This window comes from Alistipes sp. cv1 (genome assembly GCF_900240235.1).
GTDB classification, from domain to species: Bacteria; Bacteroidota; Bacteroidia; order Bacteroidales; family Rikenellaceae; genus Alistipes_A; species Alistipes_A hominis.
Genome location: NZ_OEPW01000006.1, coordinates 115344 through 230686, shown reverse-complemented (window position 1 = coordinate 230686; position 115343 = coordinate 115344). Strand labels below are relative to the sequence as shown.

97 protein-coding genes (2 of these 97 cut by a window edge) are annotated in these 115343 nt (G+C 55.6%); 67 read left to right on the top strand and 30 right to left on the bottom strand.

Going from position 1 to position 115343, the window contains the following annotated elements; translation table 11 throughout:
• The 5 genes in view from C1A08_RS10850 to gmk are tightly spaced (at most 57 nt apart) and all read right to left on the bottom strand, a layout consistent with a single transcriptional unit that may run on beyond the window.
• Positions 1 to 409 carry the 5' portion of a DUF3109 family protein gene (locus C1A08_RS10850; RefSeq protein ID WP_055206227.1) on the bottom strand. 176 nt of this gene lie to the left of the window's left edge, so 409 of the gene's 585 nt are visible here — the first part of the coding sequence; the start codon lies at positions 407 to 409; its stop codon lies off the left edge, out of view.
• Complete coding sequence (locus C1A08_RS10845) at positions 406 to 1386, bottom strand: D-alanine--D-alanine ligase (protein WP_101573428.1); 981 nt, start codon at positions 1384 to 1386, stop codon at positions 406 to 408. Before C1A08_RS10845 ends, C1A08_RS10850 begins: the two co-directional genes overlap by 4 nt.
• Positions 1387 to 1443: 57 nt before the next feature.
• Complete coding sequence (locus C1A08_RS10840) at positions 1444 to 1692, bottom strand: hypothetical protein (protein WP_125147261.1); 249 nt, start codon at positions 1690 to 1692, stop codon at positions 1444 to 1446.
• Complete coding sequence (gene nadD, locus C1A08_RS10835; protein ID WP_101573424.1) at positions 1664 to 2275, bottom strand: nicotinate (nicotinamide) nucleotide adenylyltransferase; 612 nt, start codon at positions 2273 to 2275, stop codon at positions 1664 to 1666. Before nadD ends, C1A08_RS10840 begins: the two co-directional genes overlap by 29 nt.
• Before the next feature lie 11 nt (positions 2276 to 2286).
• Positions 2287 to 2859, bottom strand: a complete 573-nt coding sequence (gene gmk, locus C1A08_RS10830) for a guanylate kinase (protein ID WP_101573422.1) — start codon at positions 2857 to 2859, stop codon at positions 2287 to 2289.
• Between the two features lie 245 nt (positions 2860 to 3104).
• Between gmk and C1A08_RS10820 the strand changes: the two genes are divergently transcribed.
• On the top strand, positions 3105 to 4979 hold the full coding sequence (locus tag C1A08_RS10820) for a beta-L-arabinofuranosidase domain-containing protein (protein WP_101573418.1): 1875 nt from the start codon (positions 3105 to 3107) through the stop codon (positions 4977 to 4979).
• A gap of 20 nt (positions 4980 to 4999) precedes the next feature.
• On the opposite strand, the gene C1A08_RS10815 is transcribed toward C1A08_RS10820, so the two are convergent.
• Complete coding sequence (locus tag C1A08_RS10815; RefSeq protein ID WP_257937106.1) at positions 5000 to 5884, bottom strand: YicC/YloC family endoribonuclease; 885 nt, start codon at positions 5882 to 5884, stop codon at positions 5000 to 5002.
• A gap of 176 nt (positions 5885 to 6060) precedes the next feature.
• On the opposite strand from C1A08_RS10815, the gene serC reads away from it, so the two are divergent.
• The 8 genes from serC (at position 6061) to C1A08_RS10775 (ending at position 13577) form a co-directional block, all read left to right on the top strand.
• On the top strand, positions 6061 to 7134 hold the full coding sequence (gene serC, locus C1A08_RS10810) for a 3-phosphoserine/phosphohydroxythreonine transaminase (RefSeq protein WP_101573416.1): 1074 nt from the start codon (positions 6061 to 6063) through the stop codon (positions 7132 to 7134).
• Between the two features lie 96 nt (positions 7135 to 7230).
• Positions 7231 to 8151 carry a 3-phosphoglycerate dehydrogenase gene (locus C1A08_RS10805; RefSeq protein WP_101573455.1) on the top strand — a complete coding sequence of 307 codons (921 nt, stop codon included), beginning with the start codon at positions 7231 to 7233 and terminating at the stop codon, positions 8149 to 8151.
• A gap of 86 nt (positions 8152 to 8237) precedes the next feature.
• Positions 8238 to 9479: a DUF1015 domain-containing protein gene (locus C1A08_RS10800; protein ID WP_101573414.1), complete on the top strand. Its 1242-nt coding sequence runs from the start codon at positions 8238 to 8240 to the stop codon at positions 9477 to 9479.
• A 186-nt stretch (positions 9480 to 9665) separates the two neighbouring features.
• Positions 9666 to 9899 carry a 4Fe-4S binding protein gene (locus C1A08_RS10795; protein ID WP_101573412.1) on the top strand — a complete coding sequence of 78 codons (234 nt, stop codon included), beginning with the start codon at positions 9666 to 9668 and terminating at the stop codon, positions 9897 to 9899.
• Positions 9900 to 9916: 17 nt separating this feature from the next.
• Entirely contained in the window at positions 9917 to 11002 is a 1086-nt protein-coding gene (locus C1A08_RS10790; RefSeq protein WP_101573453.1) for a 3-methyl-2-oxobutanoate dehydrogenase subunit VorB, read from the top strand.
• Positions 11003 to 11008: 6 nt separating this feature from the next.
• Positions 11009 to 11770 (top strand): thiamine pyrophosphate-dependent enzyme, encoded by a 762-nt coding sequence (locus tag C1A08_RS10785; protein WP_055206208.1) that lies wholly within the window; start codon positions 11009 to 11011, stop codon positions 11768 to 11770.
• A 35-nt stretch (positions 11771 to 11805) separates the two neighbouring features.
• A complete protein-coding gene (locus tag C1A08_RS10780) occupies positions 11806 to 12363 on the top strand; it encodes a 2-oxoacid:acceptor oxidoreductase family protein (RefSeq protein ID WP_055206205.1) in 558 nt (185 codons plus the stop codon).
• A 143-nt stretch (positions 12364 to 12506) separates the two neighbouring features.
• Complete coding sequence (locus C1A08_RS10775) at positions 12507 to 13577, top strand: M23 family metallopeptidase (protein WP_101573410.1); 1071 nt, start codon at positions 12507 to 12509, stop codon at positions 13575 to 13577.
• A gap of 34 nt (positions 13578 to 13611) precedes the next feature.
• On the opposite strand, the gene C1A08_RS10770 is transcribed toward C1A08_RS10775, so the two are convergent.
• From C1A08_RS10770 to panC, 3 genes are all read right to left on the bottom strand, one after another.
• A complete protein-coding gene (locus C1A08_RS10770; protein ID WP_101573408.1) occupies positions 13612 to 14277 on the bottom strand; it encodes a YggS family pyridoxal phosphate-dependent enzyme in 666 nt (221 codons plus the stop codon).
• Between the two features lie 145 nt (positions 14278 to 14422).
• Entirely contained in the window at positions 14423 to 14776 is a 354-nt protein-coding gene (gene panD, locus C1A08_RS10765) for an aspartate 1-decarboxylase (protein ID WP_055206200.1), read from the bottom strand.
• A gap of 176 nt (positions 14777 to 14952) precedes the next feature.
• Complete coding sequence (gene panC, locus C1A08_RS10760; RefSeq protein ID WP_101573406.1) at positions 14953 to 15786, bottom strand: pantoate--beta-alanine ligase; 834 nt, start codon at positions 15784 to 15786, stop codon at positions 14953 to 14955.
• A 127-nt stretch (positions 15787 to 15913) separates the two neighbouring features.
• Here panC and C1A08_RS10755 point away from each other — a divergent pair, with 127 nt between their 5' ends.
• From C1A08_RS10755 to C1A08_RS10745, 3 genes are all read left to right on the top strand, one after another.
• Entirely contained in the window at positions 15914 to 17947 is a 2034-nt protein-coding gene (locus C1A08_RS10755) for a dipeptidyl-peptidase 3 family protein (RefSeq protein ID WP_410488880.1), read from the top strand.
• Between the two features lie 6 nt (positions 17948 to 17953).
• Complete coding sequence (locus tag C1A08_RS10750; RefSeq protein ID WP_101573404.1) at positions 17954 to 19630, top strand: hypothetical protein; 1677 nt, start codon at positions 17954 to 17956, stop codon at positions 19628 to 19630.
• A gap of 156 nt (positions 19631 to 19786) precedes the next feature.
• The gene (locus C1A08_RS10745; RefSeq protein ID WP_101573451.1) at positions 19787 to 20434 is read left to right on the top strand and encodes an NAD(P)-dependent oxidoreductase; all 648 of its coding nucleotides are present in this window, start codon (positions 19787 to 19789) and stop codon (positions 20432 to 20434) included.
• A gap of 70 nt (positions 20435 to 20504) precedes the next feature.
• Here C1A08_RS10745 and C1A08_RS10740 read toward each other — a convergent pair whose 3' ends face one another.
• Positions 20505 to 23336, bottom strand: coding sequence for a M16 family metallopeptidase (locus C1A08_RS10740; protein WP_101573401.1), 2832 nt, complete (start codon positions 23334 to 23336; stop codon positions 20505 to 20507).
• 166 nt (positions 23337 to 23502) lie between these two features.
• Between C1A08_RS10740 and prmC the strand changes: the two genes are divergently transcribed.
• The 4 genes from prmC to C1A08_RS10720 are packed head-to-tail and all read left to right on the top strand — an operon-like array spanning position 23503 to position 27281.
• On the top strand, positions 23503 to 24342 hold the full coding sequence (gene prmC / locus C1A08_RS10735) for a peptide chain release factor N(5)-glutamine methyltransferase (protein WP_101573399.1): 840 nt from the start codon (positions 23503 to 23505) through the stop codon (positions 24340 to 24342).
• Positions 24333 to 24830: a regulatory protein RecX gene (locus C1A08_RS10730; RefSeq protein ID WP_101573397.1), complete on the top strand. Its 498-nt coding sequence runs from the start codon at positions 24333 to 24335 to the stop codon at positions 24828 to 24830. The genes prmC and C1A08_RS10730 overlap by 10 nt, the downstream gene beginning before the upstream one ends.
• A gap of 2 nt (positions 24831 to 24832) precedes the next feature.
• On the top strand, positions 24833 to 26584 hold the full coding sequence (locus C1A08_RS10725; RefSeq protein WP_101573395.1) for a M23 family metallopeptidase: 1752 nt from the start codon (positions 24833 to 24835) through the stop codon (positions 26582 to 26584).
• A gap of 4 nt (positions 26585 to 26588) precedes the next feature.
• Positions 26589 to 27281, top strand: a complete 693-nt coding sequence (locus C1A08_RS10720; RefSeq protein ID WP_101573393.1) for an HAD family hydrolase — start codon at positions 26589 to 26591, stop codon at positions 27279 to 27281.
• A gap of 48 nt (positions 27282 to 27329) precedes the next feature.
• Here C1A08_RS10720 and C1A08_RS10715 read toward each other — a convergent pair whose 3' ends face one another.
• From C1A08_RS10715 to C1A08_RS10690, 6 genes are read right to left on the bottom strand one after another with little or no spacing between them, the layout of a single operon-like run.
• Positions 27330 to 28340 (bottom strand): glycosyltransferase family 2 protein, encoded by a 1011-nt coding sequence (locus tag C1A08_RS10715; protein ID WP_101573391.1) that lies wholly within the window; start codon positions 28338 to 28340, stop codon positions 27330 to 27332.
• Between the two features lie 7 nt (positions 28341 to 28347).
• Positions 28348 to 29277, bottom strand: a complete 930-nt coding sequence (locus tag C1A08_RS10710; protein ID WP_055206178.1) for a lysophospholipid acyltransferase family protein — start codon at positions 29275 to 29277, stop codon at positions 28348 to 28350.
• Positions 29274 to 30062 carry an inositol monophosphatase family protein gene (locus C1A08_RS10705; protein ID WP_228385779.1) on the bottom strand — a complete coding sequence of 263 codons (789 nt, stop codon included), beginning with the start codon at positions 30060 to 30062 and terminating at the stop codon, positions 29274 to 29276. Before C1A08_RS10705 ends, C1A08_RS10710 begins: the two co-directional genes overlap by 4 nt.
• Position 30063: 1 nt before the next feature.
• Entirely contained in the window at positions 30064 to 31422 is a 1359-nt protein-coding gene (locus tag C1A08_RS10700) for a TIGR00341 family protein (protein WP_101573389.1), read from the bottom strand.
• Positions 31423 to 31441: 19 nt separating this feature from the next.
• Positions 31442 to 32155, bottom strand: coding sequence for a 16S rRNA (cytidine(1402)-2'-O)-methyltransferase (rsmI, locus tag C1A08_RS10695; protein WP_101573447.1), 714 nt, complete (start codon positions 32153 to 32155; stop codon positions 31442 to 31444).
• Positions 32156 to 32160: 5 nt separating this feature from the next.
• Positions 32161 to 33051 (bottom strand): hypothetical protein, encoded by an 891-nt coding sequence (locus C1A08_RS10690; protein ID WP_101573387.1) that lies wholly within the window; start codon positions 33049 to 33051, stop codon positions 32161 to 32163.
• A 326-nt stretch (positions 33052 to 33377) separates the two neighbouring features.
• Here C1A08_RS10690 and C1A08_RS10685 point away from each other — a divergent pair, with 326 nt between their 5' ends.
• Together C1A08_RS10685 and C1A08_RS10680 are read left to right on the top strand one after the other, a co-directional pair.
• Positions 33378 to 34307, top strand: a complete 930-nt coding sequence (locus tag C1A08_RS10685; RefSeq protein ID WP_055206171.1) for an NYN domain-containing protein — start codon at positions 33378 to 33380, stop codon at positions 34305 to 34307.
• Positions 34308 to 34337: 30 nt separating this feature from the next.
• Positions 34338 to 36671, top strand: coding sequence for an alpha-L-rhamnosidase-related protein (locus C1A08_RS10680; protein WP_101573385.1), 2334 nt, complete (start codon positions 34338 to 34340; stop codon positions 36669 to 36671).
• 186 nt (positions 36672 to 36857) lie between these two features.
• On the opposite strand, the gene C1A08_RS10675 is transcribed toward C1A08_RS10680, so the two are convergent.
• Both C1A08_RS10675 and C1A08_RS10670 read right to left on the bottom strand, forming a co-directional pair.
• Positions 36858 to 38000 carry a hybrid sensor histidine kinase/response regulator gene (locus tag C1A08_RS10675; RefSeq protein WP_101573383.1) on the bottom strand — a complete coding sequence of 381 codons (1143 nt, stop codon included), beginning with the start codon at positions 37998 to 38000 and terminating at the stop codon, positions 36858 to 36860.
• Positions 38001 to 38033: 33 nt separating this feature from the next.
• Entirely contained in the window at positions 38034 to 38981 is a 948-nt protein-coding gene (locus C1A08_RS10670; protein WP_055206167.1) for a UDP-glucuronic acid decarboxylase family protein, read from the bottom strand.
• 356 nt (positions 38982 to 39337) lie between these two features.
• Here C1A08_RS10670 and C1A08_RS10665 point away from each other — a divergent pair, with 356 nt between their 5' ends.
• The 15 genes from C1A08_RS10665 to C1A08_RS10595 all read left to right on the top strand — a co-directional run bounded on the left by C1A08_RS10665 (position 39338) and on the right by C1A08_RS10595 (position 59108).
• Entirely contained in the window at positions 39338 to 41947 is a 2610-nt protein-coding gene (locus tag C1A08_RS10665) for a PAS domain-containing hybrid sensor histidine kinase/response regulator (protein ID WP_180951573.1), read from the top strand.
• Between the two features lie 62 nt (positions 41948 to 42009).
• Positions 42010 to 44769, top strand: coding sequence for a sensor histidine kinase (locus C1A08_RS10660; RefSeq protein WP_180951572.1), 2760 nt, complete (start codon positions 42010 to 42012; stop codon positions 44767 to 44769).
• A 75-nt stretch (positions 44770 to 44844) separates the two neighbouring features.
• Complete coding sequence (locus tag C1A08_RS10655; RefSeq protein WP_055206159.1) at positions 44845 to 45216, top strand: response regulator; 372 nt, start codon at positions 44845 to 44847, stop codon at positions 45214 to 45216.
• Positions 45209 to 46384, top strand: coding sequence for a sugar transferase (locus tag C1A08_RS10650; protein WP_101573378.1), 1176 nt, complete (start codon positions 45209 to 45211; stop codon positions 46382 to 46384). Before C1A08_RS10655 ends, C1A08_RS10650 begins: the two co-directional genes overlap by 8 nt.
• A gap of 1 nt (position 46385) precedes the next feature.
• Positions 46386 to 47192 carry a TolC family protein gene (locus C1A08_RS10645; protein WP_172970812.1) on the top strand — a complete coding sequence of 269 codons (807 nt, stop codon included), beginning with the start codon at positions 46386 to 46388 and terminating at the stop codon, positions 47190 to 47192.
• A 3-nt stretch (positions 47193 to 47195) separates the two neighbouring features.
• Complete coding sequence (locus C1A08_RS10640) at positions 47196 to 49367, top strand: GumC family protein (protein WP_055206152.1); 2172 nt, start codon at positions 47196 to 47198, stop codon at positions 49365 to 49367.
• 15 nt (positions 49368 to 49382) lie between these two features.
• Positions 49383 to 50846, top strand: a complete 1464-nt coding sequence (locus C1A08_RS10635; protein ID WP_101573374.1) for an O-antigen ligase family protein — start codon at positions 49383 to 49385, stop codon at positions 50844 to 50846.
• Positions 50830 to 51726, top strand: a complete 897-nt coding sequence (locus tag C1A08_RS10630; RefSeq protein ID WP_101573372.1) for a glycosyltransferase family 2 protein — start codon at positions 50830 to 50832, stop codon at positions 51724 to 51726. The genes C1A08_RS10635 and C1A08_RS10630 overlap by 17 nt, the downstream gene beginning before the upstream one ends.
• Before the next feature lie 9 nt (positions 51727 to 51735).
• Entirely contained in the window at positions 51736 to 52926 is a 1191-nt protein-coding gene (locus C1A08_RS10625) for a glycosyltransferase (protein WP_101573370.1), read from the top strand.
• Positions 52927 to 52931: 5 nt separating this feature from the next.
• Positions 52932 to 53543 carry an acyltransferase gene (locus C1A08_RS10620; RefSeq protein WP_055206146.1) on the top strand — a complete coding sequence of 204 codons (612 nt, stop codon included), beginning with the start codon at positions 52932 to 52934 and terminating at the stop codon, positions 53541 to 53543.
• Positions 53528 to 54502: a glycosyltransferase family 2 protein gene (locus tag C1A08_RS10615; protein WP_101573368.1), complete on the top strand. Its 975-nt coding sequence runs from the start codon at positions 53528 to 53530 to the stop codon at positions 54500 to 54502. The genes C1A08_RS10620 and C1A08_RS10615 overlap by 16 nt, the downstream gene beginning before the upstream one ends.
• A 12-nt stretch (positions 54503 to 54514) precedes the next feature.
• Positions 54515 to 55963 carry a lipopolysaccharide biosynthesis protein gene (locus C1A08_RS10610; protein WP_101573366.1) on the top strand — a complete coding sequence of 483 codons (1449 nt, stop codon included), beginning with the start codon at positions 54515 to 54517 and terminating at the stop codon, positions 55961 to 55963.
• Entirely contained in the window at positions 55960 to 57090 is a 1131-nt protein-coding gene (locus tag C1A08_RS10605; RefSeq protein WP_101573364.1) for a glycosyltransferase, read from the top strand. The genes C1A08_RS10610 and C1A08_RS10605 overlap by 4 nt, the downstream gene beginning before the upstream one ends.
• Positions 57091 to 58242, top strand: coding sequence for a glycosyltransferase family 4 protein (locus C1A08_RS10600; protein WP_101573362.1), 1152 nt, complete (start codon positions 57091 to 57093; stop codon positions 58240 to 58242).
• A gap of 17 nt (positions 58243 to 58259) precedes the next feature.
• Complete coding sequence (locus C1A08_RS10595; RefSeq protein WP_101573360.1) at positions 58260 to 59108, top strand: glycosyltransferase family 2 protein; 849 nt, start codon at positions 58260 to 58262, stop codon at positions 59106 to 59108.
• A gap of 269 nt (positions 59109 to 59377) precedes the next feature.
• Here the strand turns inward: C1A08_RS10595 and C1A08_RS10590 are convergent, their stop codons facing one another.
• Positions 59378 to 60445 (bottom strand): endonuclease/exonuclease/phosphatase family protein, encoded by a 1068-nt coding sequence (locus tag C1A08_RS10590; RefSeq protein ID WP_101573355.1) that lies wholly within the window; start codon positions 60443 to 60445, stop codon positions 59378 to 59380.
• A 275-nt stretch (positions 60446 to 60720) separates the two neighbouring features.
• On the opposite strand from C1A08_RS10590, the gene C1A08_RS10585 reads away from it, so the two are divergent.
• Genes C1A08_RS10585 through C1A08_RS10575 form a run of 3 tightly spaced genes read left to right on the top strand, consistent with a single transcriptional unit; the run spans position 60721 to position 64203 of the window.
• Entirely contained in the window at positions 60721 to 61896 is a 1176-nt protein-coding gene (locus C1A08_RS10585; RefSeq protein WP_101573353.1) for an acyltransferase family protein, read from the top strand.
• A 13-nt stretch (positions 61897 to 61909) separates the two neighbouring features.
• Positions 61910 to 63028, top strand: a complete 1119-nt coding sequence (locus C1A08_RS10580; protein WP_101573351.1) for a glycosyltransferase family 4 protein — start codon at positions 61910 to 61912, stop codon at positions 63026 to 63028.
• On the top strand, positions 63025 to 64203 hold the full coding sequence (locus C1A08_RS10575) for a glycosyltransferase family 2 protein (protein ID WP_101573349.1): 1179 nt from the start codon (positions 63025 to 63027) through the stop codon (positions 64201 to 64203). The genes C1A08_RS10580 and C1A08_RS10575 overlap by 4 nt, the downstream gene beginning before the upstream one ends.
• Positions 64204 to 64238: 35 nt before the next feature.
• Here C1A08_RS10575 and C1A08_RS10570 read toward each other — a convergent pair whose 3' ends face one another.
• The 3 genes from C1A08_RS10570 to C1A08_RS10560 form a co-directional block, all read right to left on the bottom strand.
• On the bottom strand, positions 64239 to 64604 hold the full coding sequence (locus tag C1A08_RS10570; protein WP_101573347.1) for a response regulator: 366 nt from the start codon (positions 64602 to 64604) through the stop codon (positions 64239 to 64241).
• A gap of 128 nt (positions 64605 to 64732) precedes the next feature.
• A complete protein-coding gene (locus tag C1A08_RS10565; RefSeq protein WP_101573346.1) occupies positions 64733 to 65641 on the bottom strand; it encodes a GNAT family N-acetyltransferase in 909 nt (302 codons plus the stop codon).
• A gap of 54 nt (positions 65642 to 65695) precedes the next feature.
• On the bottom strand, positions 65696 to 66532 hold the full coding sequence (locus C1A08_RS10560; protein ID WP_101573445.1) for a 1-acyl-sn-glycerol-3-phosphate acyltransferase: 837 nt from the start codon (positions 66530 to 66532) through the stop codon (positions 65696 to 65698).
• A 101-nt stretch (positions 66533 to 66633) separates the two neighbouring features.
• Here C1A08_RS10560 and rsmH point away from each other — a divergent pair, with 101 nt between their 5' ends.
• The 3 genes from rsmH (at position 66634) to C1A08_RS10545 (ending at position 72418) form a co-directional block, all read left to right on the top strand.
• On the top strand, positions 66634 to 67536 hold the full coding sequence (rsmH, locus tag C1A08_RS10555; protein ID WP_101573344.1) for a 16S rRNA (cytosine(1402)-N(4))-methyltransferase RsmH: 903 nt from the start codon (positions 66634 to 66636) through the stop codon (positions 67534 to 67536).
• 117 nt (positions 67537 to 67653) lie between these two features.
• The gene (locus tag C1A08_RS10550; RefSeq protein WP_153498375.1) at positions 67654 to 70641 is read left to right on the top strand and encodes a tetratricopeptide repeat protein; all 2988 of its coding nucleotides are present in this window, start codon (positions 67654 to 67656) and stop codon (positions 70639 to 70641) included.
• Positions 70642 to 70666: 25 nt separating this feature from the next.
• Positions 70667 to 72418 carry a hypothetical protein gene (locus tag C1A08_RS10545; protein WP_101573342.1) on the top strand — a complete coding sequence of 584 codons (1752 nt, stop codon included), beginning with the start codon at positions 70667 to 70669 and terminating at the stop codon, positions 72416 to 72418.
• 66 nt (positions 72419 to 72484) lie between these two features.
• Here the strand turns inward: C1A08_RS10545 and galK are convergent, their stop codons facing one another.
• Positions 72485 to 73630, bottom strand: coding sequence for a galactokinase (gene galK / locus C1A08_RS10540; RefSeq protein WP_101573340.1), 1146 nt, complete (start codon positions 73628 to 73630; stop codon positions 72485 to 72487).
• Positions 73631 to 73643: 13 nt separating this feature from the next.
• Positions 73644 to 74408 carry a tRNA pseudouridine(38-40) synthase TruA gene (gene truA, locus C1A08_RS10535; protein ID WP_101573338.1) on the bottom strand — a complete coding sequence of 255 codons (765 nt, stop codon included), beginning with the start codon at positions 74406 to 74408 and terminating at the stop codon, positions 73644 to 73646.
• Between the two features lie 203 nt (positions 74409 to 74611).
• On the opposite strand from truA, the gene C1A08_RS10530 reads away from it, so the two are divergent.
• From C1A08_RS10530 to pyrI, 6 genes are all read left to right on the top strand, one after another.
• Positions 74612 to 76720 (top strand): glycoside hydrolase family 172 protein, encoded by a 2109-nt coding sequence (locus C1A08_RS10530; RefSeq protein ID WP_101573336.1) that lies wholly within the window; start codon positions 74612 to 74614, stop codon positions 76718 to 76720.
• A 155-nt stretch (positions 76721 to 76875) separates the two neighbouring features.
• Positions 76876 to 77595 (top strand): 4-hydroxy-tetrahydrodipicolinate reductase, encoded by a 720-nt coding sequence (dapB, locus tag C1A08_RS10525; RefSeq protein ID WP_055206114.1) that lies wholly within the window; start codon positions 76876 to 76878, stop codon positions 77593 to 77595.
• Between the two features lie 22 nt (positions 77596 to 77617).
• Positions 77618 to 78988, top strand: coding sequence for a signal peptidase I (gene lepB / locus C1A08_RS10520; RefSeq protein WP_101573441.1), 1371 nt, complete (start codon positions 77618 to 77620; stop codon positions 78986 to 78988).
• Between the two features lie 7 nt (positions 78989 to 78995).
• Complete coding sequence (locus C1A08_RS10515; protein WP_055206112.1) at positions 78996 to 79604, top strand: IMPACT family protein; 609 nt, start codon at positions 78996 to 78998, stop codon at positions 79602 to 79604.
• 12 nt (positions 79605 to 79616) lie between these two features.
• Positions 79617 to 80528: an aspartate carbamoyltransferase gene (pyrB, locus tag C1A08_RS10510; protein ID WP_055206109.1), complete on the top strand. Its 912-nt coding sequence runs from the start codon at positions 79617 to 79619 to the stop codon at positions 80526 to 80528.
• A 28-nt stretch (positions 80529 to 80556) separates the two neighbouring features.
• Positions 80557 to 81027: an aspartate carbamoyltransferase regulatory subunit gene (gene pyrI / locus C1A08_RS10505; RefSeq protein ID WP_101573334.1), complete on the top strand. Its 471-nt coding sequence runs from the start codon at positions 80557 to 80559 to the stop codon at positions 81025 to 81027.
• A gap of 45 nt (positions 81028 to 81072) precedes the next feature.
• Here the strand turns inward: pyrI and C1A08_RS10500 are convergent, their stop codons facing one another.
• Complete coding sequence (locus C1A08_RS10500; RefSeq protein ID WP_180951571.1) at positions 81073 to 81714, bottom strand: DUF4932 domain-containing protein; 642 nt, start codon at positions 81712 to 81714, stop codon at positions 81073 to 81075.
• A gap of 157 nt (positions 81715 to 81871) precedes the next feature.
• Here C1A08_RS10500 and uvrA point away from each other — a divergent pair, with 157 nt between their 5' ends.
• The 9 genes from uvrA (at position 81872) to C1A08_RS10455 (ending at position 94062) form a co-directional block, all read left to right on the top strand.
• The gene (gene uvrA, locus C1A08_RS10495) at positions 81872 to 84712 is read left to right on the top strand and encodes an excinuclease ABC subunit UvrA (protein ID WP_101573330.1); all 2841 of its coding nucleotides are present in this window, start codon (positions 81872 to 81874) and stop codon (positions 84710 to 84712) included.
• Positions 84713 to 84714: 2 nt separating this feature from the next.
• A complete protein-coding gene (locus C1A08_RS10490) occupies positions 84715 to 85935 on the top strand; it encodes a M16 family metallopeptidase (protein WP_101573439.1) in 1221 nt (406 codons plus the stop codon).
• A gap of 2 nt (positions 85936 to 85937) precedes the next feature.
• Positions 85938 to 86567: an O-methyltransferase gene (locus C1A08_RS10485; RefSeq protein WP_055206102.1), complete on the top strand. Its 630-nt coding sequence runs from the start codon at positions 85938 to 85940 to the stop codon at positions 86565 to 86567.
• A 94-nt stretch (positions 86568 to 86661) separates the two neighbouring features.
• A complete protein-coding gene (locus C1A08_RS10480) occupies positions 86662 to 88131 on the top strand; it encodes a glycosyltransferase family 2 protein (RefSeq protein WP_101573437.1) in 1470 nt (489 codons plus the stop codon).
• A gap of 24 nt (positions 88132 to 88155) precedes the next feature.
• The gene (locus C1A08_RS10475; RefSeq protein WP_101573328.1) at positions 88156 to 89097 is read left to right on the top strand and encodes a DUF4922 domain-containing protein; all 942 of its coding nucleotides are present in this window, start codon (positions 88156 to 88158) and stop codon (positions 89095 to 89097) included.
• Complete coding sequence (locus C1A08_RS10470) at positions 89094 to 90395, top strand: SpoIID/LytB domain-containing protein (RefSeq protein ID WP_101573326.1); 1302 nt, start codon at positions 89094 to 89096, stop codon at positions 90393 to 90395. Before C1A08_RS10475 ends, C1A08_RS10470 begins: the two co-directional genes overlap by 4 nt.
• 41 nt (positions 90396 to 90436) lie before the next feature.
• On the top strand, positions 90437 to 92311 hold the full coding sequence (locus tag C1A08_RS10465) for an MFS transporter (protein WP_101573324.1): 1875 nt from the start codon (positions 90437 to 90439) through the stop codon (positions 92309 to 92311).
• A complete protein-coding gene (locus tag C1A08_RS10460; protein ID WP_055206093.1) occupies positions 92308 to 93543 on the top strand; it encodes an exo-beta-N-acetylmuramidase NamZ family protein in 1236 nt (411 codons plus the stop codon). The genes C1A08_RS10465 and C1A08_RS10460 overlap by 4 nt, the downstream gene beginning before the upstream one ends.
• A 51-nt stretch (positions 93544 to 93594) precedes the next feature.
• Positions 93595 to 94062 carry a nucleoside deaminase gene (locus C1A08_RS10455; RefSeq protein WP_101573322.1) on the top strand — a complete coding sequence of 156 codons (468 nt, stop codon included), beginning with the start codon at positions 93595 to 93597 and terminating at the stop codon, positions 94060 to 94062.
• Between the two features lie 29 nt (positions 94063 to 94091).
• Here the strand turns inward: C1A08_RS10455 and C1A08_RS10450 are convergent, their stop codons facing one another.
• Complete coding sequence (locus C1A08_RS10450; protein WP_055206089.1) at positions 94092 to 94670, bottom strand: DUF4294 domain-containing protein; 579 nt, start codon at positions 94668 to 94670, stop codon at positions 94092 to 94094.
• 188 nt (positions 94671 to 94858) lie between these two features.
• Here C1A08_RS10450 and C1A08_RS10445 point away from each other — a divergent pair, with 188 nt between their 5' ends.
• Positions 94859 to 96049 (top strand): FprA family A-type flavoprotein, encoded by a 1191-nt coding sequence (locus tag C1A08_RS10445; RefSeq protein ID WP_055206087.1) that lies wholly within the window; start codon positions 94859 to 94861, stop codon positions 96047 to 96049.
• A 168-nt stretch (positions 96050 to 96217) separates the two neighbouring features.
• Positions 96218 to 97453 carry a 6-phosphofructokinase gene (locus C1A08_RS10440; protein ID WP_101573320.1) on the top strand — a complete coding sequence of 412 codons (1236 nt, stop codon included), beginning with the start codon at positions 96218 to 96220 and terminating at the stop codon, positions 97451 to 97453.
• A gap of 83 nt (positions 97454 to 97536) precedes the next feature.
• Here the strand turns inward: C1A08_RS10440 and C1A08_RS10435 are convergent, their stop codons facing one another.
• The gene (locus C1A08_RS10435; RefSeq protein WP_055206083.1) at positions 97537 to 97848 is read right to left on the bottom strand and encodes a hypothetical protein; all 312 of its coding nucleotides are present in this window, start codon (positions 97846 to 97848) and stop codon (positions 97537 to 97539) included.
• A gap of 210 nt (positions 97849 to 98058) precedes the next feature.
• Between C1A08_RS10435 and ligA the strand changes: the two genes are divergently transcribed.
• The 6 genes from ligA to C1A08_RS10405 all read left to right on the top strand — a co-directional run bounded on the left by ligA (position 98059) and on the right by C1A08_RS10405 (position 104574).
• Positions 98059 to 100158: an NAD-dependent DNA ligase LigA gene (gene ligA, locus C1A08_RS10430; RefSeq protein WP_101573318.1), complete on the top strand. Its 2100-nt coding sequence runs from the start codon at positions 98059 to 98061 to the stop codon at positions 100156 to 100158.
• A gap of 36 nt (positions 100159 to 100194) precedes the next feature.
• On the top strand, positions 100195 to 101082 hold the full coding sequence (gene dapA, locus C1A08_RS10425) for a 4-hydroxy-tetrahydrodipicolinate synthase (RefSeq protein ID WP_055206005.1): 888 nt from the start codon (positions 100195 to 100197) through the stop codon (positions 101080 to 101082).
• Between the two features lie 92 nt (positions 101083 to 101174).
• The gene (locus C1A08_RS10420) at positions 101175 to 101948 is read left to right on the top strand and encodes a DUF4919 domain-containing protein (protein WP_228385778.1); all 774 of its coding nucleotides are present in this window, start codon (positions 101175 to 101177) and stop codon (positions 101946 to 101948) included.
• Positions 101949 to 101972: 24 nt separating this feature from the next.
• Positions 101973 to 102560 (top strand): LemA family protein, encoded by a 588-nt coding sequence (locus C1A08_RS10415; RefSeq protein ID WP_055206001.1) that lies wholly within the window; start codon positions 101973 to 101975, stop codon positions 102558 to 102560.
• Positions 102561 to 102574: 14 nt separating this feature from the next.
• Positions 102575 to 103342: a TPM domain-containing protein gene (locus tag C1A08_RS10410; RefSeq protein ID WP_055205999.1), complete on the top strand. Its 768-nt coding sequence runs from the start codon at positions 102575 to 102577 to the stop codon at positions 103340 to 103342.
• 29 nt (positions 103343 to 103371) lie between these two features.
• On the top strand, positions 103372 to 104574 hold the full coding sequence (locus C1A08_RS10405; RefSeq protein WP_145996569.1) for a clostripain-related cysteine peptidase: 1203 nt from the start codon (positions 103372 to 103374) through the stop codon (positions 104572 to 104574).
• Here the strand turns inward: C1A08_RS10405 and C1A08_RS10400 are convergent.
• Genes C1A08_RS10400 through C1A08_RS10390 form a run of 3 tightly spaced genes read right to left on the bottom strand, consistent with a single transcriptional unit; the run spans position 104568 to position 110276 of the window.
• Positions 104568 to 106001, bottom strand: a complete 1434-nt coding sequence (locus tag C1A08_RS10400; RefSeq protein ID WP_101573313.1) for an efflux transporter outer membrane subunit — start codon at positions 105999 to 106001, stop codon at positions 104568 to 104570. The genes C1A08_RS10405 and C1A08_RS10400 overlap by 7 nt on opposite strands.
• A gap of 3 nt (positions 106002 to 106004) precedes the next feature.
• Positions 106005 to 109154, bottom strand: coding sequence for an efflux RND transporter permease subunit (locus C1A08_RS10395; protein WP_101573310.1), 3150 nt, complete (start codon positions 109152 to 109154; stop codon positions 106005 to 106007).
• Between the two features lie 6 nt (positions 109155 to 109160).
• The gene (locus tag C1A08_RS10390; protein ID WP_101573308.1) at positions 109161 to 110276 is read right to left on the bottom strand and encodes an efflux RND transporter periplasmic adaptor subunit; all 1116 of its coding nucleotides are present in this window, start codon (positions 110274 to 110276) and stop codon (positions 109161 to 109163) included.
• 637 nt (positions 110277 to 110913) lie between these two features.
• Between C1A08_RS10390 and C1A08_RS10385 the strand changes: the two genes are divergently transcribed.
• The 5 genes from C1A08_RS10385 to C1A08_RS10365 form a co-directional block, all read left to right on the top strand.
• Complete coding sequence (locus C1A08_RS10385; RefSeq protein WP_101573306.1) at positions 110914 to 111639, top strand: TorF family putative porin; 726 nt, start codon at positions 110914 to 110916, stop codon at positions 111637 to 111639.
• Positions 111640 to 111665: 26 nt separating this feature from the next.
• Entirely contained in the window at positions 111666 to 112022 is a 357-nt protein-coding gene (locus C1A08_RS10380) for a P-II family nitrogen regulator (protein WP_055205988.1), read from the top strand.
• A gap of 59 nt (positions 112023 to 112081) precedes the next feature.
• Entirely contained in the window at positions 112082 to 113362 is a 1281-nt protein-coding gene (locus C1A08_RS10375; RefSeq protein ID WP_101573304.1) for an ammonium transporter, read from the top strand.
• Between the two features lie 115 nt (positions 113363 to 113477).
• On the top strand, positions 113478 to 114512 hold the full coding sequence (gene asnA / locus C1A08_RS10370; RefSeq protein WP_101573435.1) for an aspartate--ammonia ligase: 1035 nt from the start codon (positions 113478 to 113480) through the stop codon (positions 114510 to 114512).
• 50 nt (positions 114513 to 114562) lie between these two features.
• On the top strand, positions 114563 to 115343 hold the beginning of the coding sequence (locus C1A08_RS10365; RefSeq protein ID WP_101573303.1) for a glutamine synthetase III family protein. It continues 1412 nt past the right edge of the window; only the first 781 of its 2193 coding nucleotides appear in the window; its start codon is at positions 114563 to 114565; its stop codon lies off the right edge, out of view.

Here is a 115343-nt window from a genome sequence, read left to right as displayed (position 1 = left end):
CGACCGATCCGTTGCCGAATACGGCGACCCGGATCGGGTAGAGGTGGCACGAGATCGGTTTGACGAATCCGGTGCGACCTTCGTTGTACGCCCGCTCGATGGCGCACAGCGTGATCCCGTTCTCCTCGAACGAGAAGGCGCATTCGGCGTCGCCGATCAGCGGGGTGGTGTAGTCGCCGTCGCGGTCGACGACCATGAATCCCTGTCGTTCGATGGCGGCGATCCCTTCCGGTTTCAGGTAGGGTTTGTAGGTTTCGTATTCGCGTTCGAGGATTTCGATCTCTTCGGCTTCGAGCGGAGCCCCGGCGTTGCCTTCCACGCAGCAGGCGCCTTTGCAGCGGGACGGATCGCAGCAAAATTTTTCGGTCAGCAGGTCGGTGCTGACGATTTTGTCGTCGATCTGGATCATTCTGCCTGTTTTGAAGTGTCTTCGATAATTAGGTCGTACAGTTGCCCGACGGTCATGCCCATCGCCTGCGCTTGCTGGGGAATGATGCTGTGCGCGCTCATGCCCGGAATCGTGTTGACTTCGATCAGGTAGGGGCGGTCTCCCTTGACGATGAAATCGATCCGCACCACGCCGCGGCAGTTGAGCGTTTTATAGGCCGACAGGGTCATCGCGTTCACTTTGCGGACGATCTCCGCGTCGAGCGGGGCCGGGGTGATCTCTTTCGAAAGGCCCTTGTATTTGGCGTCGTAATCGAAAAATTCGGTTTCGCATACCAGTTCGGTGATCGGGAACAGGTATTCTCGGCCGCCGGCGATCAATACGCCGCAACTGATTTCGCGTCCCCGGATATACTCTTCGATCAGCACGTGATCGCTCTCGGCGAATGCCTTCTCGACCGCCGGCAGGATTTGATCCGCGCTTTTGACTTTCGTTACGCCGAAACTGCTGCCGCTGGCGTTCGGTTTGACGAACAGCGGCAGGCCCAGTTCGCCGGCAACGGCAGCCGGGTCGATTTTCGTATTCCTGCCGACCAGAATTTCCCGCGCCAGGTCGATGCCTGTTCCGGCGAGAGCCCGTTTGCAGGCCGATTTGTCGAACGTGATGACCGATGTGACGAATCCGCACGAAGAGTAGGGGACTTTCATCATGTCGAGGTATCCCTGCAGGCGTCCGTCCTCGCCGGGGGTGCCGTGAATCAGGATCAGCGCATAGTCCGGTCTGATCTTTTCGCCTTTTACTTCGATCGTGAAATCGTTGCGATCCAGTTCCGAGACGACGCCGTCCTCGTCCATGTAGTTCCAGCGGCCGTCGTGCAGGATGATTTTGTAGACGTTGTATTTGGTGCGGTCGAGATTTTGTTCGACCAGCGAGGCTCCTTCGAGTGCGATCTGCCATTCGGACGATTCTCCTCCGGCGATCAGTGCGATGTTTTTCATAAAATCCGGGTTTGAGTTGAAACGACGCAAAGATAATGTTTTCGCCCGGAACTCCGGTTACGGATTGTACAAATCGAAGTGACGGAAGGCGAAAATTTCGCGCAACAGCGCAATGTAGGCGTCCGCTTCGGGGTTGTCCGGACAGAGTCGCTTCGCGCGTAGGAAATCGTTCAACGCGCAGTCGAATCGTCCGGTTCGGTGTAGCAATTTGCCGCGTCGGATCAATAGCCTCGCGTCGTCGGGCCGCTGCTCGATGGCGCTGTTCAGCGCTGTTATTTCATCGGTCAGTTCCTGCGGAATATCCATAAAGCCGGTGTTTTTTGATATATTCCCACACGCCGCCGGGCAGTTCCGCTCCGGGGTTTTCCCCCCGTGCGATCCGTGTCCGGACGTCGGTCGCCGCCTGCGGCAGTTCTTTGAGATTCGTTAAGATCGTAAAGCCGTCCGACCGGGCGGATTCCGGTGTCGGATAACCCGGACGCGGATAGACCAGTACCCGGTATCTGTCGAGAATCTCTTGGGAATGCACCCATTTCGGGAAACCGGCCATGTTGTCGCTGCCGATCAGCAGGCTGAACTTCCGGCCGGGATATTCCGTGCGTAGCTTTTCGAGCGTACGGATCGTGCGGTTCGGCTTCGGCAGCCGGAATTCGATGTCCGAGACGGCCATGCGGTCGCTATGGACGGCGCTTTGCAGCGCGATGCGCGCCATTTCGATTCGGTCGGTTTCGGGGGCGAGTTCTTTGCCCGCTTTAAACGGGTTTTGCGGCGATACGACGAACCAAAGCGCTTCGGCTTCCGTCGATTCCAATACGGCATCGGCCACGGCCACGTGCCCCCGGTGCACCGGGTTGAACGACCCGAAATAGAGTATCGTTTCCGCCTGCATGGAACGGCCCGTTATCCGATGAACGCTTCGGTGATCCGCTCCGCCTCGGCGACGGCGGTAGCCAAGCAGTCGTTGACGACCACCCGGTCGAACTGCGGCGCGAAGGCGAGTTCCTGTTCGGCTTTCGCCACGCGGCGGGCGATCGTTTCGGGCGAGTCGGTGCCGCGTCCTTCGAGCCGCCGTTGCAGTTCGTCGACCGACGGCGGCATGACGAATACCGACAGCGCCTGCGCGCCGAAAATCCGTTTCAGGTTGACGCCGCCTTTGACGTCCACGTCGAACACGATCACGTGTCCTTTGTCCCAGATACGTTTCAGTTCGCTGCGCAGCGTGCCGTAGCACGTTCCGGCATAGACTTCTTCCCATTCGACGAACTCCCCGGCGGCGGCCCGCGCCTTGAAGTCGTCGTTACTCAGAAAATAGTATTCGCGTCCGTCGGCTTCCGTCCCGCGCGGCGCGCGGCTGGTCGCCGAGATCGAAAATTCGAGCTGCGGGAAGCGTTCCAGCAGACGGCCTATGATCGTCGATTTGCCCGATCCCGACGGGGCGGAGAAAATCAGTACTTTTCCGGAGACTGTTTGCATGTGTCCTGAGTTGTGTTGGCGCGACGTCCGATTCCGAAACGCCGGCTGATGGATTCGATGGATTTCGACAGAAAACTTTCTGCCGGATTTTCGGAAACAAATGTAGTTACTTTTGACCGAAAAGTCAAAAAAACCGTATCTCGCGCTCCGGAATCTGTGGAATTGCTGCGGAACGGGTTGTTTTTTCGTATAGCGCGTCTATCTTTGTAAAAAGACCGTTTTCCTAACCCGTTTTTTATCTTGCTATGAAATACCTGCGTCATTTGTTTTGTTCGGCATTTTTTTGCGCCGTTTTTTCCGCTTCGGGCGAAGAGATGCCCAATATCCTGCGTAACGAGGCGCTCTCTTTCGAAGTCGGAGGACATGTCGGCGAACGGTTGTCTGCGAACGAAAAGACGTGGCTCGTTCCGCTGCTGGAAAACAATCCCGACCTGTTCGGCGCGTTCCTGCGTCCCGATTCGAATACGTTGTTCAAGTGCATGTGGCACGGTGAATTTCCCGGTAAGATACTTGCGGGCGTGGCGCAGACCTACCTGGCTACCCGGAACCCGGCTACGCTGACCGTCGGTCGGCGGATGACGGAACTGCTGGCGCATTCCCAGCGCAGCGACGGATACCTGGGCCCCTGGTCCGACCGGGAGCGTTTCGACAATCCTCCTGAAAAATGGGATACCTGGGGGCATTACCACTGCCTGTACGGACTGTATCAATGGTACCGGGTGACCGGCGACCGACAAGCGTTGGAAGTCGTCTGTCGGGCGGCCGATTGCCTGTACGATTATTTCATCCTGGGTAAGCGGACCTTCGCCTCGCAGAATTGGGGAGAATGCAATTTTGCCGCGAGCCACATGTTCGCCCTGCTGTACGAACAGACCCGCGATCCGCGCTATCTGCAAGCGGCCGAATACATTGTCCGTACCGAATGGACGCTTCCTTACCATGATTTTTATACGAACAGTACGTTGTCCTGCAACTGGCTTGAGTCGTCCCTGGCCGGGACCCCTTTCTGTTATTCGGCGCAGAAGCGCTGGGAAAGCCTCTATACGCTGACCACGCTGGCCGTTCTCTACCGAGTAACCGGCAACCGGGATTATGCCGACGCGATGGAGTCGTTGTGGTGGGGGATCGTGAGCCACGACCGCCACAATACCGGCAGTTTCGGAACCGGCGAGGGCGCTACCGGCGATATTTACGGCGCGGGCAGCGAAACCTGCAATACGGTGGCTTGGATGACTTTTTCGACCGAGTACCTGAAGTTGAGTAAAAATTCCTACGTGGCCGACGAACTGGAGCTTTCGTATTTCAACGCTACGCTGGGGAGTCAGTTGGGCGACAAGGAGTTCGTCTACATGAACTCGTCCGACGGGCAGCGTGTCAGTTCGCAGATCGAACTGGCGCCCCACAGTTATGAGGGAGGGCGCGAAATGAACTGCTGCCAGGCGAGCGGCAACCGGGGCCTGAGCCAGTTTACCCAGTGGGGCGTGCTGAACGACGACCGGGATATTTATCTGAATTATTACGGACAGTCGAACGTCCGGACGCTTACGCCGAAAGGGCATCCGATCGGAATCGTGCAGCAAACCGATTACCCGAAAAGCGGTTCCGTACGGATTACGCTCGATCCCGGCCGCGCCGAACGTTTCGGACTGAACCTGCGAATCCCCGTGTGGTCGTCCCGGGCCTCGGTGAAGGTGAACGGCGTACCGTGCAGCGGCGTAACTCCGGGACATTATTACCGGTTGGAGCGAAAGTGGAGGTCGGGCGACGTCGTGGAACTCGATTTGGATATGCGCGTCCACTACTGGGTCGGGGACGGGAACATGGCCGGTCGTACGTCGGTTTATTACGGTCCGGTATTGCTTTCCGTAGCAAAGCCTTCCGAAGAAGCGGTGAAATACCGGTTTACTCCGGAATCGTTCGACGCACTGGCCTTCGACGAACGGCCGGGACATTGGTTTTATGCTCGGGTAGCTACTGCCGACGGACATACCGTTGCCGTCGAGGACTATGCCGCCAAACCCGCGAATACTCCGTATACGACCTGGTTGAATGTCGATACCGGCCTGACTCCCGTCGTTTTCAGCCGGGACACGATTCCGGTTTGGAGCAACCGGCCGTAACCGGGATTGTGGAGCGATGGTTAAAGGATATTGAGTACCTGCTCCTTGATTTTTTCGAGTTCGTCCTTCATTTCGACGACCTTTTTCTGGATCGTGGCTTCGTTGGCTTTCGACCCGAGCGTGTTGATCTCGCGGCCGAGTTCCTGCGCGATGAAGCCGAGCTTGCGGCCGGGAGCCTCTTCGCCGCGGGCTACTTCGCGGAAATATTTGCAATGGTTCTGAAGTCGTACTTTCTCCTCGGTGATATCCAGTTTCTCAATATAATAGATCATCTCCTGTTCGAGCCGGTTCGCGTCGAACGGGATGCCGAGCGATTCGATGTTTTCGCGGATGCGCGTTTTGATCGTCTCGGCGCGCGCCTTTTCGAACGGGACGATCTCCTCTTTGAGCTGTTCGATCCGGTCGATTCGGCGCAACAGGTCGGCGATCAGGATCGCGCCTTCCTGAATACGGAACTGTTCCATGTGGTCGACCGCCTCTTCGACGCACCGTTTCAGCGCTTGGGTTTCCGCTTCCGAAACGGTCTGCTGGTCGTTCTGGATCACTTCGGGCAGCCGCAAGACGGCGGGTACGACGGCGGCGTCCAGCGCGCTTCCGTTCCAGTCGATCCCGTTTTCGGCGGCGATTTCGCGGATTTGCCCGAAATAAGCCGTAAAGGTCTTCCGGTCGATGTTGACCGGGACGCTGTCGCCGGTTATTTCGTAAGAGACGTAGGCGTCGATCTTTCCCCGCTGGAGCCGCTTGCCGATCCGGTTGCGGATTTCGTATTCGCTTTGCCGGTAGACGGCCGGAACCTTTACCGTCAGGTCGAGCTGCTTGCTGTTCAGCGAACGGATTTCGACGGTTATCTTTTTGTGATCGAGGACGGCTTCGGCTTTGCCGTAACCGGTCATGGATTTTATCATCGGGATGCGTTGTTAGATGAGGTTTGCAAAAGTAGCTTAAAAATGGGTTAAAAAAAATAAAAGAGCTCGCAAGCCGATTAAAAATACGTTTTTTTTGCGTGTTTTGGAAATAATTTAATAACTTTGGAACCTGTTAATTCCGATTCCGAATACTAAACTTAATATGTCTTAAAACTATGAAAAAACACAATTTCAATGCAGGTCCTTCGATTCTTCCGCGCGTGGCGATTGAGAATGCGGCAAAAGCTATTTTGGATTTTGAGGGTTCCGGATTGTCGTTGCTGGAGATTTCGCACCGTACCAAAGACTTCGAGGCTGTCAACAACGAAGCCATGGCCCTGTTCCGCGAATTGCTGAATATTCCCGACAACTATAAGATCCTCTTTTTGGGCGGCGGCGCCAGCACGCAGTTTTTCGAAGTGCCGTACAATTTCCTCGAAAAGAAGGCCGGATACGTGAACACCGGCGTATGGGCCAAAAAAGCGATCAAGGAAGCCAAAAATTTCGGCGAAGTGCAGGTGCTCGCCTCGTCCGAGGATAAAAACTTTACTTATATTCCGAAAGGATATGCGATCCCGACCGATTTGGATTACCTGCACATTACGACCAACAATACGATCTACGGTACCGAATACCACACCGATATCGACTCGCCGGTGCCGGTGATCGCAGACATGAGTTCCGATATCCTGAGCCGTCCGGTGGACGTTTCGAAATACGGCATGATTTACGGCGGCGCGCAGAAGAACATCGGTCCCGCCGGGGTGACGTTCGTGATCGTTCGCGAAGACCTGCTCGGCAAGGTGTCCCGTCCGCTTCCGTCGATGGTCGATTACCGCAACCACATCGCCAACGATTCGATGTTCAATACGCCCCCGGTATTCGCGATCTACGTCGTGAAAGAAACCCTGAAGTGGTTGAAGTCGATCGGCGGCGTGAAAGAGATTCAGAAACGTAACCGGGCGAAAGCTGAGCTGCTGTACGACGCGATCGACAACAGCAAGGTATTCGTCGGTACGGCCGTGAAGGAAGACCGTTCGCTGATGAACGTTTGCTTCGTGATGCAGGAAAAATACGCCGACCTGGCTCCCGAATTCCTCGAATTCGCCAAAGGCAAAGGCATGGTCGGCATCAAGGGACACCGTCTGGTGGGCGGTTTCCGTGCGTCGATCTACAATGCGCTGCCGATCGAAAGCGTTCAGGCGTTGGTAGACTGTATGCGGGAATTCGAAAAAATGCACGTAAAATAATCGGTAAAAACGAAAGTTATGGGCCTTGTTACGACATTACGACCTACGTTGGCGAAAAAGGCCGTGTTTTTTCAATCGTTAATTAATGTAGAAACTATGAAGATATTGGTAGCTACCGAAAAGCCGTTTGCGAAAGCGGCGGTCGACGGAATACGCGAAATCATTGAAGGGGCGGGTTACGAACTGGCCTTGCTGGAAAAATATGCGGACAAGGCCGATCTGCTGGCGGCCGTGAAAGATGCCGACGGGCTGATTATCCGCAGCGACAAAGTGACGGCCGAAGTAGTCGCCGCCGCCGAGAAACTGAAAATCGTCGTTCGCGCCGGTGCCGGTTACGACAACGTCGACCTGGCCGCCTGCACCGCCAAAGGGATTGTCGTGATGAATACCCCGGGGCAGAACTCGAACGCCGTGGCCGAATTGGTCGTGGGCATGATGGTTTTTATGGCGCGTAATCAGTTCACCCCCGGCACCGGATCGGAGATCAGCGGCAAACGGCTCGGAATCCAGGCTTACGGCAACGTCGGCCGCATCGTGGCCCGTTACGGCAAGGCGTTGGGCATGAAGGTGTGCGCTTTCGACCCGTTCGTCCCGGCCGACGTTTTCAAAGCCGACGGCGTGGAAGTGGCGGATTCGGTCGAAAAGCTGTATGCTTCGTCCGACTTTCTTTCGCTGCACATTCCGGCTACCGATCAGACTCGGAAGTCGATCGGTTACAAGTTGCTGATCTCGATGCCCAAGGGCGCTACGTTGGTCAATACGGCGCGTAAGGAGGTGATCGACGAGGCCGGCTTGATGCAGGCGCTCGAAGAACGCCCCGACCTGAAATACATCACCGACATTGCCGCCGATGCGCAGCCGCAACTGGCCGAAAAGTTCGGTAAACGGGTTTTCGCAACGGCGAAAAAGATGGGAGCCGAGACTGCCGAAGCGAATGTCAACGCGGGGCTTGCCGCCGCTAATCAGGTGGTTGATTTCCTGAAGAACGGCAACCGTCGTTTCCAGGTCAACAAATAGACCTGAATTTTAACAACAGGGCCCCCGGCAGTGTGCGGGGGCTTTTTGTCTTATTGAATTGAGGATTAATTGTAAATAGTGATTTCATGGTAAGAATAAAACCGTTCAAAGGGATTCGCCCGCCGAAGGAGTATGCCGCCGAGGTGGCGTCGCGCCCGTACGACGTGCTCAATTCGGAGGAGGCGAGCAAGGAAGCGACCGAAAAATCGTTGCTGCACATCATAAAACCGGAGATCGATTTCAGCCCGATCGCCGACGAACATTGCGCCGAGGTTTACGATAAAGCTGTCGAGAATTTCAAGAAATGGCGTGAAAAAGGGTGGCTCGTGCAGGACGATACGGAGAAATATTACGTCTATGCCCAGACGATGGACGGACGGACGCAGTACGGGCTGGTAGCCGCCTGTCATTTCGACGATTACCTGACCGGTAAGATTAAAAAGCACGAACTGACCCGTCCCGACAAAGAAGAAGACCGGATGATCCACGTGCGCAATCAGAATGCCAATATCGAACCGGTATTCTTCTCGTATCCGGCCGATGCCGAGATGGATATGATCGTGCGCGGAGTGGTGGAAAACAACGCGGCCGAATACGATTTCACCGCGGCCGACGGGTTTCGCCATCAGTTCTGGGTGATCGACGATCCGGCCGTGCAGCGACGGATTACCGAGATTTTCGAACAGATTCCGGCGTTGTACGTGGCCGACGGGCATCACCGTACGGCCGCCGCCGCGCGGGTCGGGCAGGAGAAGATGAAGACCAATCCGGCGTATACCGGAGACGAGGAGTATTGTTTCTTCCTGGCCGTTATTTTTCCGGACAGTCAATTGAAGATCATCGATTACAATCGCCTCGTAAAAGATCTGAACGGCTTGACGCCCGAGCAGTTGCTCGCGGCGCTCGAGAAAAGTTTTGCAGTGGAGGACAAAGGTACGGAAATCTATCATCCGACCGAGTTGCATAATTTCGCGATGTACCTTGGCGGCCGCTGGTACAGCCTGACGGCCAAGGCCGGGACGTACGACGATAACGATCCGATCGGCGTGCTCGACGTGACGATCCTGTCGAACCTCGTGCTCGACGAACTGCTCGGCATCAAAGACCTGCGCACCGACAAGCGGATCGACTTCGTCGGCGGTATCCGCGGGTTGGGCGAGTTGCAGCGCCGCGTCGACAGCGGTGAAATGCAGGTGGCTTTCGCCCTCTATCCGGTGTCGATGAAGCAACTGATCGACATCGCCGATACGGGCAATATCATGCCTCCGAAAACGACTTGGTTCGAACCGAAACTGCGTTCGGGACTGGTGATCCATTCGTTGGAATAATCGGGCTGAAAATACTTTTTTACCGAAAACAGGGGGCGTTAAGCCTCCTGTTTTTTGTTCGGTACCCGGCTGAGTGCAAGCGGGAAACCCTGCCGCAGCGTCATTTTTGGTGTCGTAGCAAAGTCCGGAAAGCGTCTCCGTTTTGCAGTCCGGCGTACTACTTTTGACTGAAATTAAAAATTGGATATGGCTAAAATCAAAGGAACCGTAGTGATCGAGCGCGACCGTTGCAAGGGTTGCCGGGTGTGCGTCGAGGCGTGTCCGATGCGGGTGCTCGACCTGGCGGCCGAGGTGAATGCGAAGGGATACAATTACGCGCGGGTGGTCGATCCGGACGCCTGTACGGGTTGCGCGTCGTGCGCGCTGGTATGTCCCGACTGTTGTATTACGGTTTACCGGCAGAAAAATCCGGGAGTTTGATTTATAAGGAAGGAGGTATGGAAGAGATACGATTGATGAAAGGGAACGAAGTGGTGGCCGAAGCCGCCGTGCGCTGCGGTTGTGACGGCTATTTCGGTTATCCGATCACGCCCCAGTCCGAAATACTGGAAACGCTGACCGCGATGCGGCCGTGGGAGACGACCGGTATGGTCGTGTTGCAGGCCGAGAGCGAAGTGGCGGCGGTGAACATGCTTTACGGCGGCGCGGCCTGCGGTAGGCGGGTGATGGCCTCGTCGTCGAGTCCGGGTATCAGCCTGATGTGCGAGGGGCTCAGTTACCTGGCCGGCGCCGAACTGCCGTGCGTGGTGGTGAACGTATCGCGCGGCGGGCCGGGGCTCGGGACGATCCAGCCGTCGCAGGCCGACTATTTTCAGGCGGTCAAGGGCGGCGGCCACGGCGACTACCACCTGATCGTGCTGGCTCCCAATTCGGTGCAGGAGATGTACGATTTCGTACCGCTGGGTTTTGAACTGGCGTTCAAGTACCGCAATCCGGTAATGATTCTGTCGGACGGCGTGATCGGCCAGATGATGGAGAAAGTGATGCTGACCGAACCCCGGCCGCGCTGGAGCGACGCCTATATCGCCGAACACTGGGGCGGCTGGGCTACGACCGGCAAGCCGGCCGACCGCAAACGGAACATCGTTACGTCCGTCGAACTCGATCCGCTGCGCCAGGAGCGGTTCAACCTGAAACTGTCCGAAAAGTATCGGACGATCCGCGAAAATGAGGTGCGCTACGAGGCCGTGCAGTGCGACGATGCCGATTACGTATTGGTCGCTTACGGGTCTTCCGCGCGTATTTCCCAGAAAGCGGTCGAGCTGGCTCGCGAGGAGGGACTGAAAGTCGGACTGCTACGGCCGGTTACGCTCTATCCGTTCCCGACCGGAGCGATCGACGAACTGTCGCAGCGCGTCAAAGGTTTCCTGTCGGTCGAAATGAGCACCGGGCAGATGATCGAGGACGTGCAGTTGGCCGCCCGGTGTCGCGTTCCGGTATTCCATTTCGGGCGCACGGGCGGCGTGGTGCATTCGCCGAGCGAGGTGCTGGAGGCGCTGAAAAAGAATTTTTCGTTAAAGTAGAAGTTTATGGCTGAATCTGAAATAAAATTGATCCCGGAAAACCGGGTCTATGCGAAGCCCCGGCTGCTGACCGATGCCGTGATGCACTTCTGTCCGGGGTGCAGCCACGGAACGATCCACAAACTGGTCGCCGAAGTGATCGACGAAATGCAGGTCGAGCACGACGCGATCGGCATTACGCCGGTGGGCTGCGCGGTGCTGGCGTACGACTACGTCGATATCGATTGGGTGCAAGCGGCGCACGGGCGCGCGGCGGCGGTAGCTACGGCGATCAAACGGCTGAATCCGTCGAAGCTGGTCTTTACGTACCAGGGCGACGGCGACCTGGCCGCGATCGGAACCGGCGAGACGATCCACGCGTGCAACCGCGGCGAGAACATCACGATCATCTATGTCAACAATGCGATCTACGGCATGACCGGCGGGCAGATGGCTCCGACGACGCTGCTTGGCATGAAGACCGTGACGACTCCCGAAGGACGCGATCCGCAGTTGCACGGTTACCCGTTCAAGGTGGCCGATATGTTGGCGCATCTCGACGGGGTGTGCTACTTGACGCGGCAGAGCGTCCACACCCCCGGTGCCGTCCGTAAAGCGAAAAAGGCGTTGCGTAAGGCCTTCGAGAATTCGATGCAGCGGAAAGGGCTGTCGTTCGTCGAATTCGTAGCGACCTGCAATTCGGGCTGGAAAATGTCGCCGACCGAGGCGAACCGGTGGATGGAGCAGAACATGCTGCCGCTGTATCCGCTGGGGGATATCAAAGGATAATAATTTGTTTACCGAACGCGTTTAATCGTAGAGATATGTTTAAAGAAGAGATTATCATAGCCGGTTTCGGCGGACAGGGCGTGCTGTCGATGGGCAAAATTCTCGCCTACTCGGGCGTGATGCAGGGACTCGAAGTGAGCTGGATGCCGTCTTACGGCCCGGAAATGCGCGGCGGAACTGCCAATGTGACGGTGATCCTGAGCGACCGGCAGATCAGTTCGCCGATCGTACACGATTACGATACGGCGATCATCCTGAACCAGCAGAGCATGGATAAGTTTGAACCGCGTGTCAAGCCGGGCGGCGTGCTGATTTACGATCCGAACGGGGTGGTGCGCCCACCGCAGCGCAAGGATATCCGGGTGTATGCGATTCCGGCGACCGAAGAGGCTGCCCGGCTGGGCAACATACGCGTTTTCAATACGATGATCCTGGGCGGCTACCTGAAAGTGAAGCCGGTCGTATCGCTCGACAACGTTTTCCGGGGACTGGCCAAATCGCTGCCGGAACGGATGGCGTCGCTGATCCCCGCTAACGAAGCGGCCATACAGAAGGGCATGGAGATTATCCGGGTGCCCGAAATGGTGGCCTGAACTGCCGGGAGCTGACCTTTTGTTCCGGAGTCCGCTGAGGGAGAGGAACGGCTTTCTCGTGCACGGAGGGTATCAGCCTTTCGAAAAATGCCGAATTGTCGGAAATTATTGTTAGTTTTGTAACGATATAATTCCGAACGAGCATGAATTTCAGATATCTGATAACGGTATCCCTGTTATTTGTTTTGACCGCAACCACGCTCCACGGCCAATCGCGCAGGCGCCGTCCGGTCGTTCCGGCGACGTTGCACATCGAAGATCTGCCGCAGCAGCCGTTGGATACGCTGGCGACTGACGATCCCGAAACCCGGATCATTATTTTCAGCAATAATACCTGGCGTTACTACCGTCCCGCGCTGAAAGTGCGGGATTCGCTGCCGGTCTATATGCAGCATTGGGATACCTCGCAGGTTTTCGCTTATAAAAGCATCGCTTACGAGGATCTACCGTCGGTGGTGGATCTGAATCTGGTAAAGGATCTGTCCGGATTCAAAGCTCCGGTAGTCGGCTCGGTGCTGTCGAAATACGGCCCGCGCGGCCGCCGCAACCACAACGGCGTGGATATTCCGCTGAAGATCGGCGAACCGATTTACGCCGCGTTCGACGGCAAAATTCGTTATGCGAAGTACAATACGGGCGGTTTCGGGAATCTGGTGATCGTCCGGCATGAAAATGGCCTGGAAACCTGGCATGCTCATCTTTCGAAGCTCAATGTCAAGGTGAACGATTACGTTAAATGCGGGCAGGTAATCGGATTCTGCGGTTCGACCGGGCGCAGCCGGGGACCGCATCTGCATTTCGAAATGCGTTACTGCGATCAGACCTTCGATCCCGAATTTATCGTCGATTTCCAGACGGGGCAGTTGAAATACCAGACTTTCGCCCTCGAAAAACAGTTCTTCAACATTCATTCCCGCGCTTCGGAAATTCTGGAAGAGGACGACGACGACTTTCCGTTGCTGGCTTCTGCGGAAGGGGATACTGCCTCCGGCGACATTCTGGAACGGATCGCCGCCGCCCAGAAAAAGGAGGAGCAACAGACTAAAACGGCGACCGTCAGTTCCAGCAACGCCGTTTACCATACGATCAAACAGGGCGATATTCTCGGTCGGCTGGCGCTTAAATACGGCGTTTCGGTCAGTCAGATATGCCGCCTGAATAACATCACTCCGAAAACCGTGCTGAAGCTCGGCCGGCGTCTGCGAATCAAGTAGCTTTGAATCCGGATGTTTTTATGACATTTTTGTCTTATAGGTAGTTGCGCGCTCCGAAGATGTAGCTTCCGATACGCACCATCGTGCTGCCGCATGAGACGGCGATCGGATAATCGGAGGTCATGCCCATCGAAAGCGTATCGAAATCGCGGTCGAAATACTCGTTTCCCAACCTGACGAACAATTCGTGCAGACGGGTGAATTCGGCGCGGATCGTCTCTTGATCCTCGGTATGGGTCGCGACGCCCATAAGTCCCCGGAAACGAACGGAGTTCAGGTTCCGGTAGGCGCCCGTTTGCAGGTAGTCGACCAGGTCTTTCTCGCTCCATCCGTGTTTCGACGCTTCCCGTGCGATGCGTATTTCGAGCAGGACGTCGATCGTCCGGTCGTTTTTGACCGCTTCTTTCTGAATCACGTCCAGCAGTTTCGCCGATTCCACCGAATGGATCATCGCGACGAATGGGGCGATGTATTTGACTTTATTGGATTGCAGGCCGCCGATCTGATGCCATCGGATGTCCTTCGGCAGGGCATGGTACTTCTCGACGAGTTCCTGCGGGCGGTTTTCTCCGAAAGCGCGTTGCCCGGCCCGGTAGGCTTCCAGAACGGCTGACGGCGGATAGGTTTTCGATACGGCGATCAGTTCCACGTGTTGCGGCAGCGCCGCGCGGAGCCCGGTGATTTTTTCGGCAATCGACATGATATTTCCTGTAACGTTTCAGTATCCAAAGTTAACGAAAAAACGGCAAACAAAAACCGACGATACTCCTTTTCTGCACACGAAATTCATGCAGACGGCGTATGTCGGAATCGGTCTGTGCCGAACAGGCGTTTTCGCCGGAAACCTATTTGATCAGCCTGTTGGTCTCCGTGTCGGGAAAAACGACCCACGGCTTGAACGTTTTGGCTTCTTCGAAGTCCATCAGCGCGTACGAGATGATGATCACTACGTCGCCGACTACGCAACGGCGCGCCGCCGGCCCGTTCAGGCACACGGCTCCGCTGCCGCGCTCCCCTTTGATGATATAAGTTTCGAGACGTTCCCCGTTGTTGACGTTCACGATCTGAACTTTCTCCCCGGCGATCATATTGGCAGCATCCAGCAAATCCTCGTCGATGGTGATACTCCCCACATAACTGAGGTTGGCCTCGGTTATGGTCACCCGGTGTATCTTGGACTTGAATACCTCTATCTGCATTGCTTTGTTCCCCAATTAGTTAGTGCGGCGTAGGCCGCAGTTCTCCTGATAAAAACATGTTACCGATCGGCAAATTTAACAAATATATTTAAATCCCCAATCTTTTATCGGCCTCGTGCGATTTTCTTAGGCCACAGTCGTTTGCGTGTTATTATAAGCGTTTATATACCATCCTGTTACAAGATCGCGATATTGTCGATCAGCCGCACGTTGCCGGCCTGGACGGCGATGCAGCCGCGCATCGGGAACGTGTCGCTCCACCGGTCGATCCCTTCCAGCGTATCGGCGTTGACCACTTCGAAATATTCGACTTGCAGCAGCGGGTCGGCGTCGATCCGTTCGACGACCCGGCGTTTCATTTCGTCCACCGACATGCTGCGCGCGCTTTCGACCCCTTCCTTCAGAGCTTTGTAGATCAGCGGCGCGGCGGCCCGGTGTGCGGGTGTCAGCAGCGCGTTGCGCGAACTGAGCGCCAGTCCGTCGGTGTCGCGGACAATCGGACATGCGACGATTTGCAGCGGGTAGTCGCACTGACGTACCAATTCCCGAATCACGGCGATCTGCTGGAAATCCTTTTCACCGAAATAGGCCTTGTCGCAGCGGACGATGTCGAACAGGCGGCTCACCACTTGGGCTACGCCGTTGAAATGCCCCGGCCGGTGCGCGCCTTCCATCACCTTGTCCAGCAGCCCGAAATCGAATACTCGCGTGTCTTTTTCCGGATAAATGTCTTCTACCGAAGGGGTCAGCGCGAAGTCGGCGCCCGCTTTTTCGAGCAGTGCCAGGTCGGCTTCCACGGTTCGCGGGTAGTTTTTCAAATCGTTCGGGTCGTTGAACTGGGTCGGATTGACGAAAATGCTGACGACGACCGTGTCGCATTCCCGCCGGCACTGTTCGACCAGCGACAAGTGCCCGTTGTGCAACGCTCCCATCGTCGGGACGAAACCGCACGTGCCCGGGTGCCGTTTCAGTTCGTCGGAAAGCGCTGCGTTCCTTGTGAAAACTTTCATCGAAATCGTTTTTTCAGGCGATATTACCGCCTTTATTTTAACGGCACAAAGGTAGAAAATTGCTTATAATAATCTAATTTTTTCGGGAAAAAGGTTGTAACTTTGCGAAGAACCTAAGTTTTCTTTTATGAAAAGAATCTTTACTGTTTTACTTATGACGATACTTGCTGCGGGCGTCGGGGGATGCCGGAAAAAGATAACCGAAGAAAAATTCAATTGGGTGGCGGACCGCTTCGACGACATCCGGGTGCTGAAATACCGGGTTCCTGGGTTCGATACGCTTGCCCTGAACGAGAAGTTGCTGATCTATTACCTGAGTCAGGCCGCTCTGAGCGGGCGCGACATTTTGTTCGACCAGAACGGGCGTTACAACCTGCGGATCCGCCGTACGCTGGAAGCCATCTATCAGGGATATGCCGGCGATCGGAAAGATCCGCGTTTCAAGCAGTTCGAGAAATACCTCAAGAAAGTGTGGTTCGCCAACGGCATCCACCATCATTATTCGACCGACAAGTTTCGGCCGGAATTTACCGAGGCCTATTTCGACGAGTTGGTAGCCGGTACGCCGAAAACGGATTTTCCGATGGATTTCGGTTCCGTGGAACGGGTGATAGCCGAGATCAAACCGGTCGTTTTCGACCCGGAGGTGATGCCCAAACGGGTGAACCTCGCTGCCGGAGAAGATATTATCCGGGCGTCGGCCAACAATTATTACGAAGGGGTCTCCCAGCAAGAGGTCGAGGAGTTTTATGCCGCCCGGATGGACCCGAACGACCGGACGCCGGTTTCCTACGGATTGAACAGCAAGTTGGTCAAAGGCGGCGACGGACGGTTAGTGGAGCAGGTTTGGAAAGTGGGAGGCATGTATTCTCCGGCGATCGAAAAGATCGTTTACTGGTTGCAGAAGGCTTCGGAGGTGGCTGTGGGCCGTCAGAAGGAAACGATTGATGCGCTGATCGCTTTTTATAAGAGCGGCGATCTGAAGCAATTCGATAAGTACAGCATCTTGTGGGTCGGGGATACGGCCTCTAAAGTCGATTTCGTGAACGGTTTTATCGAGAGTTACGGCGATCCGCTGGGGTATCGCGGTTCGTGGGAGAGCATGGTGAACTTCCGGGACGAGGATGCGACCGAACGGACGAAGATCATCTGCGAAGCCGCCCAGTGGTTCGAGGATCATTCCCCGGTCGACGAACAGTTCCGGAAAAAAGAGGTGAAAGGCGTTTCGGCAAAGGTAATTACCGCCGCCATACTTGGCGGCGACTGTTATCCGGCCACGCCGATCGGCGTCAACCTGCCGAATGCAGACTGGATCCGCCGCGATCACGGTTCCAAATCGGTGACCGTCGGCAACATCACGTCCGCTTATGCGGAGGCTGCCAAGGGTAACGGTTTCGACGAAGAGTTCATATTCGATTCGGAGACGATCGAACTACATAAAAAGTACGGCTCGCTGGCCGACGACTTGCATACCGATCTGCACGAGTGCCTCGGACACGGTTCGGGACAACTGGCGCCGGGCGTGAAGGGCGACGAACTGAAAAATTACTCTTCGACGCTGGAAGAGGCGCGCGCCGACCTGTTCGCGCTGTACTATCTGGGCGATCCGAAAATGGTCGAACTGGGACTCGTTCCGTCGTTCGACGTGGCCAAGACGGAGTATGCCGTTTACATGATGAACGGAATGATGACCCAGTTCGCGCGGATCGAGCCGGGCAAGACGGTCGAGGAGGCGCACATGCGCAATCGGAAGCTGATCGCCGAGTGGTGCTATGAGAAAGGCAAAGACGAGCGGGTCGTCGAAAAAGCGGTGAAAGACGGGAAAACCTATATCGTGGTGAACGATTATCAGAAATTGAGGGGGCTTTTCGGCGAACTGCTGAAGGAGATCCAGCGGATCAAGAGCACCGGCGATTTCGAGAGCGGCCGGGAGTTGGTCGAAACCTACGCTGTGCAGATCGATCCCGAGTTGCATAAAGAAGTGCTCGACCGTTATCAAAAGCTCGGTCTGGCGCCTTACAGCGGCTTTGTCAATCCGGTTTACCAACCGGTCATGGAAAACGGGGAGATCGTCGACGTCAATGTCGAATATACCGACGACTATGCCGGTCAGATGATGGAGTATTCGCGCGAATATTCGTTCCTGCCTTCGGTAAACTGACCGGAAATGCGAACCGTCTCCGCTACGAAAAATCGTATCTTGCTTTACGGCCTGGACTGGTTTACCGAGCAGCATGACGCCGGTATGGTTTGCGTGAAGGGAAATGTCCGTTACCGGGATGCCGTTTACGAAGGGGCCGCTTTCTGTAGACTGGTCGCTTCCGCGGCTGCGGATGCCGGCGCCTTCGGGGAGTTCGTTCGGGAGTTGAACGGCTGTTTTGCCATCGTCTTACAGCGGGACGGCGCATTGTGTGCGGCGACCGACCGACTTCGTTCTTTTCCGTTGTGCCGGACCCGGTTCCGGGACGCATGGCTGGTGACGGACGACCTGCTGCGGGCGATGGAAGATACCGGAATGCAACCGGAAATCGATTCCGGGGCAATGGAGCAGTTTCTTCTGTCGGGTTTCGTCATTGGACAGCGGACGGTGTTCCGGGACATTTTTGCCGTGCAGGCTGCCGAGATAGTCCGCCTGCGGGATGCGGAGACGGAATCCGAACGCTATTTCCTTTACGATCCGAAAATGAACGTGACGCCCGACCCGGCGGAAGGGGTACGGACAGCGGATACGCTTTTCGCGCAGGCGATCCGGCGGATGACCGAGAGCGCCCCCGACGTGCGAAACTGGATCGTCCCGTTGAGCGGGGGACATGACTCCCGATTGATTGTCAATTATTTGTATAAGGCCGGTATCCGTAACGTCGTTTGCTATTCGTACGGCGTTCCGGAAAACCCGCAGTCTCGCCTGAGTCGCGAAGTGGCCGAAGCGTTCGGGTACGAATGGCATTTCGTAGAGTATACGCGCGGACTGTTCGATGCGATCCGGGAGCAGGGATTGCTCGATCGGTATTTCCGTTTCGCGTCCTGTTGCGCGTCGAGTATGCCTCATACGCAGGATTTCGCGGCTGTTTACGAACTCGGCCGGCGCGGCATTCTACAGCGCGGCGATCTGTTCGTTCCGGGACATACGCTCGATTTTCTGGCGGGCAGCCACCTGACCCCGCAGGTTTGCGCTATCCAGACGCCGACACAGGCGGCGGAAGCCGTGCAAAGGCATTTCTCTAATTGGGGTTCCCGGCGGCCGGATCGTGCGCTGCAACGCGAAATCGGGCGGATACTGAACGATACGGGCGTTTCGTCGAACGGTTTTCCGGAATGTTTCGACTGGCAAGAGCGGCAGGCCAAGTTTATCATGCACAGCCTGAGGGTATACGAATTTTTCGGTTACGGATGGCGCACTCCGTGGTGGGATAACGACCTGACCGCTTTTTGGCAGGATATGGACGTGTCGGCCAAACTGAACCGGAGCTTCTTTTTTTACGGCGAGAAACACGGTTGGTTGGATGCGAAGCTGGAGGGTATCCCGTTCGAAAACGAACTTTGTCCGCCGCGTGCGTCCAAACCGTTGAGCCGCCGGATCATCGAAGCCGTCCCGCCGTCCGTCCTGTCGCGGTTGCTGCGTGCGACCGGTTATACGCGCAAATTCCGGATCAACGAGGGATTGCACGACCTGTACGGCGATATTCCGATCGAGCGGTTGCTGGCTCCGTTTTCCGTGCTTCCGGGATACCTGCGCCGGCACATCGCCCCTTACCGGAAACGACTGGCCTCGCAATACGACTATCACCAGGTGACGTTGGCCTATGCGATCCGGCGGTTGTTTTTCGGATCGGTCGGCCGGTAATTCTCGTTCCGGGCCGGACGAAATTCCGGAATTTTCCCTGTTTTTTTCATTTTGGCAAACATTTGGTATTCCGTAGCGAAAGGGGAACCGCCTGCGGCCGGGAAAGTCGCGTTCGAAGCGGTTTATCTCGTTATACTTCGAAAAAACGGAATGATTATGAAAAAAGTTGTGATTATCGGTGCGAGCGGATTCGTCGGTTCGGCCATTTTGAGCGAAGCGCTGGAAAGGGGATTCCGGGTGACGGCGATCGTGCGCCATCCCGAGAAAATGACCGTCCGCCGACCCGAACTCGAAGTCGTCTCCGGCGACGTTTCCGACCGGCAATTCCTTGCAGGAGCGGTTTCCGGCAGCGATGCCGTGATCAGCGCGTACAATCCGGGTTGGCGGAACCCGGATATCTATCGGGAAACGTTGCGGGTTTACCCGCTTATTATCCGGAGCGTGAAGGAAGCCGGCGTCCGTCGGTTGCTGATCGTCGGCGGGGCCGGAAGCCTGTACGTTGCGCCGGGGGTGCGCGTGATGGACCGGGGTGTTCCGGAAGCGTTCGCTCCGGGCGTCAAGGGACTGGCCGAGGTCTACTATTCGTACCTGATCCCGGAAAAGGAGCTGGATTGGGTCTTTTTCAGTCCGGCCGCTAACCTCGTTCCGGGCGAACGCACCCGAAAATTCAGGCTGGGCAAGGACGACCTGATCCGTAGCGTTTCCGGAGAGAGCCGGATATCGGTAGAGGACTATGCCGTGGCGATGATCGACGAACTGGAGAAAGAGATGCACCACCGCGAACGTTTTACGATCGGGTACTGATCCGGGGTTACGAAAACGACGAAGCCGTTTCCGCAATGGGAACGGCTTCGTCGTTTGGGAAAGGGAGCGTTTACCGGATCGGCCGTCCGCTGAAATCGACCAGCACCGGATCGCCCAGTCCGAGGGATTTCACCCCTTCCAACTGCGTTTTGGCGTCGCCCACGACGACGACGGTCATGTCGTCGAAGTTCAGGTACTTTCCGATCACGGTTTTCGCCTGGTCGAGCGTAAACGTTTTCAGCGTGTTTTCGCGCTGTTTGACGTAATCGTCCGGCAGGCCGAACAGCACGATCGTGCGCAGCATGTTTAGCTGTGCGTTAGGCGTTTCGAGGGCGCCGTTCATCGTGCGCAGCATGGCTTCTTTCGAATGGTCGAGCCACTGCTGCGAGTAATCCGTCCCGTAGTTTTTCAGAATGTCGCGCAGCAAGGTCAGCGATTCCTGCGTGACGGTCGCCTGTACGCTCGACCACGCCTGGAACGTGTTGATCAGGTTGCCTTGCGAAAACCCTGAATAGGCCCCGTAAGTATATCCGTGCTGCAGGCGCAGGATTTCGAACAGCAGACTGCCCGCCGATTCGCCGAGTTTGTCGTTGACGATCACGGCCGGGTAGGCGTCCGGATCGGCGATGGGCATGGCTTTCGATCCGACGATAACGTAGGACTGGCGGGCGCCGGGGTAGTCCGCAAAAAAGACCTTGGCGGCCGGTCGCGCCGCATTACCGTCGATCAGCGGTATGCTGACCGCTGTCGCTTCCCATTTTTCGGTCAGCGGAGCCAGCGCCCGTTCGACTTCCGGGCGGGTCAGTCCTCCGACGAAGCTCATTCGGGCCGCTTTTGGCGTGAAGTGGGCCGCATAGAACGCTTTCAGGTCGTCCAGCGTGATCGTCTGTACGGACGCCTCGGTTCCGGTCACGTTGTTCGAAAGAATGTTGTTCGCTCCGAAAATGACTTTGTTGAATACATCCGATGCGATCGCTTTGGGTTCGGTACTGCGCTGGCGGATGTTGTCGAGCGCCCGCTCTTTGACCACGGCGAACGATTTTTCGTCCCAACGCGGCGACAGCAGCATTTCTCCGACCAGCGCCATGACCTGCGGAAAGTTCCGTTTCAGGCAATTTCCGGAGACGGTCATCGATTCGCGCGCGGCGGCGACCCGGATCTGGGCGCCGAGTTGCCCGATCGCGTCTTCGAGTTCTTCGGGCGTCCGCGAAGCGGTGCCTTCGTTGAGCATCTGTGCGGTCAGGTAGGCGACTCCCACCTTGTCCGGATCGTCGAGCAGCATACCGTCGTTCAGTTCGATCGTGAAATTCACGAGCGGCAGTTCGCAATATTCGATCCCTTTGACCGTCATTCCGTTGCCGAGCACTGTGCTCCATATTTCCGGGATTTTCAGTTCGGGCGTGTTAGGCAGCAGGTCCGGTTCGACGCTGCGGTCGAACCGCGACGGCGTTTTTTCGTACGGATCGTCTGCGACGGCTCCCGATTCGGCGTTCATCTGCTGCTCGCCGATCGTCTCCTGCTCGGGTGCTATCTGTGTCGATCCGGTCAGCGCCAGAGAGGCTTCTCCTTCCGGGTAGATACTGACGGCGAGTAGGTTGCGGCCTTTGACGTATTTTTCGTAGACGCGCATTACGTCGTCCGCCGTTACGGAGCGGTAAGCGTCGAGTTCTTTTAGCATCCGGTCGGGCGTTCCGCCGAATACGTTGTCGTGCGCCATGGCGAGCGCCTTGCCGTTGGTCGAAGTCAGCCGGTTGTAGGTGCGCGTTTCTTCGGTGATCTTATACCGTTCGAGGTCTTTCGGGTCGATGCCGTCCCGCTCGAAACGCGCCAGCGCTTCGTCGTAAGCGGCCTTCACGTCGTCCAGTTTTACGCCGGGGAATGTCTTGGCGTCGAATACGATCATGCCTGATATTTCGAGCTGGTAGTTGAACATCTCCACTTCGGGCGCCAGTTTGCGCTCCTCGACGAGTACTTTGTACAGCGGGGATTTTTTATCTCCGGCGAGCAAGTTCGTCAAAAAGTCGAGCGCATAACCGTCCCGGTGGTAGGCTTCGACGCCCGGGTAGGCGAGAATCAGCATCGGCGCATTGCAGAACGTGTCCTCGTAAGAAATTTTGCGCGTCGCGTCGAGTTCGACGTTCCATGTTTTCGGGGCCTCCGGAACGGGCCGGGCGGGAATCTCCCCGAAATATTTTTCGATCAGCGCTTTGGTCTGAGCCGGGTCGAAATCGCCGGCGACGACCAACGTGGCGTTGCCCGGAAGGTAATACCGTTCGTAGAACTCCTTGACGTCTTCGACGGTCGCGCTTCTCAAATCGGGAATTTCGCCGATCACCGTCCAACTGTACGGATGTCCTTCGGGGAACAGGTTTTTGAACACCAGGTCGAAAGCCAGTCCGTACGGAGCGTTTTCGCCCTGTCGTTTTTCGTTCGATACGACGTCGATTTCGCGTTTCAGTCCGCCTTCGGTCACCGTGTTGATGAAATAGCCCATCCGGTCGGACTCCATCCACAGCACTTTTTCCAACGCATCGCGCGGGACGGTTTCGTAGTAGACGGTGCCGTCGTTGCTCGTGCCGCCGTTGAACGTTCCGCCCATCGCGTCGATTTTTTGGAAAAAGGCGTTGCGCGGCAGGTTTTCGGAGCGCTGGAACAGCATGTGTTCGAAGAAGTGCGCGAAACCGGTTTTGCCCGGCTTTTCGCGGTTGCTGCCTACGTGATACTGGATGGCCACCGACACTACCGGGTCGGAGTCATCGTGGTGAAGAACGACCTCGAGGCCGTTCGCGAGGACGTATTTCTCGTAATCGAGCGATACGCTGTCGTCGTTGTTTTTATTTCCGCAACTATTCATACTCAAAAGGGTACATGCCAGCAACGGAAGCATCAGTTTGTTTCTCATGGATCCGATCTGTGTTTAACGTCATTTGGTTTCACTTTTAAAGGAACGTACAAATTTAGCATATTATGGTTCCGAATGAAGAAAAAAGTGAAAAACCTGGCCGCCGACCGGATTTTTTGTTTTCCGGCGCAGCCGGTTTTTGTATCTTTGCGTCAAAAGAGCGACTATGACCCGACGCGAATTGTGGGACTGCATATACGATGCCGCCGCCGGCGTTTACGACCGGCGGGAGGCGAGGGCGTTCGCAGCGTTCGTTTGCGAAGGACGGCTGGGTATGCGGTTTACCGATGTGATCGTCGAGCCGGACGCTCCTTGTCCCGACCGGGAAGACCTGCCCGACATCCTGGCCGAGATACGCGACTGTCGCCCGGCCCAGTATATTGCCGGGTTCGCCTATTTTCTCGGCAGGAAGTTCGCCGTCCGCGAAGGGGTGCTGATTCCGCGTCCGGAGACCGAGGAGATGGTGCGTCGCATCGTCGACCGATACAAAGGACGCAGCGGAATGCGGATTCTCGACGTCGGGACGGGAAGCGGTTGCATCGCCGTGACGCTTGCGGCGGAACTGCCCGACGCCGAAGTGACGGGGATCGACGTTTCCGAGACGGTGCTGGCCGTCGCCGGGCGAAACGGAAGCCTTTGCGGCGGCCGCGTCCGTTTCGAATGCTGCGACATCCTGACGCGGCAACCCGGGGGGCGATTCGATCTGGTGGTCAGCAATCCGCCTTATGTGACCCTCGGCGAGAAAGCCGGGATGCGTCCGAACATACTGAAGCACGAGCCGCACCGCGCGCTGTTCGTCGGCGATGACGATCCGTTGCTGTTTTACCGCGTAATCGCCGAACGGGGGAGGAGTTTGCTGGCGCCCGGCGGAGCGCTTTGGTTCGAGATCAACGAGCGTTTCGGGGACGAAGTGACCGCGCTGCTCGGCTCGCTCGGTTATGCGGATGTGAAACTGACGGCCGACCTGTTCGGAAAGCCGAGAATAACGGAGGCCGTATGGAAGTAAAAAGAACGAAAACGCCGGAACAGGCTTTGAGGATGCTGATGTACCGTTGCGCCAAAAGCGAAGTAGCCGTGTCGGACGCCCGTCGGTCGCTTGTTCGGTGGGGCGTTGCGGAGGCTGACCGGCAGCGGATCGTCGATACGCTGCTGCGCGAAAGGTTTATTGACGAACGGCGCTACGCCGAGGCCTATGTCCGGGAAAAGACCGGTCTGAGCCGTTGGGGCGTTTACAAGATCCGCGCGGCGTTGCGGGCGAAACAGATTCCCGAAATGTTGATCGAAGAGGCCCTTCGTCAGGTCGATCCGCAGTTTATGCGCGGTAAGCTCGAAGAGCAATTGCGCCGGAAGATGCAAGCGATCCGGGCCCGCAACGGTTACGAATTGCGCGGCAAGTTGTTGCGTTATGGCGTCGGACTCGGTTTCGATTTCGAAACGGTGGGCGATTTGGTCGACCGGCTGGTTGGCGACGGGGAATATGTAAAAAACGATTGAAGATGAGAAATAGCAAATTGAGCAGGATTAAAAAATGGATTGTTTTGTCGGCGGCAGTCTGTTATGCCGGCGCGTTGCCGGCTCAGTATACGCCGCATCCGGCGATGGCTACCGAGTTCGGGTTCGTTTCGCCGGTCTCTTTTCCGGTGCTGTTGTCGGCCAATTACGGCGAGTTGCGCGGCAACCATTTCCATTCGGGCATCGATGTCAAGACCCAGGGCGTAATCAACAAGCCGATCCGTGCGATTGCCGACGGCACGGTCGTCCGCATCGCCGTCAGTCCGTCCGGATTCGGCAAGGCCCTTTACATAAATCATCCGAATGGCACGACGAGCGTTTACGGTCACCTGGAACGTTTTTCGGACTCGATCGAGCGGTATATCCATGAGATACAGTATGTTCGCAAATCGTTCGCTGTGGATGTTACGCCGCCTGCCGGCAAATTCGTTTTCAAGCAGGGCGAACAGATCGCCCTGTCGGGCAACCGGGGTTCTTCGGGCGGCCCGCACCTGCATCTGGAAGTGCGCGAAACCGATTCGCAGCGTCCGCTGAACCTGCTTGCGCGCGGCATGTTGCAGGTTAGGGATACGATTCCGCCGAAACCGGTCGTGCTTTATTACATCGGGGTCGACACGGTTCAGGGTGTTCCGGTACATACGGTGCGCTGGAAACTTTCGGTGCGCCGCGATGCGCGGGGAAATTATACGCTGCTCGATACGGCCGCGTTGCGTGTCGCCCGCAACGGGTATTTTGCCGTCGAGGCCGAGGAGAAGAAGAACGGCACCGACAACCCGATGGGCGTTTACGCTTTCGACGTGACTTACGACGGTAAGCCGGCTTTTTCGATGGTCGTCGATCGGATCGGGTTCGACGTGGGGCGCTATTGTTACGCGGCGGCGCTCTATCCGCAGTCCCGCGCTACGCGCAACGGGGTTTACCGGCTTTACAAATTGCCGAACAACCGCCTGCCGGTGTACCGTAAGACGGTGCGAAACGGCTTGCTGACGCTCGACGACGACGGTCGTCACGAGGTCGGGATCGAACTGACGGACGATTGCGGCAATGCGTCGCGGCTCGCTTTCCGGGTCGTTCGGGGGTTGTCGGCGCCTCAGGTCGTTCCGGACGGGATTCCGGTCGACTGGACGAAAGATTTTCGCCATCAGCAAGGCGGCCTGTCGCTGTCGGTTCCCCGGGGCGCGCTTTACGAATCGATTCTGTTGGATCTTTCGGAAAAGCCGAAGCAGAGATACGCCTACTCGCCGCTGTATGCGATCCATACGCCGGACGTGCCGTTGCAGGGCGCGGTGACGGTCAGCATCGACGCGTCGGAACTGCCCGCGGAACTGCGTAGCAAAGCGTTGCTTGCGACGGTCGGACGCGACGGCGGTCGCAGCGCCGCCGGCGGAGCCTGGAAAGAGGGGCGCGTGACGACCGAGACGCGCAGTTTCGGAACGTATTACATTGCGGTGGACACGGTCGCTCCGCGGATTACGCCGCAGTTCAAGAGCGGCGACGACTTCGCGTCTCGCAAAACGCTGTCGTTTAAGATATCGGACGACTTTTCGGGGATCGGTTCTTACAGTGCGACCATCGACGGCAAATGGGCTTTGTTCGAATACGACCCGAAGACCGCTACGCTGACGCACTATTTCGACGACGGCCGTTGGAGTCGGGAAACGACGCATGTCCTGGTGCTGACTGTGGCCGACGGCAAGGGGAACAAAACCGTATTTAAAGGCAATTACAGAAGGTGAAAAAATGAAAACGGGCTATTCGGGGATCATTTTCGATTTCAACGGCACGCTTTTTTTCGATTCGGACAAGCAGGAAGAGTCGTGGGAGATTATTTCGATGCGTTTGCGCGGGCGGGCGTTCGGGAAACAGGAGATGCAGCGGCGTATGCACGGCCGCAGCGGCAAGTCGATTTTCGAATACTTGCTCGAACGCGACGTGCCCGACGACGAAGTGCTGCGGCTGATGGCCGAGAAAGAGGAGATTTACCGGGAACTGTGTTTGAAAGACCGGGAGCGTTTTCACCTGGCTCCGGGAGCGGTCGAATTGCTGGATTGGATCAAAGAGCGTCGAATCCCCCGTACGATCGCGACGGCTTCGGAGATCGTCAACGTGACCTTCTTCATCCGTAGTTTCGGTTTGGAGCGTTGGTTCGATCCGGAAAAGATCGTCTATGACGACGGAACACTGCCCGGTAAGCCGAATCCGGACATTTACCTGAAAGCGGCTCGCACGATCGGGCTTGCTCCGTCTCGCTGCGTGGTCGTCGAAGATGCCGTTTCGGGGATCGAAGCCGCCCGGCGGGCCGGCGCCGGATACATCGTGGCAATGGATTCCGGGGCGACGGACCCTGCGGTGCTGGCGCGACTGGACGGCGTCGCCCGGGTGATTCGCAGTTTCGACGATTTCGACCGAAACCTCTTAACGGTTGGCGTATAGGAAGCAGGCGGATTTCCGGCAGGAAATTTACCTGGGAATAAGCATGGTCTACCGCATGACTTTGTCGAAAGTGCGGTAGCCGAAGGCGTGCAGTAGGATGATGCTGTTGCGCAGGATACCGTGCGGGCGCGCGACGCGGTGCCGTTGGATCGCACGTCTTTTTTCGTGCAGCGATTTCCGCTGCCTGTGAAAATCGATGTGGGCCCGGAATACTTTTTTAAAGAAGTCGGGGTGGCCCTGAACGAGGAACACGAGCGCCGCCATACCGTCCAGTACCATCCGGGAGAACAGTACCGGCCAGAAAGTGCCGGGCGACAGATTCTTGAACAACATGCAGAGATTGTTACGGAAATTCAGGTAAATTTTCTGCGGACTGTTGTTCGGCAACGTTCCGCCGCCGACATGGAACACCGTGCTGCGCGGTTCGACCCGGATCCGGTATCCGGCCAGTTGCGCCCGCCAGCAGAAGTCGATCTCCTCCATGTGGGCGAAAAAATCGCCGTCGAAGCCGCCGAGTCGTCGGAATACTTCGCTGCGCACCAGCATACACGCTCCCGACGCCCAAAACACTTCGCGCGGGGCGTCGTATTGCCCCCGGTCGGACTCGATCGTGTCGAGGATTCGCCCGCGGCAGAACGGATAGCCCAAAAAATCGATGAAGCCGCCGGCGGCCCCGGCGTATTCGAATTTGCCGGGATTGGCGTAGGAACGGATCTTGGGAGCGACGGCCGCCGCCGCCAAGTCCCGTTCGAGCAGTTCCACCAGCGGAGCGAGCCATCCTTCGGTCACCTCGACGTCCGAATTGAGCAGGACGCAGTAGTCGGCTTCGATCCGGGCCAGGGCCCGGTTGTATCCTTCGGCAAAGCCGTAATTCCGATCCAGCAACAGCAGTTCAACCTGCGGAAACCGCGCCCGGATGAAATCCGCCGAATCGTCCGTCGATCCGTTGTCGGCGACGACGATGTCTGCGCCGGGGGTACGGGCGACCAGCACCGGCAGGAACCGTTCGAGGTGCGAACGGCCGTTCCAGTTTAGGATAACGACTTTGACCGGTTTCATAGGCGGGTTATCGGGCTTCGGTTTCTTTTTCGGAATGGGTGATGTCGTAATCCGCGGGTTTTTTATGCTTCCACCGCCGGTGCGACCACATCCACAATTCGGGCGTTTCCCGAATCATCGCCTCGAGCCGGCTGATGTAGCGTTCGGTGATTTCGTGCGGAGCGACCGCTTCTTCGCCGTCGTAGATTCGTTGCAGTTCCGCTTCGTAATGCTGCGGCGAGGTTTTGCGGACATACATGAAGTAGACCGGCATTTTCAACCGCAACGCCATTTTTTCCACGCCCGAAAAAAATGGCGTGTCCTGTCCCAGGAACCGGTACCAGTGCTTGATTTCGTGCCAAGGCGGCGTCTGGTCGGCGATCAGCGCGACACTGACCGGCCGGGCCCCTTTGCGTTTGGATTTCAGCGTTTCCTGCAGGATGTTGTTCATCGGAACCGGCTGCGTGCCGAAACGGGATCGGGCTTTGTGGTAGAAGAGGTCGAACGCCTCGCTGTGCAGCGGGCGGTAGACGGCCAGTACCCGGTGGTCGCTGTGGCAGGCGTAGTTGATCGTCAGTTCCCACGATCCGTAGTGGGACATCGCCGAGATCCAGTTGCGTCCGCGCATGGCCTCTTCCTGCGCTTCCACGTCGCGGTAAACCATCCGTTCGAGGATCTCCTTGCGCGAGATCGTCGCGAGTTTGATCGTGTCCACGAAGACTTCGGACAGGTGGCGGTAGAATTTCGTTTCGATCTCACGGAGTTCCGCTGCGCTTTTTTCCGGGAATGAGTTCGACAGGTTCGTGCGCACGACGGTCAGCCGGTAGCGGACGATCCGGTGCAGGACGAAACAGATGAAAGGGGCCAGCGCATGATACAACAGCCGGTTCGGGAACATGCCCGTTATCCGGCATGCGCCCATCAGCAACGCATATTGTATCCTGCCGCCCGTAGTCATCGTACTTTTTGCTTGAAGTCTTCGTAAATGTTCGGCGTGCAAGCGATAATCTGCCGTCCGAACAGATAGTCGTCTCCGCCTGCATAGTCGGTGATCCGCGCTCCGGCCTGCCGGGCAATCAGAACGCCTGCGGCTACGTCCCACGGGGAGAGTCCCGTATGGTAAAAAGCGTCGCAGCGTCCGCAGGCCACATAAGCGAGGTCTGCGGCGGCCGATCCTACGCGTCGGATTCCATTAGTGGTGTTCTGAAAATGGACGAGGCTGTCCACGAACCCGTCGGTCTTGTTCAGCGCCGCGTAGGAGAATCCGATGGCGATCAGCGCGTTTTCGAGTTTGTCGGTCGCCGAAACCCGGATGCGCTGCCCGTTCAGATAGGCGTACGATCCGCGCCAGGCGTAAAACAGTTCGTCCCGGGTCACTTCGTAAATCACGCCCGCCGTCAGCTCGTCTTCGTCCATCAGCGCGATGCTGACGCAATACGGCGAGAAATCGTGCACGAAATTGGTCGTGCCGTCCAGCGGATCGACGATCCATTTGAGCGGCTGTCCTTCGACGGCGGCGGTCACGGTCCCTTCTTCGGTGATGAATCCTGCGTCGGGAGTCAGTTCGCGAAGCCGTTCGACGATCATCTTTTCGGTCTGCTTGTCGACATATGAGACCAGGTTCTGCGCGCCTTTGAACTCCACGTCCGCGAACGTGAAACTTTTGCGCTGTTCGGCGATGTAGGCGCCCGCTTCGCGCGCCAGGTCGCATGCGCTGAGGCATATTGCTCGGTAATCCAGCATTTTATTCCGTATATAGTTTTAAACTGTCCGTTTTGGTTCGTACCCGCAGCCATTGCTCGATCCGTTCCCGTTCTCCGGCTGCGAGTTTTTTTCCTTTGTTCAGATGCATGACGCAGAGCACCAGCGTGTCGGCCGGCGTTTTGTCCGTATTGTAACGCACCGCTTTCGAAAGCGTTACGTCGTGCAGATCGGGCACCAGCGTGCGCATTTCGACCGTGATGTCCCGGACGGCCAGCGTGTCGGTCGCAAAGGCCGACAGTTTCGTTTCCAGTTCCCTGATCCGAATGTTTTTTTCGGATAGCAGTTCCTGATAACCGGTTTGCAGCGTCGAAAAATTCAGGTTGTCCGTTTCGCCGCTTTGGCGGACGACCAGACGGACGTCCCGCAGGTTGTACTGCGGCATTTGCAGTCGTGCGTTTTCGATCATTTCGTCCGAGATCGGTTCGCCGATCAGGTAAATCTCCACGTAACTCTCCCCGTTGTCGGGCCGGTAAATGCCGGTATGTTCGATGACCTTCGTTTTCGGGAACTGGAATACCGTATTCACGTATCGTTTTACGTCGTTTTCGAAAAGGCTGCGTTTGACGATCCGGTAGCCGATCACTACGCTCGGGATGATCGTGACCAACACGATCAGCAGGATCGAGCGTCTGACCCGCATTTCGCGGTTTTTGTCGACGAACTCCTTTTTCGAGTAGTGCAGAAAGCGCACGACGATGAACGTGGCGATCGCGATGAAGACCGTATTGATAAAGAACAGATAGAACGCTCCGATGAAGTATTTGAATTGCAGGGTGGCTAATCCGAATCCGGCCGTACACAGCGGCGGCATCAGCGCCGTAGCGATGGCTACGCCGGGGATGACCGTAGACGTACGGTCCTTGCGCGATTGGGCGACGATTCCGGCCAGGCCGCCGAAAAAGGCGATCAGCACGTCGTAGGTCGTCGGTGTCGTGCGTGCCAACAGTTCGCTCTGGGCCCCGCTGAGCGGCGAAATGAAAAAGTAGAGCGTCGAGGTGAAAATGCTGGCCAGCACCATGAAACCGAAGTTGCGCAGCGAGCGTTTCAGCAACTCGAAATCGTTGATCCCGACGGACAGTCCCATGCCCATGATCGGCCCCATCAGCGGCGAGATCAGCATGGCTCCGATGATAACGGCCGTCGAGTTGACGTTGAGTCCCAGCGAAGCGACGAACGTGGCGAAAATCAGCACCCATAGGTTCGTGCCCTTGAACTCCACGCCCTTGCGGATGTTGTCGACCACCTCTTCCTCGGAAGCCTTGTCGGCGCTGAGATCGAACCGGCTGCGGAGAAAGCTGCGGAGGGCTTCGGACAAGTGGTGCGGGGAACGGTTGCTCATGGTTCTTTCCTAAGATATTTTATTCTGTCTCGTGATTGCTCCTGTCGTCCGTGCGTTCCCGGCGCGGCTTGCCGGCGACGATCAGGACGATTTCGCCTTTAGGCTCGCGTTCCGAAAAACGGCGGGTCAGTTCGGCGAGGGAGCCGCGTACGGTTTCTTCGAATTTTTTGGTTAGTTCGCGCGATACGGATGCGGGACGGTCGCCGCCGAACAGTTCCGCGAACTGCTCCAGCGTTTTTACCAGCCGGTAAGGCGATTCGTAGAAAATCATCGTGCGTTCTTCGGTCGCCAATTGTTGCAACCGTTTGGAGCGGCCCTTCTTAGGGGGCAGGAAGCCTTCGAAACAGAACCGGTCGCACGGGAATCCGCTGTCGATCAGCGCCGGAACGAATGCCGTAGCGCCGGGCAATGTTTCTACGTCGATGCCGTGTTCGATGCAGGTGCGTACCAGTAGGAAACCGGGATCGGAGATGCCGGGCGTGCCTGCGTCGGAGATCAGCGCTATGTTTTGTCCGCCGACGATCGTCTGCGCGACCGCTTCGACGGCGGCGTGTTCGTTGAACTTATGGTGGCTCCACATCTTTTTCTCGATTCCCAGATGTTTTAGTAATACCTGGGAAGTTCGGGTGTCCTCGGCCAGGATCACATCGACCGACGAGAGGACTTTGACCGCCCGCAGCGTGATATCATCCATGTTTCCGATCGGGGTCGGGACGAGATACAGCCTGGCCATCGGCATCAACCCAGTTTACGTTCCAGCAGATCCACGAGCAGCCGCACTCCTTCGCTGTCCGGATCCCACTGATAGTTTTCCTGAATGTACAGCAGCGCGTCGTTCAGGTCGGTAAAGGCGTTCAGTTGCGCGATGGCCGCCGCATACTGGTCGGCATTCCCGTTGAACAGGCTGCGGATCAGCATGAAGCGGTCGTTGATCCCGATACATTGGCGCAGGTCGCCGCTGATGCTCTGCGATTGTAGTTTGGAAGCCACGTCGGCGTGTGCCGTTTGTTTTCCGAGCACTTCGTTCATCGCGACTCCGTTTCCGTTGGCGAAAGTTTCGCCGAGCACTTTTTTGTGGGCGGCCGTATCGGAAGCCGGGCCGTTTTGTCCGGCCGGTTCCGGCGCAGCAACGGGCGGGGCCGGATGCGGAGCCTCGTAGGAGCGTGCCTGCGGCGTCGAGTTATGCGGGTGGGTCGGCTGCGTCGGAGCGTCCCCGTACAACGACAGGATCACCTGTTTGTCCATGCGCGGACGGACGGTCTGCTCGTCTCCGAAAAGCTGCTGTTCGACGGAGACCGTCGTTTCGATTTCCGCGGCCGGCGGCGCGGCCGGTTCTACGATCGGCGGGACGTTTACCGTTTCCGGAACGATTTCGTTCCCGATGACGGGTTCCGCCGCCGGGATCGGCACTGCGGCGGGCGCTGCCGTGTCTTCCTCCGCGCGAATAGCACATTCCGTCTCCGCAACGGTCGGCGTCGGCTGCGGCAGCAGCAGTAGCATTTCGTAAAGTTTTTTCAGTTTATCGAGTACGATCCCTTTTTCGATTTCGGGCGTTTTGTCCGTTTCCTTCCACGTTTCGGCAATTTGCCGGATGCTGTCAATCTCTTCAATCAATTTCCGAATATCCATCTTTACAGTACTTTAGGCGATTCATTCCGTTGCCGACGGACTTGTCCGGGCCGGACGGGCCGCCGGATGTGCGTCCGTAGCGGACGGCGAAATTTTTTTCAAAGTTAAACTTTATACCGATTATTACAAACACCTGTATGCTTCATTTTGCAAAAAAGGAATTCGGTATGCGGACTGTGAAATGATAAAAAATGAATCGGAGATTGTATTTTCAATAAATTATTATAATTTTGAAAATCTTAATTCATACGCAATCCCGGTAATTTGCGTGTAAATAAATGGTTTTTACTGATTTATAGAACAAATATTGAGAAAAGATAAATGGTATGATATCACCTTTTGAATCCCGTAGGATCGGCATTTTTTACGACGGGAATTTTTTGTTGCACGCATCGAATTATTACAATTATATTCATCACATGAAACGGCGCCTTTCGTTGGGAGGATTGCACCGTTTTATCCAGCATCGCGTCGCCGAGGAGGAAGGGGTCGAACCGTTGCAGTGTCAGATTGCCGAAGCGCACTATTTCAGGGGGCGCCTGAACGCTGCGGATGCGGCTCAGCGCGGCAACCAATTGTACAATGACCGCGTTTTCGACGATATCCTGATGGCCGAGGGCATACATCCGCATTACCTGCCCCTGCGCAACCTGCTCGGAAAACGCGAGGAGCGAGGGATAGACGTATGGCTGTCGCTGGAGGCTTTCGAACTGGTGATGATGCGGCGGCTGGATATCGTCGTGTTGATCGTCGCCGATACGGATTATACGCCTCTGCTGCGCAAATTGATGTCCTTCGGCGTGCGGGTCATGCTGCTGAGCTGGGATTTCGAGTATACTACCGACGAAGGGGTGCGGATGATTACCAAAACTTCGCACGAACTGTTGTCGATGGCGACTTATCCGGTCGCGATGCACGACGTGATCGATTACGGGATCGAGCAGAACAATCCGCTGATTAACGACCTGTTTGTTCCGGTGGATCCTTCCCGACAGCAGACCGAGCGAACCAAATCGTACGAGGTCAGCGAAGTGCTGAGCCTGAAAAACGGGTTCGGGTTTATCAAGTATCCCAACAACAACCTGTTTTTCCATTATCAGGACGTGGTCGGCGAGTTCAGCGATCTCTCCGTCGGAGACAAGGTGGAATTTACCGTCGAGCAAAATCCCCAGAAGCAGGACGTTGCCAAGAACGTGCGAAAACTTACGCCCGAGGAGGTGGAGAATTTGGAGTCCGACGAGCAGCCCGATTTGTAGCAGAGATTTAACTCATACCTATAAATAGCCATGAATCTGAAAGTGTTGTCCATCGTGATGGGCCTGCTGTTGTCGTTGTGCGGATACCGTGCGACGGCGAAGAGTTCCGAACAGAATGTCGAATGGAAAGCCAAATGGATCAGTTCGGGGACTACCCGGGAGCAGCCGAACACCTGGCTTAATTTCCGCAAAGAGGTGAACCTGCCGAACGTACCGACTTCCGTGATCGCACGGATCGGGGCGGACAGCAAATACTGGCTATGGATCAACGGGAAGCCGGTGGTCTTCGAAGGCGGACTGAAACGGGGCCCCAATCCGCTCGATACCTATTACGATGAGGTGGAGATTGCTCCTTACCTAAAACGCGGCGAGAATACGATCGCCGTGTTGCTGTGGTACTTCGGCCGGCCGTCGTTTTCGCATAACGACAGCGGGAAAGCCGGGTTGTTGTTCGATTGCCAGACCCCTTCGTTCGATATCCTGAGCGACGATTCGTGGAAATGCGAGGCGAATCCGGCTTACGGAACCTGTCCGCCTCCCGATCCGAACATGCGGCTCGCCGAGTCCAATATCCGGTACGACGCCCGCAAGGCGGGACGGGCATGGCACCAGCCGGACTTCAATGCCGACGAGATGCCGCAGGCCGTCGAAAACGGAACCGCAGGCAGCCGGCCATGGAACAAGCTGGTGTTGCGGCCGATTCCGCTGTGGAAGGTGGGCGAGTTGCAGGACTACCCGTCTCAGGTTCGCAACGGCGATACGATCGTTTGTACGCTGCCTTACAATGCACAGATCACGCCTTATATCAAACTGAAGGCCTCGTCCGGGGATAAAGTGCAGATATTTACCGATAACTATTTGAAATACAACGGTGGGGATAATTACCTGCGCTGCGAATACATCGCCCGCGACGGCGTGCAGGACTACGAGAACAAAGGGTGGACGAACGGACACCGGGTTTACTACGTAGTGCCTGCCGATGCGGAGGTGATGGAGCTGAAGTTCCGCGAGAGCGGTTACGATACCGAATTCGTCGGTACGTTCGAATGCTCCGATCCGGAGTTCAACCGTTTCCTGACCAAAGCCGTGCGCACGCTGTATATTACGATGCGCGATACCTACATGGATTGTCCCGACCGCGAGCGTTCGCAGTGGACGGGAGATGTGGTCAATGAATCCGGAGAGGCGTTTTACGCCCTGTCCGAGTCGGCCAACCGACTGACCCGCAAATGGCTCCATAATCTTGCCGGATGGCAGAAGCCCGACGGCGTGATTTATGCCCCCGTTCCGTCGTCGAATTGGGACAAGGAACTGCCGGGCCAGGTGATGGCTTCGCTGGGTTACTACGGGTTGTGGAACTACTATTGGTATACGGGCGATAAGGAGACGCTCGCCGAAGTGTATCCGGCCGTACAGCGTTACATCGCCCTATGGAAAAAGGGCCCCAAAGGAACCGTATTGCTGCGCGACGGCGGATGGAATTGGGGCGATTGGGGCGACAATATCGACATTCTGCCGTTGCAAAATGCGTGGTATTACTTGATGATCAAAGGGATGCGCAATGCGGCCGAAGTGCTCGGCCATGCGGCCGACGCCCGGTCGTATACCGAAGAGATGGCGGCGCTGAAGCAGGCGTTCAACAGTCATTTCTGGAACGGTAAGGAGTACCGCGATCCGGAGTACAAAAAAGCGACCGATGACCGCGTTCATGCGTTGGCGGTCGTATCCGGGCTGGCCGATCCGGACAAATATCCGGCTATCCTGAACGTATTTCGTTCGCAGGAGAACGCGAGCCCCTATATGGAAAAATACGTTTTCGAAGCCCTGATGCAGATGGGGAACGGCGACGAAGGTTTTGCGCGGCATAACCGCCGTTTCTCGAATATGGTGCGGAACGACTATTTCACCACGCTTTTCGAGGGGTGGGGGATCGGTAGCGAAGGATTCGGCGGCGGCAGCGTCAACCACGCGTGGAGCGGGGGAGGCCTGACGGTGGCTTACCGGTATGTTTGCGGTATCCGTCCGATGGACGTGGCTTACAACAAGGTCGGGGTGTTGCCGTTGCCGTCCGGCCTGTCGTGGGCGAAAGCTTCGGTGATCACTCCGATCGGCCGGGTAACGTCGGCTTTCGAATCCAGTCCGAACGTATTTGTGTTGGATACGGAGTTTCCGAAAGAGTACGAAGGGGTGATCGGCGCTCCGAAACAGGGCGTGCGCGAAGTGAAGATCAACGGGACGACCGTCTGGAAGAACGGCAGTCCGGTACGCAATAAAGTGGCTCGTTTCATCAAAAAACAGCCCAGCGACCTGCACCTGAGTTTCGAAGTGAAGGGTGGCGCTTACAAGCTGATAGCCGTTCGTTGACCTTGGCTGTGCCGGAATATCGGTGGATGCTATCGGGAGATTTCTTTCGAGGCGAACGGGACGGAGTCGGGAAGGTCGTCCGGAAAGCCGGAGAACGTTTCGGTTCGGAAATGAAATAAATCCGGTTAGAATATCGAAAAAGGAGGGAAATTTTCCCTCCTTTTTCGATACGGTACAGTTTGTCGTTTATTCCGTTTTCTGCAACGGGATCGAGAAACTGAACGTCGAGCCTTTGCCTTCTTCCGATTCGAACCAGAGGCGTCCTCCGTTCTTCGTCGCAAAATCCTGGCACAACAGCAGGCCGAGTCCCGATCCTTCTTCGTTTTTGGTGCCGAACGTGCTGAAATGAGTGCTCGGTTTCATCAGTTTGGCCTGATTCTCCTTGCTGATGCCGCATCCGCTGTCGGACACTTCGACGATCGCCGCCTGTGCATCATCCTGCCGGACGCGAATCGTGATGTCGCCCCCTTCTGGCGTGAATTTCATCGCGTTGCTGATCAGGTTCCGGATGACGGTTTTCATCATGTCGCAGTCGGCGTACACTTCCAGCGTGTCGGGAATTTCGACCCGGAGCCGGATGTTTTTCAGTTCGGCCGCGATCGAGAATATTTCGATGACCCCTTGTATGATCGGGACGAGGTCGAATTGCTGATAGACGACATTCAGCCGTCCGATCTGGCTTTTCGTCCATTTCAGCAGGTTGTCCAGCAACGAGAAGACCTCTTCGGTCATGCGGTTGGCCATGTTCAGCATTTCGTGCATATCCTTTCCGATCGACGAAGCCGGAAGGTTCAGCAGCAGCATGTTCAGAACCATTTTGATCGAACCGATCGGCGAGCGCAGGTCGTGCGCGATGACCGAGTACAGTTTATCCCGTCCCGATATCGTGCGCTGCAGCTCTTCGGTTTGCCGGATGATGATCCGCCTGGCGGCGATCAGCGAGATCTGATGGGATACCCGGATCAGCAGTTCCTCTTTGTGGAAAGGTTTCGATATGAAGTCGTTGGCCCCGGCTTTGAAACCCCGGACGACGTCGGACGTAGCGTTCAGCGCGGTCAGAAAGATGATCGGGATGTCTCTTGTTTCCGGATTCTCTTTCAACTTTTCGGCGACCTCGAATCCGTTCAGACCGGGCATCATGACATCCAGCAGGATCAGATCCGGCTTTTCCGTCTCTACGGCCGATAGCGCTTGCAGGCCGTCGTTCGCGGTGGCGATTTGGTAGTTCAGGTTCTTTAGGAGCACTTTCAGGAGCAACACGTTCGATACGACGTCGTCCACGATCAGAATTTTATATTCCGCAGCGTTGAAATCCAGGCTTGTATCCATTGAAAATCAGTTTAAGTAGGGCTTCCGGTCCGGTTATTTGATTTTCAATTCCTCTTTGAAATATTTCATCATTTTTACCAGTCCCTGTTCGAGGAGTATGGTGGGACTCCATCCGAGGTTTTCCTGCGCGGTCGTAATGTCCGGTTTTCTGCGCTGCGGGTCGTCGGCCGGCAGCGGTTTGAGGATGACGCTCGCCTTCGACCGCGTGATCTCCAGTACGAGCGTCGCCAGTTGGCGGATCGTGAATTCGCGCGGATTTCCCAGGTTGACCGGGCCTGTAAAATCATCGTCCGTCGCCATCGTGCGCACCAGGCCTTCGACGAGATCGTCGATATAGAGAAAACTGCGGGTTTGAGAGCCGTCTCCGTAGACCGTAATGTCCTGGTTCATCAGTGCCTGTATGGTGAAATTCGAGATTACGCGTCCGTCGTTGAGACACATGTTCGGGCCGTAGGTATTGAATATGCGAACGATTTTAATCGGAATCCGGTATTGCCGGTAGTAATCCATGCACAGCGTTTCCGCGCAACGCTTGCCTTCGTCGTAGCATGAACGCGGCCCGATCGGGTTGACATTCCCCCAGTACGTTTCGGGTTGGGGATGCACGGCCGGGTCTCCGTAGACTTCGCTGGTAGATGCTTGTAGCAGCTTCGAGCGTTTCTTAATGGCCAGATCCAGCATGTTGATCGCGCCGAGTACGTTCGTTTTCAGTGTCTTGATCGGATTGTACTGGTAATGTATAGGCGAAGCCGGGCAGGCCAGATTGTAGATCTCGTCGATCGGACCGTCCGGACAATAAGGGGTCGTAATATCCTGTTCCGCCATTTGGAAATTCGGATTGGCGGTCAGGTGTTGGATGTTCTTCGGCGATCCGGTGAGAAAATTATCCAGGCAGACAACCTGACAACCTTCGTTGAGCAGTCGAACGCACAAATGCGATCCGATAAAGCCTGCGCCTCCCGTAACCAATATTCTTTTCATAAAAACAGAGCGAATTTAAATTGCCTAAAATCGTTACACTGCATGGTTGACCCGGATGGCGCCCCGGAGCAAGCAGGCCGGAATGGACGGATGAACGTCCGAATTGACGACAAAGTTATTATTTTTTCTTCTGTCTGAACGATTATATTTTTTAAATGTTAATAAAATTATATGGAAAACGGCGTTTTCCGAAGGTCTGATATGACGATAAAAATTAAGGTGTTGAATGTGCGGGGATCGGTCATTTGGAATATTGAAAAAATGGGAATTGGGTTTTTTCAATTTCGTGTCATTATATTGCGATATTCTTTTATCTTTGCGAGGTCGGTATGGTGGCGAGGCTTAAAAGGTTGTCGATGGAAACGTTTAGATTTGAGATACAATGTCCGTCCAGGGATCGTGGATTGTGCTCGGGAAATTTATTGCTGGTCGATCGGGGCGGGATGTGTGTGCATGCCCAGCTCCAGACCGAAGACCGCTATCTGAGCAATCGGATGGTGGGGGAGAATATTTTCGACCTTTTTCCGGCTTCGGCTTCGGGCTCGTTGCGCGCCGGATTTTCAACCTTGTGGAGCGGACGGAAAGGATTTTGCGAAGATCTTTACGAATGTGCGGGGGAAACGGGGGAATTGTCCGTTTATTATGTGATTTCGATGAGCCGATACGACGACTTCCACGCTATGATCCGGCTGAGGAATATTTCCTATTATATCAATAAGCACGAGCGACTGCTGCGGCAGGAGGAACAAAAGGTGGAAGATCTGAAAAGGCTCGCCGGGATCGGCGTGTGGAAGTACGATTCGAAAAAGCAGCGGCTCGAATCGAAGGGGTATGCCGATCCTATGTTCCAACCGGGCGAATACCGGGAGATGGATATGGCCGAATATTTTTCTCGGATGTCTGTGACGGACGTGGAAAAGGTCAAGGAATATATCCGGGGGTTGGACGCCGGCCGTCGGCAAGAGAGTATCCAGTATATGATGCATTACCAGTACGGGGATGTGGTGCTGCGGGTCGAGCCGATCAGTTGCCGGCCTTCCGACGGAGGCTATCTGTGGGAAGGTTATGTGCAGAATGTTACGGATCTGATTACCGGACAGACGCGCATCGAGATGTTGCGGCAGGCTATCGATTCCGTTTCTGAGGATGTTTTCGCCGTCGAACCCGACGGTTCGTTGGCATTCGCCAATAAAACGTTTCTGGAACATAACGTGAGCGATCGCCCACGGGATGTCATCGGCGAGAAGGTGTTCGACCTGAATAAAACGCTGGTAGACAAGACGCAATGGGGCGATTGGCTCAGGAGCCTCCGAGAAAACGGCGGCAGTTGGAATTTTACGCAGGACAGGGTGTCGGACGGTCAGGGAGAGGCGATGACTTTCGAGAATTACTCTTACTTGATTGAGAATCAGTTGCACCAGGAATTGATCTGGGTGTTCGCCCGGGATATTTCCGAACGTCTGAAGCGGGAAGACGAGATCAACAGTCTGCAATACCTGACCAATTCGATTATCAATAATATTCCGGTCGGCCTGTATGTCAAGGACGTCGCCGATGATTTCAAGTACCTGTTCTGCAACCGGTCGGCATTCGATTTCCTGCGGTCCGGCCGCGAGGACGTGATCGGAAAGAACGATTTTGAGATATTCGGCCGCAGCAAAGCCGAAGCCATCCGAAATGAAGACCTGCAGCTTGTTTCCGACCGGACGAAGATCGAACGTACCGGGCAGGTCGGCGGAGCCTCCGGTTCTCCTGTCACGTACGAGGAGGTGCGTATCTATTCAGAGAAGAAAGACGGCACGCCTTTGATTATCGGTGTGTTTTGGGATATTACTTCCCGTGTCGCTTTGGAGAAAGAACTCGTAGAGGCCAAAGAGAAAGCCGAAGAGTCGGGACGCCTGAAGTCGGCGTTCCTGGCCAATATGAGCCACGAGATCCGGACTCCGCTGAATGCGATCGTCGGATTTTCGAATATCATTGCGGAGACTCAGGATATGGAAGAACGCCGCGGAATGTATAAGATCGTAGAGACCAACAACGAACGGTTGTTGTCGCTGATCAATGAGATCCTGGACATGTCGAAGATCGAGGCGGGGATGCTGGAACTGTCGTCCAAGCCGGTCAATATGCGGGTGCTGTGCGGGGAGTTGCTCAATGCCAACCTGTTCCGTTGTCCGGGCAATGTGATTTTCTCGTTCGACGGATCGAGTCCGAATCTGGTGACCCGTACCGATCCGAACCGCCTGTTCCAGGTTTTTGCGAACCTGATTACCAATGCGTTCAAATTTACAGATTCCGGGCGTGTGACGTTCGGGTACCGGCTCGACGGACCGAATATCGTCTGTTATGTGGAAGATACGGGATCGGGGATCGAGACCGACAAGCAGGATAAGATTTTCGACCGGTTCGTCAAAGGAAACGATTTCGCTCAGGGAACGGGACTCGGCTTGCCTATCTGTAAAGTATTGATCGAAAAGATGGGCGGACGGATCGGCGTGGAGTCGGCGATAGGAAGAGGCACGAAGTTCGTATTTACGATTCCATATGTTCCGCCGGTGAACGAGCGTGCCGGTTCGGGAAATCCGGACGGGCTGAAAACGTCTGTCCGTAAAGCCGGGGCACGGAAGGCTATTTCCGGTACCGTGACGGTGCTGGTCGTGGAGAGCGAGCCGTCGGATTTCGATCTGCTGTGCGATACTTTCGGAGACGGGATCTTTTTCGTACGGGCCGACAGCGGCGTAGAGGCGGTTACGTTGTTCGAGCAGTACCGCCCCCAGTTGGTTTTGTTGAATGTCGCCGTGACGGATATAAACTGCGCCGAGGTCGCCGGAATCATTAAAGAGGTATCTCCCGGGGTTCCGGTCGTCGCATTCGGCAATTCTGCGCCGACGGACTGTTACGATGATTTCATGGCTGTTCCCTGGAGCCGGGAACAAGTCGAACGGTTGTTTAACAAGTATCTTTAAATTCGGATTGTAGGTTATTTCGCGCTATGGAATTGTCGGAAGATAATTTGGATATTCGGAAAATGCAGTGTCTGCTGGACGCGGCGCAGGTGGGATGGATCGAAAAAGAGTCCGGAGGAGGGCGTTGCCGTTTTTCTTCATTGCTGGGGGATGCTCTTGATCTATCGAATGATACGTTGAGCCAGAATGATTTTTTGCAGTTGGTCCGGACGGATTTCAGAAGCCGAGTGGACGCCAGTGTGTTGCTGTCCGATCACGGCGATTCGAAAACGGCGATTGAATTTCCGATCGCCGTTTCGGCCGGGGAACAGTGGGTGAGGTGCGCGTATGCCGGGGAACACGGCGGAAAGGCGCTTTTCTCGGTGTTGTTGTTGCCGAAGGGAGGTGAAGCAAGCAGACGGCAGGTCAACGATATATTGCAGCAGCAAAAGCATATATCCCGTTTGTTGTTCTCTTTCCTCAAGACAAAGGATCTGAAACATGTATGCGAAAATATCCTGAAAGAGCTTTTGAAGCGTTTCCATGCCGACCGGGCCTATATTTTCGAACTGAACGAGTCGGAAAAATATCATAGTTGCGTTTACGAAGCAGTCGCCGAAGGCACTTCGCCGCAGATCGACATGTTGCAGAAGATGCCTTTGGAAGAGAGTCCGTGGTGGAGCGGGCAGGTTCTGAACAAACGGCCGATTATTCTCAATACGCTGGACGATCTTCCGCCGCAGATCGTTCAGGAAAGAAATATTCTTGACGCACAGAACATTCGGTCGTTGATGGTGGTGCCTATGATGTCTACGGAATCCGTTTACGGATACATGGGGATCGATATGGTGCGGGAGTCCCGTAACTGGAGCCGGGAGGATTACCAGTGGTTCTCCTTTCTGGCCAACATCATTTCCATTTGCATAGGGCTTTATTACAGTCGAAAAAAGGCGGAACGGGAAAGTTTGTATTATAAGGAGCTGTACAGTCACATGCCGATCGGATTCTTGCGCAGCCGTTTGGTGCGCGACGGTTCCGGCAAAGTTACGGACTGCCGGTTCGAATACGCCAACCAGATGGCTGAAAAACTGATCGGTCTTGCCTGCGAGGAACTGGCCGGTCTCCGGGCTTCGGATATACTTTCTCAGGAGGAGGTGAACACCAGCCTGTCGATCATCCGGTCGACTTCTCCGGAGCAAAAATTACAGTACAAGCGCGATCGTTATATCGAACGGACGGGAGTGCACTGCAAGGAGATCGATTATTTATCCGGTCCCGACGAGGTGATTACCCTGCTGAAAGACGAGACGGAAACCGTAAAAGCCAATGAAGAATCCAAGCAGCACGAACGAATGCTCGATAACTTGTTCCGGAACATTCCGGTCGGGATTGAACTGTACGATCCGGAAGGCAGTCTGAGAAGTATCAATCCGAAAGATTGCGAGATTTTCGGCGTCCGGCCGGACGAGGTATTGGGAATCAATATTATGGACAACCCGCTGGTGCCGGAGCAGGTGAAAGAGAAGATTCGGAACAGGCAACCGGTCGATTTCCGGCTGGACTACCGGTTCGGTCTGCTCAGCGATTATTACAATACGTCTTTCGAAGACCGGGATACCCGTAAGGATATCGTCGCCAAGTATGTTCCGCTTTATGACGGCGGCAACCGCCTGCTTTACCATCTGTGCATCGTGATCGATAACACCGATACGGTCAATATCCAGAACCGGATCCACGATTTCGAGCATATCTTCTCGTTGGTCGCCGATTTTGCGAAAGTAGGATATGGGAAATACAATTTCGATACGCAGACTGGAACGGCCATTCCGCAGTGGTTCCGAAATCTGGGCGAGCCGGTCCATTCGAGCGTGCGGGAGGTGGCCGGCCGGGGATTCCGCTATGTGCACCGGGAGGATCGCAAACACATGTATGCGTTCTTCGCTGCGGCCCGGAACCGTAGAGTCGATTCTTACCAGCGGGAAGTCCGGGTCAAAGGGCCCGCCGACAGGAAATGGCGGTGGCTGCGCATCGACATGATCGTAAACTCCCTTGCCGACGGGTCGACCGAGGTGATCGGGGTGAATATCGACATTACCCAGATCAAGGAGACCCAGCAAAGCCTGATCGTGGCCAAAGAGAAAGCGGAAAAAATGGATCGGTTGAAATCCGCGTTCCTGGCGAACATGAGCCATGAGATCCGCACTCCGTTGAATGCGATCGTCGGTTTCTCCCAGATGTTACTGAGTCAGGAAGCTTTCGAGAAGGAAGACCGGGAGCATTATATGCAGATCGTGCAGGATAACAGCGATTTGTTGTTGCAGTTGGTCTCGGATATTCTCGATCTGTCGAAGATCGAAGCGGGCGTTTTCGAATTCAATTATGCGGACGTGCCGTGCAACAGGCTATGCCGTGAAATCGTTATGTCGCTACGGATGAAAACGCAGCCCGGCGTAGAGCTGATTTTCGACGAACCGGCGGCGGAATGCGTCGTACACAGCGACAAGAATCGGATTGCCCAGGTGCTGGTGAATTTTATCAACAATGCCGCCAAGTTTACTTCGAAGGGCAGTATTCATGCGGGACTCGTGCCGCATAAGAACGATGTGGTGTTTTATGTCCGCGATACCGGCGTCGGGATTTCCAAAGAGCAGCTCGGTCATGTTTTCGACCGGTTCGTGAAGTTGAACAGTTTTATTCAGGGAACCGGATTGGGACTGCCTATCTGTAAAAGTTTGATCGAGCAACTGGGCGGTCGCATCGGAGCCGAGTCGAAAACGGGCAAAGGTTCTTATTTTTGGTTTAAATTACCTTATAGGATTAAAAAAAGAACGATTATTAAATAATTTATTTACATTTGTCTGACGGATTCGGGTATGTTGCGCTCCGCCGGGAATATTGCGATTTTAAAATCGGAAGTTATGAAGAAAACGATTTTGCTTTTGGACGATAAGGAGTCCATAGCGAAAGTGGTGGCGGTTTATTTATCCGGCGAATACGATGTCGTTTATTTCGACAATGCATTGAAGGGGATTCAGTGGCTACAGGAGGGGAATAAGCCCGATCTGATAATTTCGGACATTCGGATGCCGGTTATGCGCGGCGATGAGTTTCTGGAATATGTCAAGAACAACGAGCTGTTCAAATCTTTCCCTGTGATTATTCTGTCGAGCGAGGAAAGCACCTCCGAACGGATACGCCTGCTGGAAGTGGGCGCTTCCGATTATATCGTCAAACCGTTTAATCCCATGGAGTTGAAAATCAGAATCCGGAAGATCATCGAAAATGAGTAAAGAGTTCGATCTGCTTTTTGTCGGACCGGATTCCGTATTGAAAGAGTATTTTCGCGATATTGCCGACGGGTATTCGTTTCGTGAAGCGGCCGACGGCAGTAATTCCCTGCAACAGGTCGGATCAGGCGATTCGAAAAGCGAAATCGTCGTTCTTTGGGAAAAAACGACGATAGACAGGGATTTGTCCGCGATCAGGGCTTTTCGGAAAACCCGCGGGAATGTTTACCTGATTCTGATAGGAAATGAACTGACGCCGGACGAGAGGAGCGGATACCTGAAAGCGGGCGTGAACGATACCATGCTCCGGCATATTCCGAAAGAACAGTTCGTAAGCCGGCTTTCGTTTATACAGCAGACCCGGGAGATGATTCTCGGAAAAAGGGAGAAAGCGTCGCAGGAAGCGATCTGCCATTTTCGCCTGCCTTTATGGAAAAGGCTTTTCGACATCTGTTTCTCGTCGGTCGCTTTGCTGTCGCTGTCGCCGTTGCTGCTGCTGACGATGCTGGCAATCCGACTGGAAAGCAAAGGCGCGGCGGTTTATCGTTCCAAGAGGGTGGGAAGCAACTACCGGGTATTCGATTTCCTGAAATTCCGGTCGATGTATGCGGGGGCTGAAAAGCAATTGAAGCATTACGAGCAGTTGAACCAGTATAAATTCGAGAAGACGACCGATGAGGACGGCGGAAAATTGAATATTTCCGGAGATTTTTTGGTCGGCGACGACGACGTGGTGTTGGTTTCCGATGACGAGGTGATTTTAGAAAAGGAATACATCGACCAGAAAAGCTATGAACAGGAAAATGCATTCGTGAAACTGGAAAACGATCCGCGGATTACGCGGGTCGGGCGGTTCATTCGCAAATACAGCATCGACGAACTTCCGCAATTGATCAATATCCTGAAAGGAGATATGTCCGTTGTGGGGAACCGTCCGCTGCCGTTGTACGAAGCCGAACGGCTGACCAGCGACGAATATATCGACCGTTTTATGGCTCCGGCCGGGCTGACCGGGTTATGGCAGGTAGAGAAGCGGGGCGATTCGGGCAGTATGTCCGCCGAAGAGCGGAAGAAACTGGACATCGAATATGCCCGGGATTTTTCGTTCGGGATGGATTTCCGGATAATCTTAAAAACGATATCAGCGTTCGTACAAAAAGAAAATGTATAGTATGTCGAAAAGAGTTTCGGGTTTGATCGCGCTGACCGCGATTTTGTGTTGCGGGGCGGTTACGGCCCAGCAACCTGATAGTTTGGATGGAGCGGTTCCGGCGAGCGCCGCCGCCACGGATACGATCGACGACCTGGCCGGTTTCGGGCCTTCGGGCTATGAGTTGGGCAAGGTCGTTCTGCCGTCGCTGGAGCAGCTCTATGCCAATGCGGAGCAGAACCCCGGCGTGCTGGCGCTGGAAAAACAGAAAGAATTCGAGGAGTTGCAGTTGAAACGCGAGAAACGGAATTTCCTCTCTTTTCTGAACGTCAATGCCAATTATTATTACGGCAACGGGACGATGAGCAGTCATCTTTACGATGAGAGCGGTATGCCGATTCCGCAAAACTATTCCCGGCAGTCGCAGTCCAATTACAACCTGGGCGCATCGGTTTCGATTCCGCTGGAAAAGTTGTTCGATTTGCGGGGAAGCGTGAAACGTCAGCGCAAACAGGTGGAAAAGGTCGAATACGAACGGCAGAGCGCGATCGAGGAGCGGCGGGTAACCATCGCAACGATCTACTCGAAAGTGCTCAGTTACATGCCTATTCTGAAGGCGACGACCGAGAAACGGGTATTTGCCGATGCTCAGTATGCCATCAGCCAGAACGATTTTATCAACAGTAAAATCGGAGCGTCGGAAATCAATGTCGAAAAGGAACGTCAGATCAAGGCCATCACCGAATACGAGAATGTGCGTTCGGAACTGTACGGTTTGCTGTTGCAACTGGAGATTCTGTCGAATACCGAAATCATTTCGAAAAAATAAATTATGAAATACGTGCTGTATATTCTCCGGTTCTTTTACCGGATTCGTTTCTGGCTGATCCTGCTGCCCGTGCTGGCGGCTTGCTATATGATCTGGAAGACCCGCGATATCGCCCGTTACTACGAGGTGCGTACGACCGTTTATACGGGCGTCGTGTCGGGGTACGATATCGAGCAGGCGTCAGTCCGCGAGGCCGACTGGAATACGAAAAACAGCACGATCGTTAATATGATGGATATCCTCAAGAGCGAGGCCACGTTGCGCCGGGTATCGATGCGGTTGTACGCCCGCTGCCTGATGAACGGCGATTCGATGAAAAACAATACGTACATCAATGCGGACACTTACCGCTGGTTGATGGACCGTACGCCCAAATATGTGTTGGATTTGATCGTAAAAGGCGACGAAGACAAGACGGTGGAGAATTTCTTCGACAACATGAAACCCGACAACCGAGATCATTTGTACGGCCTGTTCATGTGGGAAGCCAGCCGATATTTCGGATATAAGGATTTGGAACAGATCCGCGTCGACCGGATCGCTTCCAGCGACATGCTGAAACTTTCGTATCAGAACAGCGATCCGGGGATCACTTACAATACGGTACTGATCCTGGTCAAGGAGTTTTTCGATCAGTACCAGACGTTGCGTTTCGGCGAAACGAACGATGCGATCGCTTATTTCCGCAGGGAGCTGGCCGAAGCCGGTACGAAGTTGAAAGCCGCCGAAGACGAGCTGACCAGTTACAATGTCGAAAAACGGGTAATCAATTATACCGACGAAACCAAAGAGGTCGCTTCGATCAACAAAGAGTTCGAGATCCAGTATCAGGACGTGCTGATGAACTATGCGAAGGCGGATGCGGCCGTTTCGCAGTTGGAAGGTCGGATTGATATGAATATCAATAATATGCGTAGTAATTCGGCGTTTATGGAGAAGTTGAAGCTCATCTCCGAGTTGCAGACGCAGATTACCAATATAGATGCTTTCGGGCAGAAAAACGAGGCTAATCTGGAGAAACTCGCTACACTGAAAAAAGCCCTGAAAGCCGAAGAGCGGAGCGTCTCCGAATTGACCAAAACCATCAATGAAAACAAGTATTCGAAAGAAGGCATCGTGAGCGATCGGTTCGTTCAGGATTGGCTGGCGCAGACGTTGGAATTATCCAAGGCGAAAGCGCAGAAGGAGGTGATGGAAAAATGGCGGCGGGAGTTGAACGAAAAATATACGTATTACGCTCCGATCGGTTCCACGATCAAATCGAAGGAGCGTGAAATCGACTTTACCGAAAGGACTTACCTTTCGTTGTTGGAAGGTTTGAATTCGGCCATCCTGCGGTTGAGGCAGTTGCAGATGACGACCAATACGCTGAAAGTGACCGATGAACCGTCTTATCCGATATCTCCGCTGCCGCACAAGCGGAAGATGATGGTGCTGCTGGCCTTTGTTTGCACGGCGATTTTCGTAGTGGCTTATTTTCTGTTTCTGGAGTTGGTCGACCGCACGCTGCGCGACCGCATCCGGGCGGAGCGTATTACCGGCCGTAAGGTGCTCGGCGTCATGCCGCGGAATTCACGGCGTTACCGTCCGTTCAATCAGCAGGCCAAAGAGATTGCCATGCATTACTTGGCTAAAGCCGTCGTTCCCTATTTCGGACGGGAAAAACCGGTCGTTATCAATATACTGAGTACCGAAGAAGGCGACGGCAAGCATTTCGTAGCGCAATACCTGCGCGACTATTGGCAAAAGTCGGGTTTGAAGGTGGGCCTGCTGTCCTACCGCGAAGAATTCAATTGCCGGAGCGAATCTTACTTGTTGGCGAACAATCTGACGGATTACTGTCAGGCGGGCGACGCGATGATCGTGCTGGTCGTTCACCAGCCGCTGACCGAGGAGAGCGTGCCGTCCCCGTTGTTGGAAAGCGCGAACCTGAACCTGATGATCGCCCGTTCGGACAGGACGTGGACAACCATCGATCAGGAAGTCTTCGAGAAAGTGGGCGAGCAGAGCGGGGAAACTCCGTTGTTCCTGGTGTTGAATCAGACGGCCTGGGACGTTACGGAAGATTTCACGGGGCTGTTGCCGCCTTATTCCCGTTTCCGTCGCTGGCTTTACCGGCTTTCCCAGCTCGGGCTTACCGCTCGGGATACGAAAAAGAACGAATCGGGAGTTTAAACAGAAAATGCCGCAATGAAATCGTCCGGTGCGATAAAAGAGCGTCCTCGCTTTTTCGTGATCGTCGTCCTGCTGCTTGGCGTACTGGTCGTAAACGAATTGTTGGTGCGTGCGGGAACGGTACAGGGCGTTGCATTCATGCTGTTGCCGATTTTCGCGCTGCTGGGTTTCGCTTTCGCACTGAGACCGCATGCCACGCTGTGGCTTTATATCGCCGTCAATTATTACATCATCGGTCTGACCCGTTACGTCGACCTGAAAGGCGGTATGCTGATGATGGGATTCTCCGTATTGTTGTTGGTGGTATTGTTCGTCAGCCAATGGCTCGGAAAGGTGGAGTGGCGCAGGGGATTCAATCAACTTACCCTTTACTGGACGATTTGGTTCGTGTACTGTACGGTGCTCGCTTTCCTGCCGAGCGCTCATTTCGACGCTTGGATGATTGCGATCAACTTGTACGCTTTTATCCCTTTGCTGCTGGTATTCGCGGTGCCGATTATTTTCCGCAGGTACCGCGACCTGAAGATTTTCCTGTTCGTCTTTTCGTTGCTTACTCTGACGGCCGTATGCAAGGCGCTGTGGCAGAAAACGGTCGGATTCGATACCGCCGAGAAGATTTTTTTGTATCAGGAAGGCGGAGCCAGTACGCACATCATCTGGTCGGGAACCCGTTATTTTTCTTTTTTCACCGATGCGGCGAATTTCGGTTCGGGAATGGTGTTTTCGATGGTCGTATTTTCGATCGCCTCGGTTTACGTCCGGGGGGGGCTGCGGTTTTACTATCTGGCTGTCGCTGTCGCCGCCGCTTACGGTTTCGGACTGTCGGGTACCCGCAGCGCGGTGATCGTGCCGTTCGTAGGTTACGCGCTGTATATTCTGACCACGAAGAACAAACGGATTTTGTTGGCCGGTGTCGTGACGTTGGCCATCCTGTTCGGCTTTTTTAAATTTACGCATATCGGGGACGGCAATGTCATGATTTATCGGATACGTTCCGCATTCAATCCGACCGAAGACGCTTCTTTCCAGGTGCGGCTCGAAAATCAGGAAAGGCTGAGGAGGGTTATGGCCGATAAGCCTTTCGGGGTCGGGCTCGGGTTGGGCGGAGGCAAGGCGAGCCGTTTCGACGATACGGCCGTTACGTCGTGGATTGCGACCGACTCGTGGTATGTGATGGTATGGGTCGAAACCGGAGCCGTAGGCGCTGTGCTGTACTTGGTTCTGCATGCTTTGATTCTCGGGGTCGGGGCGTGGCGGATCATGTTCCGGATACGGGATCCGCAGTTGAAGGGGTTGCTGGGAGCCCTGCTGGCCGGGGCCGGGGGAATGATGGCGGGGTGTTATGCCAACGAGATCATGAATTTTCCGAACGGACCGATGGTCTATATCTGCGAAGCGTTCGTATTCGCCGGTTGCTGGTACGACCGGGAATTGGCCGCAAGGAAACAAAAGGAACTGTCGTATGGGGACGAAGCCTGAGCTGTCGGTCATTACCGTCAATTATAACGGATACGGGGATACGGTAGCGCTGATCGACTCCCTGAGAAAACATCTGGCGGATATTTCGTTCGAGACGATCGTCGTCGATAACGCTTCGCGTACGGACGAAGCGGAAGCTATCCGCCGGCATTTTCCGGACGAGGAGCGGCTGGTGTTGATTCGTAGCGAGCGGAATCTCGGATTCGCCGGAGGAAATAACCTCGGGATCGGAGCGGCGAGGGGCGATTATCTGCTGTTGCTGAACAACGACGCCTTCGTCGAGGACGGTTCGCTGCGGGAGTTGATCGCCGTGTTGGAAAACGATTCCCGGATCGGATGCGTCTCCCCGAAGATCCGTTTTGCCGATTCTCCGCGCGATATTCAGTTCGCCGGGTATACTCCGCTCAGCCGCATTACGTTGCGAAATTCGCTGATCGGTTTTGGAGAACCCGATCGGGGACAATATCAGGCTTCGCATGTCACTCCGTATTGTCACGGCGCCGCCATGATGTTCCGCCGGGAGACGGTAGAACGGGTCGGACCGATGCCGGAGGCGTATTTCCTCTACTATGAAGAGCTGGACTGGTGCGTTCGGATCGCGCAGGCCGGATACCTGTTGTGGTACGAGCCGAAAGCCACCGTATTTCATCGCGAAAGCCGCTCCGCCGGACAGAACAGTCCGCTGCGGACTTATTACCTGACCCGCAACCGGCTACTATTCGCGCGGCGAAACCTGAAGGGAGCGTACAGGTGGCTTTCGATCCTCTATCAGACGGCGGTGGCGGTTCCGAAAGCGTGCCTTGCGGCGACGTTGAAAGGCGACCGGCGGAACGTCTCGGCGGTGCTGAGGGGGTGCCGGGATTTTTGGAAAATCTTATAATTTTATGTCATGGCGGTTTTGTACGAAATAGCCGGTTGGGCCGATATTCTGTTGTGGATCGTGTTTGCGGTGCAGGTCGCGTATCTGTTGTTTTTCGCCTGGAAGGGCGGGATGCTGCGGCCGTGGAATGCTGTGCGGCAGCCAGTCCGCAACAAGCGGCGTTTCGCCGTGTTTTTTCCGGCCTACAAAGAGGACCGCGTGATCGTAGGGGCCGTAGAGTCTTTTTTACAACAGGATTATCCGGCCGATTCTTACGAAGTGGTCGTGATTTCGGATCGGATGCAGGATCGGACGAACGAGCGGTTGTCCGGACTGCCGGTTACGCTGCTCAGGGTGGATTTCGAAAACAGTTCGAAGGCCCGGGCGCTTACGTTCGCCGTCGATAAGCTGGATCGGAAACGGTACGACGTCGCGGTAGTGATGGATGCCGACAATACGGTGCAGCCCGATTTCCTGCGACGGCTGAACGAAACGTTCGAGACGGGTACGCGGGCCGTCCAAGCGCATCGTCAGGCCAAAAACCGCAATACGCCGACGGCCGTTCTCGACGCCGTCAGCGAGGAGATCAACAATGCGGTATTCCGGGCCGGGCATATCCGCAGCGGGCTTTCGTCGGCGCTGATCGGTTCGGGGATGGCTTTCGATTACGGATGGTTTCGCGATAATATCCGCAAAACGTGTACGGCCGGCGAGGACAAAGAGTTGGAAGCCCTGTTGTTGAAGCAGGGAATATATATTCATTACCTGCCGGACGTTCCGGTCTACGACGAGAAAACCCAGCGCGGAGAGGCGTTCGGCAACCAGCGTAGGCGTTGGCTGGCGGCGCAGTTCGGCGCGTTGGCGAAAGGCCTTCGCGACCTGCCCGGGGCGATTGCCGGCGGTAATTTCGATTACGCCGACAAGTTGTTCCAGTGGATGCTGCTGCCGCGGGCGGTGCTGATTGCCGGCATTCTCTTTTTCGGGGTACTGTTTACGGCAGCCGATCCCATTTGGGGCGTCAAATGGGGAATCCTGCTGTGGCTGCTCGGGTTGGCGGTGGCGATGGCGATCCCGGATTCCCATGCGGACAGGCAACTGAGCGAGGCGCTGCGGAAGGCGCCTGGCTTGGCCGCCGGGATGGTGCTGAACCTCTTCCGGTTGCGGGGCGTAAACAAGCGTTTTATTCATACCGAACACGGTGACGAATCTGTCGTAAACTGATTATTATGAGTTTGAAAGAGAAAATAAAGCAGAATCCGGAGCTTAAGCGCCGCCTGCTGAATGCGATGGTGCATCCGGTCAAAACTCGGCCGCGGGGATGGTTGCGCCTGTTCCGGCGGTTTTATACCGAACGCGGGAAAGGCTCGGTCGTCTGCCGCAGCGCGCGGTTGGATATCGTTCCGTTCAATCCGTTTTCGCTCGGCGCGCGTTCGGTGATCGAGGATTTCAGTACGGTCAACAATGCGGTCGGCGCGGTGCGTATCGGCGACCGGAGCCGCATCGGACTGGGCAATACGATCATCGGGCCGGTGCGTATCGGCGACGACGTCAATCTGGCCCAAGGAATTACCGTGTCGGGGCTGAATCATAATTTCGAAAATATTTGCGCTCCGATTGCGGCGCAGGGCGTTTCGACGTCGGAAGTCGTGATCGCCGACGACGTATGGATCGGAGCCAACGCCGTGATTCTGGCCGGGGTCAGTATCGGTTCTCACAGCGTCGTTGCAGCCGGTGCCGTTGTGACGAAAAACGTCCCGGAGTGTTGTGTGGCGGCCGGAAATCCGGCGCGGATCGTAAAGTATTACGACCGGGAGGCCGGTTTGTGGAAAAAAAATTGACCGAAGGGCCTGTGGATCCGTTCGGAATGGAAAACGAAATGGAGAAAGGTAAGCCGAAAGTGAGCGTCGTGATTCCGGTTTATAATACGGAAAAGTATTTGGAGGCTACGTTGCAGAGCATCCGGAATCAAACTTGTTGCGAAATCGAGATCATCGTGATCGACGACGGTTCGACGGATTGCAGTGCGGAGATCGTCCGCCGGGCCGCGGACGAGGACGGCCGGATCGTTCTCGTTTCGCAACCGAACCGGGGATTGTCCCTGGCGCGGAATGCCGGGATCGCACGGGCCTCCGGCGAGTTCGTTTATTTTATGGACAGCGACGACCTGCTGGAGAAAGACGCTTTGGAGACATGTTATCGGAAATGTACGGAACAGCGTCTCGATTTCGTGATTTTCGACGCAGAGGCGTTTTCCGACGAAGGGGCGGATATTCCGGGGATCCGGTACGAACGAACGCAGGGAATGCGGGATCGTGTCTACGATGGCCGGGAGCTGCTGGCTCTGTTGCTGCGCGAAGGGCGTTACCTGCCTTCGGCCTGTTTGAGTTTCGTTCGTCTCGGTCTGCTGCGGGAATCCGGACTCCGTTTTTACCCGGACATGCTGCACGAGGACGAACTTTATACGCCGATGCTGTATCTGTATGCCGCGCGAGTCGGCTGTATCGAGCGCGCTTTTTTCAAGCGTCGGGTCCGCGAGGGTTCGATTATGACGAACCGGATTTCCCGGCGCAATATGGAGGGGTATTTCACGGCGTTCCGTGAGATGCGCTTTTGGAAACGCTCGCATCCGGGCGACAAGCGGTTGGTCGGGCTGTGGTTCTCCTATATCGTCGATCCGGTGATCTGGAAAGCCCATGCGCTGCCGCTGCGTGACAAATGGCGGGTCGTCCGGGCCGGGTTTCCCTATTTCGGTTACGTGAAAGTGAGAACCTTATTCGTATTTTTGTTCAAACGCTGAAGGGAACGGGGCATGTCGCTAAAGAAAGATTTGTTTTCGGGGGTATTCTATACGGCGGTCGCCCGGTATTCGGGCCTGATCGTCTCGCTGGTGATCGCCGGCGTACTGGCGCGCCTGATTCCGCCGGAGGATTTCGGTGTCGTAGCGGTGGCGACCGTAATTATCAGTTTTTTCGGCATATTCAGCGATCTGGGAGTCGGGGCTGCCGTGATACAGAACAAGATCCTGACCGACGGAGATCTGTCGAAGATTTACTCGTTCACGGTGTGGACGGGCGTGTTGTTGGCCGTACTGTTTTTCGCCGCATCGTGGCCGATTGCCGCGTATTATGAAAAAAGTATCCTGAAAAGCCTGTGTCAGTGGCTGTCGGTCAACCTGCTGTTCGCTTCGGTCAATATCGTGCCAAACGCTCTGCTGCACAAGGCGAAACGTTTCCGTTTCCTGGCTGTGCGGAATCTGGTCGTTCAGGTCGGAGGCGGAGCGGTTTCGATCGTAGCGGCGCTGTGCGGCGCCGGTTTGTACGCGCTGATCGTCAATCCGATTCTGTCGAGCGTCCTGCTGTTCGTCCTTTCGTACCGGGCCTACCCGCAGCGGCTGCGGCCGACCTTCGGGCTGGATGCGATCCGGAAGATATTCAGTTTTTCGGCTTACCAGTTCCTGTTCAACGCGATCAACTATTTCAGCCGGAACCTGGACAAACTGCTGATCGGTAAGTGTATGGGGATGACTCCGTTGGGGTATTACGAGAAATCGTACCGACTGATGATGCTGCCGCTGCAAAACATCACGCATGTGATCAGTCCGGTCATGCATCCGGTATTTTCAGAGTTCCAGCACGATTTGCAGCGGGTGCGCACGTCGTATGAGAAGATTGTCCGCTTGCTGGCTTTCATCGGTTTCCCGCTGTCGGTTTTTCTGTGGTTCGCCGCTCAGGAAGTCGTGCTGATTATTTTCGGATCGCAGTGGATGCCGTCGGTGCCGGTCTTCCGGATTCTGTCTCTTTCGGTCGGCGTACAGATCGTGCTGGCGTCGTCCGGCGGGATTTTCCAGGCGGCTAACGATACGCGGAGCCTTTTTGTCAGCGGGGCGTTTTCGGCGACGCTCAACGTGGCTGGCATTCTGGTCGGGATTTTCGTTTTTCGATCGTTGGAGGCGGTCGCATGGTGCATTTGCGTGACGTTTACGATCAATTTCGTGCAGTGTTACTGGATGATGTACCGGGTGACGTTCGCGAAAAGCCGCCTGTCGGGGTTCTGCCGACAGCTCGTTTCGCCGCTGGCGGTAAGCGGGATACTCGTGCTGTTGCTGGGAGCGACGACGGCCCTGACGAAAGATTCTCCGGAACTTGTCAGCATCCTGGCGAAAGGGGCCGTTTTTTTATTAACTTTGTTTGTGTACCTGCAGGTTAGCGGGGAATATGATATTTTGGCCAAATTCAAACGTAAAGGTAATCCGTCATGAAAATCCTGTTCCTCGTATTCCACGGTTTCGATGCGTTCAACGGAATCAGTAAGAAGATCGGCTATCAGATCGAGGCGTTGCGGATACTCGGTCATCAGGTCGAGCTCGGTTCGCTCGTTGTGGACGAACGGGGACGTTGGAAACGCATGGGCGGCGACCGGGTCGTGGAGGATCTTGGCGCCGGGATCGTCGGGAAATTAAAAAAAAGATGGCGTTACGGTTCGCTCGCCCGTTACATCGTAGAGGACGGTTTCGATTTCGTTTACATGCGTTCCGATCATAACGCCAATCCGTTTACGATTCGGATGGCCCGGCGTGTACGCCGGGCCGGCATCGCGATGGTGATGGAAATTCCGACTTATCCCTACGATCAGGAGTACCGGACGCTCGGGCTGAAAGAAAAAACGGAACTGGCGATCGACCGTATTTACCGGCGCGCGCTGGCCCGCCAATTACGCGCCGTAGTGACATTCAGTGATTTAAGCTCGATTTTCGGACAGCGGGCGATCCGCATATCCAACGGGGTCAGTTTCGAACGCATTCCGGTCCGCCGGGAACACGATCCGGTTCGCGGCGAAGTGCATCTGGTTGCCGTGGCCGATATCAGTTTTTGGCACGGGTTCGACCGTTTGGTACGGGGAATGGCGGTTTATTATACCTGCAAACAGCGCTCGGCCGACGTGTACCTGAGCATTGTGGGCCGCGGCCGGGCTGAGACGCTCGACGAACTGCGCCGGACCGTTCGGCAGAACGGATTGGAACGATGGGTGCGTTTTACCGGCCCGCTGTTCGGAGAAGCGCTGGATCGGGAGTTCGACCGGGCCGATATGGCCGTCGGCAGTCTCGGGCGGCACCGTAGCGGAATTTCATATATCAAAACTTTGAAGAACAGGGAGTATGCGGTTCGGGGAATCCCGTTCGTTTATTCCGAGTGCGACAGCGATTTCGAGCGGATGCCTTATGTGTTGAAAGCGCCGGCCGACGAGTCGCCGCTGGACGTCGGCGCATTGGTGGCCTTTTGTTCCGGACGCCGTTTCTCTGCCGCGGAGATCCGGGAGTCCGTGCGGTTTCTTTCGTGGGAGAATCAGATGCGCAAAGTGCTCGACGAATCGTTAAAGACGGCGTAAATGGCAAAAAAAATCGTATATCTGATTCCCGGGCTCCATTTTCCGAGCGGCATGGAACGGGTACTGACGCTCAAGGCCAACTACCTGGCCGACGAGTTCGGTTACGACGTGACGGTGATCCTGACCGAAGAGAAGGACAAGCCGTTCTATTATCCGCTTTCGCCGAAGGTCAAAACGATCAATTTCGATTTGAACTTCGACCGGATGTACGGTTTGCCGTTGCATCGGCGGCTGGTTTATTACCGGAAGCGACTGCGGAAGTTCAAAAAAATGCTGACCTCGACGTTATGCGAGTTGAAGCCGGATATTACGGTTTCGTTGTTGCGCCGGGACATCAATTTCCTGAATACCGTTCCGGACGGCAGCGTGAAAATCGGGGAGATCCACTTCAACCGTTCCAATTACCGCGACTTTAACAACCGGATGCTTCCCTGTTTCGTTCGGGATGCGGTCAAAAAATACTGGAACGCGCAGTTGATCCGGGAGTTGAAAAAATTGAAAAAATTCGTGGTGTTGACCCGCGAAGACGAGGCGCTGTGGACGGAGTTGGATAATGTCACGACGATCCACAATCCGTTGCCGTTCTATCCGGGACCGGACCGTGTTTCTCCGTGTACGGCCAAACAGGCGATTGCCGTCGGCCGTTATACGTGGCAGAAGGGATTCGACCTTTTGATCGAAGCGTGGAAACGGGTGGCGGTCCGTCATCCGGACTGGACGTTGCGAATTTACGGGGGAGGGGATTCGACGATTTATGCGCGGATGGTCGAAGAGGCCGGATTACGGCGAACCTGCCGTTTGGAAGGCGTTACCGACGATGTGGTCGGTAGGTTTTGCGAAAGTTCCGTTTTTGTGCTTTCTTCGCGTTTCGAAGGGTTCGGGATGGTCGTGGCCGAAGCGATGGCCTGCGGAGTACCTCCGGTTGCGTTCGCCTGTCCCTGCGGGCCGAAGGATATTATCCGTGACGGCGAGGACGGACTGCTGGCGAAAAACGGGGATGTGGAGGACCTGGCCGAAAAGATATGCCTGTTGATCGAACGGGACGAACTGCGCAAACGGATGGGGAGCCGGGCGAGGGAACATGTGCGGCGGTTCGATATCGACACCATTATGCAGCAATGGAGACAGCTTTTCGATGAGGTGACTTCGTAAAGGATCATGCCGGAAATATGAAATGGTACGAAAAATATCTGTCCGTTTACGGAAAACCGTACGCGGATGTGCCTGCCGAGGTTATGGACGGAATCCGCAACCGGCTTCGGACATTGCAGAGCGACGAGCCGCTGGTTTCGGTCGTGGTGATCGCTTATAACGAAGAGAAGCACCTGCCGGCATGTCTATGGTCGCTTTCGGAAAGCGTGTGCGAATATCCGATGGAGATCATCGGCGTGAACAACGATTCGGCCGACCGCACGGCGGATGTTTTCGAAGCGTCCGGAATTCCGTATCATACCGAACTGCAACATAGTTGCGGATATGCCCGCCGGTGCGGACTACAATATGCCCAAGGGAAATATTACATTTGCATCGATTCCGACACGATGTATCCGCCGGGGTATGTGCAGGCGATGGCGGATGCGTTGCAAAGACCGGGGATCGTCGCCGTTTCGTCGCTGTGGAGTTACATGCCGGACGAAGGTCACCCGTGGCTGGGCCTAAAAATTTACGAGTTTATGCGCGATACGCACCTGTGGATGCAGTCGTTCAAACGGCCGGAACTGAGCGTCCGGGGGTTGGTGTTCGCCTACAATGCCGACTACGGCCGGAAAGTGGGATACCGGGTGGATATTATCCGAGGCGAGGATGGGTCGATGGCATTGGGCTTAAAGCAATACGGCAGGATCGGTTTCGTACGCAGCCGGAAAGCCCGTGCGGTGACCGGTTACGGGACGGTCGGCGCCGACGGTTCGTTCCTGAACAGTTTCCGGGTGCGGATTGTCAAGTATCTCAAGGGTATGGGAAGTTATTTTACGAAAAAGGATCGTTACCGGGACGACGAGTCGAACCTTGTCCGCTGAAAGGCTGGATGGGAACCGAATTATAGTGGATTCGATAGGTTATGAGATCAGGTGAACCTTACGTGCGTTTTTCCTGAACAAACGGACGCCGGAAATGGTGCGGAAAGTGTTTCCTCCGCGGAGTGCCGGTTCGGAATTTAAATCCGTTTCGAAAGCGCTCGTTTACCTGTTCAGAAGAAAAATCCGCGACCGGCTCGTTCGCCACCGCTTATTGACGATGGATGAGTACCTGAAAATCGGGAACCGCTGACCGAACCCGTGCGGCGGCGCTATTCGGCGAGCGTAAATCCCATGAAAACGGGATTGTGGTCGCTCCATTCCTGCGGCAGCGAATAGTAGCTGACCGGATGGATTCCCTGAGAGTATAGGATGAAGTCGATGCGCAGCAGGTCGAAAAAGCCGTGGAACGTATATCCGTACCCGTTTCCGCAACTTTTGAAACCGTCTTTCAGCAGGTCTCCCCGGATCGTTTGGTAGGTGTAGGATACCGGCGTGTCGTTGAAGTCGCCGCAGAGGATCAGCGGGGAGCGGGTCGATTGTACGATGGCATGTACCTGGCGGGCCTGCTCGGCTCGTTTCACGAAATTGCTTCGTATGGTGTTTTGCAGCTGGTTGACGCCGTGCAGGTCTCCGATGACGTAATTCTCCTTGATGCCCTCGATGAGCGCCCGGCTCTGCGTGATGCTGGTCGTCTGCATGTGCACGTTTACGATTCGGACGGGTCGGCCGTCGATCGAAAGGTCGCACCACAAGCCGTCGTTGCAGCTATTCTCGAACGGGATTATCTGCCAGTCCGTGATCGGATATTTGCTGAATACGGCCAGGAGCAGTTTACCGTCGCCTCTGTCCGGTTCGCTCCGGTACGGGTAAGCGCCGAACAGAGAATCCAGACCGGGCATCCCCCGGATGCCGTTGAATTCCTGAAAACAGATGATATCAACTTCCTCCTCGCGGGCATGCAACAGGATGTCGTCCAGAATCAGACGCACTTCTTGATGGACGGCTCCCGCATTCAGCGTCATAATTTTCATCGTTTTGCCTGCGGCGGACGCCGGGGGCGAGTACTGGAACATACCGTTCAGATACCGGTAGTTCGCTGCGATCGCCAGAATGGGGAACAGCAGCCATATGAATTGTCGTTTGAAGATCAGCCAGATAATGAACAGTGCGCAGAGGATCAGCAGGGCGGGGATCGCCAGACCCAAAAACGGCATCGACGGGTAAACGGCCGGGTCGGCGTACGGTACGAAATATCCGGCCATCGTAATCAGCGATACCAGGCAGATGACCAGATTGAAGGTCAGTTTCATAAATGTTCCGACGGCTTTTTTCCCCATGGCGCGGCGATGAATGAATCGCAAATATAGTGTTTTTAGCGATTTTCGGAGGGGGAGCGCGAAGTTTAAGCCGGATTTATTCCGTTTCGGTCGCCGCGGTTTTCCGCACACGCGGTAAATAGGGTATTTCTGTTGCCGGATATTCGTACGCTCCGATAAATAAATGCTGCAAACGGCTTGGAATATCCGGGATAATGTGTTTATTTTGACAATCGGTTATCGGAGGGGTGCGTCGAGCGGAACCGGTGTTGTTAAGTGCTGTCTGACAGATATTTATGCAGAATAAAGGGAAACAGTCCATCCTGGAGAAAATCAAGCGCCCCGTCGATCCGAAATTGTTTATCAAGGAGATCGACGGTCTGCGTTTTCTGGCCATCCTGACGGTATTCATGCTGCATTTGAATAATTATGTCAGCCGGAGCGTCGGCCGGAACTTCAACGCCGGGATTTCGGACTTTTTTTCATGGGACTGGTTTATCAACCGGTTCGGGTTCGGGGTCGAGATCTTTTTTGCCATCAGCGGTTTCGTGATCTCCTTGCCTTTTCTGCGGCATTACATGTATCACGAAAAGAAACCGGAGCTAAAGGTTTATTACCGGCGTCGGTTTTCCCGGATCGGCTGGCCGTTCCTGCTCTCTTGCGTGATATTTTATACGCTTTATGTCGTAGCCAACCGTTTGTCGCTGGCCGGCGAATCCCCGCACCTGTTCAGCGCCGTGGCTTATGTGCATACGCTGATTTACGGGGCATGGGCTCCGTTCAATCCGGTCACCTGGAGCCTGGAGGCGGAAGTGCAGTTCTATCTGATCGCGCCTTTTCTGATCGGTTTTATATTTTCGAACCATTCGCTCATGCTGGTGAAACTGCTGGGACTCGCGGCGGCGGCCATCGTCGTACGGGCTTTGTTCCTGGACGATATCGCGCGGTTGCATCTCGACCGGACGGTGTTCGTATTCCTGCCGCTGTTCCTTTCCGGGTTTCTGCTGGCTTTTATCTATTTGCGTCATAATGATTTCCTGCTTCGGAAGTCATACGTATGGGATGCGGTCGCTGCGGCCGTCTTTTTCGGTATGCTGTGGACGACCTACGCTCCGAACCGCACTGCCTTTACGGTCTGCTGTTTCGTTTTCCTGGTCGCCGTATTCAAAAGCCGTTTGCTGAACCGGATGCTGACCCATAAGGCCGTTTATGTCCTGGGCGGCATGAGCTATTCGTTCTATTTGTTGCACTATCCGATGTTCTACTTGTTCGGCAAAGTATTCGGACAGCATCTGATGTGGTCGGAAAGTTACGTGGCGAACTATTTTACGCATGCTCTGGTTTTCTTTCCGCTGACGATTCTGGTCGCTTCGGTGTTTTACTGGGTCGTGGAACGGCCCTGTATCGCCAGGAAGCGGAACGTCCGGCTGAGAGCTGCAAACGGATTTGCAGGGGAACTGAATGTGAATTAATCGGTACAATACCATGAAAATAGCTATCGAAGCCCAGCGCATTTTCCGCGTGAATAAGCATGGGATGGATTTCGTCGCGCTGGAAGTGATCCGGGAATTGCAGAAGATAGATCGTGAAAACGAATATTTCATCCTCGTCAACGCGGGCGAAGACCGCTGCCTCGAGGAGAGCGAGAATATGCATATCGTGACGGTAAACGCTCCGCTCTATCCGCTTTGGGAACAGGTCTGCCTGCCGGAAGCGGTGCGCCGGATCGGGCCCGACATCCTGCATTGTACTGGCAATACGGCGCCGCTGCGGTGCGACGTTCCGCTGGTGCTTACCCTGCACGATATTATTTTTTTGGAGAAACGTTCCGGTTCCAGTCCTTCGTGGTATCAGAACATGGGGTGGTATTACAGGCGCTTTGTCGTCCCGCGTGTTCTGCCGAAATGCCGCCGGATCATCACCGTGTCGAACTACGAGCGCGAGCGGATCGGGAGTGCGCTGCAGATCGGCGGCGACCGGTTGGTTGCCGTTTACAACGGGTACGGAAGTCATTTTCGTCCGGTCGAATCTCCGTACGAGGTGACTCGCAAATACCTACCGGAGAAAGAATACCTGTTTTTTCTCGGCAATACCGATCCGAAGAAAAATACGGCGCGCACGCTCCGCGCCTATGCCCTGTATGCCCGGCAGACAGAGCGTCCGCTGCCGCTGCTGGTAGCGGATATTCCCGAAAACGTGATTGACGGAATATTGAAGGAGCAGCATATTTCCGACGTCAAACCGCTGCTGCGCCTGCCCGGTTACATTCTCAACGGCGATCTGCCGTCGGTATATTGCGGAGCGAAGATTTTTCTTTATACGTCGTTGCGCGAGAGCTTCGGAATCCCGATGCTGGAGGCGATGGCCTGCGGAACGCCGGTCGTTACTTCCGACACTTCGGCGATGCCCGAGGTCGCCGGGAGCGGGGCCGTGCTGGTCGATCCGACGGACGAGACGCAGATCGCCGGAGCAGTGCGGCGATTGCTGGACGATCCGCAACTGTACGAACGCCAGCGGGCTTACGGGTTGGAGCGGGTAAAACAATTTTCGTGGCGAAAGACGGCGGAACAGACGTTGGACGTTTATAAATCGGTCGGATTATGAAAGCATTGGAGATCGTATTCTGGATTTCGGTATTCGTCGTTTTTTATACTTATATCGGTTATGGCATCGTGTTGTGGGTGCTGGTAAAGGTTAAGGAGACGTTCCGTCCCCGGAAGGAGCCGCGGATGCCGGACGAATTGCCGGAAGTGACTCTGTTCGTTGCCGCTTACAACGAAGAACGGGTCGTGGACGAGAAGATGGCGAATACCCGGTCGTTAGATTACCCGGCCGATCGGTTGAAAGTGGTTTGGGTGACGGACGGAAGCGACGATTCGACGAACCGGAGACTGGAGGCCTACCCGGAGGTCGAGGTATTTTTTCAGCCCGAACGTCAGGGGAAAACGGCGGCGTTGAATCGCGGGATCGAATTCGTCGAAACGTCGCTGGTGGTGTTTACCGATGCCAATACGATGTTGAACCGGGAGGCGATACGTGAGATCGTGCGCTGCTTTTCCGACCCGACGGTGGGATGCGTGGCCGGCGAAAAGCGGATCGCCGTGCGGCGGCTCGACGGCGCGGCTGCCGGAGGCGAAGGCCTTTACTGGAAATACGAGTCGGCGCTGAAGCGGCTCGACTGGCGGCTGTACTCCGCGATGGGGGCGGCCGGCGAGTTGTTTGCCGTGCGGCGCGGCCTCTTCGAGCGGATGGAGAACGATACGCTGCTGGACGATTTCGTCCTCTCGCTGCGGATCGTGCAGAAAGGATACCGCATCGCTTATTGCGATACGGCCTATGCCATCGAAGGCGCTTCGTCCGACATGAAGGAAGAGCAGAAGCGCAAGGTGCGTATTTGCGCCGGCGGCCTGCAGTCGATCGGACGTCTGCGACCGCTGCTGAATGTCTTTCGTTACGGCGTGGTCAGTTTCATGTTCTTATCGCACCGGGTGCTGCGTTGGTCGCTCACTCCGCTGCTGCTTTTTTTGCTGTTGCCGGTCAATGCGGCGCTGGCCTTTAGCGGATCGCCGTTGTACATTACGTTCCTGGCGTTGCAACTGGCGTTTTACGCCGCCGCCCTCGGAGGATATTACCTGGCGACCCGGGCGATCCGCAACAAGTACTTGTTCGTGCCGTATTATTTCCTTTTTATGAACGTGAACGTGATCCGCGGTTTCTGCTATTTGCGGAAAAAACGGGGATCGGGTTCGGGCGCGTGGGAAAAAGCAAAGCGGGCCTGATCGCAGACCCGCCCGATGACGTCCGGAAAATCGGCTTAGATGTATTTTTTGATCATTGCGGTCAACTGTCCCACGACGATGGGCTTGGCCATGTAGTCGTTACAGCCTGCGTCGATCGCTTTTTGCTTGTCGCTGTCGAAAGCGTTGGCAGTAAGTGCGATGATCGGGATTTCCGGATCGATATCCCGGATTGCGCGGGATGCTTCCAGTCCGTCCATCTCCGGCATTTTGATGTCCATCAGGATCAGGTCGGGCTGCTCTTTTTTGTAAACGTCGATGGCTTCGATGCCGTTGTATGCCCGTAAAACGGTATACTCTTTCCTTAAGATGATGGACACCAGCAGAAAGTTACTGTCCGTATCTTCCGCAACCAATATTTTCTTGGGTCGATTGTCTGCCATTACTACCGATAGGATTAATTAAACGTTACAAAATAAGCCAATTTTTTCCATAAAAGCAATGATTTCCACGGAAATTGCTTTTTTTCTGGATTTTGCGCTTTTTGGGGATACAACACGTTCTGGACGAGCTATTTCCTTATTTTGAAATGCCGCTCCGATTTTTTGGGATAAATGTCGCTGATCGTAATCAGTATCCCGGTCTCCTCGACATTCCCGAAATCGGGGTTGACGACCGTTCCGAAAACGCGCATCGATGGCGAAAGGCTCATGTACGAGTTGATCAGCGGCGGGATGTTTTCACGGTAATTGCGGATCTCGCGGATCAACGTTTTGTAGTCTTCCGCATAGCTGCCGCCGCAGAACAGCGCTTCCATCTTTTCGACGTCGAAATCGAGGACGATCGGGTGAATGGCCTCGACCAGGTTTTCGCGATCCGGGAAATGTTTGCGCAGGAAATAGAGCAGGATGTTGCGGGCTTCTTTGTCGTACGAGCCGTACATGGTGACTTTGCCGAAAAAGTAGCGCATGTCCGGATTGTTCACGACCAGCGCTCCCAGTCCGTCCCACAGGTTGTCGAGCGAGTAAAGCCCTTTCGGGTTGCTGCGCGAGCCCTGGTAATGAGGCTGTACGAACGACCGTCCCAGTTCGATCGTGTAGGGCAGGTATTCCTCGCGGAATTTGTCCGTGAAACGAAAATAGTGTTCCGTCGACATGCATTTCGGATGCGACGAATGCGAAATGATGAAGCGGTATCCGCCGACGATCTCCTTTTGTTTCGGATCCCAGACGATCAACTGCCGGTATCCTTCCGGATCGAGGTCGTATTCGTCGATGTCCGTGTCGGCTCCCGTGCCGCCTCCGCCGTCGCGGAACGACACTTCCCTGAGCCGTCCGATTTCCCGCATTACGTTCGGGCTGTCGCCGGCTGTGACGACGTATATTTCATTGTCTCCGTTATTGGTCGGGCGCAGAAAGCGTTCCCGGGTCAATTCTGCTTCTATCAAATCGGTCGGGACGGGGTCGATCAGTGGTTTCATCGGGTGTTTTGATTGGATGAGCAAAAATATAAAAACAAATCGACAAAGTAATATTTAGCCGTTTTTTTGTTCGTTTTTAAGTTTATATACGTATTCCCGGAGCCGTTCCGCCCATACTTTCGCGGGCTTCCCGTCGTCGAGCCGCTGCCACGGCACCGGTTTTCCGAAGCGGATGCGGAAATCTTTTCCTCGCTGGCGGAACATCTCGTCGGGCAGGTAGAGCATTTCGAGATTGGCCCGGATGCCCACGGCGGTGCGGAAGTTGGACAGGTTGTAAAAAAAAGACGACAGTTCCCCTTCGAAATAGACCGGAACGACGTCGCGGCGGCTTTCGATCGCGTTTTTGACGAAACTGGGTCGCCACGGGCAATCCCGCACGACGCCCCGGTGCCGGCGCGAGCAGAGCCCGGCCGGGAACGTGGCGACCTGCACGCCGCTTTGCAGGTTTTGCCGGAACAGTTCGGCGTACTGCGCCTTCTGCCGGCCGTGCTTGTTGACCGGGATGAAGAGCGGATTGAGCGGCGTGAGGTGCATCAACAGGTCGTTGACGATGATTTTGACCGATCCGAAATGGCGCTCCAGTTCGTCGCACAGCATCATGCCGTCCATGCCGCCGAACGGATGGTTCGAAGCGAACAGGTAGCGTCCTTCGCGCGGCAACTTTTCGAGCCCGACCGCCCGGTAACGGATACCCATATCCGCCAGCGCCGCGCGGATGAACGGGATCGGTTCGAGGTGCGAATAAGCCTGCAAAATACGGTTGATTTCGTTCTGGTGGATCGTGCGTTTCAGATAGGCCACTACGAAGCGCGGTAACAAACGCGCCAGCGCCGGATTTTTATCCCGGATCACTTTCTCCAGATCGACGGTAAGCGTTTTCTCGTCGGACATCACGTTGGGTTGATTTTGCGCAAAATTAAGATATTCCCGGTTCATTGGAACGGTTTCGGGTAAATTTTGTACTTTTATCCGCGAAATTTTAACTTGTCGTTATGGAGTCCTACCATGTGCCGGTGCTGTTCGCCGAAAGTATCGATTTGCTAAACATACGTCCCGACGGAATGTATGTCGATCTGACTTTCGGCGGCGGCGGGCATTCGCGCGGGATTCTGGAGCGGCTTTCCGCAAAGGGGCGCCTGCTGGGGTTCGACCAGGATAGCGACGCCCGCCGCAACGTCCCCGACGACGCCCGCTTCACGTTCATAGAATCGAATTTCCGTTTCATGCGGGGGCAATTGCGCCTGCACGGATACGAACAGGTGGACGGGGTGCTGGCCGATCTGGGCGTGTCGTCGCACCATTTCGATACGCGGCAGCGCGGATTCTCGTTCCGTTTCGACGCTCCGCTCGACATGCGGATGAATCAGCGTGCCCGGCTTTCGGCTGCGGACGTAGTGAACCGTTACGAAACGGGAAAATTGATCCGGATTTTCCGGGATTACGGCGAACTGGACGCTCCGCACCGGATCGCAGGATGCATCGAGCGGGTGCGCCGCGAGCGGCCGCTCGCTTCGATCAGCGACCTGATCGAAGCGGTTGCGCCGGTAACCCCGCGCGGGGCGGACAGTAAGTTTCTGGCCAAGCTGTTCCAGGCGATCCGCATCGAGGTGAACGGCGAGATGGATGCGCTGGAGATGATGCTCGAACAGGCGCTCCGCGTACTGCGTCCCGGGGGACGGTTGGTGGTGATCACTTATCATTCGCTCGAAGACCGGCTCGTCAAAAATTTCATGCGTAGCGGAAATTTCACGGGCAAACCGGAGAAGGATTTTTACGGACGGCCCCGGACGCCCTGGGAACTGGTCGTACGCAAGGCGATCGTTCCGTCCGCCGAAGAGACCGAACGGAACCCGCGTTCGCGGAGCGCCAAACTGCGGGCCGCCGAAAAACGCTGATCGTCCGAAAGAACCGGATTCCGCACGATCGGCGATTTTACTGTATATTTTAGCCTGTCGCCGGGAAGGCTATTGATAAATTTTGTTAACTTTGCCGAGCTGATAACAAGAACCGATATGAGAAAAAAAATGTTGAGTTTCGGGGCCGCGCTGTTGTTGCTGGCGGCTCCTGTTTCTCAGATAGAAGCCGCGCCGCGCGAGGCGCAATCCCATTACGATAAGGGTATAGCCCTTTACGAAAAACAGAAATACTCCGCTGCGCAGACCGAGTTCGAGAAGGCGGCCCGCGGCGCAGGCGCCGACGATGTCGGGTTTTCGGAGCGGGCGGCTTATTACATAGCTTTGTGCGCCGCCGAGATGCGGCAGGGAAACGCCCGCGAGATGCTCGACCGTTTCATTCTGGAGTATCCGGGTTCGATCTATGCGAACGACATCCGGTTTTCGCTCGGCACGCTGTTGCACGAGGAGGGCGATTACCAGGCCGCCTATGCGCAGTACCAACAGGTCGATCCCTATGAGCTCGACTTTTCGCGTTTCGACGAATATAATTTCCGGACGGGATATGCCGCCTACATGTGCGGAGACACCGACAAGGCCTACGGCTATTTCAAGAACTGCAATACCGATCCGCAGTATAAGCCGCACGCCACGTATTACATCGCTTATATCGACTATTCCCGCGGCGATCTGCAGGCGGCCAAGCGGGAGTTCGCGTCGATCGCGGACAATCCGGCTTACGAACCGATCATTCCGTTTTACCTGTTGCAGATCGAGTTCCGGGAGAACAATTACGACTACGTGGTGGCTAACGGGATTCCGTTGCTGGCCAAGGCGACCGAAGCCCGTCAACAAGAGATTTCGCGGATCGTCAGCGAAGCTTATTTCCACCTGGGCGACTATCCGAAGGCGCTGGCCTATATGGACAATTACGCCAAATTGGGCGGTGAGATGGGGCGCGAGGAGCTTTACCTGGCCGGTTACTGCAATTACGTCGACCGCGACTATCCGAAAGCGATCGACCGGCTCACGCAGGTCGCTTCGGGCGGCGACGAACTGGCTCAGAACGCCAGCTTCCACCTCGGCGACGCTTACCTGCAGATGGGGGACAAGAAAAAAGCGATGAGCGCTTTCGCGCTGGCCGCTTCGGACGATTTCGACCAGGCGATCCGCGAAGAGGCCATGTTCAACTACGGAAAGTTGCAGTACGAATTGGGCGGCGGTATTTTCAACGAAGCGATCACCACGTTGGATAATTATATCAAGGAATTTCCCGATTCGCCTCGGATCAACGAGGCGCGCGAGATCCTGTTGGCTGCCTATTTCAATTCCCGCAACTACAATGCGGCTTACGAGGCGATCCGCCAGTTGCCCGATCCGGACAACAACGTGAAGATGGCGTTGCAGAAGATCGCTTATTTCCGTGCGCTGGAGTGTTTCGAGGCCGGCGACTACGACCGGACGCTCGAATTGCTCGATGTGGCCGACGCCAATAGATATACGGCCAAGTATACGGCGCTGACCAAATTCTGGCGGGCCGAAACCTATGTCCGCAAAGGGGATTACGCCAAAGCGCAGCCGCTTTACGAGGCTTATGTGGCGCTTTCTCCGAGTAACGAGCGAGAGAACCGGATGGCGCAATACAACTTGGGATACTGTTATTTCAATGCCAAGCAGTGGGACAAGGCCGCCGCGAGGTTCAATAGTTTCCTGAACGCTTATCCCGCCAAGGACGATTTGCGGGCGGACGCTTTCAACCGGTTGGGTGACATCGCTTTCGCCCAACGCGAGTACTACAAGGCGATCGAAAATTACGACAAGGCGATCAGCCTGTCCACGGTCGGGGCCGATTACGCCCGGTTCCAGCGGGCCGTGATGCTCGGTCTGGTCGACAAGTACGACCGCAAGGTCGAGTCGCTGATCGCGATTATCGGCGACGGCAAGAGCGACTACGTCGACGACGCGATGTTCGAGTTGGGGCGCACCTACGTGCGCCGTGAACGCTTCAACGACGGCGCCGCCGTACTGAAACGCCTGGTGGACGGTTATCCGCAGTCGCCGTTCGCCGTGAGCGCCCTGTCCGAGTTGGGACTGATTTACCAAAATCTCGGCAAAAACGACGAAGCGTTGAAATACTACAAGAAGGTGGTCGACAACTATCCCTCTTCGCCGCAGGTGAAGGATGCGATGATCGGTATCAAGAATATTTATGTCGACAAGAACGATGTCGATACCTATTTCGCTTTTGCCAAACAGAGCGGTATCGAGACGAACGTGACGGTCGTCGAGCGCGATTCGCTTTCGTTCATGGCGGCCAACCGGGTTTACCAGAGCCGGGATTATACGCGGGCGCTTCCGTTGATGGACAATTACCTGCGCCAGTATCCGCAAGGGGTTTATCGGGCGGATGCGCTGTATGCGCTCGGCGACTGTTCGCTGCAGGCAGGAAACCGTGCGGGGGCGTTGGCGGCTTTCGAGGAGGTCGGCAACATGCCGAGCAACCGTTACCAATCGCTGGCGCTGCAGAAAGCCGCAGCCATGCAGATGGAGGATAAAAATTATGCGGCCGCAGCCGAGTCGTACAAGCGGCTGAGCGTGATCGCGCCGCAGAAGAACGTGGCTTCCGAAGCGTTGGACGGCTACCTGAAAGCGGTCGTGGCGTCCGGGGATATGACTGCCGCGGGCAATGCCGCCGACGAAGTGCTGGCTTCTTCCCACCTGACCGACGATCTGGCGCATACGGCCAATTTCTTGAAAGGCCGCGCGCTACAAGCCGCCGGGGACGACAACGGGGCGCTGGCGCACTACCGCAAGATGATCGACGCCCGTACGCGGGATGCGGCCGAGGCGCGTTACCAGATCGTTTCGATCCTGTTCAAGCAGAACAAACTGAAAGAGGCCGAGAAGGAAGTGTTCGCGTTCTCCGAAAAGAACCTGCCGTACGAGTACTGGATGGGAAAGGCCTTTCTGATTCTCGGCGACATTTACGTCAAGCAGAACGACGCGTTCCAGGCCAAAGCCACCTATAAAAGTATCGTGGACGGCTATTCCGACAAGAATGACGGCGTCGTAGCCGAGGCGCAGCAGAAAATGGACGCATTGAAATAGATTTTAAAGTAACCGACAGAGAGTGATGAAAAAAACAATCATACTGATCGCAGCGGCGGTGGCCGCATGTCCCGCCTGGGCGCAGAAGCCCGAAGAAGGGGATCTGAACCGCCAGATGGAAGTGACGCGCGATTACGAACCGACCGTGAACGAAGCATCGAAACTGAATGTTAAACCCGATATGAACGATACGGTGGCGCTGCGTCCCGAGGTGACTTACAAGGTTCATCCGAACCCGATCAGCTACGGGTTCGAAGTGACGCCGATTAAACCGGTGTCGGTCAGTCTGGACAACTACCGGCAGGATCGCCCGTTGTACCTGAAAGTCGGCGTCGGCGTTCCGTTCCAGAGCGTGGTGGACGCTTATTTTTCGTCTACGAAGAACGTCAACGGCAAGTGGGGCGTACTGGTCAACCATTACGGCAGTTGGAGCGATCGCAAGAACGACAACGGGATCAAGACTCCGGCCGGGCAGACGTTCAACCGGATCGGGGCGTACGGCGAGCGTCGTTTCGGCCGTTTCGGGATCGGCGGCGAACTGGGGTACGATTACGATAAGATCAGCCGCTACGGGTACGATACGACCTGGACGTTGGAAAACTTTACCGGACGGAATATCGACGCTTCGGCATCGGCCCTGCGGCAGAACTTTTCGACCGTGCACGGGAAAATCTATTTCGGACATGCGTTCGAAGACCTTTCCTATTTCAATATCCGTTTCGGCGCCGAGGGAGCTTATTTTCAGGATCGTTTCGACATGAAGGAGGCCGATGTGAAGACGTTTCTCGATCTGGGAAAACGTTTTGGGCAGCGGCATGGGGTGACTCTGCACGCCGGTTACGATGTTTATAAAGGCAGCGGCGAGTTGGACGGTTACAAGGATAATATCCTGACGGTACGGCCGATGTACCGTTTGCAGGGCGGAAAGCTGGAATTTGCGCTGGGGGCCAATTACGTGCTCGACAACGACGGGGATCGCAGCGAAAGCGCCTTCTTCCCGCTGTTCGAACTCAAATGGCGCGCTTCGGACGGTTTTACTCCTTATCTGAAGATCGACGGCGAGTACTTGAACTACGGTTACCGTAATACGGTGACTTGGAATCCTTACGTGTTGCAGGGCGTTACGGGGCGTAATACCAGCGAATACAACGGTCGGATCGGTATCCGGGGCGGCGTTTCGTCGTCGTTCGCGTACCATGTGTTCGGCGGCGTTTCGCGCTATCTGAACATGAATTACGGATTGAATGCCTACCTGATGTTGCTGGGGGACGGGGCGAATGTGTATCAGGCTCTTTACCAGGGAAACGTGTTCGGAGTGTCGCAGCGCGACGTGACGATGTGGACGATCGGGGCCGAGTTGGAAGGACGTATTTCCGGCGCGTTCGGCTTGCTGTTCAATTTGCAGTACCGGGGTTACGACGTGAAAAAAATCGAAGATCAGAGCGCCCATATCGGGTTGCCGAACCTGACGGCCGGACTCGCTCTGAAATACAATTACCGGGATAAATTGCTGCTCAAGGCCGGAGTGGACGTGTACGGACCGCGCGATTTCGACATCTTGTTTATGTATACGGACGGGGCGAGCGCGTCTGCCGGACTGGGCCGGACTCATGTGGATATGCAATTCGACGTATATTTCGGCGCCGAATACAACATTTCGAAGAGGATCGGCGTGTTCCTCGAAGGGCGTAACCTGGCCAACCAGCGGATTTACCGTTACAATCAGTACCGCGATCTGGGCATCAATATGCTCGCCGGCGTGAAACTGCAGTTTTAGCGTGTGACGGGGAAACGCAAGAGCCCGGAAGCGATCGCTTCCGGGCTCTTGCGTTCATCGGTATCGTTATCGGATCTGATGCGCTCCCTGGGAAATGTTGACTTCGATAATGCGGGGCGCCTTGCCGAAGCGGTGCGTGAATTTGTCGGTGACTTCGGCCAGGTAATCGGCATAAGCGGCATCCCTCACCAGGTTGATCGTGCAGCCGCCGAAGCCGCCGCCCATCATCCGCGCGCCGAGCACGCCGCTGTTGCGGTGTCCGAGATCCGCCAGAAAATCGAGTTCCTCGCAGCTCACTTCGTACCATTTGCTCAGCCCGTCGTGCGAACCGTTCATTTTTTCGCCGAAAGTCGCGTAGTCCCCCTTTTCGAGTGCGTCGCAGGCGTCGAGCACCCGCTGGTTTTCGTTGATGACGAAGCTGCAGCGGCGGTAAACCACGTCGTCCATTTCGTTTTTGTAGGTGTTCAGCATTTCGAGCGTTACGTCGCGCAGCGACTCGATGCCGCCCACGTGTTTCAATATCACGGCGACGCCTGCCTCGCACTGTGCGCGGCGCACGTTGTATTCCGACGAGGCGAGCGAATGTTTTACCTGCGTATCGAACAGCACGACTTTGCAGCCTGTCGGATCGAACGGTTCGAGTTTGTATTCCAGCGAACGGCAGTCCAGCCGGATCACCTTCCCGTGATCGCCGAACAGCGAGGCGAACTGATCCATGATCCCGCAGCGCACGCCTACGTAGTTGTGTTCGGTCATCTGGCCGATTTTGGCCAGTTGTTCGCGCGAAAAACCGAGGTTGTAGACCGTGTTGAGCGCGAAGCCCACTGCGCTTTCGAGCGCGGCCGACGACGAAAGTCCCGCGCCGAGCGGGACGTCCCCGCCGAAAGTCATGTCGAACGGACGGATCAGCGCCCCGCGTTTCTCCATCTCCTGCACTACGCCGTAGATGTAGCGGGCCCACTGTTGTGCCGGTTTTTCGCCGTGCAGATCCATTTCGATCGACTGGTCGTAATCGACCGAATGGATCCGACACTTCTGTCCGTCGTTGGGTTTGACGCCAACGTAGATTGCCTTGTCGATAGCACCGGGCAACACGAATCCCAGGTTGTAGTCGGTATGTTCGCCGATCAGGTTGACGCGTCCGGGCGAAGCGAAGAACGACGCTCCGTCGCCGTACATTTTTTTGAATAGTTCCTGAATTTTAGTTTTCATAGCGGTTATAAGATTAGTTCGTATCGTCTGAAATGTAGATCGTTTCCGGATAGGTCACCCGGCTCAGAAAAAGCCCCTGCGGCGGGGCCGAGCTGCCCGCCAGCGAACGGTCGCGCCCGGCGATCACGCTGCGGAAATCTTCCGCAGTCAGCTTGCCTCGGCCGACGTCGAGCAACGTGCCGACTACGGCGCGTACCATGTTGCGCAGGAAGCGGTCCGCCGCAATGGTGAATACCAGCAACCCGTCGTCCTGCCGCTGCCATCCGGCGCGGGCGATGCGGCACAGGTTCGTTTTATTGTCCGAGTGCAGTTTGCAAAAACTGGTGAAATCCTGTTCTCCCGGCAGCAGGGCTGCGGCTTCGTTCATGCGGCACAGATCGAGCGGCCAAGCCAATTGGTACGCGGTGTCGCGGTTGAACGGGTTTTTACGCGGTGAAATGTAATATTTGTACTCCCGTTCCAATGCGTCGAACCGGGCGTGTGCGTCGTTCCGCACCCGCCGCAGTCGTTGCACGGCGATGTCGTACGGCAACAGCGCATTCAGGTGGTAGCAGAAATCTTCCGGATCGGCGATCGGTGCTTCCGTGTCGAAATGGACGACGTAGAAAGAGGCGTGCACTCCCGTGTCGGTGCGCCCGGCGCCTACGGTTTCGACCGGGCGGCGGAGCAGCGTGCCGAGGCTTTGTTGCAGGGTTTGCTGCACGGACGGGGCGTTGGGCTGGATCTGCCAGCCGTTGTATGCCTTGCCGAGGTAGGAGAGTTGTAGAAAGTAACGCACGGTTGTCGCTTTAGGTTTACAAAGATAGCATTTTCGGCGAAATGTAAAAATTTTGTCCGTTTGAAATACATAAATTTTCCTGCGCCGTTTTACGAAACAGAGTCGTTCGTCCGGTTGGTTCGACGCCTTTTTCAGAAAATGCAGAGCGGTTCGAAAAAACTTTATTACCTTTAAATCCGACTGAATCGACTAATTCTGACTCTATGAAAAAAAATCGTATGTTGCTTGCTGGATTGCTGCTGTTATTTACGGCGGCGAAACCCGCTTCTCCGGAAGTTTCGCTCGGAACTTTGCTGCGCGAAATGACCGACCGCGACGAGATCGCCCGGTGGCCGTCTCCTGCGTTCGCCTGCCGTCAGGCCAGCAGCACCGATCCCGCCACGAAAACGCCGGATCAGCCGGGCTGGTTCGGCAACGGGGACTGCACCAATTTCATCCGGCAGGAGACGACCCCGCACGGAACGGAATACGTGATGCTCGACGCCGACGGTCCCGGTGCCGTCGTCCGTTTTTGGATGACTTTTTCGGGAGCGGGTTCCGGCGAAGGTATCCTGCGTATTTACCTGGACGGCGACAGCGAACCGGTCGTCGAGGGCCGGGCCCGCAGCCTGATCGGCGGCGCCGGCATGGTCGGGGCCCCGTTGTCGATGGGCGTGTCGACGCTTACCGACTCGATGCACCGGGGGTTGAACCTTTACCTTCCGATTCCGTTTGCCGAAGGCTGTAAAATCACTTACCAGAGCTCCATGATCGATTTTTCCGACAAAGGCGGTATTCAGCCCGGTCACGAAGGGGTTTTTTACAACATCAATTACCGGAGTTACGAGCCGGGAACGCGCGTTGTCAGTTTTTCCGCGGAGGAACTTCGTAGGAACCGGACGCTGCTATCGGAAGTCCGGCGGAAGCTGAGCGACCGGGATCGGGGATTGGACGAACTGAAACTGCGGGAAATCCCGCTGGACGGAACGCTGGCTCCCGGCGACCGTAAAACTTTCACGATAGAGGGCGAAAAGGCCGTCCGACAACTGTCCGTGCGTCTCGATGCGGCCGCACGGCAGCAGGCGTTGCGTTCGACCGTGCTTGAGATCCGTTTCGACGGAGAACGAACGGTATGGTGTCCGGTCGGGGATTTCTACGGGATCGGTTATCTGCCGCTCTATACCAATACGTGGTACGCGTATGCGGAGCCGTCCGGACGGATGGACGCCTACTGGGTCATGCCTTTCCGGCACAAGTGCGAGATTACGTTCCATAATCTGGGAACGCAGCCGGTGCGCCTATGCGACGGTCGGGTACGCTACGCTCCGTGGAAATGGGACGACCGGTCGATGCATTTCGGGGCTTCGTGGCGTCAGTACGGAGCTGTTTCGACCGGACGGGACAAGCATCAGAATACGGACGATACCGGCGGTCCGTACGATCTCCGCTTCGTCGCGCTGGACGGACAAGGCGTTTATGTCGGCGACGGCCTGACGCTGTTCAATACCGAATACGCCTGGTGGGGCGAAGGCGACGAAAAAGTCTATGTGGACGGAGAGACGTTCCCGTCGCATTTGGGAACCGGAAGCGAGGACTATTACGGTTACGCCTGGGGACGGCGCGAGCGTATTACCGACCATCCGTTCATCGCCCAGCCGGAAGGCGCCGGCGCGGACAGCGCCGGATTCGTGCAGAATACCCGGCTGCGGGTGCTGGACGGGATTCCGTTCCGTACTTCGCTGCGGTTCGATATGGAGCTCTGGCATCACCTGCGGGCCGTCGTCGATTACGCTCCGACGACTTACTGGTACCTGCGTCCGGGCGGGCGCAGCTTGGTCGAACCGAACGAGAAGGAGGCCGCCCGCAAAGTATCGCTGCACAGGGAAGACCTCGTTTCGCAGAAAATGGAGATAACGGTCGAGGCCGAACATATGGCCGTCGTGAGCAAAAGTCCGGAAGATCTGCTGAATTACCATCATCACGGGATTCCGTACCGGGATATCTGGAGCAACAATGCCCAGCTTTACTGGCATTGCAATCGGCCGGGCAACCGGTTGACGCTCTCGTTCGAAAGCGTGTTGGACGGCGAGTTCGACCTCACGCTGATGTGTACGGCTTCGCCGGGTTACGGAGTGGTCGGGATCGAGGTCAACGGTACGGCTGTTGTTCGGGAATTGGATCTCAATGCGCCGAAACCGCATGTCGTTCCGATTTCGCTCGGCCGGCAGGTTATTCGTAAGGGAATCAATACGCTCGCATTCGAAATGGTCCGTTACGGGGAACATATTCCCGCCGGAACCGTCGGATTCGACCGCCTCGTTTTCGAACCTTGATCGAAACGGTCCATTTCCCGCGGTTCTTTGTTTTCGGCAGGGGCGACCGTCCGCTCGGCGTCGCCTGCCGAAAGAAGTATTTTGCGTTTTATGCGGCGCCGGGTAAGGGATTATTTAAAAATTAGCGTAAATTTGCGAAAACATTCGTACGTATTATGAAGATTGCATTGATAGGCTACGGCAAGATGGGAAAGGAAATCGAACAGATCCTGATCTCCCGGGGCCATACCGTTACGCTGATTATCGACATCGACAACGCCGGCGATCTGAATGCCGAAAACCTTCGGAAAGCGGATGTCGCTATCGAATTCACCACTCCCCATACCGCTTTTCAGAACATCGTAACCTGCCTGGAAGCCGGCGTGCCGGTGGTGTGCGGTACGACCGGATGGCTCGACCGGTACGCCGAAGTCGAAAAGCTGTGCAACGAGCGGAAGGGCACGTTCTTCTACGCTTCGAATTACAGCGTCGGCGTCAACGTGTTTTTCGCGGTGAACCGCCGACTGGCCGAACTGATGGAGCGTTTTCCGGAATACGACGTGACGGTCGAAGAAACCCATCACACGCAGAAAAAGGATGCTCCGAGCGGAACGGCGATCACGCTGGCCGAAGGAATTCTCGGGAACCTGACCCGCAAAAAGAAATGGATATGCGGTACGACGACCGAGCCCGCCGAGTTGGAGATCACCTCCGTACGCCGCAGCGTCGTTCCCGGGATTCATACCGTTACCTACGAGTCGGATGCCGACCTGATCGCCATTACGCACAGTGCCAAGAGCCGCAAAGGATTGGCTACCGGAGCCGTGCTCGCCGCCGAATTCATCTGCGGCAAGCGGGGTATTTTCACCATGAAGGATCTAATGGGAATCGATTAACCGGCCGACTGTGAATAAATTTCTGAACAAACTGAAAACGATTTGGGGTAACCGCTGGGTAAAATTCGGCGTGGTATCGGTCATTTACCTGCTGTGGTTCGTGGTCTGGACGGGCAACCTGTGGTTGTTGCTGGGACTGGTCGTGATTTACGATATTTATATATCGAAGACGATGTACCGCTTGTTCTGGCGGAAGTACAAGGAACGCAAGCGAACCAACAAGACCTACCGCAAGACTTCCGAGTGGGTCGAAGCGATTCTGTTCGCGACGGTCGTGGCTACGCTGATCCGGATCTTCGTCTTCGAGATGTACGTGATTCCGACGCCGTCGATGGAAAAGAGTATGCTGGTCGGCGACTATCTCTGCGTCAGCAAGACGGCCTACGGTCCGCGCATCCCGAATACGCCGATTTCGATGCCGCTGGTGCACAATACGATGCCGTTTTCTCAGACCAAAAAGTCGTTCGTCGAATGGATCAAGTGGCCGTACCACCGACTGAAAGGATTCGGAAACGTAAAACGCAACGATCCGGTCGTATTCAACTTTCCGGAAGGAGATACGGTAAGTCTGGCTTATCCGTCGGACAGCTATTATAACGCTTTGCGGCAGTACCAACGTCGTTACGGCGACCGGCGCGGCCGCCAGATGCTGATGGACGAGGGGATCGTCGTCCGTCCGGTCGACAAGCGCGAAAACTATGTCAAACGGGCGGTCGGACTGCCCGGCGATACGATTTTTATCGAACACTCCGAAATGTGGATCAACGGACAGCCGCAGGCGGATATTCCGGGTAAACAGTACAATTATACGGTTGTAACGAACGGTACGCCGGTCAATCCCGACGTGTTCGAAGACATGGGCGTTGCCAAGGACGATATTCACTACGATGCGGCTAACTACGCGTATGTGGAATTGCCGCTGACCGCTGAAAATGCGCGGCGGATGCGTTCGATGGGGAACGTGACGGCGATAATCAAAAGGGAGGGCGAGGGGGCCGATCCCGATATTTTCCCACAGAGCGAAAACTATCCGTGGAACGTCGATAATTTCGGGCCGCTGTGGATTCCGAGCAAAGGCTCGACGGTCGATCTGACCGTCGAGAACCTGCCGCTGTACCGGCGGATCATCGAAACTTACGAAGGGAATAAGCTGGAAATCAAAGACGGGCGAATTTATATCAACGGTACGCCGGCCGACAAATACACGTTCGCGATGGACTACTACTTCATGATGGGGGACAATCGGCACAATTCGCTGGATTCCCGTTATTGGGGGTTCGTTCCGGAGGATCATATCGTCGGAAAACCGTCGTTCGTGTGGATGTCGCTCGATAAGGATAAAAGTTTTCCGGCCAATATCCGCTGGAACCGGATTTTTTCAAAAGTGAAATAGACCGACGATGGAACCCGCCGACGACAGCTATTATACGATCGCGGCCCCGGCCGAAGCCATCTATAAGGACAAGGGAAGCAAGTTTCTGGCCTATGCCTGGCCGGTGACCGACGAGCGGCAGATCCGCGATGCGCTGGACGGGTTGCGTAAGCGCTATTACGATGCGACGCATCATTGCTATGCATGGCGCCTGGGGCCGGAAGGCGAAAACGTGCGGATGAACGACGACGGGGAACCCTCTTCGACGGCTGGACGGCCGATTCTGGGGCAGTTGTTGTCGCGGCAGGTGACCGATGCGCTGGTGGTCGTGGTACGCTATTTCGGCGGAACCAAATTGGGCGTGCCCGGATTGATCGCCGCTTATAAGGAGTCGGCGGCGGCGGTTCTGGATGCGGCCGAAGTGGTGCAGCGTACGGTGAATACCGTGTTGCGGATCGGGTTCGGCTACCTGGCGATGAACGACGTGATGCGGATCGTCAAAGAGATGCAGCCGGAGGTGCTCGGCCAGCAGTTCGACAACGCGTGCACGATGACGCTTTCGATCCGTCGAAGCCGGTCGCAACAGTTGCTCGAACGATTGCGGAACGTGGAGAGTATGAGCATTGATTTAAAGTAAAAATAGAGTTCTATGGGAAAGAAAAGTCTTGTTTCGATCACCGATTTTTCGTGCGATGAAATTCTGAAGATTATGGATCTGGCCGCCCGTTTCGAGGCCGATCCGCACCGACAGGTGCTGGCCGGGAAGGTATTCGCGTCGCTGTTTTTCGAACCATCGACACGGACGCGGCTGAGTTTCGAAAGCGCGATCAATCGTCTCGGGGGCCGGGTGATCGGTTTTTCGGGGACTTCGAATACCAGCGTTTCGAAAGGCGAAACTTTCCACGATACGATCATGACGATCTCGAACTACTGCGATATGATCGTGATGCGTCATTCGATCGAAGGTGCGGCCCGTTATGCCAGCGAGATTTCGCGCGTGCCGGTGGTCAATGCCGGAGACGGGGCCAACCAGCATCCGAGTCAGACGCTGCTCGACCTTTATTCGATCAAGAAAACGCAGGGTACGCTCGAAAATATCAATATCGTGATGATCGGCGATCTGAAATACGGCCGGACGGTGCATTCGCTGCTCGAAGCGCTGTCGTTCTTCAACCCGACGTTCACGTTCGTCGCTCCGGACGAGCTGAAAATGCCCGACGAATACAAGCTGTTCTTACGCGGAAAAGGGATTCCTTACACCGAAACCCGCAGCATCGAAAAGGCGCTCGGCGACGCCGATATCGTCTACATGACCCGCGTGCAGCGCGAACGTTTCTCCGATCCGATGGAGTACGAACGCGTGAAGAACGTTTATATCCTCAAAAACAGTATGCTGGAAAATACCAAACCCAACATGCGCATCCTGCATCCGCTGCCGCGCGTCGGGGAGATCGACACCGACGTGGACGGCAATCCGAAAGCCTACTATTTCAAACAGACCGAGAACGGCGTCTATACCCGCATGGCTATCATCAGTTACCTGTTGGGCGCCGTCGAATAAACCGTTTATTTTATAGTTTATCGCAATCATGAAAAATACGGGAGAAGGAAGGCTGGAAGTTACAGCTATCGAAAACGGAACGGTCATCGACCATATTCCGGCCAGCAATCTTTTTAAAATTATCAGAATACTGGGACTCGAAAACGAGAATCACCGGATTACGTTCGGAACGAACCTCGAAAGCAAACGCATGGGAACCAAGGCGATCATCAAAATCAACGACCGTTTCTGCAAACAGGAGGAGATCAACCGGATCGCGATCGTCGCGCCGATGGCGGTCGTCAATATCATCCGGGACTTCAAGGTGGTCGAAAAGCATGCCGTTACGATTCCTGAGACGATTCGGGGATTCGTGAAATGCGCCAATCCGAAGTGCATTACCAACAACGAACCGGTCGAAACCTCGTTCCTGGTGATCCGCAACGGGGACGAAATCGCGCTCCGCTGCCGATACTGCGAAAAGATCACCCATCAGGAACAAACCGAGATCGGAAAATAGAACGGATTGATTTTTTATGCGAACGCGGGAAGTGCTCCGCGTTTTTTATTTTTTCGATCCGGTTTTGAAACGGATCAGCGTGTTTTTGATCGGCCATCCTTCGGTAGAAAAAAATCCGATGCTCAGTAAGTTTATTTGATATTCGAAATTTGGTTTTAGCGCGATGTCGATAGTAATCGTTCGGTCGTTCGGATACCCGTTGACCTTTTTCAGCGGGAAATGTTCCTGTCCCAAAGGCCCGTATCCGAAACCATATCCTCCGGACATCGGCCGGTCGAAACGAATGGTCAGCGTTTTCAGATCGGGATCGACCTGATTGTCGCCGTTTTCGAACTCTTCGATCGAGACGAAACGGGGCCACCGGTCGATCTGATCGGCCGTGTTGTTGAAAAATTCCACGATGCGCGGCATGAAGCTTTCCATGGTCGGATAGGCGTTCCGTTGTTTTTCGTAGGTTGTCAGCAGACGCGACAATTTGGACATCCATGGAAACCCCTGCGCGATATCCTGCTTGACCTGTCGTGTCGCGGCCGTCGTATCCCCGTGATTGAGCAGGTAGCGGATGACGGAGACTCTGACCAGCGATTCGACGCGTTTGTCTACTTTGGCTGTCAAGGGCGTGTCGGCATAGACGGCCCGGAGTCCGGAAAGTAATATGGACAGGAAGAGCAGCAGGGGGATCTTCACGGATTCAGAAATGATTAGTTGGTCATGTAAAGTTACAAAATATTGTTTTCAAATACTCTTCTGTCATTGTTTTTCCGAATACGGCGATGATAGAGTCCGGTGTCGTGTATCAATTTTTGCTGAAAAATCGTTATCTTTAGCGATTAATTTTTTTAGAATGCAGAATCCGAAAGAGGAAAAATATATTCATGTCAAAGGCGCGCGGGTGCACAATCTGAAGAATATCGAGGTTAAAATTCCGCACAATCAGTTGGTTGTCATTACGGGATTGTCGGGATCGGGCAAATCCACGCTCGCGTTCGACACCATTTTCGCCGAGGGGCAGCGGCGCTACGTCGAGAGCCTGTCGGCCTATGCGCGGCAGTTTCTGGGTAAGATTAACAAGCCGGACGTCGATTTCATTACGGGGATCGCGCCGGCCATCGCCATCGAGCAAAAGGTCAATACGCGCAATCCGCGATCGACGGTCGGTACGTCGACCGAAATTTACGACTACCTGAAACTGCTGTTCGGCCGTATCGGGCGTACTTATTCGCCGGTGTCGGGACGCGAGGTACGTTCGCATACGGTGGCCGACGTAGTCAACTACATCGCCGCGCTGCCGTCCGGAACCCGCGTGCTGGTCGCTGCTCCGCTGAAAACGGCCGAAGGACAGGGATTGATCGAGAAACTGACGCTGTTGGTCAAGGAGGGCTTGCAACGGCTTTATATCGACGGACAGTCGCTTTTTATCGAGGATATTATCGCGCAGGCGGACGATTACGCCGGACGCGCCGACTTGCGGATCGTGGTCGACCGGGCGAAAGCTACCGATGACGAGGAGACGCTCAGTCGCTTGGGCGATTCGGTGGCTACCGCATTTTTGCAGGGCGACGGCGTGTGCGACGTGATCGTTCAGCAAGCGGACGGCGACCGTATCGAGTCGTTTTCGTCCCGTTTCGAGTTGGACGGCATCGTTTTCGAGCATCCGTCGGAACATATGTTCAGTTTTAATAATCCGATCGGCGCCTGTCCGCGCTGCGAGGGATACGGCAAGGTAATCGGGATCGACGAGGATCTGGTCGTGCCGGACAAGAACAAAAGCATTTATCAGGATGCGATCGCATGTTGGCGCGGCGAGACGATGAAGTGGTGGCGCGACCAGTTGGTAATCAATGCCCCGAAATTCGACTTTCCGATCCACCGTCCGTTCCACGAACTTACGCGCGAAGAGAAGAGGCTGCTATGGAAAGGCAATGAGTTTTTCCACGGACTTGACGAATTTTTCAAATTCTTGGAGGGAGAACGTTACAAGATCCAGTACCGGGTGATGCTTTCGCGCTATACCGGCAAGACCGTTTGTCCCGACTGCGGCGGCGGGCGGTTGCGTAAGGAGGCATTCTACGTGCAGGTTGGCGGAAAGCATATCGGCGAGCTGGTGACGATGCCGGTCGACGAACTGCAACGTTTTTTCGACGGCTTGCGGCTCGACGACCGCGACGGGAAAACCGCTGCGCGGGTGCTGACCGAAATCCGCAACCGGCTCGAATACCTCAATGAGGTCGGTCTCGGCTACTTGACCCTCGACCGGCTGTCGTCGACGCTGTCCGGCGGCGAGAGCCAGCGGATCAATCTGGCAACTTCGCTTGGCAGCAGTCTGGTAGGATCGTTGTATATCCTCGACGAACCGAGTATCGGTCTGCATCCGCGCGATACGAACCGGCTGATCGCCGTGCTGAAAAAACTGCGCGACTTGGGTAATACGGTGATCGTCGTCGAGCACGAGGAAGAGATTATCCGGGCGGCCGATACGATCATCGATATCGGACCGCTGGCCGGTTACCAGGGCGGCGAGGTGATGTTTCAGGGCGGTATCGACCGACTGGCTTCAGCAAAGGACAGTCTGACGGCGAAATACCTGACCGGCGTCGAACGGATCGAACCGCCTGCGAACAAGCGTCGCTGGAACAGCTACGTCGAGGTGATCGGAGCCCGGGAAAACAACCTGAAAGGGATCGACGTGAAATTCCCGCTCGGCGTGATGACCTGCGTAACCGGGGTCAGTGGCAGCGGTAAATCGTCGCTCGTCCGCGAAATCCTTTATCCGGCGATCCGCCGGGAACTTTATGAAACGGGGATGAAGCCGGGCGATTTCGAGCGGCTCGGCGGCGATCTGAAGCGATTGAAAGGGGTCGAGATCATCGACCAGAACCCGATCGGGAAATCGCTTAGATCGAATCCGGTCACCTATTTAAAAGCTTACGATGATATTCGTAAACTGTTTGCCGATCAGCCTTATGCGAAGCATAACGGACTGACTCCGTCGCACTTTTCGTTCAACATGGCGGGAGGCCGGTGCGAGGAGTGTCAAGGCGAAGGCGTCATCAAGGTCGGTATGCAGTTTATGGCCGACGTCGAACTGGTGTGCGAAAGCTGCGGCGGCAAACGGTTCAAGGACGAGGTGCTGGAGGTGAAGTATCACGGTCATTCGATTTACGATATTCTCGAACTGACGGTCGATGCTGCCGTAGACCTGTTCGCAGCCTATCAGGACAAGGATGCGATCAATAAAAAGATTATCGAGAAACTGAAGACGTTGCAGGATGTGGGACTGGGCTATGTCAAACTCGGGCAGTCGTCGTCGACGCTGTCCGGCGGGGAGAGCCAGCGCGTCAAACTGGCGTCGTTCCTGATCAAGGAAAATGCCGGAGGCCCGATCCTGTTCATTTTCGACGAGCCGACCACCGGGCTGCATTTCCACGATATCCGCAAGCTGCTGGGGGCTTTCGACGCTCTGCTGGCCCGGGGGCATACGGTGGTGATCGTCGAGCATAACATGGACGTGATTCGATCGGCCGACTGGGTGATCGACCTCGGGCCCGAGGCCGGCGAGCGCGGCGGCAGGGTGGTTTTCGAAGGAACGCCCGCCGATCTGATGACGTGCCGCGAAAGTTATACCGGAAAATTCCTATCTTTGGCCGAAAATTCGCGGCGGGGGGCTGCGAAGACAAAAAAATGACGATGGAATTTACCTGCTATACCCTGCCTAACGGGATTCGCTGCATTCATAAACAGGTGCGTTCGGCGGTCGTCAACTGTGCGCTGACGGTCAATACCGGCAGCCGGGACGAAGAAATGTCCGAACAGGGGCTCGCCCACCTGCTCGAACATGCGTTTTTCAAAGGAACGACCCACCGCAAGGCGTTCCATATCAATTGTCGGCTCGAGAATCTCGGCGGCGAATTGAACGCCTATACGACGAAGGAGGAGACGGTGGTGCACGCTACCACGCTGCGCGGCGATTTTGCCAAGGCGGCGGAGCTGATCGCCGATATCGTTTTTCATTCGACTTTCCCGCAGCGCGAGTTGGAGAAGGAGAAGGAGGTGATCGTCGATGAAATCAACTCGTACAAGGATTCGCCTTCCGACCGGATTTTCGACGATTTCGAGGATATGATCTTCGTCGGTTCGTCGCTCGGCCACAATATCCTGGGATGTAAAAGCGCGTTGATGAAGTATACGCGGGACGATTTGCTGCGTTTCGTGGCGCGTACTTACAATACCGATCAGATGGTTTTTTCGGTGATCGGCAATGTCTCGGCAAAGCGTTTCAAGGATACGTGCGACCGTTATTTCGGCGGGATGGGGGAGTCGCTGCGCGGTTTTACGCGCGATGCGGTCGTTCCGGTCGCATCCTTTTCGAAAGAGCTCCACCGGAAATGCTATCAGGCTCATTGCATTCTCGGCGGCCGGGCCTACAACCTGAACGACGAACGGCGCGTGGTGCTGTCGCTACTGACGAACCTACTCGGCGGCCCGTCGGCCAATTCGCTGCTGAACCTGGCCGTAAGGGAGCGCAACGGCTTGGCTTATAATATCGAAGCGGGGTTCACCCCGTTCAGCGATACGGGTCTTGCGACGATCTATTTCGGAACCGACAAGGAACGGGCCGACGAATGCCTCGAACTGATCGACCTCGAACTGACGAAAATCCGCAGCGGAAAGTTGAGCGACCGCCTGTTGCATATCGCCAAAAAACAGTACCTCGGCCAGATTACGATCGCGATGGAGAACAACGAGAGCTATATGTTGAGTGCCGCGCGCAGTTTTCTGGTTTACAATAATATCGATGCGATGGAGACGATCCGCGAGAAGATCGGCACCGTCACGCGGGACGAAATCGTCGCGGTGGCCAACGAGATTTACGGGACGCAGAACCTTTCGATGCTCATGTACCGGTAGATATGGACGATCTGGAACGATATATCGAGCGGCACGTTACCCCCGAAGATCCGCTACTGGCCGAACTCGACCGGGAGACCCACCTGCGCGTGGTGCAACCCCGGATGATTTCGGGTCATTTGCAGGGGCGGTTGCTGGAGATGGTCGTGCGGATGATCCGTCCGCAGCGGATCCTGGAGATCGGTACCTTTACCGGCTATTCGGCGATCTGCATGGCGCGCGGGCTCGGCGAAGGCGGCGAGCTGCATACGATCGAAGCGAACGACGAACTGGAACCGATCGCATCGAAATATTTCATCCGCAGCGGGCTTTCCGGCCGCATTACGCTGCACATCGGTTCCGCGCTCGATATCGCTCCGTCGCTCGGCGTATTCGATCTGATTTTTATCGACGGCGATAAACGCGAATACCCGCAGTATTACGATATGGCTCTGTCGCATCTGGTGCGCAGCGGCAGCTATCTTCTGGCCGACAACATCCTCTGGTACGGGAAAGTGGCCGAAACCGTACCTGTCGGCGACCGGCATACATGGGCGATCCGAGAGTTCAACGACCGGGTATTGCAGGACGACCGCGTGGAAAACGTGATCCTGCCGATCCGCGACGGGTTGAATCTGATCCGGGTAAAATAGCGAAACGAACGGGGCCGTAAAAAAGAGTCTGCCGGTTGGGATCGTGCGGATTTTGTCCTATCTTTGTTCTGCTAAGTTCAAGAAGCAGATTGCGATGAAAATACGTGTGGATTGTTTTCTGCCCGGTATGGGTACGGAGCAGGCGAAAAGCGTAACGGACGGGTTGCGCCGGGAAGAGGCGGTAGACAAAATTTTCTGGGTGGACGGGTCGGAGAACGATCCGGCCGATGAGTGCGAAAACCGGATCGGCGGGCCGTTGTGCGCTTCGGCGACGCTCCGGAAGATCGCCGAAGCGTCCTCTGGGGATTATACGTTGATCTATACCGGCAATGCCGTATTGCGGATGGGAATGTCCGCTCTCGACCGGATGCTGCAAGTTGCGCGGGATACGAATGCCGGGCTGGTTTACGCCGATTATTACGAAGTGCGGAACGGTCGCCGCAGCGAACACCCGGTGATCGATTGCCAGGCGGGCAGCCTGCGCGACGATTTCGATTTCGGGCCGGTTTTGCTGTACCGGACGGACGCGCTGAAACGAGCCGTAGGACAGATGGAACGCGATTACCGTTTCGCCGGGCTTTACGACCTGCGCCTGAGGGTTTCCTGTCGGGACTTGTTGGTGCATATTAACGAATATCTATATTTTGATTTAAAGGATGATGAGTCGGGTGATGTGAATTCTTTATTTAGCTATGTCGATCCGAAAAACCGGGACGCGCAGATGGAAATGGAACAGGCGTGTACCGACCATCTGAAACGGGTGGGGGCTTATCTGGAGCCGACGTTCCGGGAACTGGAGTTCGCCGCAGACGGTTTCGAATGCGAGGCTTCGGTAATCATTCCGGTACGCAACCGGGTACGGACGATCGCAGATGCGATCGCTTCGGTGCTGAAGCAGCAGGCCGGATTTAAATTCAATCTGATCGTGATCGACAATCATTCGACCGACGGCACGACCGAAGCGATCGACCGCTTTGCAGCGGACGGGCGGCTGATCCATATCGTTCCGCAACGGGACGACCTCGGGATCGGCGGTTGTTGGAATGTCGGGGTGAATCATCCCGGATGCGGCCGGTTTGCCGTGCAGCTCGACAGCGACGACGTATATGCCGACGAACATACGTTGCAGAAAATCGTCGACGCCTTTTACAGCCAGCGGTGCGCGATGGTCGTGGGAACTTATATGCTGACCGATTTCGAGATGAAACCGATCCCGCCGGGGGTGATCGACCACCGGGAATGGACGCTTGAGAACGGGCGGAACAATGCGTTACGGATCAATGGTCTGGGAGCTCCGCGCGCGTTTTATACGCCGCTGCTGCGCGAACTGAAAGTGCCGAATACCAGTTATGGGGAGGATTACGCGCTCGGGCTGCGCTTTTCGCGCGAATACCGGATCGGCCGGATATACGACGTGCTTTATCTGTGCCGTCGCTGGGACGACAATTCCGACGCTTCGCTCGACATCGTCCGGACGAACCGGAACAATGTTTACAAGGACCGCCTGCGGACGTGGGAACTGCGGGCCCGCATCGCCTTGAATATGAATAAGCAAGTGAAATAACGGATTGTAACCGATTGTATAAAAATGAATTGTCCTGGAGCCGATGAATTGAACGCGTTTTTCGAAAGTCAACTCGCGGAATGGGAGTTTGCCCGGCGGAATTTCGAAGCGCTGCGGCGGATTGAAACCAAGACGTTCGATCTGGACGGTTTTTCGATTCGGGTGCAGTTCAATCCGGCGCGGATCGTTTCGTCGGCCGCAAAGGTCGATGCGGCGTCCGTCGTTGCCCGAAAATGTTTTTTATGTTCGGAAAATCAACCGCCCGAACAGCGGGGATTACCCTGGGGGGACGGTTATCGGGTATTGGTAAATCCGTATCCGATTTTCGCCCGACATTTTACGATTCCTGCGGCGGAACACGTGCCGCAGTCGATCGCGGATCGTTATGGGGATATGCTGGCTTTGGCGCGCTGCTTCGACCGGGAGGTCGTCTTTTACAACGGCCCGCGGTGCGGAGCCTCGGCTCCAGACCATGCTCATTTTCAGGCGGTAGGCAAAGGCGCGATGCCGTTGGAGGCCGAAATCGGACGTTTTGCGACCGAAAAGGTTCTCGAAGCGTCCGGGGCGGCGGCGTATGCGATCCGCGATTACCTGCGCGGCGGATTCGTGATCCGTTCCGCCGATGCGTCGGCTGCGGCCGCCTGCTTCGGGAAATTGTACGAGGCATTGGAGGTATTGCCGGCGGATGCGGAACCGATGATGAACGTGCTGACGTGGTACGACAGCGACGGATGGACGAGTTGCGTTTTTCCGCGTACGAAGCACCGGCCAGCCTGCTTTTACGGCGAAGGAGCGACCGATCTGTTGATCAGTCCGGCTTCGGTCGATCTGGCCGGCGTGATGATCGTTCCGCACAAGGATGATTTCGTGAAGATTACGGCGGAGAATATCCGTGCGATTTTTAATGAAGTATGTATCGACGACAGTGCGTTGCAGCGGATTGTCGGTAAATTGAATATCGGATGAATCGGCAACCGCAGGTAAGCGTCGGGGTACTGACGGCGCAACGGATCGATTTCGTGCTGCATGGCGACTATACGGCGGCGGGAAAGACGGTTGCGGGAGAAAACCGGGTTTCGGCCGACGGCGACCGGGTGCGATGGGACGGAGCGTCTTACGGGCGTTTGCGGTTCGAACCGTGCGGGGCAGATGCTTCTTTTACGCTGAAAGAGGTGGTGATCGGGATTGGTTTTCACTGGCAGCGGACCGAAGACCAGGTATTCCGCGGCGCATTGGAACTGATCGCGGACGACGGACGGGTTACGGCCGTCAACCGTATCGGCGTAGAAGAGTATCTCGTAAGCGTGATTGCGTCGGAGATGAACGCTTCCGCATCGCCCGAACTTCTGAAAGCCCATGCGGTGATTTCGCGCAGTTGGTTGCTGGCGCAGATCGTTCGGCGGCAGGCGGAGCCTGCTGTGGCGGAGTCCAAGTGCATTGTCCGTTCCGACGATGAAGAACGAATCCGCTGGTACGACCGGGAGGATCATTCGCTTTTCGATGTTTGCGCCGACGATCACTGTCAGCGTTATCAGGGGATTACCCGTACTTACGAACATGCGGCCGCGGTACGTCGGGCGGTCGCCGATACCTGCGGCGAAGTGCTGACCTACGGAGGGGAAATTTGCGACGCCCGTTTTTCGAAGTGTTGCGGCGGGGTTACCGAAGAGTTCCGCAATTGTTGGGAGGAGCGCGATTATCCTTACCTGTCGAGAGTGCGGGATTGCGACGGCGATCCTCCGGCGCCCGACCTGACGCGGGAGGACGAAGCTGCGCGGTGGGTCGGGGCGTCTGCCGAGGCTTTTTGCAATACGTCCGATCCGGGGATTCTCGGACAGGTATTGAACGGGTACGACTGCGAAACTTCGGATTTCTACCGATGGCGGGTAGAATATACGCCGTGGAAACTGTCCGATCTGGTGCGCCGCCGGTTGGGGATCGACCTGGGGGCGATTCGGGAACTGATTCCCGTGCAGCGCGGCGCTTCGGGCCGGTTGGTGAAGCTTCGGATCGTCGGTACGCAGGGAGCCGTGACTATCGGTAAAGAGCTCGAAATACGGCGCGTCCTTTCGGAGTCGCACCTGTACAGTTCGGCTTTCGTCGTGGAGAAAACGGCGGAGGGTTTTATATTGCGCGGAGCCGGTTGGGGGCACGGCGTAGGGCTGTGTCAGATCGGCGCGGCGGTGATGGGACACCGGGGATTCGCTTACGACCGGATTCTGCTGCACTATTACCGGGGCGCCGCCGTTGAAAAATATTATTGATTCGGAGCGGCCTCGGGGCGCCGTCCGTTGATCGAAAAGAGATGAAGAACCTGAAAAGATCGCCGTGGGCATGGATTCCCACGCTGTACCTCGCCGAGGGGTTGCCGTACGTGGCGGTGATGACCATTTCGGTAATCCTGTACAAGCGGATGGGGGTATCCAATACCGATATCGCGCTGTACACCAGTTGGCTTTACCTGCCTTGGGTCATAAAACCGTTCTGGAGTCCGTTCGTCGATTTGCTGAAAACCAAGCGCTGGTGGATCGTTACGATGCAATTGCTGCTGGGGGCGGGGTTTGCCGGGATTGCGTTCACGATTCCCGCTCCGTTCTTTTTCCAGGCCACGCTGGCTTTTTTCTGGCTGATGGCGTTCAGCTCGGCGACGCATGACATTGCCGCCGACGGTTTCTACATGCTGGCGCTGGATACGAACCGGCAGGCGTTGTATGTCGGGGTGCGCAGTACGTTTTACCGGGTAGCGACCATCATGGGGCAGGGGCTGCTGATTATTCTGGCCGGACTGATCGAAAGCGCGACCGGGACGGAGCCGCTGAGAATCGATGTGAAAGTCCAACCCGGACAGTCGCGGACGGAGTTTCGTTTGCCCGAGACGGCTGCCGTGCCGTCCGGACACTCCGGAGAGCTGCATTTTTTGACGGCGCCCGGGCCGGTGACGATAAGTACGGCCGGAATCCCGCAGGATAGCCTTAAGCGTTGGTTGCAACTGGTCGAAGCGCAAAATCGCGCCAACGGATTCCTGACTTCCGGAGAGCAGCCGGGTACGGCGGTGCGAAACGTCGCGGAGGCCGGATGGTGGACCGTTCACGTTTCGGAACCGCTGGGCGGCTGGATCCGGCGTCGTTTCGGCGAACGGCGCGAGGCGGCGGTCGTTAGCGGCTTCTCCGGTGACATCGCGGTTGCGGCGGTTTCGCTTTCCGGCTGTCCGGAGCCGGGACGGGAGGTTGTGCTGAACACGTCGATGAACCGGGGGGACAGGAGCGTTTCGCTCGTCCACGGCGACCGGCTGACGTTCGACGAAACCAACTGGAACCGACCGGCCTACATCGTTTTCCAAGCCGATCCGAAACTGGAACAATCCAGTTCGGCCGAATATAAAGGGCTTTCGGGCAATATCCCGTTCGCCTGGTCGGTCACTTTTTTCGTATTGGCGGGCCTGTTCGTGCTGTTCGGCCTGTGGCATCGCTTCGCTTTGCCGAGACCCGGTTCCGACCGGGCTTCCGCCCGATCGACGCCGCGCGATATCCTGCGGCAGTTTTCGGCCACTTTCGTATCGTTCTTTAAAAAGCCGCAGGCTGCGGCCGCGATCTTTTTTATGCTGACGTTCCGTTTTTCGGAAGCCCAGCTGCTGAAACTGATCAACCCGTTCCTACTCGACCCGAAGGAGGCCGGCGGGCTGGGGCTTACCACCGGCGAGGTCGGACTGGTATACGGTACGATCGGGATTATCGGACTGACGCTCGGCGGGATTATCGGCGGTGTGGCGGCGGCCCGCGGCGGCCTGAAAAAATGGATATGGCCGATGACGTTCAGTATGTTGCTGACCTGCGTCACGTTCGTCTACTTGAGCTTCTCGCAAACGTCGAACCTGCTGGCGATCAACGCCTGCGTTTTTATCGAACAGTTCGGCTACGGGTTCGGCTTTACGGCTTATATGCTCTACCTGATGTACTATGCCGACGGACCGCAGAAAACGGCGCATTATGCGATCTGCACCGGTTTTATGGCGCTGGGGATGATGATTCCCGGTATGTTCGCCGGCTGGCTGCAAGAACAGCTCGGCTACAATCACTTTTTCGTATGGGTCATGCTGTGCAGCGTCGTGCCGGTCGTTGCGGTGTCGCTGCTGAAGATCGATCCGGATTACGGAAGGAGAAAAGAAAACGATAACGGATGAAAAAGAGTTTGTTGATCGGCCTGGCGCTGTTGCTGGCCGGAACGGGCGTCGCTCGCCCGATCGTCGTCAAGACGGGAATAGAGGTGTTGAAAGCGCAGCGGTTCGAACTGCTCGAGGGCAAGCGCGTCGGGTTGATTACGAATCCTACCGGAGTCGACGACGGACTGCGGTCGACGGTCGATATTTTGAACGAAGCGCCGAATGTCGAGTTGGTGGCCCTGTTCGGGCCGGAGCACGGCGTGCGCGGCGATGCGCATGCCGGCGATCACGTTGGCAACCAGACCGATCCTGTGACCGGACTGCCTGTCTATTCGCTGTACGGCAAGACGCGGAAACCGACGCCGGAGATGCTGCGGGGGATCGACGTGCTGGTGTACGACATCCAGGACATCGGCTGCCGGTCGTTCACCTACATCAGCACGATGGGCGAAGCGATGGCCGCCGCCGCCGAGAACGGTATCGAATTCGTCGTGCTCGACCGGCCCAATCCGCTCGGAGGACGGAAGGTTGAAGGGCCGCTGGTGCAAGACGGTTTTTTCAGCTTCGTCAGCCAGTACCGCATCCCGTATGTCTATGGGTTGACCTGCGGCGAATTGGCGATGCTGCTCAACGGCGAAGGGATGATCGGTAAGCCGTGCAACCTGCACGTTGTCGCGATGGAGGGCTGGAAGCGGGATATGGTGTACGAGGACACCGGGTTGCAGTGGATTCCGTCGTCGCCGCATATTCCGCAGGCGGAAACGGCCTTTTTTTATCCGGCTTCCGGAATTGTGGGCGATTTCGGCTACCTGTCGATCGGGGTCGGGTACACGATTCCGTTCCAGATGTTCGCCGCCGAATGGATCGATGCCGAGCAGTTTGCCGACAGCCTGAACGCACTGAAGTTACCAGGGGTGATTTTCAGACCGATCCATGTCAAACCGTTTTACTCGGTCGGACAGGGAAAGCAGTTGCATGGCGTGCAGGTACATCTTACGAAGTACCCCGATGCGCCGCTGACCGATATTCAGTTTTACGTGATGCAGGAGATCGCCCGGCTCTATCCCGATCGCGCAGTGCTGGCCAATGCCGATACGGCGCGTTTTCGGATGATGGACCAGGTGACCGGCAGCGATTACGTGCGCAAGACTTTTGCGGCGCGCAACCGTTTCGAAGATATCCGGGCCTATTGGTACAAGGATGTCGCTCCGTTCAGGACGTTGTCGCGGAAATACTATTTGTACGGGGAGTGAAAGAACGACAATATCCGGCGAGACGTGTCGTGTAATTAAAGAAACAGGAAGATGACGAAAGAAGATTTTATGCGGGAGGCTATCAGCCTGTCCTGCGAAAGCGTTCGGCAAGGCGGCGGGCCTTTCGGCGCAGTGATCGTGAAAGACGGAAAGATCGTTGCTCGGGGTTCCAATTCAGTGACTCTGCTGAACGATCCGACGGCGCATGCCGAAATGACGGCTATCCGCGCGGCCTGTTCCGCGATGAAGGTGTTCCGGCTCGAAGGTTGTGAACTCTATACCTCCTGCGAACCGTGCCCGATGTGTCTGAGCGCTGCTTACTGGGCCGGGATATCCCGGATTTATTACGGCAACAACCGGGAGGATGCCGCAGAGATCGGTTTCGGGGATGCGTTTATCTACGACGAAGTCGTCCTCGCCCCGTCGCGGCGCAGCATTCCGGGCGAGAGTCTGTTGCGCCGTGAAGCGCTCGAGGCATTCCGCCTGTGGCGGGAAAAGCCCGATAAGGTCGAATATTGAATGTTTTCGGGGGGAGTTTATGGATCGGTTTAAAGCAATCCCGCTTCGTACAGCATGATCAGCTCTTCGATGATCTGGTCGTCGCCTTCGGCGTCATAGGTGTCTTTCAGGTTCGCGCCGAACAGGCGCGCGATGCTTTGCCAGAAAAATGCGCGGAATCCGCCGCGCAGTTGTTTGACCAGGTCGTAGGAGGTCTGGTCGGTCTCCCGGTCGATCAGTTTGATCAGCAGCTTTCCTTGCGATAGGGTCATGTTTTTCAGAACGGGAGTGTATTTCCTTTTCAGCGCGCGTTCCATCGCTTTGACGAATTCCTGTTTTTCGCGCTTCGTTTTCATGCTGTCCATGCGCTGTTCCATGGCGTGCAACGTCGCATTGGCTTCGAGCGCAATCGGGTAGACGACCTTCAGATTGTAGATCAGTCGCGACCACCGTCTCTCGTCGGCCGCGCGTTTGAAGACGAACGCCGGTTTCAGGTAAACCGTCGTGATCGTATCCCCGTCCACGACTTTCGTCTGCACCGGGCCGTACTCGGTCATTACCTGCGCCGGGGCTTTCAGGTTCGTCAACAGCAGAATGGCCGCAAGCACCGGGAACAGACAGCGGTTCATGTTTTCGATTTCTAAATAATTTTTACCTTTGCAAAGGTAATTAAAATAAAATTCGGGCGCTGCCCGCTCGGGTATAAAACGTGCATGGAGGACGGATTGTTGTGTTTCCCCGGACGGAACGCGGGCGCGCTGCCCGCAGACTGTATTACGAAACGTTTACGGACAAGATAAAAGAGGAGAGTTAGATTATGAATTGTAAACAACGCATCGGCGAACGGATTTATTGGACGAGCGTCAACGATCGCCGCAAACAACTTTTTGAAAATATCTGGCCATTGCCCAACGGAGTGTCCTACAATTCGTACCTGATTCGGGACGAAAAGTGCGCGCTGATGGATACCGTCGAGAGCGGCAGCGACCGCTCGTATGCGGACTGGGTGTCCGAGTCGCTCGACGGGCGTCCGCTCGATTACCTGATCATCCACCATATGGAACTCGATCATTCGGGCGAGATCGAAAACCTGGTGCAGCGTTACCCGGATGTGAAAATCGTCGGTAACTGTAAAACTTTCCGGGTGTTGGAAGCCTATTTCGGCAAACGGGACAACCTGATCGAGGTGAAGGACGGCGACACGCTGTCGCTCGGATATCACAACCTGAAGTTCGTGTTTACGCCGTGGGTGCACTGGCCCGAAACGATGATGACGTTCGACCAGACCGACGGCGTGCTTTTTTCGGGCGATGCGTTCGGTATGTTCGGGGCGCTCGACGGAGGGGTGTACGACGACCAGACCGATTTCGCTTTCTACGAGGACGAGATGCGCCGCTATTATTCGAACATCGTCGGTAAGTACAGCCCGATGGTGCAAAAGGCGCTCGCCAAATTGCGCGACTATCCGATCCGTACGATCTGCCCGCTGCACGGATTGGTGTGGCGTACCGATCCGTGCAAGGTGATCGGCCTGTACGATCGCTGGAGCAGCTATCAGGGCGAGGACGGCGTCGTGGTCATCTATGCGTCGATGTATGGCAATACGGCGCAAATGGCCGATTACATCGCCCGTCGGATCGCCGAAGCCGGCGTGAAAAAGGTCCGCGTCCACGATGTGTCGAAAACGCATATTTCATACCTTATCAACGATATTTGGCGCTATAAGGGGGTGGTGCTCGGAAGCTGCGCCTACAACCTGCAGATGTTTCCGCTGATGGAGAACCTGACGCGCGAGTTGCTGCATATGGGCGTTAAGGAGAGATTGCTCGGTATTTTCGGTACGTACAGTTGGAACGGAGGGGGCGTCAAAAATCTGAACGCTTTCGCCGAAGAGATCGGGTGGGAGGTGGTCGCGCCCGCCGCGGAGATCATGGGGCATCCCGAGCCCGGAAAAGAGGCGGCCTGCGATGCGTTGGCTGCGGCGATGGCCGCCCGGTTGCTCGGGTAGGGTGTGGTACTGCCGTAGCGTCGTGTTAAAAAAGCGGTAAATGCGGTAATAAATCTCAAAAATTGTTAAAAAATATTAAAAATAAATTGTATTTTTGGATCGCTCAAACGAAAAAACATCCGGCGCAAGGGCCGGAACCGATAGAACTTAAACTTTAAAATAAAAGAAATGGATGCAATTGCAATTTTGACGGGCGGGGGGCCTGCTCCCGGAATGAACACTGTGGTCGGTAGCGTGGCAAAAACGTTTTTACAGAAAGGATACCGGGTGCTCGGACTGCACGGCGGATATTCCGCTCTGTTCACCGACACGCCGAAAATCACCGAGATCGACTTCCTGCTGGCCGACGACATCTTCAACCGCGGCGGATCGTTCCTGACGATGAGTCGTTTCAAACCGTCGGACAAAAACTTCGAAGAAGATTTCAACCTCGACCTGTTCGTCAAAAACAACGTTAAGTTGCTGGTGACCGTCGGAGGCGACGATACGGCTTCGACTGCGAACCGCATCGCCAAATTCTTGGCAGCCAAAAAGTATCCGATCGCCAACATCCATGTTCCGAAAACGATCGACAACGACCTGCCGCTGCCGGCCGGCTCGCCGACGTTCGGCTACCAGTCGGCCAAGGACATGGGCTCGATCATCGGCCGCACGGTCTATACCGACGCGCGCACCAGCGGAAACTGGTTCGTCGTGGCTGCTATGGGACGTTCCGCCGGACACCTGGCGTTCGGTATCGGCACGGCCTGCCACTATCCGATGATCGTGATCCCCGAAATGTTCAACAAAACCGAGATCACCGTCGAAAAGATCGTGAACCTCGTCGTTTCGTCGATTATCAAGCGCAAGATCATGGGTCTCGATTACGGCGTGGCGATGATCTCGGAGGGCGTGTTCCACTCGCTGAGCGATGCCGAAATCAAAAAATCGGGGATTCATTTTTCGTATGACGACCACGGGCATCCCGAACTCGGCAAAGTGTCGAAAGCTCACATATTCAATGAAATGCTCGAAAAGAAATTGGGCGAACTGAAAATTAAGGTGAAATCCCGTCCGGTCGAAATCGGTTACGAGGTGCGCTGCCAGACTCCGGTCGCTTACGACCTGGTTTACTGTTCGCTGCTGGGTATGGGGACTTATAAGTTGTTCAGCGAAGGCAAGACCGGCTGTATGGTGTATGCCGATCCCGCCGGACAGATTTCTCCGCTGTACCTGAAAGACCTGCAGGATCCCGAAACCGGCAAGATTCCGCCGCGTTTGGTCGATATCAATTCGGACAAGTTTACGATGGTCATCAAAAACATCCTGAACTACGTCACGCCGGCCGATTACGAAGCCGCCAAAAAATACGTGCCGAATCCGGAAGCTTTCGATTTCTACAAGATTCTGGAGTGGAACGAATAATCCGTTCCGCCGGATAAAAAATAGATCAGGGCTGCATCCTTCCGGTGCAGCCCTGATTGTTTAAATTTTATTTAGATAAGCGCTTACTCTTCGTCGTCCATATCCGCCATATCGGTGTCGATGATTTCATCGTCGTCCTTAATCTCGTCGTCCCCGAAGAAGTCTTTGTCGTCCTCTTCGACCTGATCGTCCACTTTGACGTCCACTTTGATCAGGTAAGAAGTGTCTTCGGTTTCCAATACGATCGCGTAGAAAAAATCCCCGGGGCCTTTGTCGATGCGGATCATGTGATCGGTATATCCGTTCGGATATTGCTTCTTCACCTCATCCCGCAATTCAGGCGAAAGGTTCTTGTAACTGATAGCAACTCGCTTCTTTTGTTTCTTTTCCGTCATTGTTTCCCAAAAATTTTCTGCAAGTATAAGCAAAATTTGTAAATCAAAACACGAACATCCCAAAAAAACTGCAAATTGTCCGTATGGCCTGTTTTTTACTCCGAAACGTTGCCGTTTGGGGTCTGGTTTTTGTGTTTGTTTTTTATTAGTTTTGTCACGGCTTTCCCGTAGGCGGCACAAAAGTAATGCCTTTTATATTAAATCGGTACTATTATGCGGCAGAAAATCGAACAACTTCGCGAACAAATCAATGATCACAATTACCGGTATTACGTACTGAATGATCCGCTGATCGGCGATTACGAATTCGACGCCCTGTTACGCGAGTTGCAGGAGCTCGAAAAAGCCTACCCGGAGTTCGACGATCCCAATTCGCCGACGCATCGCGTCGGCAGCGATGCGACCAATGAGTTTCGCACCGTGGAACACCGTTATCCGATGTTGTCGCTGTCGAATACCTATTCGCTCGACGAGCTGCACGAATTCGATGTTCGCATCCGCAAGGAGGTAGAACCTGTGGAATACGTATGCGAGCTGAAATTCGACGGCACGGCGATCAGCCTGACTTATCAGGACGGTCGCTTGTCGCAGGCCGTGACGCGCGGCGACGGGACGCGCGGCGACGACGTGACGGCGAACGTAAGGACGATCCGCACCGTGCCGCTGCGGCTTGCCGGGGACGATTACCCGTCCTTTTTCGAAATTCGCGGCGAGGTGCTGATGCCGTTCCGCTCGTTCGAACGACTGAACCGGGAGCGGGAAGACATCGGGGAGACGCCGTTCGCCAATCCGCGCAATGCCGCCGCCGGGTCGCTCAAACAACAGAGCTCGGCCGAAACCGCCCGCCGCGAGCTCGACTGCACGCTGTATGCGCTGGTCGGCGACAAGCTGCCATTCGAAACCCATTACGAAAGTTTGCAGGCGGCCCGACGTTGGGGATTTAAGGTATCCGATCAGATCAGCCTGTGCCGTTCGATCGACGAGATAGACGCTTTTATCCGTCATTGGGATAAGGCGCGTTACGACCTGCCGTTCGCTACGGACGGCGTGGTAATCAAAGTGAACCGTTTCGCCGATCAGAATCGGCTCGGTTATACCGCCAAGGCTCCGCGCTGGGCCGTAGCCTATAAATTCAAAGCGGAACAGGCCCGCACCCGGCTGTTGTCGGTCGATTTTCAGGTCGGGCGTACCGGGGCGGTGACGCCGGTCGCCAACCTCGATCCGGTGCCGTTGGCCGGTACAACCGTCAAACGGGCTTCGCTGCACAATGCCGAACAGATCGCGCTGCTCGATATCCGGCTCGGCGATATGGTCTATGTGGAAAAGGGCGGCGAAATTATTCCGAAAATTACCGGCGTTGATCTGTCCGAACGTCCGGCCGGCAGCGAGCCGTTCAAGTTCATCACGCACTGTCCGGAATGCGGAACGGAATTGGTCAAATACGAAGGCGAGGCGCGCCATTACTGTCCGAACCCAAGCCATTGTCCGCCGCAGATCGTCGGCCGTATCGTGCATTTCATTTCGCGTAAGGCGATGAATATCGACGGTCTCGGCGAGGAGACGGTGCAACTGTTGTACGATTCGGGGCTGGTCGCCGATATCGCCGATCTGTACCGGCTGAAACGCGAGGACCTGGTCGATTTGCCGCGTCTGGGCGAAAAATCCGCCGACAATATTTTAAACAGTATCCGGGAGTCGTTGAACGTTCCCTTTCATCGGGTGTTGTTCGCGATCGGGATTCGCTTCGTCGGCGAGACGACCGCCAAAACGCTTGCCGCGCAGTTCAAGAGCCTCGATGCGCTTGCCGCGGCTACGCCCGAGGAGCTGGCTACGGCGGAGGATATCGGCGAGCGGATCGCTGTCAGCGTGCGGGATTACTTTCTCGATCCGGCGAACCTGGATATTTTGGAGCGGCTGAAGGCGAGCGGCCTGCATTTCGAAGCCGGGGAATCGGCGCGTCTTTCGGATCGTCTCGACGGTAAAAAGATCGTCATTTCGGGGACGTTCGAAAGACATTCGCGCGATCAGTTGAAACAACTGATCGAGGCGCACGGCGGCAAGAATCAGGGAGCTGTTTCGTCCAATACCGATTATCTGTTGGCCGGCAATAATATCGGCCCGGCGAAATTGACCAAAGCCAATAAGCTGGGCGTCAAAATTATCGGCGAGGCCGATTTCGAACGGATTATTGCCGGAGAAGCCGTCGGGGAGAAGGAACACGATGAAATTCCCGTTGCGGAACAATCGTCGTCCGAGAAAAAAGAAGAACCCTCGGAAAATAATTCGAAGCGGCGCACCTTGTTCGGGTAAAAAATATTAAATTTGTCCGAAAATTAACATTTCACGATGAAACCTAACATGAGAGGCGTGGGGATCGCCCTGATAACCCCGTTTTCGGAAGACGGATCGGTCGATTTCGGCGCATTGGAAGCGCTGGTTGAACGGGTGACTGCCGGCGGGGCCGATTACCTGGTCGTGCTCGGAACGACGGCCGAAACGCCTACGCTGACTGCCGACGAGAAAGAGGCGGTCGTCAGTTGCGTGGTTCGGAAGAATAACGGACGCCTGCCGGTCGTGCTCGGAATGGGCGGCAACAATACGGCCGAAGTGGTGGCTTCGATCCGCAAAACCGATTTTACCGGGATCGATGCGATCCTTACGGTCACTCCTTATTATAATAAGCCTTCGCAGGAGGGTATTTATCAGCATTACAAGGCGGTTGCCGCTGCGGCTCCGTGCGGAGTGGTGCTGTACAACGTGCCGGGACGTACCGGCGTCAACATGAAAGCCGAAACCGTGCTGCGCCTGGCGCACGATTGTCCGAACGTCGTCGCGGTCAAGGAGGCCAGCGGATGCCTGTCGCAGGCGGCTTATATCCTGCGCGACCGGCCGGAGGGATTCGCCGTGGTTTCCGGCGACGATAACCTGACCCTGCCGATGGTGGCGCTGGGCGGGGACGGGATCATCTCCGTCGCAGCTCAGGCTTTCCCTGAGAAATTCTGCCGGATGGCGCATTTGGCTCTCGACGGCCGCGTGAAAGAAGCGGCTTCGCTGCACCTTCAGATGATGGAGGCGGTCGATTCCCTGTTCGAAGAGGGGAATCCGACCGGCATCAAAGCTGCGCTGAGTTGTCTGGGCGTGATCGGCAATTATTTGCGCCTGCCGCTGGTGCCTGCCAGCGACCGGTTGGTCTCCAAGATCGACGGCCTGCTGAAAGCGTACGAACTCCGTTGACCGCTTCGCGGGCCGACCGAATAAGCCCTAAATTTCGTCCGCGTCAAATATTTTTATATTTTTAGCGTTTATTAAGGGTGAAATATAAAGATATGAGACGAATTGTTTTCTCTTTGGCGGTGTTGATGTTTGCAGGGGTTTTGTCCGCTGCGGCGCAGCAGGATACGGTGCGGACACAGGCCCCGGATAACGACGCGATCCTCCGGGAAACGATCAACAGCGCTTCCCCTTACTATTACCCGACGCTTTTCACCCGTTATCTGACCGGCGATACGACTCTGACGGATACCGACTACCGTTATTTGTACTACGGTTTCGTATGGCGTCCGGAATACAAGCCGTTCGAGACGCCGGCGGCCCGCGACAAGATCCTGCAAATTCTGGAGGCCGATTCGCTGAACGAGGCGGACTACCGGCGGGTTATCGCCTACGGGAACGAGGTGTTGAAAAAAGAGCCGTTCGATCCGGGAGCGATCAATTTCCTGATTTACGCTTACGGCGGGATCGGAGATACGCTGAACGAGCGGATCAACTATTACCGGTTGCAGGGGGTGCTGAATGCGATCAAGTCTTCGGGAACCGGACTGAGCGAGGAGTCGCCGTGGCACATCATCTATTTTTCGCATGTGCGCGATTTTCTGGCCAGCGAGAATATCATTTGCGGCAAGGAGCGCGTGATCAGTCGGACGGTGGCTTATACGCCGCTGCTGGTGAAGGAGAAAGGAGTTAAAGGATATTATTTCGATTTCGGGCGGATCTATTGGCAGCGGCCCGACAAGGAGCCCGAAAAGCGCAGTAGCGGATGGGAATTCAACGGACTGCCGTTGAAAAGGCGGGCGGCGCCCAGTGTGGAGAAGGTTGAGTAAAAACAGTTATTAAGAAGACAGAGAATGAAACGTAAAGGATGGATTATTTTGGCGGTCGTGGCAGTCGTTGTGCTGGGCGCTTATTCATGGTTGAAAGGAAGTTACAACGATATGGTCAGCCGCAGCGAAGCCGCTACGGCGCAGTTGGGCAACATTGAGAATCAGTATCAGCGTCGCGCCGACCTGATTCCGAATTTGGTGAGCACCGTAAAGGGTTACGCTGCCCACGAACAGAATACGCTGGAACAGGTAGTCGAAGCGCGTGCGAAAGCGACGCAGACCCGGATCGACGTGAACGATGCCGCCGCTATGGCCCGTTTCGATCAGGCGCAAGGCGAGCTTTCGTCGGCGCTCAGTCGGTTGATGGCTATCTCCGAGAGTTATCCCGACCTGAAAGCCAACCAGAACTTCCTGGATTTGCAGACGCAGCTCGAAGGGACGGAAAACCGGATTGCCGTCGAACGGCGCAAATTCAACGATGCCGCGCAGCAGTTCAACACCTATATCAAAATGTTTCCGCGCAACCTGCTGGCCGGGATGTTCGGATTCGCCCCGATCGGTTATTTCGAAGCGCAACCCGGCTCGGAAGTCGCTCCTAAAGTCGAATTTTAACGGGTCGCATATCGATGAGATCGCTGTTAAGGATCTTTGCCTGCTGGTGCGGCGCGGCTTTGCTTTCGCTGCCGCTCGTCGCGCAGCAGTTGCCCGATCAGATGTCGCCGCCGCGCTTGGTCAACGATTTCGCCGGATTGCTCGACGAGGCGCAGCGCCGGTCGCTGGAACAAAAGCTGGCGGATTTCGACCGCGAGACTTCGACGCAGATTACCGTCGTTACGGTGGACGATCTGGACGGTTACGCTCCGGCCGACTATGCGCAGCGGCTGCACGACAAGTGGGGAGTCGGACGCAAAGGCAAGGATAACGGGATTCTGATTCTGGTCAAGCCGTCGCAACCCGATTCCCGGGGCGAAGCCTACATTTCGGTGGGATACGGCCTGGAAGGGGTGATCCCGGATATTACCGCCGGGCGGATTTTGGATCAGGAGATGATCCCGGAGTTTCGCCGGGGAAGCGTTTATGACGGGTTGGACAAGGCGACGAACGTACTGATGCAACTTTCCCGCGGGGAATTCACGGCCGATCAGTATGCCGGTCGAGACGAAGGCGGCGGAGTCGCCGTCGGGCTGGTAGCGATTCTGGTGCTTTTCTTTTTGTTTGCCGCCGGCCGCAAGGGAGGAGGGCATGGAGGCAACGGCAGCCGCGGCGGGGGAGGGTGGTTCCCCCCGATTTTCCTGGGCGGCGGGTCGCGTGGCGGAGGCAGTTTCGGAGGCGGAGGTTTCGGCGGTTTCGGAGGCGGAATGTCGGGCGGCGGCGGAGCCGGACGTTCCTGGTAGGTTTGATAACGAACAATAATACGGATTCGATGGGAAAATTTTACTTTTCGGTTTTAGGGCTGATAGCCTGTCTGTTTTTCTCCTGCGGAAAGAATGAAGATGGAGGAAAAATCGATCCGCCGCCTGTAAAGAGCGGGCGGACGATCCTGGTCTATATGGCCGCCGATAATAATTTGGTGAACTCCGCCTGGCAAAATGTCGATCAGATGCTTGTCGGAATGGAGTCGATCGACGGGAACCTGATCGTCTATATCGATCCGCAGGGAGGTACTCCCCAATTGTTGAAGATCGAGTCGGGAGGCAAAAAGACGGTCGTCGAGGAGTATGCGAAAGAGAATTCCGCATCGACGTCGGTGCTGAGCCGGGTGATCGCGCGTACCAAAGCGCTGTATCCGGCCGAATCCTACGGGCTGGTGCTGTGGTCGCACGGATTGGGCTGGGCGCCTGCCGGAGTGATTCCGAAAAGCTATTCGGCGGACGATCTGTGGCGGAAAGATCCGAATGCGCCCCTTACCAAATGGTTCGCTCAGGACGGCGCCAATTATATCGACATTTCCGATCTGGCCGGGGCGTTGCCCCGGGATCGGGAATTCGACTTCCTGCTGTTCGACGCCTGCTTTATGGGGAGTGTCGAGGCGTTGTACGAACTGCGGAATGCCGCCAAATACATCATCGCTTCTCCGACGGAGATCCTTTCGTCCGGTTTTTCGTACGATGCGATTTTGCCGGAACTGTTCGCGGATACGCCGCGGTTCGAAGAGGTCTGCCGACTGTTCGTCGATTACTACCGGCAATCGTCGTCTACGTGGCCCTATGCCTCGGTCGGTCTGATTAAAACCGACGAACTGGACGCGCTGGCTGCGGCTGCCAAAGCGTTTTACGCCTCCGCTTCGCCCGCTTCGGCGGATGTGTCGCAGGTTCAGTATTTGGAGCGGATGCAGACCCACGTTTTTCACGATCTGCTGGACTATTATTCCAAAATCGGCGGAGATGCCGCTCTTTATGCCGCGTTCGCCGGGCAACTTCGCAAAACGGTGGTTTACGAAGATCATACCGAGTACGTTTTCAGCGCCTATTCCGGTCCGGGAGTAGGACCCTTTAATATGTGCGTCAAGCTGAATACTTTCTGCGGACTTTCCACGTACGTTCCGCGCGACCTGTCCGCGTTGCAACTTCTGCAAGAATCCTATAAGGAAACCCCGTGGGCGAAAGCGGTCGGGATCGCTTACTGAGTTGCGGCGCTCTTTTCTGCCGATTCTTCCGGCGACATGATGCCGCCTCCGAGCGCTTTGTAAAGCGTGGCGTAGCTGCTCATCGTTGCGCTGAGCGTCTCCGCGTAATCGGATTGCGCGTCGAATAATGTTCGTTGCGTTTCCAGAACGTCCAAGTAACTGATCTGTCCGGCGGCGTACTGCTGCTGCGACAGCCGGTCGGCTTTTTCGGCAGCCGTTACCAATGTCAGCATCGATTCGAGTTGGGTACGGTAAGTGCGGACGGCTGTCAGCGCGTCTTCGACCTCCCGGAGCGCCTGCAGAAAACATTGCTCGTAATTCATAATTGCCTCGCGGTGTTTCTCGCGCATGATCTGTACCCTGCGTTTGTTGGCTCCGAAATTGAAAACCGGCCCCGTAATCCCTCCTGCCGCCGACCACATCCAAGCATTGTGATCGAACAGCTTTTTGAATTCCTCGCTGAATACGCCGCCGTTTCCGGTCAGCGCGATGCTCGGAAAACGCATCGCCTGCGCCACGCCGATCTGAGCGTTGGCAGCCATCACCTGATAGTAAGCTTCGACCATGTCGGGCCGACGGGCGAGCAGGTCGGACGGCAAACCGGCGGGCACTTCGGCCGGAATGCGGAGGTCGACCAGCGGAGTGTGTTTGCCGACGACCTGCGAGGGATTTTGTCCCAGCAACAGGCTGAGGGCGTGTAACGCCTGCTCGCTGGCGCGTTCGTACTGGGCATTCGCCGCGGCGGCCGTGGCATAGGCCGCTTCTCCCTGGCGCAGTTGCAGCTCGTCGATCGAGCCGATCGCATAGCTTTGTTGCTGCAGCGCGTAGGTCGCTTCGCGGGAAATGCTGGTCTGTCGGGCGGTTTTACCGGCATATTCGTACTGCAGGTAGGAAAAATAGGTCGATGCCACCTCGGCTACCAGCGAAACCAACACGCCTTGCGCCGCCCGGTCGGTCGCCAGCAGTTGCGCGCGGTCGGCTTCGCTCATCCGCCTGATTTTGCCGAACAGATCCAGTTCCCAGGAGATGCTCGGTTTGATGATATAGGTTTCCACCGGTTTGTCGCTTTTCAGTCCGATGAAGGACTCCGTGCCGTACTGTCCGGTGACGCCGTAGCTTACCGACGGCCACAGACCGGCGCGGGTCTCCTTCAGCGTCAGCCGCGCCTGTTCGACCCGGGAGAAGGCGATTTCGACGTTGCGGTTGTTCTCGATTGCCGTCGCGATCAGCCTCGTCAGCGTCGTGTCGTCGAACAGTTGCCACCAGTAGAGATCCGTTGCGGCGGTGCCGGCCGCTCCCATGTATCTCGGCGGGGTTTCGACGACCGGCGCTTTGAATTTCGGACCGACCGTGCAACTGCCCGCAAAAAGGACGATCAGCGGGAATATCCGGATAAAATATCGTTTGTTCATATCGAATCGCATCATGATTTATTTTACGGCCGGACTGTTTTCCGTCGCGGCTTTTTGATTTCGTTTTTCTTCGTAACGTCCCCATTTTCCGATCAGCACGAACAACCCGGGGTAAGCGAACAGTCCGATCAGCGTGGCGATCAGCATACCGCCGAACAGCGCCAGCCCCATGATGTTGCGCGCGACGGCATTGCTGCCGGTCGCGAAGATCAGCGGCAGTACGCCCATCAGGAACGCTACGGCGGTCATGATGACCGGCCGCACCCGCAGTTTGGCTCCTTCGAGAGCCGCCTGTTGCAGGTTCATGCCTTCGCTGAATTTGTCGCGGGCGTATTCCACGATCAGGATCGCGTTTTTGGCCGCCAGTCCGATCAGCATGATCAGCGACACCTGCATGAAGATGTCGTTGACGTATATCGGGTCGAACAGGTGCGCCAGGTAAGTGAAGCCCATCGCTCCGAGCAGCGCGAACGGGATGCCGAGCAGGATGCTCAACGGCAGGCTCCAGCTTTCGTACAGCGCGGCGAGAATCAAAAAAACGAAGATCACCGCATAGAGGAATACGATTCCCGCGCCGCTGTTGTGGGCTTCCTGGTACGACATGTTGCTCCATGCGTAGCCCATGTCGTCCGGAAGCACCTCGTCGGCGACTTCCGCGAGGGCGGTCATCGCTTCGTCGGTCGAGTATTTCGTCGAAGGCAGTCCCGTCACTCCGGCCGAGCGGTAGAGGTTGAAGCGGTTCGTGAACTGCGGCCCGGTCGTGTCGCGCACCGTGATGAAGGCCGACAGCGGGACGCTTTCACCCCGGTTGTTCGTCAGATAGAACTGGCTGATCTTCGATTCGTTCAGCCGGTACTCGCTTTCGGCCTGGATATAGGTTTGGTACATCCGGCCGAAACGGTTGAAGTTGTTGACGTACATGCCGCCGAGATAGGCCGACACCTGCGTATGCAGTTCGTCCAGCGAAACTCCCGCGCTCAGTACTTTGTCGTTGTCGATCGAGATCGCCTTTTGAGGCACGTCGGCCTGGAACATCGTGCTGATGCTGGCGATTTCGGGGCGCTTCTTGGCCTCTTCGATGAATTTTCCGGTGTATTCGGCCAGGTATTGCGGCGTGTTGCCGCCCTTGTCCTGGATCATGATCGTAAAGCCCGAACTCGGTCCCAGGCCGGGAATCGACGGCGGTCCGAACGTAAAGACTTCGGCAGCGTCGATCTCTTCGTAAAGTTCCATGTTCAACGCTTCGGTGATTTGCGCTGCGGTCATCTTGCGTTTGTTCCAGTCTTTCAACCGGATAAATATCAGACCACTATTCGGCGATTGCGTGCCGGCCAGCAGGCTGAATCCGGCGGCCGAGGTGACCGACTGGACATTGTCGTTTTTGTCGAGAACGTCGTTGATCTGCTTGATGACCGCTTCGGTGCGCGTCAGCGAAGCGGCGTTGGGCAGTTGGATGTTGGTAATCAGGTAGCCCTGGTCTTCGTCCGGTAGGAATCCGGTCGGGATCTGCTTCATCAGGATGACGACGGCCGCCGCCGAAATGCCGATGAACAGCAGCGTTCGCGCGCTGTGTCGGACGATCACGCCGCTGGTTTTCAGATAGCCGTCGACGCCGCTGGTAAAACGGCGGTTGAACCACCGGAAAAACCGGTTGTCCGTCTGGCCCTCTTTCTTGGGACGCAGCAGCAGCGAACAGAGCGCCGGACTCAGCGACAGCGCGTTGATCCCCGACAGGCAAACGCTGATGGCGATCGTGATGGCGAATTGTCCGTAGAGTTTCCCGGCTGCGCCCGGCATCAGTCCGACCGGCAGGAATACGGCCATCAACACCGACGTCGTCGCGATGATCGGCGAAGCGACGGTCTTCATCGCCGCGATCGTGGCGTCCCGGCCGTTCATGCCCTTTTCGATATTCACCTGGACGGCTTCGACGACTACGATGGCGTCGTCGACTACCAGCCCGATCGCGAGTACCAGTCCGAGCAGCGAAAAGACGTTGATTGAGAATCCGAACAGCGGGAAGACCATAAAGGCTCCGATCAGCGAGACCGGAATCGCAATCAGCGGCACGATCGTGGCCCGGATGTTTTGCAGAAAAAGATAGATGACCAGCACGACGAGCAGCAGCGCCAACAGCAGCGTCGTGACGATATCCTGGATGCCGAGCACGATCGTATGCGTCGAGTCGACTACCGTGTTGTACTGTACGCCGTCCGGGAACGATTTCGCGAGGTCTTTCATCAGCGAGTTGACCTGCCTGCCGACCTCGACGGCATTGCTGCCCGGCGACTGGTTGATCAGCAGCAAACAGGCCGGATGTTCCTGGAAGGAGGCCGTCGTGCTGTAAGATTGTACGCCGAGTTCTACCCGCGCGACGTCCCGGAGTCGCACCAGCGAACCGTCCGGATTGGCCCGCAGCACGATCCGTTCGAACTCTTCGGCCGTACTGTACTGGCCCGGCATCCGTACCGTATAGGTGAATTCCGGAGAGCCGTCGTTCGGCTCGGCGCCGAGCTGGCCGCCGGGAACGATCTGGCTTTGCTGGCCGATTGCCGCCGAGATGTCGCCGACCGTGATGCCGAGGTAATCCATCTTGTCCGGTTTGATCCATATTCGCATCGCGTAAGGGCCGCCGCCGAGCACCTGTACGCTGCCGACGCCGTTGATCCGCGAGATCGGGTCTTTCATGTTGATGATCGCGTAATTGGCCAGGAAATTCTCGTCGTACCGGCCGTCGGAGAACAACGACAGTACCATGATGAAGCTCGTCATGGTTTTTTGCGTGGTGACGCCCTGTTGGATCACCGGCTGCGGTAGCATCGGCGTGGCCGACGAGACGCGGTTCTGAGTGAATACGGTGCTCATGTCCGGGTTGCTTCCTACGCCGAAGGACACCTGTAACGACATGCTGCCGTCGTTCGAGTTGGTCGACTGCATGTAGATCATGTCGCTCACTCCGTTAACGCTCTCTTCGATCGGCGTGGCAACGCTCTGCTCGACCGTGAGCGCGTCGGCTCCCTGATACTGAGCCGTCACTTCGACCACGGGCGGCGTGATGTCGGGGTATTGCTCGATCGGCATGCTTTTGATGGCGATCAGTCCCAGCACTACGATCATGATGGCGATGACCATGGCGAATATCGGACGTCTTACGAAAAAGTTTCCCATAGTTTTCTATTTTTGGAGTGAATCGGCGACGGTCATCGGCTCTACGACCGCTCCTTCACGAACTTTGTGGAAACCCGAAGTGACGACGCGCGCTCCGGAGTCGAGTCCGGAGTTGACTACCCACATATTATTATAGGTATTGCCGAGGGATACGATGCGCTGTTTCGCCCGTCCGGCCGAATCGAGCGCATAGACGCTGCTGATGCCCTGCGTGCGCATTACCGCTTGTTGCGGGATCAGCAGCGCCGACCGCAGCGTGTCGACGACGGTGCGGATGCGGGCGAACTGCCCGGGGCGCAACAGCGTATCCGGATTCGGGAACGAAACCTGTGCGTTCAGCGATCCGGTGCCCTGCTCGACGGCCCGTCCGATAAAATCGAAGTGCCCCCGGTGCGGATAGGCGATGTTGTCCGAGATCGTCAGCATGATTTCGCTGAAATCGGCCCTGCCCCGACGTATCAGATCGAAATAGGTGTCTTCCGGGATGAAGAATACCACGCGTATCGTATCGACCTGCGAGACGGTGTTCAGTACCGCATATTGCGATCCGGGGCCTACGTAGTCTCCGGTGCGGGCTTTTGTCTGTCCAATAATGCCGTTTACGGGGGAGAGTACCTGCGTGTAACTTTGTTCGATTTCGGTGTATTTCAATGCAGCCTGAGCTGCTTTCAGAGCCGCCTGGGCTGCCGATAGCCGCGAGACGGCGGCGTCTAGGTCGCTTTTGCTGGCGGCGTTGATGGTTGCGAGCGGTTTCACGCGTTCGTAATTCTGCCGGGCATTGGTCAGTTCCGCTTCGGCCTGGCTGACCGAGGCCTGCCGCTGAGCCGTTTGCGCGGCGTAAGGGGCCGGTTCGATCACGTAGAGCAAGTCTCCCTTGTGTACGAATGTCCCTTCTCTGAAATAGATTCCGCGCAAAAATCCGCTTACGCGCGCCTGTATCGTGATGTCCGATTTTCCGTAGGTCTGGCCTACGAAGTCCATCCATATCGGAATATCGCTCGTCGTCGCTTCGGCCACCGGCAGTTCGAGCGGCGGCGTCTGCGTCTCTCGCTTTCGTTTGCAGCCCAACAACAGGGCTCCGGATAAAATCAGAATCAGAAAGGTAGATTTATTCGCTTTCATACGTTTAGAGTTTACCGTTATTCTGTCAAAAAACATACCGCTTATTGACGGTGGTATTGTTTTGCAGGAAGGGGTACTCTTTTTAAGTCCTTTTTTTTCTTATTATGTCCTTTTTGAAGTTACAGGGTTGTGAATTTTGACGCTTGGCGGTTCAAAAACGATTTTGTGGAAATAATCCCCCGAAATGTGAGGGGGTGTCCGAAAAAGATCGAATTTATGCCGAGTCGTAATTTTAGGTTACTGTTTTTTATTAAATCCGGGTTTCAGGCAGGGATATTACGTGTTTTTACCGGATTTTGACGAGATAATTATGCGTTTAATAGAATTATTGTTTTAAATCGTAATTTAAATTATTTGTGATTTGTGTGTGTATTTTGGGGGGTGTATGTTTTAAAATAAGTATTTATATTAAAATATACCCCATAAAATTTGCATTATAGAATTTAAAAATACTATATTTGCATCAAACGATTGAATTTGTGGTTATGAAGCCTGAGGATTTTACTTATTATTTTTCGTTGGCAGAAAATCCCCGTATGGGGATTGAACGGAAAATCTGACAAAACGGTCCGATTCGTCGAAACGGATCGGAGTCCGGGAAAAGAAATGAGTTGTTGATCCATTTAAATGAAAGGCTATGAAAAAGAATTTATCCATTGTACGTATGATGTTGGCGGCGATAGTGTTTTCGACTTGCGCGCCGTCTTTAAAAGCCCAGTCCGGAGTGGTGGTGAACGTGGGAGCGGACCTCGTGAGCGGATATGTGTGGAGGGGGGTCTATCAGATAGGATCGGGGGCGAGTGTTCAGCCTTCGCTCGGATTGGCTTATAAAGGATTTTCCATCGGAGCCTGGGGCTCGACCAGCTTGCGGGAAGGTTTCAAGGAGCTGGATCTTTCGGCCGGTTATTCGGTCGGCGGTTTTTCGGTCGGAGTCACCGATTACTGGTGGGCCGGACAGGGCGCTCCTTTCTATTCCGATTATCTGAATACGCACCTGTTTGAGGGGACGCTGGGCTATCATTTCGGCAAAAAGTTTCCGTTGCACGTCTCCTGGAGCACGATGTTCGCCGGGAATCTCGACAAAGTGGACGGCGAGCGGAAGTTTTCGACCTATATCGAACTCGGTTACGATTTCCGGATCAAAGGCGTCGATCTGACCTGTGCAGTCGGCGTGGCGCCGTGGGACGCTCCGGCATGGCTAACTCCGCGATGGGGCGACAAAGGGTTTCAGGTTTCGAATATTTCGCTGAAAGCCTCCAAAACGATCCGGATTACGGATTCTTATTCGCTGCCGGTCTTCGTGCAGGCCGTCGCTTCGCCGGCGACCGATGATGCGAGTCTCGTATTCGGGATATCTTTTTAGTTCATTCACCATAAAATCCAAGCAAAATGAAAAAGATCGAGGCAATTATTCGTAAGACCAAGTTCGAGGAAGTGAAGGAAGCTTTGCTCGCAGCAGACATCGAGTGGTTCTCTTATTACGACGTTCGAGGGATCGGAAAGTCCCGCCAGGCCCGTATCTACCGCGGAGTGGTGTATGATACCAGTTCCATCGAGCGGATACTGATATCGATTGTTCTGCGCGATAAGAATGTGGAAAAGACGGTGCAGGCCCTTCTTAAATCGGCTTTTACCGGCGAGATCGGCGACGGGCGCATATTCGTCATTCCCATCGACGACGCCATCCGCATCCGTACCGGTGAAAGGGGCGATATCGCCCTTTACAATGCGGAGCTGGAGAAATAGTTTTTTCGAGGGCTTGTTATTGAACGAACACGAAGTATAACGACAAAGAATTTTGAGTCATGGATTATATAGAAGATATTACACAAGTCGCCGTCCCTGCGGTGGACAGCGGCAACACGGCGTGGATGATCGTCGCTACCATCCTCGTCCTGTTGATGACCATTCCCGGTATCGCCCTGTTTTACGGCGGGCTGGTGCGCCAGAAAAACGTACTGAGCATCATTATGCAGTGCTTGCTTATCGTCGGCGTAATTAGTATTCTGTGGGTGGCATTCGGTTACAGTTTCGTATTCGGAACCTCTCTTTGCGGGACTGCCGCAGGCAGCGTGATCGGCGGTTTCGATAAAGTGATGCTGAACGGCGTAACGCCGTCGGCGCTGACTACGGGCAACATTCCCGAAATCATTTTCGTGGTTTTCCAGTGTATGTTTGCCGTGATCACGCCGGCTTTGATACTGGGCGCTTTTGCCGAACGGATCAAATTTTCGGGCTTTATGCTCTTCACGATCCTGTGGAGCATCTTGGTGTACAACCCGATGGCGCACTGGGTATGGGGCGGCGGATGGCTGCAGGAAATGGGGGCCATCGACTTTGCGGGCGGAACGGTCGTGCATATCAATGCCGGTATTTCCGCACTGGTAATGGCCGTGCTGCTCGGTAAGAGAAGAGGCTACCGGGTCGGACAGCCGATGAGCCCGCACAACGTTACTTTCGTATTCATGGGAACGGCTTTTCTGTGGCTCGGCTGGTTCGGTTTCAATGCCGGAAGCGGTCTGCAGGCCGACGGTATCGCGGCCAACGCTTTTCTGGTGACGCACTTGGCCACTTGCGTGGCGGCGATGACGTGGATGCTGATCGACTGGGTGCACAACAAAAAGCCGACGACGGTCGGCGTGTGTACCGGAGCGGTGGCCGGACTGGTTGCCATTACGCCTGCCGCAGGCACCGTAAGCGTTCTTGGAGCCGTTTGCATCGGGCTTCTTTCCTCGGTCGTTTGCTTTTTCATGGTGGCCGTCGTCAAACCGAAATTCAAATACGACGACGCCCTCGACGCATTCGGCGTACACGGCATGGGCGGTATCGTGGGTTCTATTCTTACCGGAGTTTTCGCTACGCGGTATATCAGCGGCGAAGGCGGTGTGGAAGGAGCGCTTTACGGCGACTGGCATCAGTTGTGGGTGCAGGTAGTGGCTACGGCGGTATCCGTCGTTTTCAGCGCCGCAATGACCTATATTCTGTTCAAGATCGTCGACAAATTGGTCGGTCTGCGTGTTGACGCCCGCGTGGAAGAGGAGGGACTCGATATCTACGAACACGGCGAGAGCGCTTACAACAGTTAGACATCGTTGGATGTAGCGTAATAGAGGTTTAAGTTTAAGTTGGTTGCAAGATGCCCCGGCGGCGAACCGGCCGCCGGGATATCGAAAAAAGAAAAAAACGTTAAAATTCAAGCATATGTCACTTTACATGGTAAAACAGTACAAGGCCAAACTCGTTCCGGAGATGATGGAACAGGCCATCAAGACGATTAAAACCCGCTTTCAGAAATCGCTGGCGGCCGAACTGGATTTGCGCCGGGTCACCGCGCCGCTTTTCGTGCTGTCCGGGACGGGAATCAACGACGACCTGAACGGCGTCGAACGGCCGGTTTCGTTCCCGATCAAAGATATGGGTGAACGCCGCGCCGAGGTGGTGCATTCGCTGGCCAAGTGGAAACGAATGAAACTCGGAGCTTACGGCATCGCTCCCGGTTACGGTCTTTATACCGACATGAACGCCATCCGCGCCGACGAAGAGCTGGATAACTTGCATTCGATCTACGTGGATCAGTGGGATTGGGAACGCACCGTGACGGCAGAACAGCGCAACCTCGATTTCCTGAAAGAGATCGTTACTAAAATTTACGGTGTAGTTCGCCGCATGGAACGCGAAGTGTATGAGATCTATCCGCACATCACGCCGATCCTTCCGGAGACCATCCGGTTCATCCAAAGCGAAGACCTGTTGAAAATGTATCCGTCGCTGTCTCCTCGGGAACGCGAGACGGAAGCGGCCCGCAAATACGGGGCGATCTTCGTGATCGGCATCGGCGGCAAACTGTCCGACGGCAAAAAACACGACGGCCGGGCTCCGGATTACGACGACTGGACAACCCCGTCCGACGGAGGGTATAAAGGGTTGAACGGCGACATTATCCTGTGGAACCCGGTGCTCGAATCCGCTTTCGAAGTTTCAAGCATGGGTATCCGGGTCGACAAAACGGCTTTATTGCGTCAGTTGGAACTCGAGGGGTGTCCCGAGCGCGCCGATTTGGAATTTCACAAAGCGCTGCTCGAAGACCGTATTCCGTTGTCGATTGGCGGAGGGATCGGCCAGTCGCGGTTATGCATGTTCCTGCTGCGCTGCGCGCATATCGGCGAAGTGCAGGCCAGTATCTGGCCCGAAGAGATGGTAGAGACGTGCCGCAAGCACAATATCTATCTGAAGTAAAAAATGATTTGAGAGACGGAAAAGTTTCTAATACTTAAATTTATAAAGCCATGTCAGAACTTAGATTTAAAGTAGTGGAAGAGGCGATCAAACGCAAGGCCGTTTGTATGCCCGCGCCGGCGGAACGGGCTTCCGAATATTTCGGAATGTATGTTTTCAATGAAGACAAAATGCGCAAGTACCTGCCGAAAAAAACATACGAGGCGCTGTTCGAGACGATGAAGCACGGTAAAGCGCTGAGCCGCGAAATTGCAGACAGCGTCGCATCGGGTATGAAACAGTGGGCGATGGACATGGGCGCCACGCACTATACGCACTGGTTTCAGCCGCTTACGGGCGGTACGGCCGAAAAACACGACGCTTTTGTCGAGTACGACGGCAAGGGCGGGGTGATCGAGGAGTTTTCCGGGAAGCTGCTGATTCAGCAGGAGCCCGATGCATCGAGCTTTCCGAGCGGCGGTATCCGCAATACGTTCGAAGCGCGCGGTTATTCGGCTTGGGATGCGACTTCGCCGGCTTTCATCGTCGATACGACGCTCTGTATCCCGACGATTTTTATCGCCTATACCGGGGAAGCGCTCGACTACAAGGTACCCTTGCTTCGGTCGCTGCAGGCCGTCGATAGAGCCGCTACAGAGGTGTGCCGCTACTTCGATCCGACGGTGTCGAAAGTGTACTCCTACCTGGGATGGGAGCAGGAGTACTTTCTCGTCGACGAGGGCCTTTATGCGGCTCGTCCGGACATGGTGCTGACCGGTCGTACGCTGATGGGGCACGAGAGCGCCAAAAACCAGCAGTTGGAAGACCATTATTTCGGAGCCATTCCGACCC

What these genes read in the sequence shown, in the direction of transcription:
- C1A08_RS10845 (WP_101573428.1), bottom strand. Translation starts at nt 1,386, where the DNA reads ATGAAAAACATCGCACTGATCGCCGGAGGAGAATCGTCCGAATGGCAG.
- C1A08_RS10840 (WP_125147261.1), bottom strand. Translation starts at nt 1,692, where the DNA reads ATGGATATTCCGCAGGAACTGACCGATGAAATAACAGCGCTGAACAGC.
- nadD (WP_101573424.1), bottom strand. Translation starts at nt 2,275, where the DNA reads ATGCAGGCGGAAACGATACTCTATTTCGGGTCGTTCAACCCGGTGCAC.
- gmk (WP_101573422.1), bottom strand. Translation starts at nt 2,859, where the DNA reads ATGCAAACAGTCTCCGGAAAAGTACTGATTTTCTCCGCCCCGTCGGGA.
- C1A08_RS10820 (WP_101573418.1), top strand. Translation starts at nt 3,105, where the DNA reads ATGAAATACCTGCGTCATTTGTTTTGTTCGGCATTTTTTTGCGCCGTT.
- C1A08_RS10815 (WP_257937106.1), bottom strand. Translation starts at nt 5,884, where the DNA reads ATGATAAAATCCATGACCGGTTACGGCAAAGCCGAAGCCGTCCTCGAT.
- serC (WP_101573416.1), top strand. Translation starts at nt 6,061, where the DNA reads ATGAAAAAACACAATTTCAATGCAGGTCCTTCGATTCTTCCGCGCGTG.
- C1A08_RS10805 (WP_101573455.1), top strand. Translation starts at nt 7,231, where the DNA reads ATGAAGATATTGGTAGCTACCGAAAAGCCGTTTGCGAAAGCGGCGGTC.
- C1A08_RS10800 (WP_101573414.1), top strand. Translation starts at nt 8,238, where the DNA reads ATGGTAAGAATAAAACCGTTCAAAGGGATTCGCCCGCCGAAGGAGTAT.
- C1A08_RS10795 (WP_101573412.1), top strand. Translation starts at nt 9,666, where the DNA reads ATGGCTAAAATCAAAGGAACCGTAGTGATCGAGCGCGACCGTTGCAAG.
- C1A08_RS10790 (WP_101573453.1), top strand. Translation starts at nt 9,917, where the DNA reads ATGGAAGAGATACGATTGATGAAAGGGAACGAAGTGGTGGCCGAAGCC.
- C1A08_RS10785 (WP_055206208.1), top strand. Translation starts at nt 11,009, where the DNA reads ATGGCTGAATCTGAAATAAAATTGATCCCGGAAAACCGGGTCTATGCG.
- C1A08_RS10780 (WP_055206205.1), top strand. Translation starts at nt 11,806, where the DNA reads ATGTTTAAAGAAGAGATTATCATAGCCGGTTTCGGCGGACAGGGCGTG.
- C1A08_RS10775 (WP_101573410.1), top strand. Translation starts at nt 12,507, where the DNA reads ATGAATTTCAGATATCTGATAACGGTATCCCTGTTATTTGTTTTGACC.
- C1A08_RS10770 (WP_101573408.1), bottom strand. Translation starts at nt 14,277, where the DNA reads ATGTCGATTGCCGAAAAAATCACCGGGCTCCGCGCGGCGCTGCCGCAA.
- panD (WP_055206200.1), bottom strand. Translation starts at nt 14,776, where the DNA reads ATGCAGATAGAGGTATTCAAGTCCAAGATACACCGGGTGACCATAACC.
- panC (WP_101573406.1), bottom strand. Translation starts at nt 15,786, where the DNA reads ATGAAAGTTTTCACAAGGAACGCAGCGCTTTCCGACGAACTGAAACGG.
- C1A08_RS10755 (WP_410488880.1), top strand. Translation starts at nt 15,914, where the DNA reads ATGAAAAGAATCTTTACTGTTTTACTTATGACGATACTTGCTGCGGGC.
- C1A08_RS10750 (WP_101573404.1), top strand. Translation starts at nt 17,954, where the DNA reads ATGCGAACCGTCTCCGCTACGAAAAATCGTATCTTGCTTTACGGCCTG.
- C1A08_RS10745 (WP_101573451.1), top strand. Translation starts at nt 19,787, where the DNA reads ATGAAAAAAGTTGTGATTATCGGTGCGAGCGGATTCGTCGGTTCGGCC.
- C1A08_RS10740 (WP_101573401.1), bottom strand. Translation starts at nt 23,336, where the DNA reads ATGAGAAACAAACTGATGCTTCCGTTGCTGGCATGTACCCTTTTGAGT.
- prmC (WP_101573399.1), top strand. Translation starts at nt 23,503, where the DNA reads ATGACCCGACGCGAATTGTGGGACTGCATATACGATGCCGCCGCCGGC.
- C1A08_RS10730 (WP_101573397.1), top strand. Translation starts at nt 24,333, where the DNA reads ATGGAAGTAAAAAGAACGAAAACGCCGGAACAGGCTTTGAGGATGCTG.
- C1A08_RS10725 (WP_101573395.1), top strand. Translation starts at nt 24,833, where the DNA reads ATGAGAAATAGCAAATTGAGCAGGATTAAAAAATGGATTGTTTTGTCG.
- C1A08_RS10720 (WP_101573393.1), top strand. Translation starts at nt 26,589, where the DNA reads ATGAAAACGGGCTATTCGGGGATCATTTTCGATTTCAACGGCACGCTT.
- C1A08_RS10715 (WP_101573391.1), bottom strand. Translation starts at nt 28,340, where the DNA reads ATGAAACCGGTCAAAGTCGTTATCCTAAACTGGAACGGCCGTTCGCAC.
- C1A08_RS10710 (WP_055206178.1), bottom strand. Translation starts at nt 29,277, where the DNA reads ATGACTACGGGCGGCAGGATACAATATGCGTTGCTGATGGGCGCATGC.
- C1A08_RS10705 (WP_228385779.1), bottom strand. Translation starts at nt 30,062, where the DNA reads ATGCTGGATTACCGAGCAATATGCCTCAGCGCATGCGACCTGGCGCGC.
- C1A08_RS10700 (WP_101573389.1), bottom strand. Translation starts at nt 31,422, where the DNA reads ATGAGCAACCGTTCCCCGCACCACTTGTCCGAAGCCCTCCGCAGCTTT.
- rsmI (WP_101573447.1), bottom strand. Translation starts at nt 32,155, where the DNA reads ATGGCCAGGCTGTATCTCGTCCCGACCCCGATCGGAAACATGGATGAT.
- C1A08_RS10690 (WP_101573387.1), bottom strand. Translation starts at nt 33,051, where the DNA reads ATGGATATTCGGAAATTGATTGAAGAGATTGACAGCATCCGGCAAATT.
- C1A08_RS10685 (WP_055206171.1), top strand. Translation starts at nt 33,378, where the DNA reads ATGATATCACCTTTTGAATCCCGTAGGATCGGCATTTTTTACGACGGG.
- C1A08_RS10680 (WP_101573385.1), top strand. Translation starts at nt 34,338, where the DNA reads ATGAATCTGAAAGTGTTGTCCATCGTGATGGGCCTGCTGTTGTCGTTG.
- C1A08_RS10675 (WP_101573383.1), bottom strand. Translation starts at nt 38,000, where the DNA reads ATGGATACAAGCCTGGATTTCAACGCTGCGGAATATAAAATTCTGATC.
- C1A08_RS10670 (WP_055206167.1), bottom strand. Translation starts at nt 38,981, where the DNA reads ATGAAAAGAATATTGGTTACGGGAGGCGCAGGCTTTATCGGATCGCAT.
- C1A08_RS10665 (WP_180951573.1), top strand. Translation starts at nt 39,338, where the DNA reads ATGGAAACGTTTAGATTTGAGATACAATGTCCGTCCAGGGATCGTGGA.
- C1A08_RS10660 (WP_180951572.1), top strand. Translation starts at nt 42,010, where the DNA reads ATGCAGTGTCTGCTGGACGCGGCGCAGGTGGGATGGATCGAAAAAGAG.
- C1A08_RS10655 (WP_055206159.1), top strand. Translation starts at nt 44,845, where the DNA reads ATGAAGAAAACGATTTTGCTTTTGGACGATAAGGAGTCCATAGCGAAA.
- C1A08_RS10650 (WP_101573378.1), top strand. Translation starts at nt 45,209, where the DNA reads ATGAGTAAAGAGTTCGATCTGCTTTTTGTCGGACCGGATTCCGTATTG.
- C1A08_RS10645 (WP_172970812.1), top strand. Translation starts at nt 46,386, where the DNA reads ATGTCGAAAAGAGTTTCGGGTTTGATCGCGCTGACCGCGATTTTGTGT.
- C1A08_RS10640 (WP_055206152.1), top strand. Translation starts at nt 47,196, where the DNA reads ATGAAATACGTGCTGTATATTCTCCGGTTCTTTTACCGGATTCGTTTC.
- C1A08_RS10635 (WP_101573374.1), top strand. Translation starts at nt 49,383, where the DNA reads ATGAAATCGTCCGGTGCGATAAAAGAGCGTCCTCGCTTTTTCGTGATC.
- C1A08_RS10630 (WP_101573372.1), top strand. Translation starts at nt 50,830, where the DNA reads ATGGGGACGAAGCCTGAGCTGTCGGTCATTACCGTCAATTATAACGGA.
- C1A08_RS10625 (WP_101573370.1), top strand. Translation starts at nt 51,736, where the DNA reads ATGGCGGTTTTGTACGAAATAGCCGGTTGGGCCGATATTCTGTTGTGG.
- C1A08_RS10620 (WP_055206146.1), top strand. Translation starts at nt 52,932, where the DNA reads ATGAGTTTGAAAGAGAAAATAAAGCAGAATCCGGAGCTTAAGCGCCGC.
- C1A08_RS10610 (WP_101573366.1), top strand. Translation starts at nt 54,515, where the DNA reads ATGTCGCTAAAGAAAGATTTGTTTTCGGGGGTATTCTATACGGCGGTC.
- C1A08_RS10605 (WP_101573364.1), top strand. Translation starts at nt 55,960, where the DNA reads ATGAAAATCCTGTTCCTCGTATTCCACGGTTTCGATGCGTTCAACGGA.
- C1A08_RS10600 (WP_101573362.1), top strand. Translation starts at nt 57,091, where the DNA reads ATGGCAAAAAAAATCGTATATCTGATTCCCGGGCTCCATTTTCCGAGC.
- C1A08_RS10595 (WP_101573360.1), top strand. Translation starts at nt 58,260, where the DNA reads ATGAAATGGTACGAAAAATATCTGTCCGTTTACGGAAAACCGTACGCG.
- C1A08_RS10590 (WP_101573355.1), bottom strand. Translation starts at nt 60,445, where the DNA reads ATGGGGAAAAAAGCCGTCGGAACATTTATGAAACTGACCTTCAATCTG.
- C1A08_RS10585 (WP_101573353.1), top strand. Translation starts at nt 60,721, where the DNA reads ATGCAGAATAAAGGGAAACAGTCCATCCTGGAGAAAATCAAGCGCCCC.
- C1A08_RS10580 (WP_101573351.1), top strand. Translation starts at nt 61,910, where the DNA reads ATGAAAATAGCTATCGAAGCCCAGCGCATTTTCCGCGTGAATAAGCAT.
- C1A08_RS10575 (WP_101573349.1), top strand. Translation starts at nt 63,025, where the DNA reads ATGAAAGCATTGGAGATCGTATTCTGGATTTCGGTATTCGTCGTTTTT.
- C1A08_RS10570 (WP_101573347.1), bottom strand. Translation starts at nt 64,604, where the DNA reads ATGGCAGACAATCGACCCAAGAAAATATTGGTTGCGGAAGATACGGAC.
- C1A08_RS10565 (WP_101573346.1), bottom strand. Translation starts at nt 65,641, where the DNA reads ATGAAACCACTGATCGACCCCGTCCCGACCGATTTGATAGAAGCAGAA.
- C1A08_RS10560 (WP_101573445.1), bottom strand. Translation starts at nt 66,532, where the DNA reads ATGTCCGACGAGAAAACGCTTACCGTCGATCTGGAGAAAGTGATCCGG.
- rsmH (WP_101573344.1), top strand. Translation starts at nt 66,634, where the DNA reads ATGGAGTCCTACCATGTGCCGGTGCTGTTCGCCGAAAGTATCGATTTG.
- C1A08_RS10550 (WP_153498375.1), top strand. Translation starts at nt 67,654, where the DNA reads ATGAGAAAAAAAATGTTGAGTTTCGGGGCCGCGCTGTTGTTGCTGGCG.
- C1A08_RS10545 (WP_101573342.1), top strand. Translation starts at nt 70,667, where the DNA reads ATGAAAAAAACAATCATACTGATCGCAGCGGCGGTGGCCGCATGTCCC.
- galK (WP_101573340.1), bottom strand. Translation starts at nt 73,630, where the DNA reads ATGAAAACTAAAATTCAGGAACTATTCAAAAAAATGTACGGCGACGGA.
- C1A08_RS10530 (WP_101573336.1), top strand. Translation starts at nt 74,612, where the DNA reads ATGAAAAAAAATCGTATGTTGCTTGCTGGATTGCTGCTGTTATTTACG.
- dapB (WP_055206114.1), top strand. Translation starts at nt 76,876, where the DNA reads ATGAAGATTGCATTGATAGGCTACGGCAAGATGGGAAAGGAAATCGAA.
- C1A08_RS10515 (WP_055206112.1), top strand. Translation starts at nt 78,996, where the DNA reads ATGGAACCCGCCGACGACAGCTATTATACGATCGCGGCCCCGGCCGAA.
- pyrB (WP_055206109.1), top strand. Translation starts at nt 79,617, where the DNA reads ATGGGAAAGAAAAGTCTTGTTTCGATCACCGATTTTTCGTGCGATGAA.
- pyrI (WP_101573334.1), top strand. Translation starts at nt 80,557, where the DNA reads ATGAAAAATACGGGAGAAGGAAGGCTGGAAGTTACAGCTATCGAAAAC.
- uvrA (WP_101573330.1), top strand. Translation starts at nt 81,872, where the DNA reads ATGCAGAATCCGAAAGAGGAAAAATATATTCATGTCAAAGGCGCGCGG.
- C1A08_RS10490 (WP_101573439.1), top strand. Translation starts at nt 84,715, where the DNA reads ATGGAATTTACCTGCTATACCCTGCCTAACGGGATTCGCTGCATTCAT.
- C1A08_RS10485 (WP_055206102.1), top strand. Translation starts at nt 85,938, where the DNA reads ATGGACGATCTGGAACGATATATCGAGCGGCACGTTACCCCCGAAGAT.
- C1A08_RS10480 (WP_101573437.1), top strand. Translation starts at nt 86,662, where the DNA reads ATGAAAATACGTGTGGATTGTTTTCTGCCCGGTATGGGTACGGAGCAG.
- C1A08_RS10475 (WP_101573328.1), top strand. Translation starts at nt 88,156, where the DNA reads ATGAATTGTCCTGGAGCCGATGAATTGAACGCGTTTTTCGAAAGTCAA.
- C1A08_RS10470 (WP_101573326.1), top strand. Translation starts at nt 89,094, where the DNA reads ATGAATCGGCAACCGCAGGTAAGCGTCGGGGTACTGACGGCGCAACGG.
- C1A08_RS10465 (WP_101573324.1), top strand. Translation starts at nt 90,437, where the DNA reads ATGAAGAACCTGAAAAGATCGCCGTGGGCATGGATTCCCACGCTGTAC.
- C1A08_RS10460 (WP_055206093.1), top strand. Translation starts at nt 92,308, where the DNA reads ATGAAAAAGAGTTTGTTGATCGGCCTGGCGCTGTTGCTGGCCGGAACG.
- C1A08_RS10455 (WP_101573322.1), top strand. Translation starts at nt 93,595, where the DNA reads ATGACGAAAGAAGATTTTATGCGGGAGGCTATCAGCCTGTCCTGCGAA.
- C1A08_RS10450 (WP_055206089.1), bottom strand. Translation starts at nt 94,670, where the DNA reads ATGAACCGCTGTCTGTTCCCGGTGCTTGCGGCCATTCTGCTGTTGACG.
- C1A08_RS10445 (WP_055206087.1), top strand. Translation starts at nt 94,859, where the DNA reads ATGAATTGTAAACAACGCATCGGCGAACGGATTTATTGGACGAGCGTC.
- C1A08_RS10440 (WP_101573320.1), top strand. Translation starts at nt 96,218, where the DNA reads ATGGATGCAATTGCAATTTTGACGGGCGGGGGGCCTGCTCCCGGAATG.
- C1A08_RS10435 (WP_055206083.1), bottom strand. Translation starts at nt 97,848, where the DNA reads ATGACGGAAAAGAAACAAAAGAAGCGAGTTGCTATCAGTTACAAGAAC.
- dapA (WP_055206005.1), top strand. Translation starts at nt 100,195, where the DNA reads ATGAAACCTAACATGAGAGGCGTGGGGATCGCCCTGATAACCCCGTTT.
- C1A08_RS10420 (WP_228385778.1), top strand. Translation starts at nt 101,175, where the DNA reads ATGAGACGAATTGTTTTCTCTTTGGCGGTGTTGATGTTTGCAGGGGTT.
- C1A08_RS10415 (WP_055206001.1), top strand. Translation starts at nt 101,973, where the DNA reads ATGAAACGTAAAGGATGGATTATTTTGGCGGTCGTGGCAGTCGTTGTG.
- C1A08_RS10410 (WP_055205999.1), top strand. Translation starts at nt 102,575, where the DNA reads ATGAGATCGCTGTTAAGGATCTTTGCCTGCTGGTGCGGCGCGGCTTTG.
- C1A08_RS10405 (WP_145996569.1), top strand. Translation starts at nt 103,372, where the DNA reads ATGGGAAAATTTTACTTTTCGGTTTTAGGGCTGATAGCCTGTCTGTTT.
- C1A08_RS10400 (WP_101573313.1), bottom strand. Translation starts at nt 106,001, where the DNA reads ATGATGCGATTCGATATGAACAAACGATATTTTATCCGGATATTCCCG.
- C1A08_RS10395 (WP_101573310.1), bottom strand. Translation starts at nt 109,154, where the DNA reads ATGGGAAACTTTTTCGTAAGACGTCCGATATTCGCCATGGTCATCGCC.
- C1A08_RS10390 (WP_101573308.1), bottom strand. Translation starts at nt 110,276, where the DNA reads ATGAAAGCGAATAAATCTACCTTTCTGATTCTGATTTTATCCGGAGCC.
- C1A08_RS10385 (WP_101573306.1), top strand. Translation starts at nt 110,914, where the DNA reads ATGAAAAAGAATTTATCCATTGTACGTATGATGTTGGCGGCGATAGTG.
- C1A08_RS10380 (WP_055205988.1), top strand. Translation starts at nt 111,666, where the DNA reads ATGAAAAAGATCGAGGCAATTATTCGTAAGACCAAGTTCGAGGAAGTG.
- C1A08_RS10375 (WP_101573304.1), top strand. Translation starts at nt 112,082, where the DNA reads ATGGATTATATAGAAGATATTACACAAGTCGCCGTCCCTGCGGTGGAC.
- asnA (WP_101573435.1), top strand. Translation starts at nt 113,478, where the DNA reads ATGTCACTTTACATGGTAAAACAGTACAAGGCCAAACTCGTTCCGGAG.